We start from the raw sequence: 114535 nt of genomic DNA, 5'->3' as shown, positions 1-114535 counted from the left end.
TCACGGAGTTTGATTGGCCTTTCACCCCTACCCACAGCTCATCCCCTCAGTTTTCAACCTAAGTGGGTTCGGGCCTCCACGACGTCTTACCGTCGCTTCACCCTGGCCATGGGTAGATCACTCCGCTTCGGGTCTAGAACATGCCACTGATACGCCCTGTTCGGACTCGCTTTCGCTACGACTACCCCACACGGGTTAACCTCGCGACATGCCACTAACTCGCAGGCTCATTCTTCAAAAGGCACGCCGTCACCCCCAGCAGACCAAACTGCTCGAAGGCTCCGACGGATTGTAAGCGCACGGTTTCAGGTACTATTTCACTCCCCTCCCGGGGTACTTTTCACCTTTCCCTCACGGTACTAGTCCGCTATCGGTCACCAGGGAGTATTCAGGCTTATCGGGTGGTCCCGACAGATTCACAGCAGATTTCACGGGCCCGCTGCTACTCGGGTATCCGAATCGACAGTCACCGTGTTTTCGTCTACGGGATTCTCACCCTCTACGACGGGCCGTTCCAGACCACTTCGACTAACACAGGCGATTTCTCACTGTCGGCCGGTGCGGCAGCACCGACACATCGAACCCCACAACCCCGAACACACAACCCCTGCCGGGTATCGCATGTGCCCGGTTTAGCCTCTTCCGCTTTCGCTCGCCACTACTCACGGAATCACATGTTGTTTTCTCTTCCTGTGGGTACTGAGATGTTTCACTTCCCCACGTTCCCTCCACACGCCCTATATATTCAGGCGCGGGTAACACGACATCACTCGTGCTGGGTTTCCCCATTCGGAAATCCTCGGATCACAGCTCGGTTGACAGCTCCCCGAGGCATATCGCAGCCTCCCACGTCCTTCATCGGCTCCTGGTGCCAAGGCATCCACCGTACGCTCATAAACACTTACAACAAAGATGCTCGCGTCCACTGTGCAGTTCTCAAACAACACACAACAACCGATACTGGGGAAAGAAGAACCCTTCCCGTTCCCGGTCATCGTCGCTGACAAAACACTCGCGTGTTCTCTCAGGACCCAACAGTGCACCGATATAACTCTCTTCCCGCCGGCACTCGGACCGGCGGTGACGAAGAAAATACCTGTCAGCGTTCCACCCATGAGCTCCTGCCGTTCCACGTGTGGGAACGAAACAGTCTCTGCCCGAGAGGCATTCACCTGTGTGAACCCTCACCGGGAGAAGTGCTCCTTAGAAAGGAGGTGATCCAGCCGCACCTTCCGGTACGGCTACCTTGTTACGACTTCGTCCCAATCGCCGATCCCACCTTCGACGGCTCCCTCCCACGAGGGGTTAGGCCACCGGCTTCGGGTGTTACCGACTTTCATGACGTGACGGGCGGTGTGTACAAGGCCCGGGAACGTATTCACCGCAGCGTTGCTGATCTGCGATTACTAGCGACTCCGACTTCACGGGGTCGAGTTGCAGACCCCGATCCGAACTGAGACCGGCTTTAAGGGATTCGCTCCACCTCGCGGTATCGCAGCCCTCTGTACCGGCCATTGTAGCATGTGTGAAGCCCTGGACATAAGGGGCATGATGACTTGACGTCGTCCCCACCTTCCTCCGAGTTGACCCCGGCAGTCTCCTGCGAGTCCCCACCATTACGTGCTGGCAACACAGGACAAGGGTTGCGCTCGTTGCGGGACTTAACCCAACATCTCACGACACGAGCTGACGACAGCCATGCACCACCTGTACACCGACCACAAGGGAAACCCCATCTCTGGGGCGGTCCGGTGTATGTCAAACCCAGGTAAGGTTCTTCGCGTTGCATCGAATTAATCCACATGCTCCGCCGCTTGTGCGGGCCCCCGTCAATTCCTTTGAGTTTTAGCCTTGCGGCCGTACTCCCCAGGCGGGGCGCTTAATGCGTTAGCTACGGCACGGATCCCGTGGAAGGAAACCCACACCTAGCGCCCACCGTTTACGGCGTGGACTACCAGGGTATCTAATCCTGTTCGCTACCCACGCTTTCGCTCCTCAGCGTCAGTTACTGCCCAGAGACCCGCCTTCGCCACCGGTGTTCCTCCTGATATCTGCGCATTTCACCGCTACACCAGGAATTCCAGTCTCCCCTGCAGTACTCAAGTCTGCCCGTATCGCCTGCAAGCCCGCAGTTGAGCTGCGGGTTTTCACAGACGACGCGACAAACCGCCTACGAGCTCTTTACGCCCAGTAATTCCGGACAACGCTCGCACCCTACGTATTACCGCGGCTGCTGGCACGTAGTTGGCCGGTGCTTCTTCTGTACCTACCGTCACTTGCGCTTCGTCGGTACTGAAAGAGGTTTACAACCGAAGGCCGTCATCCCTCACGCGGCGTCGCTGCATCAGGCTTGCGCCCATTGTGCAATATTCCCCACTGCTGCCTCCCGTAGGAGTCTGGGCCGTGTCTCAGTCCCAGTGTGGCCGGTCGCCCTCTCAGGCCGGCTACCCGTCGTCGCCTTGGTGGGCCGTTACCCCACCAACAAGCTGATAGGCCGCGGGCCCATCCTGCACCGGAAAACCTTTCCACCCCGGAACATGCATCCCGAGGTCCTATCCGGTATTAGACCCAGTTTCCCAGGCTTATCCCGAAGTGCAGGGCAGATCACCCACGTGTTACTCACCCGTTCGCCACTAATCCACCCAGCAAGCTGGGCTTCATCGTTCGACTTGCATGTGTTAAGCACGCCGCCAGCGTTCGTCCTGAGCCAGGATCAAACTCTCCGTTGAAGACTCTCAATCAAACCCCGAAGGGCCGATCAGCCATAAGCGTAGAGCCGAATCACTAGCAAAAAACTCAAACTAGCAAAAACACTGGATCATCACAGACGGAAGAATGCGATGTCCAGCAACAACCACCCCACAAAAGTGAAGTGGCCGCACCAAAATAATTTGGCACTGACATTCATCGGCACACTGTTGAGTTCTCAAAGAACACGCACACACCATCACCCCGCGAACCAACGTCCGCGGCGCTCCGGGGCAACCGTTCCAGCCTACCCACACCACCCGCCGGGAACAAACCCGACGCACTCGGTGGGATCGGCAACGGCCCAGAACCCTACCAGAAGATTCCGAACCGAACAATCAGGCGCCTGCGTCCAACCTCGTTGTCCCGAGCCCCTGCGGGCCGGGTCGGTGTCCGTGTCGCTCTGACCTGGAATAAGTTACGGGACGAATAACTGGACGCCAAATCCGCTGGTCAGGCTCGTAGGCGGTGCCGTTTCCCCTGGTGGCAGACCGTCTCCGGCACCTTCGCCGCGTTGCCCGTTCCCAGTGATGCGCGGCACACTCGACTCCGGAGGCGGATCTCGCTCAACGTGATGTATGAAACACCTTGGCGCACAACTACTTTCGAGGCAACGAGATCAGGATTCGGAGTTCACCCGTTCGATGACGCCCCCGAGTTCCTCGATGATCTCCACGAACCTCGGGTAGCCGCGATCGATGTGGTACACGTCGTGCACCTCGGTCACGCCGTCGGCGCACAGCCCGGCCAGGACCAATCCGGCGCCGGCCCGGATGTCCGACGACCACACGGGCGCGCTCGACAGCTCCTCGACTCCGCGGACCACGGCGTGATGTCCGTCGGTGCGAGCGTCGGCCCCGAGGCGGATCATCTCCTCGACGAACCGGAACCGCGCCTCGAAGACATTCTCCGTGATCATCGACGTTCCGTCGGCGACTGCCGCGAGACCGATCGCCATGGGCTGGAGGTCGGTGGGGAATCCCGGATACGGCAGGGTCGCGAAGTTGATCGCTCGGGGACGGTCGTGCTGGACGACCCGGAAGCCGTCGACTTCGGGGGTCACCTCCGCACCGGCGGCACGGAGCTTGTCGAGCACGAGGCTCAGGTGCTTCGGGTTGACGCCACGCACGCGCACGTCGCCGCGCGTCATCGCCGCCGCGATCCCCCATGTCGCCGCGACGATGCGATCTCCGATGACACGGTGGGTGGTGGGTTCGAGACGCGGAACGCCCGTGATCGTCAGTGTCGAGGTGCCGGCCCCGGAGATGCGGGCCCCCATCTGAACGAGCATGTTGCACAGGTCCACGATCTCCGGCTCGCGGGCCGCGTTGTCGATCGTGGTCTCGCCGTTCGCCAGGACGGCGGCCATCAGGATGTTCTCGGTGGCCCCGACCGACGGAAAGGCCAGCCGGATCGCGTTGCCGTGCAGGGCGTCGGCCTCGGCCACCACGCAGCCGTGCTCGATGGTGCTGTGCGCCCCCAGCAGTCGGAGCCCCGTCTGGTGCATGTCGAGGGGGCGTGAACCGATGGCGTCACCGCCCGGCAGCGCGACGACGGCTTTCCGGCACCGGGCCACCAACGGCCCGAGGACACACACCGACGCCCGGAACTGCCGGACGGCGGCGAAATCGGCCTGATACTTCGGCTGCGCGGGAGTCGTGATGCGCGCCTCGTCGCCCTCGAGCTCGACGTCGCATCCGAGCCCGCGCAGGACCTCGGCCATCAGCGGGACGTCGAGAATGTCGGGGCAGTTGGTGATGACGCTCGTCCCCTCCGCCAACAGAGCGGCCGCCATCAGCTTGAGCACGCTGTTCTTGGCGCCCCCGACGACAACCTCACCGACAAGCCGGTTACCACCGGAGACAAGAAAGCGATCACTCACAACGCCACAGCCTATCGACCACACTGCGGGAATACGGGAGCGGTACCGTGACCTGCATGGCTGTCCATCTCACACGGATCTACACCCGCACCGGCGACGACGGTACGACGGGCCTCAGCGACTTCTCCCGGGTGTCGAAGAACGACCCGAGACTGGTCGCGTACGCGGACTGCGACGAGACGAACGCGGCACTCGGGGTGGCGCTCGCGTCGGCCGAGGTACCGGAGCGGATGGCGCCTGTCCTGCGCCAGATCCAGAACGACCTGTTCGACGCCGGAGCGGACCTGTCGACGCCGGTGGTACCGGAGCCGAAGTACCCGCCGCTGCGGATCACCCAGGCGTACATCGATCGGCTCGAACGCTGGTGCGACGAGTTCAACGAGGGTCTGGCGCCGCTCGATTCCTTCATTCTTCCCGGCGGTACCGTCCTGGCGGCCCAGCTGCACACGGCGCGGACGGTGGCACGGCGGGCGGAGCGCTCGGCGTGGGCGGCGGTGGCCGCTCACCCGGACGATACGAATGTGCTGCCGGCGAAGTACCTCAACCGGCTGTCGGATCTGCTCTTCATCCTCGGCCGGGTCGCGAACCCGGGCGGGGATGTGCTCTGGAAGCCGGGCGCGGGCGCGTGAAGAACGGTCGGCCGGGCGTCAGTTCGGCCGACCGCGCACGGACCGGTCCGACGGACGGGATTCGATCCAGGACAGGAAGGCGGTCAGCGCGCCGCTGTCGAGTGCAATCTCGAAACTGCTTGCGCCATCCTGGACTTCGAGGATCACGATGTCCTCGGTCATGATGTCGTACTCGCTGCCCTCGGGCGCTCGACGATTGCGTACCTCGACGCCCTGCCGGGCCAGCCGCGAGTCCGGACCCGGACGCAGGCTCGAGAGCTTGTAGAAGACGAGCGTGCGCTCGCCGTAACGGATGACGCCGTGCCGCCACCCGGCGCCGGCGCCGTTGGGCAGCCGGCGCAGTATCGCTGCGGTACCCCCGCCCCGCAGGGTGAGGAGGCGATACAGAAAAGCCGCGACGGCAACCGCGAGCAGTATCACCAGAACGATGAGAACAATCATTCCAACTGACACTGCTCGTCGGCTCCGTCGCGGCTTGTCGTATCCGTCAGGCCCGCTCGACGGCCCGGAGTCGGCCCCGGGCTGCCGCGATCTCGGCCTCGTCCTGGCTGTCGCTCAGCACGGCGCGCGCGGACTCGACGTCGATGTTCTCCGTCAGCTCCGCAGCCTCCGCGAGGATCGTCACCGTCGTGGCGGTCACCGAGAGGAAACCGCCGTGCACGGCCGCGACGACCCGATCGCCGTCGGCGGTGGTGATGGAGACGACACCGCCTTCCACGAGCTGGCCGAGGACCGGCTCGTGGCCCGGCATGACACCGATCTCGCCCTCGGTCGTCTGGGCGCTGACCAGCCGGGCGGTGCCCGACCAGAGGCGCTCCTCGACGGCAACGAGGTCCACGGTCATTTCAGCCATCGCGGACTACTTCCCGGCGATCTTCTTGGCAGCGGCCTCGACGTCGTCGAGTCCACCGCAGCTGTTGAACGCCTGCTCGGGCAGGTGGTCGAACTCACCCTTGGTGACGCGGTCGAACGCCTCGATGGTGTCACGCAGCGGCACCACGGAGCCGGGCTCGCCGGTGAACTTCTCGGCGACGATGAAGTTCTGGCCGAGGAACTTCTGGATACGACGGGCGCGGCCGACGAGGACCTTGTCCTCCTCGGAGAGCTCGTCCATGCCGAGGATGGCGATGATGTCCTGCAGCTCCTTGTACTTCTGCAGGATCCGCTTGACCTCGTTGGCGACCCGGAAGTGCTCGGCACCGACGATGCCGGGCTCGAGGATGCGCGAGGTCGACGTCAGCGGGTCCACAGCGGGGTAGATACCCATCTGCGAGATCGGACGCGAGAGCTCGGTGGTCGCATCGAGGTGCGCGAACGTCGTGGCCGGCGCCGGGTCGGTGTAGTCGTCGGCGGGCACGTAGATCGCCTGCAGCGAGGTGATCGAACGACCACGGGTCGAGGTGATGCGCTCCTGGAGCTCACCCATCTCGTCCGCGAGGGTCGGCTGGTAACCCACGGCCGACGGCATGCGGCCGAGCAGCGTCGAGACCTCGGAGCCGGCCTGGGTGAAGCGGAAGATGTTGTCGATGAACAGCAGCACGTCCTGGCCCTGGACATCGCGGAAGTACTCCGCCATGGTCAGCGCGGACAGGGCGACGCGCATACGCGTTCCCGGCGGCTCGTCCATCTGGCCGAAGACGAGGGCGGTGTCCTGGAGGACGCCCATCTCCTCCATCTCGAGGTGGAGGTCGGTGCCCTCACGGGTGCGCTCGCCGACGCCGGCGAACACCGACGTGCCGGAGAACTCACGCGCGATACGGGTGATCATCTCCTGGATCAGAACGGTCTTGCCGACGCCGGCACCACCGAACAGACCGATCTTGCCGCCCTTGACGTACGGGGTCAGCAGGTCGATGACCTTGATGCCGGTCTCGAGGATCTCGGTCTTGCCCTCGAGCTGGTCGAAGGCCGGCGGCTTGCGGTGGATGCCCCACTGCTCGCCGTCGCGTCCGGTGCCCGGGGCGTCCAGGCAGTCACCGAGGGCGTTGAACACGTGGCCCTTGACGACGTCGCCGACCGGCACCGAGATCGGGCGGCCCGTGTCGACGACCGTGGTGCCGCGCACCAGGCCGTCGGTGGGCTGCATGGAGATCGTGCGCACCAGGTTGTCACCCAGGTGCTGCGCGACCTCGAAGGTCAGGGTCTTCGCCACGGACGGCAGAGTGACCTCTGCGTGCAGGGCGTTGAACAGATCGGGAACGGCACCACGCGGGAACTCGACGTCCACGACGGGCCCGATGACCCGAACGACGCGGCCGGCAGTGGCCGAGGCCACCCCCGCCCCGTAGTTATCGGTTGCTGCTGCGGTCATGTGCTTAGTCACTTCCTGCACTCGAGGCGAGCGCGTTGGCACCGCCGACGATCTCGCTGATTTCCTGGGTGATCTGGGCCTGGCGGGCCTGGTTGGCCTGACGGCTGAGGGTGTTCACCAGTTCCGTGGCGTTGTCGGTGGCCGCCTTCATGGCGGTACGCCGTGCGGCCGACTCCGACGCCGCGGCATCGAGCAGCGACGCGAAGATGCGGGTGCTGATGTACTTCGGCAGCAGGGCCGCGAGCAGCGTCGAGGCCTCCGGCTCGAAGTTGTAGCCGGGCCGCGGACCGCCGTTGCTGCCGACGTGCCGGCCGTCGGTGAGCATGTCCTCACCGAGGTCGATCTCGTCCTCGGTGACGGTCACCTCGAGCGGCGCCATGCGGCGCACCTCGGGGCTCTGGGTCAGCATCGAGACGAAGCGGGTGTAGACGATGTGCAGTTCGTCGACGCCCTCGATCGTGCCCTCACCGTTCGGCGCGGGAACCTCGTTGCCGGAGCCCGCCATGAACAGCTCCACCAGGTGACGGCTCGCCTTGGCCGCATCGGTGTAGCGCGGCTCCTGGGAGAACCCGGTCCACGCCCCCGCGACCGGCCGGCCGCGGAAGGTGTAGTAGCTCAGGCCCTTGGCACCGAGCACGTAGAGCACCGGCTCCTTGCCCTCGCTGACCAGCAGCTGACGCAGCTCCTCGGCCTCCTTGAGGACGTTGGCGTTGTAGCCACCGGCCATACCGCGGTCGCTGGTGACGACCAGGACCGCAGCACGCCTCGGGTTGGGCCGCTCGTTGAGCAGGGGGTGATCCAGCGACGCGGACGCACTTGCCAGCTCGGAGAGCACCTTGGTGATCTCCTCGGCGTACGGCTTGGACGCTGCCACTCGGGCCTGAGCCTTCGTGATCCGCGACGTCGCGATCAGCTCCTGCGCCTTGGTGATCTTCTTGGTCGAGTTGACCGACTTGATCCGCGAGCGGAGCTCGCGCAGGCTTGCCATTCGTCGATCACACTCCCTTCACAGGACGCTGGGTCATGGTCTCCACGCTCACTTGCGAACAGTGGTGCGCTTGACGGAAACCTGCTCCTGCTCGACCTCGTCGGCGCCCAGGGCCTCGGCCTCGGCCTCGTTCACGACGCGGGTTCCGTCGGAGGCGATGAAGCCCTCCTTGAACTTGTTGGTCGCGGCGAGCAGCGCGGAGGCGGACTCGTCGGTCAGCGCCTTGCCGCCGGCGATCTGCTCGTAGACACCCGACGCGCTGTGGTGCAGGTCCTCGAGCAGCTCGGTCTCGAAGCGGCGCACGTCACCGACGGGCACCGAGTCGTAGACACCCTGACCGGCGAGGTAGATCGACACGATCTGGTCCTCGACGGCGACCGGGGCGTACTGGTCCTGCTTGAGGAGCTCGACCAGACGCTGGCCGCGCTCGAGCTGCGCCTTCGACGCCGCGTCGAGGTCGGAGGCGAAGGCGGCGAACGCTTCGAGCTCGCGGAACTGCGCAAGCTCGAGACGCAGCGAGCCGGAGACCTTCTTCATGCCCTTGGTCTGCGCGGCGCCACCGACTCGGGAAACCGAGATACCGACGTTGATGGCGGGACGGATGCCCTTGTTGAACAGGTCGGACTCGAGGAAGACCTGGCCGTCGGTGATGGAGATGACGTTGGTCGGAATGTAGGCCGAGACGTCGTTGGCCTTGGTCTCGATGATCGGCAGGGCGGTCAGAGAACCGCCGCCGAGCTCGTCGGACAGCTTGGCCGAGCGCTCCAGCAGACGCGAGTGCAGGTAGAACACGTCGCCCGGGTAGGCCTCACGTCCCGGCGGGCGGCGCAGCAGCAGGGAGATGGCGCGGTACGCCTCGGCCTGCTTGGTGAGGTCGTCGAACACGATGAGCACGTGCTTGCCCTGGTACATCCAGTGCTGGCCGATGGCCGAACCGGTGTAGGGGGCGAGCCACTTGAAGCCGGCGGAGTCGGACGCGGGGGCCGCGACGATGGTGGTGTACTCCATCGCGCCGTGCTCCTCGAGGGCAGCCTTGACGCCCGCGATGGTGGAGCCCTTCTGGCCGATCGCGACGTAGATGCAGCGGACCTGCTGCTTCGGGTCGCCGGTGGCCCAGTTGGCCTTCTGGTTCAGGATCGCGTCGACGCAGACGGCGGTCTTGCCCGTCTTGCGGTCACCGATGACCAGCTGGCGCTGGCCGCGGCCGATCGGGGTCATCGCGTCGATGGCCTTGATGCCGGTCTGCAGCGGCTCCTCGACCGGCTGGCGCTGCAGCACGGTCGCGGCCTGCAGCTCCAGGGCCCGGTTCTCGGTCGCCTCGATGTCGCCGAGGCCGTCGATCGGCTGACCCAGGGGGTTCACGACGCGGCCGAGGTAGCCGTCGCCGACCGGCACCGACAGAACGTCGCCGGTCCGCTTGACTTCCTGGCCCTCTTCGAGGTCCTGGTAGTCGCCGAGGATGACAGCACCGATCTCGGTGGCGTCGAGGTTCAGGGCCACGCCCAGCACACCGCCGGGGAACTCCAGCAGCTCGTTGGCCATCGCCGACGGCAGACCGCTGATGTGCGCGATGCCGTCACTGGTGTCGGCGACCACGCCGACCTCCTCGCGGGAGGCCTCCGGGGAGTAGCTCGCGGTGTAGTTGTCGATCGCGCTACGGATCTCGTCGGAGGAGATCGTCAGCTCCGCCATGTTCTTCCTGCTCTCGGTATCTGGTCTTCGAAAAGATCGCAATGTGTGTGTGTTCGGTAGTGGACTACGTGAGGCTCTTGCGCACTGCGGCGAGTCGACCCGCGGCGGTGCCGTCGATGACCTCGTCGCCCACCCGGACGACCAATCCACTGAGAAGCTCGGGAACCACCTCGACGTGCACCGTGACCGGCTTGCCGTACGTTCTGGTCAGGATACCGGTGAGCCGTTCGGTCTGCGCCGCGCTGAGGGGTGCCGCACTGCGCACATGGGCGACGGCGCGGTCCCGCTGGGTGGCGGCGAGGTTCGACAGTTCGTCGAACGCATCGGCCGGGGCCTTGCTCTTCAGCCGTCCGACGGCCTGCACGGCCAGGGCCTCGGTGATCGCGGTGGACTTGCCGTAGAGCAACCGCGAGAGGAACTCGCGCTTGGCCGCCAGCGGCTTGGTGCGATCGGAGAGGGCCTGCTCGAGCTCGGCGTTGCCGGCCACGATGCGACCGAGCCGGAACAGCTCGTCCTCGACGGTGTCGAGCTGGTTCTGGTCGGCCGCTGCCGTCAGGAGGGCTTCGCGACCCAGCTGAACGAGGGAGTTGGTCAGGTCGGACTGGGTCGACCAGTCCTGCCCTGCCGCCGCCTTCAGGGTCGCGAGGGTGACGGGCGAGACCTTGCTCCCGAAGACCCGCTCGGCCAGCGCCTGCCGGCCGGCTGCCGGGGCCGAGGCGTCGGCCAGCGCACTCCGCAGGGTGCGCTGATCGTCGAGCACCTCGACCACCGAGAACAGCTCGGAGCCGGCCTGCGCCGCAGCTGCAGTTGCGGCACCCGCGGCAGCGGATGCGGTGCTCGACGCCAACGCGCCCTGCAGCGCGGAACGCGTCTGAGCGAGTGCCTCACGGCTTGCTGCGTACATGGTGCTCACTTTCGGGATGCAGAGTCAGCGCTGAGGGAGTCGAGCTCGCTGAGGAAGCGGTCGATCGAGCCGGCACGCTTGACGTCGTCGGAGAGGGACTCCCCGATGACCTTCTCGGCCAGATCCACGGCGGTGCGGCCGAGATCACCGCGCAGCTCGGTCACGATCTGCTGGCGCTGGGCCTGCAGCTGGTTGTGACCGGCGGCGACGATGCGGTCGCTCTCCTCCTGGGCCTGAGCCTTCATGTCCGCGATGATCTGCTGGCCCTGGGCGCGGGCCTCCTCACGGATCTGCGCCGCCTCGGTGCGGGCCTCGGCGAGCTGCGCGCGGTACTGCTCGAGCGCGGCCTTTGCCTCGGCCTGAGCTTCCTCGGCCTTCTTGATGCCGCCTTCGATCAGCTCCGAACGCTCGTCGAGCACCTTCTGGAACAGCGGAAGCACGTACTTCCAGAAGACGAGCCCGACGATGATCAGGGCGACCAGCGACCAGACGATGTCGTACGTCGCGGGAAGCAGAGGGTTCTGGTCCTCTGCCTCCGCCGCGAGCAACAGGATGCTGTCAGCCATGGTCGTCAGATCAGAAGATGAAGCCGGCGACGATACCGATCAGCGCCAGGGCCTCGGTGAACGCGATACCGAGGAACATGGTGGTGCGCAGCTGGCCGGCCATCTCGGGCTGGCGGGCCATGCCCTCGATCGCCTTGCCGACGACGATGCCGATGCCGATGCCGGGGCCGATGGCCGCGAGGCCGTAGCCGACCGCACCGAGACCGCTGATGGTGCTCTCCGTCTGGGCGAGGATGTCAACTGCCTGAAGCGCAACGCTCATTGGTGTTCCATTCCCTTTCTTGTGGCTCGGCCCCGGGGATCGGCAACCGAGTCAGTCTGTGTGTTGTGTGGGTAGTGCCGGTCGGCGTGCTAGTGCTCTTCGGCGTGCAGCGCGAGGTCGATGTACACCGCAGTCAACAGCGCGAAGATGTACGCCTGCAGGACGATCACCAGCAGCTCGAAGAAGGTGAACGCGATGCCACCGATCAGCGAGCCGATACCGAAGATCTTCATCGCGCCGTCGGCGCTGAAGAAGAAGAACTGGGTTGCGCTGAAGAACAGCACCAGCATGATGTGGCCGGCCAGCATGTTCGCCATGAGACGGATGGTGAGCGTGAACGGGCGCAGCAGGAACGTCGAGATGAACTCGATCGGGATGACCAGCACGTGCAGCGCGGGCGGCAGGTTCGGCACGACGATGCTGCTCTTGACGTAGCGGAAGAACCCGTACTTCTTGATGCCCACGTAGTTGAAGACGACGTAGGCGAGCGCGGCCAGGACGATCGGCATGCCGATACGCGCGTTCGACGAGATGTTCAGGAACGGGATGACCGACGTCAGGTTGAGACCGACCACAAGGAAGAAGATGGTCACGAGAACCGGAAGGAATCGGCGGCCCTGCTGCTTGCCGAGGATGTCCTCGGCGATGTTGATCCGCACGAAGTCGATCATGATCTCGGCGACGTTCTGCACACCGCGGGGCACGATCTTCGGGCTGCGCATCGCGAGCGCGAAGAACAGCGCCACGAGCACGGCCACGACGACGCGGATGAGCATCAGGCGGTCCATTTCGAAGGGGGTGCCTTCGAACAGAACTGCTGGGGGGAAGAAATCGGCTAGTGACGGCGCGTGGAATTCTCCGGCAGCCAAGGTGGTGACGCTCAGCGCTCTCTCCCGTAGTCGGCCGCAGGCATTGCCGTCTGCGGTTCGATCGGACATTGACGATCCAACAAGTCGACCAGGTCGGCTCGCGTATTCGCCAGCTGCTGTCGGCTCCCGATCGGGGCCAGCGTCTGTCGGTGTCGGCGACTCTCGTCGACTCGGCGGCCATTCGAACACGACCGCCTGCGAGGACACAACCGCACTCGACTCCTCGGGAATCGCAGGCAGTCGCACTCGCTTGGGACGACCTTATCAACACTTCTACGACGTTGTGTAGGCGGGTGCCCGTACCGCGAGGTCATTGACAACGAGGGTACTACCGCTCGTCGTTGTTCCCCTGCTCAGCGCTACCGGCAGGCTCCACGTAGAGCGCGCGCTGCGACAGCACGCCGTAGGTCTCGGCGCCCAGGACGACGAGGAGCGCGAAGACGATCGTGAGTACGAGCACGCCCTTGTCGTAGAAGTCGAGCGGCCTGAGCAGCATCATCACCACGATCGCGAGGATCAGCTTGAGCAGCCAGGTGCCCAGCAGCACCGCACCCGCCGTCGTCGCCGGAAGACGGGCGGTGAGCAGCACGCCGAGCGCGGTGAAGAGGATGAAGCCGCCGCCCACGGCAGCGCCGATCAGCGCACCCCACACGCCCGGCAGACCGGCGACGAGGCCACCGATCACGGTGGCGACGACCGTCAGCACGATGAGCCCGAGCACGCCGTACCGGACGGCGGCGCGCATCGGCGCGGAGGAATCGGGCAGGGCGGGCAAGGGCTGATCCGGGGAGGTCACGGGAGTCAAGCCTAACGGACCGGTCCCCGGCGCCGGCGTCGCCGGGGACGGCCGGCGTCGTCGTGACGCAGCGACGGCACCGCCGTGACGACCAGCGCGAACACCAGTCCACCCGCCATGAGCAGTACGACGGCCCGCCGGTCGAGCAGCGAGGAACCGACGGCCCCGAACGCAAGCACCCCGACCCACAGGTAGATCAACAGCACCACCCGGCGGTGCGAGTGCCCGATCTGCAGCAGTCGATGGTGCAGGTGCATCTTGTCCGGGCTGAACGGGCTGACCCCGGCCCGGGTGCGCCGGACGACCGCCAGCAGCAGGTCGAGGATGGGGATGAACATGACCGCCCCCACGAGGATCAGCGGGGAGAGCAGGCCGAGCAGGTCGCGGGTGCCGTAGGCCGCCAAGGGGATGCGTCCCGACGCGCTCGTCGAGATCGCCGCCAGCATCAGGCCGATCAGCATCGATCCGGAGTCGCCCATGAAGATCCGGGCCGGCTGGAAGTTGTGCGGCAGGAAGCCGAGGCAGGCTCCCGCGAGGGCCGCGGCGATCAGGGCGGGCGGATACGCCCCCACATCCCCGCCCTGATCGTGCAGCAGCCCGACGGAGAACACACAGATCGCGACGGCCGCGATCAGCCCGAGACCGGCCGCGAGACCGTCGAGACCGTCGACGAAGTTCATCGCGTTGATCATCACCACCGCGACCAGGACGGTGAACAGTCCCGCCTGCAGCTGGTCGAGGATGAGGGTGCTGCCACCGAAGGGCTCGTAGATGACGATCCAGCTCACGCCCATGACGACGAGCACGCCCGCCGCCGTGACCTGCCCGACGAACTTGGTCAGCGCGTCGAGTCCCCAACGGTCGTCGATGATCCCGACGATCACGATGATGGTGCCCGAGACCAGCGCGGCTCCCATGTCGGGGGTGTACTCGAACCCTCGGGTCAGGGCGGGCAGTTGCTGGGCGAACAGCAGGCCCGCCACCAAGCCGAAGTACATTCCGACGCCGCCCAGCCGCGGTGTCGGCTGCACATGCACGTCCCGGTCCCGGGGCACCGCGACGGCGCCGAACCGGATCGCGGCGATCCGCACGGCCCCCGTCGAGAGGAAGGTGACGACCGCGGCGGTGAGGAGCACGAGCAGCAGCTCGCGGATGGGCACGCCGGCGCCGCGGCCCGATTGGGCCAGCACCAGGGATGCCGTGTCGGCGACAGTCACTTCGTCCGGTCCCCGCCGTCACTCCCCGCCGGTACGCAGCTGCGCCGGATCCTCGCCCAGCACCTCCGCGATGTCCTCGACCGCCACGGCCCCCTCGCGCAGCACGCGCGGACGATCGGCGGTCAGGTCGACGATGGTGGAGGCGACGGCGTGTTCGGCCGGGCCGCCGTCGAGGTACACGCTGGCCGATCCGCCGAGCTGGGCGCGCGCCTCGTCCACCGTGGTGGCCGGCGGCCGGCCGGAGACGTTCGCGCTCGACACCGCCAGGGGGCCCACCTCGCGCAGCAGCTCGAGCACCACGGGGTGCAGTGGCATGCGCAGCATCACGGTGCCGCGCGTATCCCCCAGGTCCCACGCGAGCGAGGGAGCTTGGTGCACAACAAGACTCAGACCGCCGGGCCAGAACGCGCGGATCAGTTCCCGCGCCTGCGGGCGGACGGTGTTCACCAGGCCGTCGATCGTGTTCCACGACCCGACGAGCACCGGCACCGGCATGTCCCGGCCCCGGCCCTTGGCACGCAGCAGGCCGGTCACCGCATCGCTGTCGAAGGCATCCGCCGCGAGCCCGTACACCGTGTCGGTGGGGACGACGACGAGCCTGCCGGCCTTCAGCGCGCCCTTGGCGGCCGTCAGGCCGGCGGCCCGGGAATCGGGGCTGTTGCAGTCGTAGACGGTGCTCACGGGTTCATCCTTCCACTGCGGCGAACGAGTCCGGCATCACACACCGGACTCCCCCTGCGCTCGGGCACGTCGCGCCTCCACGTCGGTCGGGACCCGGCGGGCGACGACGAACCGCGGCCGCCCCGCCAGATCCGGGTGCTCGGTCACCTCACCGAACACGCGGCGCTGCGCGAACAGCTCCGCGACCAGGGGCCCGTTGGTGTCGTCGTGCTCGATGCCGACCGCACCGCCGATGCGCAGCCACCGGGCGATGTTCGCGACCATCGGTTTGATCACCGACAGCCCGTCCGGGCCGCCGAACAGCGCCGAGTGCGGATCGTGCTCGATCACCTCGGGCGGGAGGTCGGTGCCCTCGGGGATGTAGGGCGGGTTCGACACCACGACGTCGACCCGGCCCTCGAGGGCGGTGAGCAGGTTGCGGTCCGTCACGTCTCCCTGATGCAGGAGGATCGGCGTGTCTCCTGCCGCCGCGCAGCGTTCCGCGTTCCGCCGCGCCCAGGCGAGGGCATGGGGCTCGAGTTCGACCGCGTGCACGATCGCGTCGGGCCGGGCGTGCGCGATCGCCAGCGCGAGGGCGCCCGAGCCGGTGCACAGGTCGAGCACGACCGGCGGATTTTCCTGCAGGCCCTCGAGGTGCGCCAGGGCCCAGGCCAGCAGTAGTTCGGTTTCGGGTCGCGGGACGAAGACGCCGGGACCCACCTCGATGTCGATCTCCCCCATTCCCGTGCTGCCGGTGATGTACTGCAACGGGATCCGCTTGGCGCGCTGCGCGATCATCGCCCGGTACGCGTCGACCATGGCCGGGTCGACGAGCGGCACGAGCCCGAGACGGGTGCGCTCGATGCCGAGCAGGTGCGCGGCGAGCAGTTCGGCGTCCACACGCGGACTGGGGACACCGGCTTCCTCGAGCACCGACACCGCTTCGAGGATCGCCAGGCGCAGGGGTTGACGAGTCACGGCGTACAGACTGCCATGCCGGTCACGCGACGGAAACGGACAGGTCACTCATCGGGTCGGTGTACGGCATGATCGGAATCGTCCGATTCGGACCAGGACTACGGAACTACGGAGAGGATCTTCCTGTGACGAAGTCGAAATTCACGGTTCGGGCAGCGTCCGTCGTCGCATTCGGTGCCGCCGGCGCCCTCGCGGCACCCGGACTCGCGTCCGCGTCGCCGATCGACGTCCAACCCACCCCGCTGCTCTGCAGCTACGTCGCGCCGGTCCACAGCGTGACCGAGACGGACAGCGAGGCCCTCGAGGAGGGTCAGCTGTTCTTCGCGGTCGGCGAGCAGAAGGCGCAGAACGGGCAGCTCAACTGGGTCAACACGGCCACCTGGCAGACCGGGGGCGCCTCGTTGACCGCGTCGCCGCAGAGCAGCGAGGTTCCGGTCGCGCTCCTGAACACGGGACCCGGCACGGTCGTGTCCGCCGTGTGGGGACCGCACCAGAACGCGAAGGGTGAGAACTGCTTCCTGCTTCCCGGCATCGACATCTCGCAGGTGCCCGGGGACGACGACCCGGGTGACGAGCCCGGCGAGCCCGCTCCGTAACGGACCGGTACCCGGCTCACGCGTCATTCCGCCGTGAGCCGGGCCTCCCGGTCGGCCGTGCCCAGTGCATCGAGCAGGGCGTCCATGTCGCCGTCGAGCACCGCGTCGAGGTTGTGGGCCTTGAAGCCGATGCGGTGATCGGTGATCCGGTTCTCGGGGAAGTTGTAGGTGCGGATGCGTTCGGAGCGGTCCACCGTGCGCACCTGGCTGGCCCGTCCCGCAGACGCCTCCGCCTCGGCGGCCTCCTCCGCCGCCGCCTGCAGCCGCGCGGCGAGGACCTGCATCGCCCGCGCCTTGTTCTGCAGCTGGGACCGCTCGTTCTGGCAGGTGACGACGATGCCCGTGGGCAGGTGCGTGATGCGCACCGCCGAGTCGGTGGTGTTGACGCCCTGACCGCCCTTGCCGGAGGAGCGGTACACGTCGATGCGCAGATCCGACTCGTCGATCTGGACTTGCTCCACCTCGTCCGGCTCGGGATAGATGAACACGCCGGCCGCGGAGGTGTGCACGCGGCCCTGGGACTCGGTGACGGGGACGCGCTGGACACGATGCACCCCGCCCTCGAACTTCAGGCGGGACCAGACACCGTCACGCACATCGCTCTTCGACTTGATCGACAGCGTCGCGTCCTTGTAGCCGCCGAGATCGGAGATGGTCGCGCCGAGGACCTCCACGCGCCAGCCGGCGCGTTCCGCGTACCGGATGTACATGCGGGCGAGGTCGGCGGCGAACAGCGCGGATTCCTCCCCGCCCTCCCCCGACTTGACCTCGAGCACGACGTCGTCCCCGTCGTGCGGGTCGCGGGGGGCGAGCAGGTCGGTGAGGGCCTTGTCGAGCTCGCCGACGCGTTCTTCGAGAGCCGGCACCTCGGCGGCGAACGCGGCGTCGTCCGCGGCCAGTTCCCGCGCGGCCTCGAGATCGTCGCGCGCGGCCCGCAGCTTGGTGTAGGTGGCCATGACGGGGGCGAGCTCGGCGAACCGCTTGCCGACCCGGCGCGCCGCCGCCGGGTCGTTGTGCAGCGCCGGGTCGGACAGCTGCTGCTCGAGTCCGGCGTGTTCGGCCAGGATGTCGTCGATGGCCGACGGCTTGGTCTGCCCCGCCATGTGATTCGCTCCACTCGTCCGTCGTGGCGGCCCGTGCCGCGCACGGATCCGGAGAAAAAAAGCCGACGCCCGGCCTGTGACTGAGACAGAACCGGGCGTCGGCGAGACAGCTACTGGTCGGCAGCGGCCTTCTTGGAGGCGCGCTTGCCGTAGCGAGCCTCGAAGCGGGCGACGCGTCCGCCGGTGTCGAGGATCTTCTGCTTGCCCGTGTAGAACGGGTGGCACTGCGAGCAGACCTCGACGGTGATCCGTCCCGACTCCGCGGTGCTGCGCGTCTCGAACGTGTTCCCGCAACCGCAGACGACGGTGGTCGTCCCGTAGTTGGGGTGGATTCCTGCCTTCATGGTGTCCCTTTCGTGGCCGCCGGGTCGCCTCCGCGGATCGAAGACGTGAACCGGGACCGGACTGAGCTGTTCGATTATGCCAAACGCAGGCCCGGGACGAGAAATTCCGTCCCGGGCATGCGCCGCCGCGGCCGCGGCGATCAGTCGTCGAGTGCTCCCGGCGCCGTCTTCGACACCTGCAGGAGGAACTCGATGTTGCTCTTGCTCTTCTTGAGCCGGTCGATGAGCAGATCGATGGCCTGGTGCGAGTCCAGGCCGGAGAGCACGCGGCGCAGCTTGTGCACCACCGCGAACTCGTCGGGGCTCATCAGCAGCTCGTCCTTGCGCGTGCCGGAGGGGTTGACGTCCACCGCCGGGAACACGCGTCGCTCGGCGATCTTGCGATCGAGCTTGAGCTCGGCGTTGCCGGTGCCCTTGAACTCCTCGAAGATCACCGTGTCGCCCGTCGAACCCGTCTCCACCATGGCCGTGGCGATGATGGTGAGCGAGCCGCCGTTCTCGATGTTGCGAGCCGCGCCCAGGAACCGCTTCGGCGGGTACAGGGCGGTCGAGTCGACACCACCGGAGAGGATGCGGCCCGACGCCGGCGACGAGTTGTTGTACGCGCGGCCGAGGCGGGTGATCGAGTCGAGCAGGACGACGACGTCGCGGCCCTGCTCGACGAGCCGCTTGGCACGCTCGATGGCCAGCTCGGCGACCGACGTGTGGTCCGACGGCGGCCGGTCGAAGGTCGAGGCGATGACCTCGCCCTTGACCGAACGCTGCATGTCGGTGACCTCTTCGGGCCGCTCGTCCACCAGCACGACCATCAGGTAGCACTCGGGGTTGTTGGTCGTGATCGCGTTCGCGATGTCCTGCATCACCGTCGTCTTGCCGGCCTTCGGCGGCGAGACGATCAGGGCACGCTGGCCCTTGCCGATCGGCATGATCAGGTCGATCACGCGGGTGGTGAGGATGTTCGGGGTGGTCTCGAGCCGCAGCCGCTGGTTCGGGTACAGCGGGGTGAGCTTGTTGAACTCCGGGCGGCGCTTGGCGGCCTCGACGTCGCCGCCGTTGACCGTGTCGAGCCGGACCAGCGGGTTGAACTTCTGCCGCTGGTTGCCCTGCTCCCCCTCACGCGGCACGCGGACCGCGCCGGTGATGGCGTCGCCGCGGCGCAGGCCGTTCTTGCGCACCATGTTCATCGAGACGTACACGTCGTTGGGACCGGCCAGGTACCCGGAGGTCCGGACGAACGCGTAGTTGTCCAGGACGTCGAGGATTCCGGCGACCGGCTGCAGGACGTCGTCCTCGCGGATCTCGGGCTCGCGGGTGTCCCCCCCGGCCTCGCCGCGGTCGCGTCCGCGACGACGCTCCCGGAAGCGCCGGCCGCGGCGTCCGCGGCCGTCCTCGTCGTCGTCGCCACCCCGGCCGTCGCGGCCGTCCTGACGGGGACCCTGACCACGGTCCTCGCGGCGGCGTTCGCCCTGGTCACGCTGGCCGTCGCGCTGGTCACGCTGGCCGTCGCGCTGACCGCGCTCGCGGCGACCGCCGTCGGACGGTTCGGCCTTCTCCTCGGTCTTCTCCTCGGCGCGCGGCTTCTCGTCGGCTCGTGCCTCGGCGGCGTCCTTGGGGGCCTCGGTGGTGGCCGTCTCGGCGGCCTGGTCGCCACCTCGGCGACCGCGACGCTGACGACCCCGGCGGCCACCCTCGGCCTCGCCCTCGGCGGGCTGTTCCGCCGCGGCAGGCCGTTCGGGCGACGTCGTCGCAGCGGGCTGCGCCTGCGCCGACTCGGCGGCGGGGGCGGCAGTGTCCGCAGAGGCGGCGGTGTCGGCGCCGGCCGCGTCCTGGGCGGCACCACGGGCGCGACGAGTCCGGGCGGTCCGGGCGGGCTGTTCCGGCGCAGGAGCCGGCTCGGCGGCTCCGCCGCTCTGCCGCTCCTTGATCGCGGCGATGAGATCGCCCTTACGCATCCCGGAGGTTCCCTTGATGCCGAGTTCGGCCGCGAGGGTCCGCAGCTCGGCCAGCACCATGCCGGAGAGACCGGCACCACGCCGGCCGGCACGTGGTGCAGTCTGTGCAGGATCGGTGGCCTGCGCTCCCGCGGACGAATCCGTGGTATCGAGAACAGGCGTAGCGATCAGGTCCGTATCTGTCACGGAGATCCTTTCCTTCCCTCACTCGCGCCACGCAGAGTCGAGGGTTCGTTCCGCAGATCTGGCATCGATCTGGGATTGCCGTACGTGTTCACGGATCGAACGGTCGGCACGTCCGCCATCACGCCATCCTCCGGCAGATGCGGTCGGTCCGTCTCCCCGAAACGATGTCAGGAGAGGATCGATCCAGGATCGATCGCCCCGATGAATCTGGAGTGAATGCCCTGGAAAGCCAGCGACGGAAACGCACGACGTGCGGACTAAGCACAGAATAGCGACGAACTGTACGTTGAGCAAGGAGAACCCCCGGCCGTGTCGCCGGGGGTCGGCTCCCGACTCGACAGGCCCTGGGGCTCGGTCATACGACCTGCACGCCGTCCGCGACGTCGAGTTCGAGCACGGTCATGTCGTCCGCCTCCGCGGCCGCCCGCAGGTCCGCGGGGAGCGGCTCGGTCGTCAGGGCGAGCACCGTGGGACCGGCACCGGAGACCGCGGCGGGAATGCCCGCGGCACGCAGGGTGGCGATCCACTTGGTGGTCAGCGGCAGCGCCGGCGCGCGCTGCGCCTGGTGCAGCAGGTCCTCGGTCGCCGGCATCAGCAGGTCCGGCCGCTCGGTGAGGGCGACGACGGCGAGTGCCGCGCGACTGACGTTGAACGCCGCGTCGCGGTGCGGCACGAGATCCGGGAGCAGGCCGCGGGTGTGGGCGGTGGACGAGCGCGAGGACGGCACCAGCACGACGACCCGTATCGCCGGGTGGACCGCGAGCGGCACCGCGCGGTAGGTGCGTTGTTCGTCGCCGACGACCGACTCGCTCCACGACACGACCGCGCCCCCGAGAATGCTGGCGGAGGCATTGTCCGGGTGGCCCTCGAATTCGGAGGCGAGCTGGACGAGCTGCGACTCGTCGAGCACGCGCTCGGGCGCCACCTTGCGCACGAGCCCGTTGGCGGCCGCCAGACCCCCGACGGCGGCCGACGCCGACGAGCCCAGCCCCCGCGAATGCGGAATTACGTTGCGGCACAACACATCCAGGCCGTCCGCCCACACGCCGGCGGCTTCGAGGCCACGTTCGACCGCCCGCACCACCAGGTGCGACGGCCCCCACGGCACCTCTTCGGCGCCCTCGCCCTCGACGCGCACCTCGAGGCCCGATGCGGTTGTGGTGACGGTGATCTCGTCGTACAACCCGACGGCCAGCCCGAGCGAATCGAAACCCGGTCCCAGATTCGCACTCGAGGCCGGGACCCGGGCGGTCACGGAGATCCCGACGGGCAACGTCTGCGTCATGTCGTCTTTCCCAACGGAGGAGGGCGAGGCGGTCACTAGGCCAGCTCGAGCGCTGCGGCCACCGCGACCGGATCGACCGGGATCGGCTCCACCTGCGGCATCCCGAGCAGTGCCGTGTCGGGGTCCTTCAGACCGTTGCCGGTGACGGTGCACACCACCTTCAGCCCGGAATCGAGCCAGCCCTCCTTGCGGGCGGCGAGCAGTCCGGCGATCGAGGCGGCGGACGCCGGTTCGACGAACACGCCCTCGGTGGCGGCGACGAGCCGGTACGCCTCGAGGATCTCCTCGTCGGTGGCCGCCCGGAACGCACCCCCCGACTCCTCCTTGGCGGTCACGGCGCCGTTCCACGACGCCGGGGCGCCGATCCGGATGGCGGTGGCGATCGTCTCCGGGTCCTTGACGGGGGCACCGTGCACCAGCGGCGCCGCGCCCGCGGCCTGGACACCGAGCATGCGGGGCTTGCGGGTCGTGAGACCGTCCGCGAAGTACTCGGTGTAGCCACGCCAGTAGGCGGTGATGTTGCCGGCGTTGCCGACCGGCAGCACGTGCACGTCGGGTGCGTCGCCGAGCGCGTCGGCGATCTCGAACGCCGCGGTCTTCTGCCCCTCGATGCGCACGGGGTTGACGGAGTTCACCAGGCCGATCGTGGGGAACTCGGCGGTGGTCTTGCGGGCGAGCTCGAGGCAGTCGTCGAAGTTGCCCTGGACCTGGATGATCTTTGCGCCGTACATGACCGCCTGGGCCAGCTTGCCCATCGCGATCTTGCCGTCCGGGACCAGCACCGCGCAGCCCATGCCGGCCTTGACAGCGTACGCGGCCGCGGACGCGGAGGTGTTGCCGGTGGAGGCACACAGCACGGCCTGCTGGCCGCGGGCGAGGGCGTCGGTGACGGCCATCGTCATGCCGCGGTCCTTGAACGAACCGGTCGGGTTCAGGCCCTCGACCTTCAGATGGACCTCGCACCCGGTCAGTTCCGAGAGGTGAGCGGCCGGCAGCAGCGGGGTGCCGCCCTCGCGGAGGGTGACGGTCTTCCAGTTGTCACCGATCGGGAGCCGGTCGCGGTACGCCTCGATCAGACCCGGCCACGGGGTGTGCACGGGGGTGGCGGTGTTCTTCTCGGGCGCGCTCATTCGGCGGATCCCTCCAGTCTCAGGACGCTGGTCACAGCGATCACGGATTCGAGTTGGTCGAGCGCTGCGACGGTGTCCGACAGCGCCTTGTCGGTGGCGCAGTGCGTCAGCACCACGAGGCGGGCCCCCTCGCCGGCGCCCTCCTGGCGCACGGCGGCGATACTCACGTCCCGCTTGGCGAACTCGGCGGCCACCGCCGAGAGCACACCCGCCCGGTCCGCGACCTGCAGGTTGACGTAGTAGCGGGTGACGATGTCGCTCATCGGGGCGATCTCGAGGTCCGCGTACCGTGATTCCCGCGGTCCCCGGCCCCCGTGCACCCGGTTGCGGGCAGCCATCACCAGGTCGCCCATCACGGCGGACGCGGTGGGCGAGCCGCCGGCGCCCTGGCCGTAGAACATCAGGCGGCCCGACGCCTCGGCCTCGACGACGACCGCGTTGAAGGCACCGTTGACGGCGGCGAGGGGATGCTCACGCGGCACCAGCGCCGGGTAGACGCGCGCCGAGACCCGGTCCCGGCCGTCGGTGGTGATCCGCTCACAGATGGCCAGCAGCTTGACGGTGCAGTTCAGTGCCCGCGCGGTGGTCAGGTCGGCGGCGGTGATCTTCGAGATGCCCTCGCGGTAGACGTCGCCGGCGGTGACGCGGGTGTGGAACGCGATCGAGGCCAGGATCGCGGCCTTGGACGCGGCGTCGAAGCCCTCCACGTCCGCGGTCGGGTCGGCCTCGGCGTACCCGAGCCGGACCGCCTCGGCGAGCGTCTCGGCGTAGTCGGCGCCGGTCTCGTCCATGGCCGAGAGGATGTAGTTGGTGGTGCCGTTGACGATGCCGAGGACCCGGTTCACCCTGTCACCGGCGAGGGACTGGGTCAGGGGCCGGATGACCGGGATGGCGCCGGCGACGGCCGCCTCGAAGTACAGGTCCACGCGCTTGGCCTCGGCGGCCTCGGCGAGTTCGCCGGTGTACTCCGCGAGCAGCGCCTTGTTGGCGGTGACCACGGACTTGCCCGAGTCGAGAGCCGCGCGCACGAGCTTGCGCGGCAGCTCGATGCCGCCGATGACCTCCACCACGATGTCTACGTCGTCGCGGGTGATCAGACCCTCGGCGTCCGTGGTGAGCAGGTCCTGCGGGATGCCGCGGTCGTCGCGGACGGTGCGCACGGCCACCCCCCGCAGCTCGAGCGGCGCACCGATGCGCGCCTCGAGATCGGTGGCATCGTCGCGGATGATGCGCACGACCTCGGCTCCGACGGTGCCGTGCCCGAGCACAGCCACACCGATCGGGCGCTGCCCCGGTTCGCTGGTCACCGCTTCGGTCGTCACTCCGTAACCTCCAAGCTGAGCAGATCTTCCACGGTTTCCCGACGCAGGACGACGCGAGCGGCGCCGTCCTTGACCGCCACGACGGCGGGACGGGGCAGCAGGTTGTACCTGCTGGACATCGAGTAGCAGTATGCACCGGTCGCGGCGACGGCCAACAGGTCGCCGGCTTCGAGGTCGGCGGGCATCCAGGCATCGCGGATGACGATGTCGCCGCTCTCACAGTGCTTGCCGACGACGCGGGACACGACCGGCTCCCCGTCGCCGGCCCGCGACACCAGGCGGGCCTCGTACTCGGCCTGGTACAGCGAGGTGCGGATGTTGTCGCTCATGCCGCCGTCGACGCTGATGTAGCGGCGCACCTGGTGCGCGCCCACCGCGACGTCCTTGATGGTGCCCACCTCGTAGAGGGTCACGGTGCCGGGGCCGGCGATGGCGCGTCCGGGCTCGACGGCGAGGGTCGGCTCGGGCAGGCCGGCGAGCGTGGACTCGGTCTGCACGATGTGCCGCAGCTTGGCGGCGAGTTCCTCCACGGGGGGCGGGTCGTCGCTGGGCACGTAGGAGATGCCGAGGCCGCCGCCGAGGTCCACGATGTTCATCTGCGCGGTCTTGTCGACGCCGAATTCGTCGACGACGTCGCGCAGCAGGCCGATGACCCGGTGCGCCGCGAGTTCGAATCCGTCGACGTCGAAGATCTGCGAGCCGATGTGGCTGTGCAGGCCGACCAGGCGCAGGTGATCGCTCGCGAACACCTTGCGGACGGCGGCCATGGCCACTCCGCCGGCCAGGGACAGGCCGAACTTCTGGTCCTCGTGCGCGGTGGAGATGAACTCGTGGGTGTGCGCCTCGACGCCGACGGTGACGCGGATCAGCACGTCCTGCACCACGTCGAGTTCGCCGGCGACCGCGTCGAGCAGGTCGATCTCCGACATGGAGTCCAGCACGATGTGCCCGACGCCCGCGGCGACCGCGGTCCGCAGCTCGGCCACGGACTTGTTGTTGCCGTGCATGGCGATCTTCCCGGCCGGGAAGCCGGAGCGCAGCGCGACGGCGAGCTCACCGCCGGTCGAGACGTCGAGCGAGAGGCCCTCCTGGTCGACCCAGCGCGCGATCTCGGTGCACAGGAACGCCTTCGACGCGTAGTGGACCTTCGCGCCCGGCCCGAACGCGGCCGCGATCTCCCGGCACCGGGAGCGGAAGTCGTCCTCGTCGACGACGAAGAGCGGGGTGCCGTACCGCGCGGCGAGCTCGGTCACGGGCACACCGGCGATCGTCATGACACCGTCGTCGCCGCGCCGGGCGTTGCGGGGCCACACGTTCGGGTGCAGCAGGTTCAGTTCGGCGGCGTTCGCCGGCCGCTCGGTCAGGCCCGGTGCGTGCGGGATCTCGGCGTGCCGGGGACCGGCGGGGTGCGCGTTCACATCCGCTCCGGGGCGCTGACGCCGAGCAGTCCGAGTCCGTTGGCGAGCACCTGGCGGGTCGCCGCGCACAGCGCGAGCCGCGCCGTGTGCAGCGGTCCCGGCTCCTCGTCGCCCTGCGGCAGGATGCGGCACGAGTCGTAGAAGCGGTGGTAGGCGCCGGCGAGTTCTTCGAGGTACCGCGCGACGCGGTGCGGTTCCCGCAGTTCGGCGGCCTTGGCGAGGATGCGCGGGTACTCGCCGATCGTGCGGATCAGCTCACCCTCGCGCTCGTGGTCGAGCAGCGACAGGTCGGCGCCCTCGGCGCCGAGACCGAGCTCCGCGGCGCCGCGCCCGATGGACGAGAGCCGGGCGTGCGCGTATTGGACGTAGTAGACCGGGTTCTCGTTGGTGGTGCTGGCCCACAGCTCGAGGTCGATGTCGATGCTCTGATCCACCGACGAGCGCACCAGCGCGTAGCGGGCCGCGTCGACGCCGATCGCCTCGACCAGGTCGTCGAGGGTGATGACCGTGCCGGCGCGTTTGCTCATCTTCACGGCGACGCCGCCGCGCACGAGGTTGACCATCTGCCCGATCATCACCTCGACGGTGTCCGGGTCGTCGCCGAATGCGGCGGCGGCGGCCTTGAGGCGGCCGATGTAGCCGTGGTGGTCCGCGCCGAGCATGTAGATGCACAGGTCGAAGCCGCGCGCCCGCTTGTCCTGGAAGTAGGCGATGTCCCCGGCGATGTAGGCGGCGTTGCCGTCGCTCTTGATGACGACGCGGTCCTTGTCGTCGCCGAAGTCGGTGCTCTTGAGCCACCAGGCGCCGTCCTGGTGGTAGAGGCTCCCGGAGGTCTTGAGCGTCTCGACGGCCTTCTCCACGGCACCCGACTCGAACAGGGAGTTCTCGTGGAAGTACACGTCGAAGTCGACACCGAACTCGTGCAGGGTGCGCTTGATGTGGGCGAACATCAGGTCCACGCCGATCGAGCGGAACACCTCGTGCCGTTCGGTCTCGGGCAGCGCGAGCGCGTCCGGGCGCTGCTGCAGCACGGCCTGCGCGATGTCGACGATGTACGCACCGGCGTACCCGTCCTCCGGCGCGGGCTGCCCCTGCGCCGCGGCGATGAGCGAGCGGGTGAACCGGTCGATCTGGGCGCCGTGGTCGTTGAAGTAGTACTCGCGGGTGACGTCGCCGCCCTGGGTGGTGAGGATCCGGCCGAGCGCGTCCCCGACCGCGGCCCAGCGGGTGCCGCCGAGGTGGATCGGGCCCGTCGGGTTCGCGGAGACGAACTCGAGGTTGATGCGGGTTCCGGCCAGCGTGTCCGCGTTGCCGTACGCGGCCGCGTGGGTGAGCACCTGGGCGACGATCGCGCCCTGGGCGTCGGCGGCGAGACGGATGTTCAGGAAGCCCGGTCCGGCCACCTCGGCCGACTCGATGCCGTCGGCGGCGGTGAGGGCCTCGGCCAGCCAGCCCGCGAGTTCCCGCGGATTCACGCCGGCCTTCTTCGCGACCTGCATCGCGACGTTGGTCGCGTAGTCGCCGTGCTCCGGGTTGCGGGGCCGCTCGACCGTCAGGGTCGCGGGCAGGACGGACACGTCGAGGTCACGCTCGGCGAGCACCCTCGCAGCGGTTCCGTGGAGCAGTTCGGCAAGGTCGGCAGGAGTCACGGGTCTCTATCCTATTGGCTCCGCCTCCCCCGCCGTGACGCCGGTCCGGCCTGTTGTCGCGGTCACCGCCCGGCCGCCGCGGGGACGTCCGCCCACCGTCCGCCCGTAGAGTTGACAGAGCACGCGCGGACCGAGCGTCGTGCGCCCCTCGTTGTCCATCCGTCGAAAGAGCACCCAACGATGCCCAGCGGTTCGGTAAGTGGCGGTCCCGGCAAGAAGTCCGGTGCCAAGTCTGCGAAGGCGATCAAGGCCGCCCAGAAGAAGAGCGGCGGTCGCGGCCTGCCCAAGCAGCGGCAGATCCCGTGGCTGCTGATCGGTGGGGTGGTCGCGGTGATCGCGCTGGTCGCGGTGATCGCCGCCAGCATCATCCCGAAGTACCAGGACTCCCAGACGCTGGCGGCGTGGACGCCGTCCGAGTCGAATCAGGATCCGTCGACCGCGATCGAGGGGGTCGTGACGGTCGACTACCCCGCGGGCCAGCACATCGGGTCCACGCAGCGCGTGGCGTACGACCAGACCCCGCCGTTCGGTGGGCCGCACGACGCGATCTGGGCCACGTGCACCGGCACCGTGTACCCGGAGGCGATCCGCACCGAGAACGCCGTGCACTCCCTCGAGCACGGCGCGGTGTGGATCACCTACAACCCCGACCTGGTCGATCAGGCCGGCGTCGATGCGCTCGCGGCGAAGGTGGACGGCAAGTCCTACCTGATGATGTCGCCGTACCCTGGGCTCGACTCCCCCATCGCCCTGCAGTCGTGGGGGCATCAGCTGAAGGTGGACGCCGCCGACGACGAGCGGATCGATCACTTCATCGCGTCGCTGCGGCTCAACCGCTACACCTACCCGGAGGTCGGCGCGAGCTGCTCCACCCTGCCCGGCTCGTTCGACCCGAGCAGCCCCCCGCCGTTCGATCCTTCGACGCCGGGCCCGGACGCGGTGCCGATGGACGGCGGCACGGTGGACGGCACCGAGCAGCTGCCCGCCGACATGCAGGCCCCGGCGGGGAGCTGACGTGACGAGCGACACCGCCACCGCCGGCACGGGCCGGCGCACGACCGGCTTGATCCTGGGCCTGGTCGCCGCCGTCGCGATCGGGTTCCTGCTCGGATTCCTGGCCCGCATCCCGCTCGAGGACTCGCAGCCGGCGACGCCGGGCGCCGGCTCCGTCGACGTCGGGTTCGCACAGGACATGACCGTCCACCACAACCAGGCCGTCGAGATGTCCGCCGTGGCGCTGACGACGTCGGACGACCAGCGGGTCCGCAACCTGGCGTACGACATTCTCACCACCCAGCAGAACCAGGTCGGCCAGATGCAGGGCTGGCTGTCGCTGTGGGGGCAGCCGCTGCTGCCGGCCGGGGACTACATGACGTGGATGACCGAGGACTCCGGCCACAGCCACGGCGACGTGGGCCACGCGGACGGCGCCGCGCACACGGACGGGGCGGGGACCGCCCGGATGCCCGGTATGGCGACGTCCGAGGACCTGGCGAGCCTGCGTGGCGCCACGGGTCCGGAACTCGACGTGCTGTTCCTGCAGTTGATGCTGCGCCACCACGAGGGCGGGCTGCCGATGATGGAGTACGGCGCGCAGTACGCGGGCCAGCCGGCGGTGCGCACCCTGGCGCAGACGATGGTCGACACCCAGACCAGCGAGTCGGAGCTCATGACGGCGATGCTCGCGGAGCGCGGTGCGCAGCCGCTGCCCGTGAACTGACCGATCGGACCCGCACGAGGGGGACGGCCCGTCCGGGCCGTCCCCCTCCGCGTCTACCGGCCGGACCGGCCCCACTCCCAGTCGCGGATGTCGGGCATGTCCTCACCGTGGGTGCGGATGTACTGGTGATGCTCGACGAGCCGGTTCTTCAGGTACTCGCGCGCATACGCGGAGATCGGGTGCAGGCGCGGCACCCGGTCGACGACGTCCATGGCGAGGTCGAACCGGTCGATCTGGTTGAGCACGCACATGTCGAACGGGGTGGTGGTGGTGCCCTCCTCCTTGTACCCGCGCACGTGGATGTTGTCGTGGTTGGTACGCCGGTAGGTCAGGCGGTGGATCAGCCACGGATAGCCGTGGTAGGCGAAGATCACCGGCTTGTCGGTGGTGAACAGCGAGTCGAATTCGCGGTCGGACAGCCCGTGCGGGTGTTCGGTGTGGTCCTGCAACCGCATCAGGTCGACGACGTTCACGACGCGGATCCTCAGATCGGGGAACCATTCGAGCAGGATCTCGACGGCGGCGAGGGTTTCCATGGTGGGCACGTCGCCCGCGCAGCCGAGCACCACGTCGGGCTCGACCCCCTGGTCGGTGCCGGCCCAGTCCCAGATCCCGATTCCCTTGGTGCAATGGATGATTGCCGCATCCATGTCGAGGTACTGCAGCTGTGGTTGCTTGCCGGCGACGATCACGTTGACGTACTGCCGGGTGCGCAGGCAGTGGTCGGCCACCGACAGCAGGGTGTTCGCGTCCGGCGGCAGGTACACGCGGATCACGTCGGCCTTCTTGTTGACGACGTGGTCGATGAAGCCCGGGTCCTGGTGCGAGAAGCCGTTGTGGTCCTGCCGCCACACGTGCGAGGTGAGCAGGTAGTTCAGCGACGGTATCGGCCGGCGCCAGTCGATGCCGTTGGTGGTGCGCAGCCACTTGGCGTGCTGGTTGAACATCGAGTCGACGATGTGGACGAAGGCCTCGTAGCAGGAGAAGAAGCCGTGCCGGCCGGTGAGCAGATAGCCCTCGAGCCAGCCCTGGCAGGTGTGCTCGGACAGGATCTCCATGACCCGCCCGTCGGGGGCGAGACGGTCGTCGTCGGGCAGGATGCGGGCGTTCCAGGTGCGTGCGGTGGCCTCGAGGACCGGACCGAGCCGGTTGGAGTTGTTCTCGTCCGGGGAGAACACCCGGAAGGTGCTCGTGTTCTCGCGCATGACGTCGCGCAGGAAGGTGCCGAGCACGCGGGTCGATTCGACGCTGCCGGTGCCGGGCGCCGGGACCGGCACGGCGTAGTCGCGGAAGTCCGGTAACGCCAGGTCCCGCACGAGCGGCCCGCCGTTGGCATGGGGGGACGCGCTCATCCGCCGCTCGCCCGCCGGGTGCAGATCGCGGATTGCGGGCACGGGGGCACCGCTGTCGTCGAACAGTTCCTCGGGCCGGTAACTACGCAGCCACTCCTCGAGGATCTTGCGGTGGCCGTCGTCGTCGCGGGCATTGGCGAAGGGCACCTGGTGCGAGCGCCAGTACCCTTCGACCGGCAGACCGTCGACCTCCTTCGGTCCGGTCCAGCCCTTGGGAGAACGCAGCACGATCATCGGCCAGCGCGGTCGCTCGGAGACACCGTCGCGGCGTGCGCGGCGCCGGATCTCGAGGATCGCATCGAGGCAGCGGTCCAGGGCCGCCGCGAACGCCTGGTGCATGTGCTCGGGGTCGGAGCCCTCGACGAACACCGGATCGTGGCCGTAGCCGCGGAGCAGGTGCTCGAGCTCGTCGTGGTCGATGCGGGCGAGGACGGTCGGGTTGGCGATCTTGTACCCGTTCAGGTGCAGGATCGGCAGCACGGCGCCGTCCCGGCGCGGGTCGACGAACTTCGTGGAGTGCCAGCTGGTGGCGAGGGGCCCGGTCTCGGCCTCGCCGTCGCCCACCACGGCAGCGACGATGAGGTCCGGGTTGTCGAAAGCGGCCCCGTAGGCGTGCGACAGGGCGTACCCGAGCTCCCCGCCCTCGTGGATGGATCCGGGTGTCTCGGGGGCGACGTGGCTGGGAATCCCCCCGGGGAACGAGAACTGGGTGAACAGCCGCGCCATGCCGTCCGCATCCCGGGAGATGTCCGGATAGACCTCGCTGTAGGTGCCCTCGAGCCAGGCCGCGGCGACCGGTCCGGGCCCGCCGTGCCCGGGACCCATCACATACATCATCTCGAGGTCGCGGGCGGTGATCGCGCGGTTGAGGTGGGCGTAGACGAAGTTCAGTCCCGGGGTGGTGCCCCAGTGTCCGAGCAGCCGGGGCTTGATGTGCTCGGGACGCAACGGCTCGCGCAAGAGGGGGTTGCCCATCAGGTAGATCTGTCCCACCGACAGGTAGTTCGCGGCTCGCCACCAGGTGTCGAGCGCGGCGAGCTCCTCGCGGCTCAGCGGTCCGGTGCGGGTTGCCGTGTCGGGTCCTGCGTCCACGTACGGTCCTCTCCTGCAGGTGTGTGTCCGGTCTCGTGTCGAGCCTGCCCCGCGCGGATGGCCCGCGCCGGCCGTTCCGGGAAACACTCGCCGAAGAGTTCGTCTCCGGACGGCGCATCCGCGCCTGCCGGATGCCCGGCGAGGCCCCGGAGAAACCCGCTCCGACCAGGCGATGTGGCGTATCGCCGACAATGCGCTACGCTAACTCCCGCCCCACCGCGCAACCGGTGGAGTCCGGAACGCCCTCGTAGCTCAGGGGATAGAGCGCTTGCCTCCGGAGCAAGAAGTCGCAGGTTCGAATCCTGCCGAGGGCACCACGGAAACGGCCCCACGTCGCAGTGCGACGCGGGGCCGTTCCGTTTCCTGCGGTCCGGACTGCCGCAGAGCGGCGTGAGACCATGCGTCACGAAACACAGGTTCCTCACAACGCAGGGTGTGTGCGCGCCGGCCACGAGCGGAGCTCTCGTGTTCACAGTCCGGTGTCACCGACGGCTGCCCCTCGCGAGGACCCGCACAGCACCAGCGCCGCCGCGCTGAGCAGTGACACCGCGGCGGTGACCACGAGCACCGGCCCCAGCCCCAGGCCGGGTATCACGGCACCGGCGAGGGCCGGTGCTGCGACCGAGCTGAGCGCTCCCACGACGAGGCAGGCCGTGAACGCCGCGCCCGCGCGCTCGGGTACCAACTCGGCGGTCCAGACCGCGAGCACCGCGGATCCCGTCATGTACCCCATGCCGAAGATGCACGCCGAGGCCGCGGTCGCGGCCACGGAGCCGTCGGCCAGCCCGAGCAGCGCCAGCGCCGCACCGACCGTCGCGAGGCACAGCGCGGCGACCCGGACGCTGCCCAGTCGCTGCGCGAGGGCCCCGGTCGCCACCCCCACCATGCCGGTGAGGCCGACGGCCGCGTAGAGAGCCGGGACGGCGGCCGTCGGGAGGGTGCCGCGGTCCAGGACGTCGGCGGCATAGGTGAAGTAGACGACCACGACCGCGAAGTAGACCACGGAGTAGGCTGCCGGGACCCGCAGCGCTGCCACCAGCGAAGAGGCACCGGGTCCTTCCTCCGGGCGCGGGGCCGGCCCGGTCCGGGGCACCAGGCGCAGGTTCGCCAGGGCCGCGGCCACGGCGGCGAGGGCGATGCCGGCCCACACCAGGCGCCACGAGCCCACCACGGCCAGGACGGCCAGCCCACCGAGCAGTACCAGTCCGCCGCTGGTGCCGGTGGTGATGATCGCCAACGCTCGGGGTTGCTGCCGCGCGGGCACCGATCGGGTCACGATGTCGGAGTAGGGCGCCCAGACCCAGCCGCCGGCGCTGCCGGCCAGGACGACACCGGCGGCGAGCAGCCCCGGGGACTGCGCGAGGGTCACGATCACCGCCCCCGCGGCGCCGCACACCCCGCCCACGGTCGTCGGAGCGCGCGATCCGTGACGGGCCGCGAGCCGTCCGGCGAGCACCAGGCCGGCCAGGTAGCCCGCGAACGTTGCGCTGGCGATGAGGCCGAGGGCCAGCTCGGAGAGCCGCAGGTCTTCCCGGATGTCGGGCAGCGTCAGGCCGTAGGCGTAGCGGGCCATGCCGAAGGCGACCCCGACCACCGCCGCTCCGGCCAGGCCGATCCGCCCGCCTGGGGAGAGCGTCATGAATTCCCCCGCATGCCGTGGGCCCGGGCTACGTCACGGACCTTCGGCTGACTCCCGGGAGCGTCGACGATCACTGCGTGCATGCACCGACTCTCCCACGGCCGGATCAACCTCAGTCACCTGCGGCCGACGACCGCGAGACCGGGTATCAGCCCGCCGGATCCTGCTGCGCCGCCGCGGTGATCGGCGCCAGGTCGAAGTAGTCGCGCCAGCCGGCGATCTTGCCGTCGACGACCTCGAAGGCCCCCATCACCGGCAGTTCCACGGTCCGCCCCCCGAGCGTGAACACGTCGACCCGCTCGTTGAGCACCACACCGCCGTGGACGGCCTGGTGCCGGATGCGGAAATCGATGCCGCCGAACGAGGCGACGAACCCGGCGATGAACTCCTCGATCGCCGCGCGCCCACGCACCGGTTCCATCGGAATGTTGTGGTACACGGCGTCGTCGGTGAAGTAGGACGCGAGCACGGCCGGGTCGGGATCGGCCCAGCGGCGGCAGAATTCGGTGACGAGCTCGTCGGGGGTCATACGGTTCCTTCCGTCAGGCCCGGGCGAAACGCGCCGGGTCGGTGCCCGGGACCCGGCGCGCGCGGCCTCGCTCGATGAGGTGCCGCACGTGCGCCGACGCCTCGGACAGCGCCATCTGCTTGCCCGTGGGCGGAGTCTGGTCCCAGGGGCGGTACCACGTCATCCGCTCGGCAGCCTGCCACAGCGTCAGCTCCTCGTCGCCGAAGGCGGCGTACAGGTCGTCGAGGCGTCGTTCGTGGTGCTCGACAAGAGCGCCGGTGCGGGCCGCGAGGTCGTCGATCGGTTGCCGGTGCGCGGGCAGGGTGCGCCGCGCCGGGAGCGTGCCGACGGCGCGCAGCGAGTCGATGAACTCGCCGAGGGCGTCGCGTTCGGCAAGCGGGAAGTCGAAGTCGCCCACGTGCGGGGTCGTGGTGGCGAGGACGTGGTCGCCGCTGAAGAGGATGTCGTGCTCCTCGAGGTAGAAGCAGGCGTGGCCGGGCGTGTGCCCGGGGGTGAACACCGTGCGCAGGGTGCGGCCGGCGAGCGCGATCCGCTCGTCGGTGGCGAGCTTGCGGTCGGGGTGGACGTCGGGCTTGCCGGTCGCGCGTTCCCCGCTCGCCCGCTCGAGATAGGTGACGATCTGCTCGTCCGGGGCGCCGGCGCGGCGCCACTGCTCGGCCTCCCACTCGGCGTTGCCGTCGTCGGAGGTCATGAGGGCGAGCTGGCCGAAGTCGTCCTCGTGCATGCCGACCCAGCAGCCCGACGCCTCCCGGATCCGGCCGGTCAGGCCGACGTGGTCGGGGTGGAAGTGCGTGACGACCACTCCCTCGACGTCCGCGACGGAGGCACCGACGGAAGCGAGACCGTCCTGCAGCGCGGTCCAGGATGTGTCGTCGTTCCAGCCGACGTCGACGAGGACCAGTCCGCGCGGCGACTCCATCGCGTACACCTGGGTGTCGCCGACCGGCAGGTCGCCGACCGGCACGGGGATGCGGAAGATGCCGTCGCCGATGTCGCGGGCGTGGTCCATGGGTCCTCCAGGCACTAGATCGTTAGCTCGTCTATGAACACAAACAGTAAGCTATTTGTGTTCGTGCGGCTCGATGATCGCCACGATCGAGCGGATCTCCCCCGCGGGGATGGCGAAGTGCTCGGTGACCGCCACCGTGAGGGCGGTGTCCCCGGCGTCGAGGTCGAGCAGGAACCGCGCGACGACGTTGTCGTCCCATTCGCGGAACGTCAGCTCCCGCACCCGCCGGATCGGGCGGTACTCGGGGCCGTGCTCGAGACGGTCCCGGATCTCGACGCCGGTGTCGCCGGTGCGCACGCCGTTCTCGACCCGCCACGCGTCGGCCGCAAGCCGGACATGCGACGCGTCGTGACTGACGAGGGAACGGATGTAGGAGCGGGCCATCGCGACCCGGGCACTGTCGGTGGGGGCGCCGGCATGCTCGGCGATCGCCGCCATCAGGGCCGGCGCCCAGTCCGGTCGGCAGATCACCAGATCCGGCATGTAGGGGTGGGGGCGGTTGTACTCGAGTTCGCTGCCGTCGATGCGGGCGCAGTACAGCCCCGCCGCCTGCGCGACCCCCACCGGCGCCGCGGAGTCCCACTCCCACTGCCCGCCGGCGTGCACATACGCGTCGACGTCGCCGCGCACCACGGCCATGGCCTTGGCCCCGGCGGAACCCATCCGCACCACGTCGGCGCCGAGGGCGCGGGCGACGTCCGCGACGAACACCGGCGGCCGGCTCCCGCTGACGACGATGCGGGGCCGTCGGCCGCCCAGCGGCCGCAGTTCGGCACGCCCGACGTCCGCGGTGCCGTAGACGGCGCCCACCGCCGGCTGCGCGACCGCGGCGGCGGTGATGCCGCGGCCGGCCTCCCACAGGGCGATGTGCACGGCCCAGTCCTCGTGGTCCGGCATGCCGTACTCCTTGGATCCGTCGAGGGGGTCGACGATCCACACCCGCTTCGCATGCACCCGAGCCGGGTCGTCGGCGGATTCCTCCGACAGCACCGCGTCGGCGGGGCGTTCGGCGGCGAGCCGGCCGAGGATGAAGGCGTCGGCGGCGCGGTCGCCGTGGCGGCCGAGTTCGCGACCGGTGAGCGCGTCGGCCTCGGCCGCGCGGACGGTCAGCAACAGTTCTCCTGCAGCGGTGGCGATCTCGGTGGCGAGGACGGCGTCATCGGTCATGGGGCCAACAATTCCATGATCAGTCCGGCCTGCGCGACCGGATCGCCGTCCTGGGGCCGCAGCACCAGCTCGGGACCGGTGGGCGGCTCGTAGGGGTCGTCGACGCCGGTGAATCCGGTGATCTCCCCGGCCCGGGCCCGCGCGTACATGCCCTTCGGGTCCCGGGCTTCGCAGTCGGCGAGGGGGGTGTCGACGAACACCTCGAGGAACGGCAGCCCGGCCTGCCGGTGCTGCTCGCGGATCCGGTCGCGGTCGGACCGGTACGGGCTGATGAGCGCGCAGATCGTCACCAGCCCCGCGTCGGCCATCAGCTGTGCCACCGCACCCACCCGACGGACGTTCTCCGCGCGGTCCTGCGGACCGAAACCCAGATCGGAGTTGAGGCCGTGCCGCAGGTTGTCCCCGTCGAGCCGGTAGGCCGGCACTCCGGCCGCGAGCAGACGCCGCTCGAGCGCCGCGGCGACGCTGGACTTGCCCGACGCCGACAGGCCGGTCAGCCACACCGTCGCCCCCCGCGAGAGACGTTCGGCGCGGGTCGCCTCCGCCGCGTGCCACACGACGGGGGCCGCGGCGAGGGTGGGGCCGGTGATCATCCCGGCCGCGACGGTGCTGCCGGTCGCGTCGTCGACGAGCACGAAGCTTCCGGTGGTCCGGTTGCGCCGGTAGGGGTCGAACAGGACGGGGCGGCGAGTCCGCAACTGGACCCGTCCGATCTCGTTGAGCGTCAACGACCGTGCCGTCCCGTCGCGGTGCAGGGTGGTCACGTCGAGCCGGTAGTCGAGCCGGACCACCTGCGCGGCGGTGGCGTTGGTGGTGTGCAGCAGGGTGTAGGTGGCGTCGGGCACGAGGCCGGGGCCCTCGGCGAGCCAGCACACCATCGCGTCGAGCTCGTGCCCGACGAGCGGCCGGTTCCCGGGGCGGCACAGCATGTCGCCGCGTCCCACGTCGAGGTCGTCCTCGAGCTCGAGGCACACGGCGCTGCCCGCGAAGGCGCTCGGCACCGGGTCGCCGCCCGGGCCGTGGACGGCGCGCACCCGCGTGCCGTAGCCCGAGGGCAGCACCAGCACCTCGTCGCCGGGGGCGAACACCCCGCTCGCGACGGTGCCCGCGTAACCACGGAAGTCGCGGTGCTCGCCGTGACCGGGACGGATCACGTACTGGACGGGGAAGCGCGCGTCGATGAGGTTGCGATCGGAGTCGACGTGCACCTGCTCGAGACGGTGCAGCAGCGAGGCGCCCTCGTACCAGGTCATGACGGTGGTGCGGTGGACGACGTTGTCGCCGAGCAGCGCCGAGACCGGCACGAAGGTCAGGTCGTGGATGTCGAGTTTGGCTGCGAACGTGGAGAATTCGGCACAGATCTCGTCGAAGCGCTGTTGCGACCAGTCGACCAGGTCCATCTTGTTGACGCACAGCACCAGATGGGGGACGCCGAGCAGGCTGGCGAGGAAGGCGTGCCTGCGGGTCTGCTCGACGACCCCCTTGCGGGCGTCGACGAGGATGAGGGCGAGGTCGGCGGCCGAGGCGCCGGTGACCATGTTCCGGGTGTACTGCTCGTGGCCGGGAGTGTCGGCGACGACGAAGGCGCGGTGCGGGGTGCAGAAGTAGCGGTGGGCGACGTCGATGGTGATGCCCTGTTCCCGCTCCGCCCGCAGCCCGTCGGTGAGCAGCGCCAGGTCGGGGGTGTCCATGCCGCGCTCGCGGCTGGTGCGGGCGACGGCGTCGAGCTGATCCTCGGGCACGGCCTTGCAGTCGTGGAGCAGCCGGCCGATCAGCGTGGACTTGCCGTCGTCGACGCTGCCGGCGGTGGCGATGCGCAGCAACCGGGTCATCAGAAGTAGCCCTCCTTCTTGCGGTCTTCCATCCCGGCCTCGGAGATGCGGTCGTCGGCGCGGGTGGCGCCGCGCTCGGTGACGCGGCTGACCGCGACCTCGGCGACGACCTCGTCGGGGGTGGCGGCGGTGGATTCGACGCAGCCCGTGCAGGTGGCGTCGCCGACCGTGCGGAACCGCACCAGCGCCTCACGCGGCTCGTCGCCCGACAGGAGGGTGAGGAACTCGTTGAGCGCCAGCAGCATTCCGTCGCGCTCGACGACGGGTCGCCGATGGGCGTAGTAGAGCGGCGGCAGCTCGACGCGTTCGTCGCGGATGTAGTTCCAGACATCGAGCTCGGTCCAGTTGGACAGCGGGAACACGCGGATGTGCTCGCCGCGACGGTGCCGGCCGTTGTACAGCTGCCACAGCTCGGGGCGCTGCGCCTTCGGGTCCCACTGCCCGAACTCGTCGCGGAAGGAGAACACGCGCTCCTTGGCGCGGGCCTTCTCCTCGTCGCGGCGGGCGCCGCCGAACACCGCGTCGAATCCGCCTTCGCGGAGGGCACGCAGCAACGTCCGGGTCTGCAGCCGGTTACGGCTCGCATGCGGACCGACGTCCTCGACGACCCGGCCGGCGTCGATGTCGTCCTGCACCGACGCGACCAGCAGCCGCACCCGGCGCCGGGCCGCCTCGGCGTCGCGGTAGGCGAGGACCTCGGGGAAGTTGTGGCCGGTGTCGATGTGCAGCACGGGGAACGGGATCGGCGCCGGCCAGAACGCCTTGGCCGCCACGTGCAGCATCACCGCCGAGTCCTTGCCGCCGGAGAAGAGCACCACGGGACGCTCGAAGGTGGCCGCGACCTCCCGGAAGATGTGCACGGACTCGGCCTCGAGGGCGCGCAGCAGGGGCAGTTCGTACGACGGCGTGAGGGTCATCGGGGCTCCAGCTCACGAGCGCCGGTCCAAATATGTACCGGCTCGGTCGAAAGGTTCGCCCCGAACGATAGAACGAGTTTCAGTTCCGGGTCAACGCCCCCGCTGGGCGGCTGCGCCGCCGGTGTGTCGTTTGGGCGGCGGGGACAGCCCAAAGGACGCACCGGCGGCGGCCTCGGCCGTCATCGGGGCGGGCGACGCCCGCCGAGTTCGCGCGTGACGGCTTCGGCGGTGGCCACGAGCGCCACCCCGCGCCGGGCGATCTCCCGATTGGTCAGCGTCGCACCCACGTGGAGGGTGAGCACCACCGACTGCCGCCCGTCCGCGTCGTGGACGGGGGCGGCGAGCAGGTTCACCGGGTGCTCGGCATCGTCCGGTTCCGCCCCGGCCAGCAGCACGCGCTCCCCCAGGCTGGACACCATCTCCCCCAGCAGTTCGCGCAGCTCCGCCGGCAGGTCGTGCGCCGCCACCCCCGCCATCAGCGCATGCAACCGCCGGCCACCGGCCGTGAGCGACTCGACCAGGTACCCGGCGGCGCGGCACTCGTCGACCACGTCACGCAGGCGGTCCCGGTCCAGCCGCACCGGAAGCGTCGGTTCCCGTGCGAGCCACTGCTCGAGCCGCTCGTCGGAGTCCCACAGCACGTACATCAACCCGACCGGCGGCGCGAACGGATACACCTCCCCCACCCTCGCCCCGGCGCCGGCCGGATCGGGCCCGGCGACGTCGAGGACGGCGATGCGGTCGCCCACGACGGCCGACGCGGCGCAGGTGGCGCCGAACTCGGCGCCGAGCGCGGCCAGGTGCCGGTGGGTGACGGGACCGACGGCGAAGCCGCGCTGCGCAGCCCGGCCCGCGACGATCAGCGCGGGACCGAGCCCGTACGACCGGTCTGCGGGATGACGCATCAGGTAGCCGGCGTCCGTCAGGGCGGTCAGGATGCCCAGGCACGTCGGCTTGCTCATCCCCAGCCGGCGCGCCAGCTCGGAGAGCCCGAACCGGGCCTCCGGATGCGCCACCAGGTGGTCCAGGACCTGCACGACCCGCTCGGTCGGTGGCGAACGCCGCGCGGTCGACGGCGCGGGGGCCTCGGTCATTGACGCCTCCTTGGAACACGTTCTATCGTCGCTGCACCAGGAGCCTACCGCACCGGTACATATTTGAACCGCAAGGAGATCGTGTGCTCACCGATCCGCTCACGTCCGCCATCACCGAGGCCGAAAAGCTCGTCGCGACGGCGCCGCACATCCGCACCGAGCAGGACCTGATCGAGGGGTACCGCTACCTCGCCGGCGGGATCGCCGCATGCGTGCACTCGGCGTGGGCCGTCGAGGCGTCCCATCCCACGTTCGTCACCGGCACGGGCCCCTACACGAAGATGGGGCTCGACAACCCCGACACCCTCTACTGGGGTGCGCGCATCCGCGACGACGCCGAGTACGTCGTCACCGGCCGTCGCGGCACGACCTGCGACCTGAGCTTCCAGGTGCTCGCCGGCAACTACACCGACGCCCAGGTGCCCGGCAACGTCACCGCATTCGACGACCGCGAACTGCACGTCGCCGACGACGGCACCTTCGAGGCGCGGTTCGGCCCCGGGCCCGCCGACCCCGCGAACAACTACTTCACCCTCACCCCCGGTTCGTCGCAGCTCGTCGTGCGAGAGGTCTACAGCGACTGGTCCCAGCGGCGCGGCACCCTGCGCATCGACCGGGTCGATGCGCTCGGCACCCCGCCGCCCGAACCGACGCACGACGATGCCGCCGCCCGCTACCGGCGCGCCGGGAAAGCGCTGGTGTCGCGGGTGCAGACGTGGCTGCAGTTCCCGCAGTGGTTCTACCTCGACCTGCCGGTCAACACGGTCACCGCTCCGCGGCCGACGCCTGGTGGCCTGGCCACGCAGTACTCGTCCGTCGGGCACTTCGATCTGGGCGACGACGAGGCGATGATCCTCACCGTCCCCGCCTCCGACGCGCCCTACCAGGGCTTCCAGCTGGGCAGCCTCTGGTACATCTCCCTGGACTACGTCCACCACCAGACGTCGCTGAACAACGCGCAGGCCCAAGTGGATCCGGACGGGATGATCCGCATGGTCGTCTCCGCCCGCAACCCCGGCGTCGCCAACTGGGTCGAGACCCTGGGCCGCAGCCGCGGGTTCCTGCAGTTCCGCTGGCAACGGCTCGCCCGCGAACTCACGGCCGCGGACAGCCCCACCGCCGAGGTGGTCCCGTTCGACGACGTGCCGGCCGCACTGCCGTTCCTCGACCACAACCGCGTCACGCCGGAGCAGTGGTCCGGGCGGATTGCCGCCCGCCAGACCGCGATCGCCGACCGGATGCTCGGGTGAGCGCCGTGACCACCCCGAACCCCCTGCTCGCCGGACAGGTCGTCGTGGTCAGCGGTGTCGGGCCGGGACTCGGCCGCACTCTCGCGGTGCGGTGCGCCGAGCACGGGGCCGACGTCGTCCTCGCCGCCCGAACGACCGCCCGCCTCGAGGACGTCGCGGCCGAGGTCACGGCCCGGGGCCGACGGGCCCTGGCGGTCCCGACCGACATCGCCGACACCGACTCCGCGTCCCGGCTCGTCGAGACGACCCTCCGCGAGTTCGGCCGGGTGGACACGCTGGTCAACAACGCGTTCTCGGTGCCCTCGATGAAGCCGCTGGCCCGCACCGACTTCCAGCAGATCCGCGACAGCATCGAACTCACCGTCCTCGGGGCGCTGCGCCTGACGCAGTTGTTCACCGAGGCCCTGGCCGGGACGAAGGGCTCGGTGGTGAACATCAATTCGATGGTGCTGCGGCATTCACAGGAGCGCTACGGCAGTTACAAGCTCGCCAAGTCCGCCCTGCTGGCGATGTCGCAGTCCCTCGCCACCGAACTGGGCCCCCAGGGCATCCGCGTCAATTCCGTTGCCCCCGGCTATATCTGGGGTGAGACGCTGAAGGGCTACTTCGAGCACCAGGCGGGCAAGTACGGCACCACCGTCGAGCAGATCTATCAGCACACCGCGGCCGGCACCGATCTCGGGCGTCTGCCCACCACCGAGGAGGTGGCCGACACTGTGATCTTCCTCGCCTCCCCCCTGGCCCGGGCCGTCACCGGCCAGTGCCTGGACGTGAACTGCGGCGAATACCACCACTGAAGCCGTGCGCGGTTTCGGTAGCCACTGCTACCGAAACCGCGCACGGGGATCGGAGATCCATGACCGAGCGCACCAGCGTCGGCACCGTCGAGGACCTGCACGCCTCCGCGACCCGGCTGACCGGCCTGACCGACTTCGGCGACGACGACTACACCGACGCCCTCGGCGTCCTGCTCGACTCGTATGCGCGCGACGAGCAGCTCACCCCGCTGGGCAGCAAGATGTCGCGGGTGTTCCTGCGCGGCGCCCTCGTCGCCCGCCTGCTGAGCGAGGCGGCCTGGCGTGCCCACCCCGAACACGCCGACGTGACGATCGAGCGCCCGATCTTCGTCACCGGGCTGCCCCGCACCGGCACCACTGCCCTGCACCGCCTGCTCACCGCCGACCCCGCCCACCAGGGACTCGAGATGTGGCTGACGGAGATGCCGCAGCCCCGGCCCCCGCGCGAGACGTGGCCCCAGAACCCGGCGTTCGCCGCGCTCGAAGCGGGATTCGCGCAGCATCACGTCGAGCACCCCGAGTTCATGGGCGTGCACTACATGTCCGCGGGCGAGGTCGAGGAGTGCTGGCAGCTGCTGCGACAGTCCTTCCGGTCGGTGTCGTACGAATGCCTCGCGCATCTGCCCACCTACTCGCGGTGGCTCGCGCAGCAGGACTGGACCGGCGCGTACGCCCGGCACCGCAGGAACCTGCAGCTGATCGGGCTGCCGGACGCCGACAAGCGCTGGGTCCTGAAGAACCCGAGCCACCTGTTCGCCCTCGACGAACTGCTCACCGTCTACCCCGACGCGCTGATCGTCGTCACCCACCGCGACCCGCGCACCGTGATCCCGTCGGTGTGCAGCCTGGCCGCGCACGCCACCGACGGCTGGTCGCACACCTTCCGCGGCGAGCGCATCGGGCGCAGCCAGCTCGAGCTGTGGGCGCGCGGGTTCGACACCTTCGAGGCGGCCCGGCGCCGGCACGACCCGGACCGGTTCGTCGACGTGGACTACCGCGACTTCGTCGCCGATCCCCTCGGCACGGTGGGCGCGGTCTACGACCGGCTCGGCATCCGGCTCACCGCCGGCGCCGAGCAGGCGATGGCCGCGCTGCACGCCGAGAGCCGCAGCGGGGATCGCCGGCCGGCGCACCGCTACCGGCTCGAGGACTTCGGGTTGAGCGCGGCCGAGGTGGACGAACGATTCGGGGACTACGCCTGCCGCTGACCGACGGCGACCGCCGCGCCGGCGAGGACGTCGAGCAGCGGGAACAGCGCCGCGGCGATCAGGTCCCCGGTCTCGACGAACACCGGCGCGGACAGGCCGATCGGGTCGGGAATGTTCGGGGTCCGGGCCGCGCCGCTCGGATCCCGGCAGGCATCGAGCCGCGCGACCGTCGCCGCGCCGGTGACGGTCGCGATGCGGTGCGCCTCGGTGAGGGTGAACGACTTCGCCGCGGCGCCGGCGACCAGGCCGGACACGCGGTCGCGCTGCTCCTCGCTCATGGTCAGGACCAGGTCGGCGCCGTCGACCATCGCGGCGGTCACCCGGCGGGCGCGGAAATCGCTCGCATCCGCACCGAGTCCGGCGATGACCGCGGCCGCCCGCGGCTCGACGGGATACCCGACGAGGGCCCGGGTGCCGGCGCTCTCGGCGGTCAGGTCGGCCCACCCGGACTCGCACGCGTACGCCCGCGTCAGCCGCTCCGCGATCACGGACCGGCAGACGTTGCCGCTGCAGACGAACAGGATGTGCACGCGCGCACTCTAGCCGTCGCGAATCGAGCGGCGGGCGGCCACATTTGGATGTCCTCGCGGGTTCATGCGACGTTGTTCCGGCCGTTGCGTGTCGTTCACCCTCGGCGGCCGGCCGCGCGGGGCGCGGAAGCTGTGTCCGCGTCACCTCCACGCGGCACCACGTGGGATGATCGACGTATGCCCGCACCGCTACCGCTCGATCCGATCGCCGAGGCCCACCGCCAGTGGACGGCCCACGGCTGGGGCGAGGTCGCGGACGGCATGGCCGCGGTGACCTCGGTGATGCGCGCGCAGCAGATCATGATGGCGCGGGTCGAGGAGGTCCTCAAACCGTTCGGGCTCACCTTCGCCCGGTACGAGCTGCTGACGCTGCTGCATTTCACCCGGACCGGGGCGCTGCCGATGGCGAAGGCCAGCGCCCGCCTGCAGGTCCACCCGACCAGCGTCACGAACGCCGTGGACCGGCTCGAGACCGCCGGTCTGGTGCGCCGCACCCCGCACCCGAGCGACCGTCGCGCGACGTTGGTGGAACTGACCGACGAGGGACGCGCGCTGGCCGTCGCGACCACCGAGAAGCTCAACGCCGAGGTGTTCGCGCGCCCCGGCGTGCCCGACGATCAGCTCGAGACGCTGCTGCGCATCCTGGCGGGCCTGCGCCACGACGCCGGCGACTTCGACACCGGCGGCGAGCCCAGCCGCTGGTGAAACACACCGGGGCCGTTCCGCACGAGTGCGGAACGGCCCCGGTGTGTTTCGGACGATCAGGCGTGCTCGAACTTCGGTGCACGCTTCTCGACGAACGCGGCCATGCCTTCCTTCTGGTCGGCGGTGGCGAACGTCGAGTGGAACACCCGGCGTTCGAACTTCACGCCCTCGGCGAGGGTGGTCTCGAAGGACCGGTTCACCGCTTCCTTGGCCATCATCGCGACGGGCAGCGACATCGACGCGATCGTGGTCGCGGCCTCGAGCGCCACGTCGAACAGTTCCGCGGCCGGCACGACGCGCGAGACCAGGCCCGCCCGCTCGGCCTCCTCGGCGTCCATGTTCCGGCCGGTCAGGCACATGTCCATCGCCTTGGCCTTGCCCACGGCGCGGGTGAGCCGCTGCGAGCCGCCGATGCCGGGGATGACGCCGAGCTTGATCTCGGGCTGGCCGAACTTGGCGGTGTCCGAGGCGATGATGAAGTCGCACAGCATCGCCAGTTCGCAGCCGCCGCCGAGGGCGTACCCGGAGACGGCGGCGACGATCGGCTTCCGGATCGACGAGAGCCGATCCCACTGGGAGAACAGATCTTCCGCGTACACCTCGGAGAACGTCTTCGGCGCCATCTCCTTGATGTCCGCGCCCGCGGCGAACGCCTTCTCGGATCCGGTGAGCAGGATCGCACCGATGCCGGCGTCGGCGTCGAGTTCCTCGACGGCCGCCACCACCTCGCGCATCAGCTGGCTGTTGAGGGCGTTGAGCGCCTTGGGCCGGTTGAGCGTGATGATGCCGACGCGGTCCTTGCGGTCGAGCAGGATCGTCTCGAAGTCCGTCACTGGGTTTCCTGTTCTGTCGAGCGGTTGCGGATCTCGGTGATGATGGCCGAGAAGTCCAGCCCGCCGCCACCCGAGGTGTTGAACCGGTGGTAGATCTCCGCGGCCCGCAGACCCAGTTCGGCGTCGACGTTGTTGGTGCGCAACGCATTCGCGGCCAGGCCGAGGTCCTTGTCCATGAGCGCGGCGGCGAACCCGGGCTGGTAGTCGTTGTTGGCGGGGGTGGTGGGCACCGGGCCGGGCACCGGGCAGTTGCTGGTCAGCGCCCAGCACTGGCCGGAGGCGTTGGACGCGACGTCGAAGAGGGCCTGGTTGGTCAGGCCGAGCTTCTCACCGAGGACGAAGGCCTCGCTGATCGCGATCATCGACACGCCGAGGATCATGTTGTTGCAGATCTTGGCGGCCTGGCCGACGCCGGACCCGCCGCAGTGCACGACCTTGCGGCCCATGACCTCGAGCAGCGGCTTCGCGGCCTCGAAGTCCTCCTCCGACCCGCCGACCATGAAGGCCAGGGTGCCGGCGGCGGCGCCCGCGACACCGCCGGAGACGGGCGCGTCGATCGCGCGGTGCCCGGCCTGCACCGCCTCCTCGTGGGCGGCGCGGGCGTCGGCGACGTCGATGGTGGAGCTGTCGACGAACAGGGTGTTCGGCCGAGCGGCCGGCAGGACCTCGTCGTACAGCTTCAGCACGAGGGCACCGTTGGGCAGCATGGTGATCACGACGTCGGCGTCGCGGACCGCGTCGGTCGCGGACTCGACGATCGTGAGGCCGTCGGCGCGGCCCTGTTCCTGGGCCGCGGGCACCGGGTCGTAGCCGGTGACCGGGTAGCCGGCCTTGACGAGGTTCGCGGCCATCGGCCCGCCCATGTGGCCGAGACCGAGGAAGGCGACGTTCGGCAGAGTGCTCATGTCAGGCGGTTTCCTTCTCGGGTGCGGCGAGGCCGAGTTCGAGCTCGCCGAGGGGCTGGAAGTACGCGTCGACGTCGGCGTCGGTGACGTCGGCGAGGGTCGCCGGCGACCACGCCGGGTTGCGGTCCTTGTCGACCACCTGCGCGCGGATGCCCTCGACGAGATCGTGCGAGCGCAGTGACGCCAGCGAGACCCGGTACTCCTCGTTCAGCACCTCTTCGAGGCTGCCGAGTTCGCGGGCGTGCCGCACCGAGCGCAGGGTCGCCTTCAGCGCGACGGGCGACTTGCCGAGGATCTGCTCGGCGGCCGCGCGGGCCTCGGGCTCCTCGGCGGCCTGCAGGCGGGCGACGATCTCCTCGACGGTCGGCGCGGAGTAGGCGGCGTCGATCCAGGAGCGCTGCGCGAGCAGCGGCGACTCCGGGGCCGGTCGGGCGAATTCGGCGAGCGCCTCGTCGACCGTGCCGGATTCGAGGGCGGCGACGAATTTGTCGAGCGCCTCGGACGGCACGAAATGGTCGGCGAAACCGAGGGCTATGGCGTCGCCGGCCTTCATGCGACCGGTGGTCAGCGCGAGGTGGGTGCCGAGCTCGCCCGGGGCGCGCGAGAGCAGCCAGGTGCCGCCCACGTCGGGGACGAAGCCGATGCCCACCTCGGGCATCGCGATCGTGGAGCGTTCGGTGACGATCCGGACGTTGCCGTGGGCGGCGATCCCGACGCCGCCGCCCATGACGATGCCGTCCATGATCGCGACGTACGGCTTCGGGTAGCGGCCGATGGCGGCGTTGAGGATGTACTCGTCGCGCCAGAAGTCCTGCGAGCCGGTGCCGCCGTCGCGGGCGTCGTGGTAGATCGAGACGATGTCGCCGCCGGCGCACAGGCCGCGCTCCCCCGCCCCGTCCACGACGACCGCGCGGACCGAGTCGTCCCCGGCCCACTCGTCGAGCGCGGCGGCCATCGCCTTCACCATGTCGTAGTTCAGGGCGTTGATGGCCTTGGGCCGGTTGAGGGTGATCCGGCCGATGCCGCCGGAGACCCGGACGAGGACGTCTTCCGTCTCGGTCATTTCGCTCCGTTCTGCGCCGCGGCCACCACGCTGCGCGCGACGACCACCCGCATGATCTCGTTGGTTCCTTCGAGGATCTGGTGTACGCGCAGATCCCGCACGATCTTCTCGAGTCCGTACTCGGCAAGATAGCCGTAACCACCGTGCAGTTGCAGCGCGTCGTTGGCGACGTCGAAGCAGGCGTCGGTGGCGAACCGCTTCGCCATCGCGCACAGCTCGACGACGTCGTCGGCACCCCGGTCGAGGGCGTCGGCGGCGCGCCAGAGCAGCGTGCGGGAGGCTTCGATGCCGGTGCGCATGTCGGCGAGCCGGAACTGCAGGGCCTGCGAGTCGAGCAGCCGCTCGCCGAACGCCTTGCGCTCGGCGAGATACCCGACGGTCTTGTCGAGCGCGGCCTGGGCGCCACCGACCGAGCACGCGGCGATGTTGAGCCGGCCGCCGTTGAGCCCGTGCATGGCGATGCGGAAGCCGCTGCCCTCCTCGCCGAGGAGGTTCTCGGCGGGCACGCGGGCGCCGTCGAAGATCACCTGACGGGTGGGCTGGGCGTTCCAGCCCATCTTCTTCTCGTTGGCACCGAAGGACAGCCCGGGGGTGTCCTTCGGGACGATGATCGCGGAGATGCCGCGCGGGCCGGGCTCACCGGTGCGGGCCATCACCACGTACACGTCCGACGTGCCGGCGCCGGAGATGAACTGCTTGCCGCCGGTCAGGACGTACTCGTCGCCGTCGCGGACGGCCCTGGTGCTCAGGGCCGCCGCGTCGGAGCCGGCGCCGGGCTCGGTCAGGCAGTAGCTGGCGAGCTGGTCCATCGTGCACAGTCCGGGGACCCAGCGGCGGCGCTGCTCGTCGTTGCCGAACCGGTCGATCATCCACGTGACCATGTTGTGGATGGAGATGTACGCGGCGATCGACGGGCAGCCCTTGGCGAGTTCCTCGAAGATCCGGACGGAGTCGAGACGGCGCAGGCCCGACCCGCCGACGTCCTCGCGGACGTAGATGCCGCCCATGCCGAGCGCCGCGGCCTTGCGCAGGACGTCGACCGGGAAGTGCTTGTTCTGGTCCCATTCGACCGCGTTCGGGGCGAGGAACTCGGCGGCGAAGTCGCGGGCGGTGTCGCGGATCGCCCGGTCGTCGTCGGTGAGGGTGAACATCTGCTACCTCTGCCTAGTCCATCGTCGGGATGACGAAGTGATCCGCGTGCTCCTTGACGCCGGAGAACCAGCGCTGGGTGACCGTCTTGGTCTTGGTGTAGAAGCGGATCGAGTCCGGTCCGTGCTGGTTGAGGTCGCCGAAGCCGGACCGCTTCCAGCCGCCGAAGGTGTGGTACGCGATCGGCACCGGGATGGGCACGTTCACGCCGACCATGCCGACGTTGACACGGTTGGTGAAGTCGCGGGCGGTGTCGCCGTCGCGGGTGAAGATCGCCACGCCGTTGCCGTACTCGTGCTCCGAGGGCAGCCGCAGGGCCTCCTCGTAGTCGTGCGCGCGGACGACGATCACGACGGGGCCGAAGATCTCCTCGCGGTAGATCTTCATCTCGGGGGTGACGTTGTCGAACAGGGTGGCGCCGGAGAAGAAGCCGTTCTCGTGGCCCTCGAGCACGAAGTCGCGCCCGTCGACGACGAGCTGCGCGCCCTCGTCGATGCCGGACTGGATGTAGTCGTGCACCCGCTGGCGCGCCTCGGCGGTGACCAGCGGGCCGAAGTCGGCGTTCGGGTCGTCACTGCGGCCGACCTTCAGCTTTCCGACGCGTTCGGTGAGCTTGGCGACGAGCGCATCGGCGGCCTCCTCGCCGACCGGCACGGCGACGGAGATCGCCATGCAGCGCTCACCGGCGGAGCCGTAGCCGGCGCCGACGAGGGCGTCCGCCACCTGGTCCATGTCGGCGTCGGGCATGACGATCGCGTGGTTCTTGGCGCCGCCGAAGCACTGGGCGCGCTTGCCGTGGGCGGCGGCGGTCTCGTAGATGTACTGGGCGATCGGGGTGGAGCCGACGAAGCCGACGGCCTTGATGCGCTCGTCTGTGAGCAGCACGTCGACGACGGTCTTGTCGCCGTTGACGACGTTGAACACGCCGGCGGGCAGCCCGGCCTCGATGAACAGCTCGGCCAGGCGCAGCGGCACGGACGGGTCGCGCTCGGAAGGTTTGAGCACGAACGCGTTTCCGCACGCGATGGCCGGGCCGGCCTTCCACAGCGGGATCATCGCGGGGAAGTTGAACGGGGTGATGCCGGCGACGACGCCGAGCGGCTGGCGCATCGAGTAGACGTCGATGCCGGTGCCGGCGGAGTCGGTGAACTCGCCCTTGAGCAGGTGCGGGATGCCGGTGGCGAACTCGATCACCTCGAGGCCGCGCTGGATGTCGCCCTTGGCGTCGGCGACGGTCTTGCCGTGCTCGGAGGACAGCAACCGGGCCAGGTTCTCCATGTCGTCCTGCACGAGCTGCAGGAACTTCATCAGCACCCGGGCGCGCTTCTGCGGGTTGAACGCCGCCCATTCCTTCTGCGCCTCGACGGCGTTCGCGATGACGGCCTCGGTCTCGGCGACGTCGGCGAGGGGAACGCGGGCCTGCACCTCACCGGTGTTGGGGTCGAAGACGTCGGCGAACCGGTCGGAGGCGCCGGGGATGTGCTTGCCCCCGACGAAGTGGGTGAGTTCTCGAACGCTCATGTCCGGATCCGTCCTAACTGGTCGAATTCTGGTGTTTCGGTGGGATGATCGGGGGCAGCGGGCGGCACCCCCAGCAATGTGTGCTCATCCTATAGTTGGAAGTCCATGTATGTCCACAGGCGGCTTCGCCGCCGGTGTCTCCTTTGGGCTGCCCCAGCCGCCCAAAGGACGCACGGGCCGCGGAGCGGCCTATCGCAGCCGCCGGTACATCTCCTCGAGGTCCGACGTGCCGCGGAGGACGACCGACTCGTCCGTGCCGCCCGCCCGCAGCGCCCGGCGCAGCAGCGTCGGATCGAGATCCTCGGGCGCGGGCCGGTACGGCTCGGCCGGCAGATCCGGCAACCGGATCTCGTTCCCGTAGAAATCCTCGTCGCCGGCCTCGGCCTCGTCCACCCCACCGATCACCGTGCTCAGGTCGACCCCGCGCAGGGTGAGCACCGCCAGCGGCTGCTCGTCGACGTGCTCGGCCAGCAGGTAGGCCACCGCCGCCGCGTGCTTGCACGGCCACCCGTCGTCCGGGCAGGTGCAATCGAAGTCCAGCTCACCGGCACGCCGCGGGAGCAGCAGCGGACCCAGCTCCTCCGGCAGCGCACCCCCCGCGAGCCGGACCAGCATGCCCGGCGCGGACCGCACCCGGTCGATCAGGTCCGCGACCGCGTCCTCGTCGAGGGTGCGGATGGTCACCGTCGAGGTGAACGGGCGCAGCTGGCTGCCCTGCACCTCCCCCACCGCCGCGCCGGGCTCGAGCCGCATCGAGACCACCTGACCCGACCGGGCATAGGTCCGGCCCCGCGCGAGCCGGCCCTTGTCGGCGACCTGCTCCATCGCCGCAACCAGCTCCTTCGACCACCAGGTGCGTCCGATCGAGCCGCGTTTGGTCCGCGCCTCGATGCCGCCGACGACCCGCCGGCGCTTGCCGTAGCGATCGAACCCGCCCGCCGGGCTCATTCGCCCACCGCCTCGTCGCCCAGGGACAGCAGCGAGTGCAGTTGCTCGGTGGACAGCTCGGTGATCCAGTTCTCGCCGGCTCCCACGGCGAGCTCCGCCAATTCCTGCTTCCCCGAGATCATCTCGTCGATCCGCTCCTCCAGGGTGCCGACGCACACGAGCTTGCGGACCTGCACGTCGCGGCGCTGGCCGATGCGGAACGCCCGGTCGGTGGCCTGGTTCTCCACCGCCGGGTTCCACCAACGATCCAGGTGCACCACGTGATTCGCGGCCGTCAGGTTCAAACCGGTACCGCCGGCCTTGAGCGAGAGCAGCATCATCGGCGGACCGTCGTCGCCCTGGAACGCGGCGACCATCGCATCGCGCCGGCCCTTGGACACGCCGCCGTGCAGGAACGGCACCGTGGTGCCGAAGCGCTCGGCCAGATACGGCGCGATCAGGTCGCCGAACTCCCGGAACTGCGTGAACAGCAGGGCCTTCTCGCCGTCGGCGAGGATCGACTCGACGATGTCCTCCACCAGCCCGAGCTTGCCCGACCGGTGCCGGCCGCGGCGCAGCACCCCGGAGCCGTCGCCCAGGTAGTGCGCCGGATGGTTGCACACCTGTTTGAGCCGGGTCAGCGCGGCGAGCACCGCGCCCTTGCGGGCCATCCCCTCCTTGTCCCGGATCTGCCGCATCATCTCGTCGACCACCGCCCGGTACAGCGCCGCCTGCTCGGCGGTGAGATTGGCCCGCACCGTCTGCTCGAACTTCTCCGGCAGATCCGAGATCACCGACGGGTCGGTCTTGACGCGGCGCAGCACGAACGGCGACGTGAGCGCCCGCAACCGCGCGGCGGCCGCCGCGTCGCGTTCCCGCTCGATCGGAACGGCGAACCGGGCGCGGAACGTCGCCGGCGAACCGAGCAGGCGGGGATTGGCGAAGTCGAGGATCGAGCGCAGCTCCTCGAGCCGGTTCTCGACGGGGGTGCCGGTGAGCGCGATGCGGTGCCGCGCGGGGACCGCCCGCGTCGCGCGGGACTGCGCGGTCGCGGCATTCTTCACGTGCTGGGCCTCGTCGAGCACCACCCGGCCCCACCGCAGCGACCGCAACTGCGTCACGTCCCGCGCGACGAGCGCGTACGTCGTGATCACCAGGTCGCTGTCGGCGACCGCCGCGGCCAGGGCGGCGTCGCGCAGCCGCGCCGGGCCGTGGTGGACGTGCACGCGCAGGCCCGGCACGAACCGCTGGGCCTCGCGCTGCCAGTTGCCCACCACCGACATCGGGCACACCAGCAGCGTCGGATCGGTGGCGACGTCGCCGGCCCGTTCGTGGGCGAGCAGCGCGAGCACCTGCACGGTCTTGCCGAGACCCATGTCGTCGGCCAGCACGGCGCCGAGCCCGAGGCCGCTCATGAACGCCAGCCACTCGAGGCCGCGCTGCTGGTACGGGCGCAGGGTCGCATGCAGGCCGGGCGGGGACGGCACCGCCTCGGGCCGGACCTGCCCGTCGAGCAGGGTCGCGACCCAGCCGGTCGCGGCGACGTCGGTGACCTCCACCGGTGGTGGCTCGTCGCCGGTGAACCGGCCGAACAACGTCGCCAGCGTCGCGTCCGTCGCGCCCTGGCCGGCGACGTAGCGGGCGGCCCGGGCGAGCGCGAGCGGATCCGCCTGCACCCACTTGCCGCGCAGCTTGACCAGGTCGCTGTTGGCCGCGATCAGCCGTTCCATCTCGGCGGGGGTGAGCAGCATGTCGCCCACGGCGAGCTGCCACTCGAACGAGACGAGCGCGTTCATGCCGACGGTGTCGTCCTCGGCGGCGACGGGCGCCACCGGCGAGGACACCTGCAGCCGCAGCGACGGCTCGAGCCGCGCCCAGGCGCGGGGCAGCAGCAGCGCCACGCCGGCGTCCGCCAGTGCGCGGCCGCCGTGCTCCACCAGATCTGTCACCACCCCGGTCGGCAGCAACAGGTCGAGGCTGTCCGGGTCGCGCGGCACGTCCTGCAACCGCGGATACGCCTTCAGGGCGGCGCCGAGCTTGCGGATCCCGATCTGCAGCAGCTGCGCGTCGGAGCCGTCCACCGGCACCGGCGCCGGTGCCTGTCCCTCCGAGCGCAGACACACCTCGAGCCGCCACAGGGTGTCGGCGCCGATGGCCTCGTCCTCGTCGTCTTCCGGCTCGACGAGTCGCAGCACCAGGTCGGGCTCGTTTCCGGCGAGCGAGGACCGCCATTCGTCCAGTGCGTCGGCCATGCGCTGGGTGCCACTGTGGTGCGGTTGCCCCTCGGCCAGGGCCGCGATCAACGGGTGCAGGGAAGTACCGACGTTGCCGATCAGGGACCGGGTGATCGGATCGGTGAGTTCGGTGACGAGGTCGTCGAGCAGCACCGCGGGCCGCCCGGCCTGCCGCTGCACCGGCGGCATCGCGGCGGACAGCTCGGCCGTCCAGGCTCGGATCCGGTCGCCGCCGAGCAGGCGCCACCGCGCCCACCACTGCCCGTCGGCGCGGTGCAGTTCCGGGGCCACCCGCCCGGCCTGTGCCCACCGCTCGATGCCGCGGGCGACGTGGGCGAGGTACCGCAGGTCCCCGGCCACCGTCTCGGCGTGCCGGGGCAACGCCAGCAGCAGCTCCGCGGCGTCGGCAGGCGCGATCGCCACCGCGGGGAGCGGCCGCGGTGCGTCGTCGCCGGGCAGTCGCAGTTCGACGCGGTGCCGGAACGGGCGGTCGATCCATCGGCGCAGGACAGCCGGTGTGTCGTCGGCCGGGTGCTCGTCGTCGCGCCACAGCATCAGGCCCGCCCCCGGTGACCACAACCCGTGCAGCATGCCCACCATGGTGCCAGTCGTGCCCGACACCGCCGGCGCAGGCCGGGGCGCGGGACGAGCGGGCGTGCGCCGGGGACGATCGACCCTGGATCGGGCCGGGCCCCCGGAGGACACTGGGCTGCAGGTGCACCCACCAGGAGACTGCGATGTCGATCATGATCCAGGTCCTCGAGCAGACCTACAGCGCCCACACCCCGTGGGAGCAGGTCAAGTACGCGTTCGTCGACTCCGAGCACGTCACCGCGATGCGACTCGACGGACAGTGCGGCGTGTGGCTCGACGGAACGAAACACGGTGAGTCCCATCGGCTCGCCGCCACCACGACCGCGGAGCAGGCGGTGTTCTTCCTGCTGACCGTGTTCGACCGGGTCGCCGAGTGCAAGCAGCACGGCGGGTCGTGGATCGTCGGGCACGACGGCCGCACCATCGAATCCATCCACGCGGTCCGGTTTCCGTTGACGACCGACGGCTGAGCCGGCGCCGGCGCCGGCGCTGTCGGGGCGATCGGTGAGAATGTCCGCGTGCGAGGGGGCGCAGTTTTCTGGGGGCTGGTGGTGGCGGTCGCGATCGCCGTGTCGTGGGGGTGGGACCGGATCGAGTCGAACGCGCCACCGGCACCGGGCAGCCCCGCACGCGGCGCGCTCGAACAACTCTTGGCGCGGGCGGCGGTGGTGCCGCACCGGCCGCAGGTGCCGGGGTACGAGCGCGGGTGCGGGCCGGGCGAGGGATGTGTGTTCGGGGAGGCGTGGTCGGACGATCATCCGGGCCCGGGTGGGCGCGACGGGTGCGACACCCGCAACAACGTGCTCGCCCGGGATCTGCGCGACGTGGCGTTCCGGCCCGGCAGCGGCGACTGCATCGTGCTGTCGGGCACGCTGTCCGACCCCTACACCGGTGCCCGGCTCGAGTTCCGTCGCGCCGAGGGCCGAGCCGTGCAGATCGACCACATCTATCCCCTGGCGGCGGCGTGGGACCTCGGTGCGGCGGAGTGGCCGGTCGAGCGGCGCCGGCAGTTCGCCAACGACGTCGCCTTCAACCTGATCGCGGTGGACGGGCCGGCGAATCAGGACAAGCGCGATCACACCCCGGCCGAGTGGCTGCCGCCCGCGGTGGCGTACCGCTGCTGGTTCGCGGGCAAGTACCTGTCGGTGGCGGTGCGGTACGGGCTGCCGATCACGGCGGCCGACCGGGAGGCGCTGGCGGCGACGATCGCCGCGTGCTGAGGGCGCCGTGCCCCGCGTCCTCGCGACGGGAACTAGCGTGGCACGCATGCTCTCGCGCATCACCAAGGACACCCGTCTGTGCATCTCCCTGTCGGGACGGCCGAGCAACATCGGCACCCGCTTCCACAACTACCTCTACGACGAGCTCGGTCTCGACTACGTGTACAAGGCGTTCACCACCACCGATCTGCCGTCGGCCGTGGCAGGGATCCGCGGCCTCGGCATCCGGGGGTGCGGGGTGTCGATGCCGTTCAAGGAGGCCGTGATTCCGTTGATCGACGAGCTGCACGACTCGGCGCGCGCCATCGAGTCGGTCAACACGATCGTCAACGAGGACGGCGTGCTGCACGCCTACAACACCGACTACCAGGCGGTGGCGGACCTGCTCCGCGAGCACGAGGTCGACCCGGGGATGCCGGCGGCCGTCGCGGGCAGCGGCGGGATGGCCAAGGCCGTCGTGGCGGCCCTGCGCGACAGCGGGTTCACCGACGTGTCGGTGATCGCCCGCAACGAGGAGACGGGAGCCGCCCTGGCTCGGCAGTACGGGTTCGACTGGCGCACCGAGCTCGACGGACGCACGCCGGGATTGCTCGTCAACGCCACCCCCGTCGGGATGACCGGTGGTCGCGAATCGGAGCAGCTGCCGTTCCCCGCGGCCGCGGTGGCCGCCGCGTCGACGGTGTTCGACGTCGTGGCGATGCCCCCGGAGACACCGCTGATCCGTGCGGCCCGCGCGCACGGGCTGCCGGTGATCACCGGCGCCGAGGTCATCGCCCTGCAGGCGGCGCAGCAGTTCGCGCTGTACACCGGGGTGACCCCGACGCCCGAGCAGGTGCGCCGCGCGTCGGAGTTCTCCCGCTCGCAGGGGTGATCGCGGGTCCTCACGCCCCGGTGGCGACCTCCCGGGCCGGGTCCTGGCACCACTGCGACCACGACCCCGGGAACAGCGCGGCCTCGATACCCGCCACGGCCAGTGCCGCGATGTCGTGGGTCGCGGTGATCCCGGACCCGCAGTACACGGCGACGGGACGGTCCCCGCACAGTGCGGTGAATCGTGCGGCGAGTTCCTCGGCGGATCGGAACGTGCCGTCCGCCCGGAGGTTGTCCGTGGCGGGGGCGCTGACCGCGCCGGGGATGTGCCCGGCGCGCGGGTCGACCGGCTCCTCGTCGCCGCGGTAGCGCGCGGCGGCTCGCGCGTCGAGCAGGGTTCCCCGCGCGGGGTATCGCCCGGCCTCGTCGATGTCGACCGTGGGCAGGTAGCCGCCGCGCAGGGTCACCGAGCCGGACTCGACGAATTCGCCGGGGCCCGCCGCCAGAGCACGGCCCGTCGCCGTCCACAGCGGCAGCCCGCCGTCGAGCAGGCGCACGTCCTTCAGACCCGCCCAGCGCAGCAGCCACCAGGCGCGGGCGGCGGCAAGGCCCCCGGTGTCGTCGTAGACGACGACGGTGTCGCCGTTGTCGATCCCCCACCGGCGGGCATGGTCCTGCAGCCGGGCGACGTCGGGCAGCGGGTGCCGGCCGCGGCCGGGAGATCCGGGGTCGGCGAGTTCGGTGGCGAGGTCGACGTACACCGCTCCGGGGATGTGGCCTTCGCGGTAGCGGTCCTCGCCGTCCGGGTCGTCGAGCGACCATCGCACGTCGAGCAGCACCGGAGGCGTGCCCGCCTCGACGAGGTCGGCCAGCTCGTCCACGGTCATCAGCACGGGATCGGCAACCATGCCCCCGATCCTGACACGTCGGCGCGGGCGGTGCCGGGCGGCGCGGGCGGTGCCGGTCCGCTGCGGCAGAATTGCCGCCCGTGTCCGATGCCCCCGCGCCCAGTCGTCCCGACTCGCTCATCCGGCCGCTCGGGGCGGGCGTCGTCACCGCTCTCGTCGGGTTCACCAGTTCGTTCGCGGTGGTGCTGACGGGGTTGCAGGCGGTGGGGGCGTCGCCGTCGCAGGCGGCCTCGGGGTTGTCGGCGCTCTGCCTGACCCAGGGTCTCGGCATCCTGTGGCTGGCACGGCGGTTCCGCACGCCGATCACGCTCGCGTGGTCCACGCCGGGCGCCGCGCTGCTCGCGGGCACCGGTGTGGTGGCGGGCGGCTGGCCGGCGGCGGTGGGCGCGTTCGTCGTCGTGGGCGCCGCGATCGTCCTGACGGGGCTGTGGCCGCGCCTCGGCGCGCTGATCGCGGCGATCCCCGCATCGTTGGCGCAGGCCATGCTCGCCGGGATTCTCGTGCCGCTCTGCCTCGCCCCGGTCGAGGGCGTGATGGACGCGCCCGCCGCGATCCTGCCGGTGGTGGCGACGTGGCTGGTGCTGCAGCGGCTGCGGCCACGCTGGGCGGTGCCGGGGGCGTTCGGGGCCGCGGCCGTGGTCGTCGCGATCCATCTGGTGCGCTCGGGAACCGCGCCGGCGGCGCGGGAGCTGGTGCCGGCGCTCGAGCTCACGGCCCCGGCGTGGACGTGGCAGGCGTTGCTCGGCATCGCCCTCCCCCTCTACATCGTGACGATGGCGTCGCAGAACATCCCGGGCACGGCCGTGCTCGACTCGTTCGGTTACGCCACGCCGTGGCGGGCGGCGATGACGGTCACGGGGCTCGGCACCGTCGCGGGAGCGACGGCCGGTGGGCACGCGATCAATCTCGCCGCGATCAGCGCCGCGCTGGCGGCGGCGCCCGAGGCCGAGCCCGACCCGGCGCGCCGATGGGTGGTCGCGTGGTGCGCGGGCTGGTCCTACCTGGCGCTGGCGGTGTGCTCGACCGGGCTCGCGACGGTCGTGGCGACGGCGCCCGACGGTGTGGTGGAGGCGGTGGCCGGGTTGGCCCTGCTCGCGACGCTCGGCGGGGCGCTGGCCTCGGCTCTGCGCGACGCGCCGGAACGCGAAGCAGCGGTCGTGACGTTCCTGGTCGCGGCGTCCGGTTGGAGCATGTTCGGTATCGGATCGGCATTCTGGGCGTTGATGGTCGGACTTGCCGTCCGCGTGGGACTATCGTCAGGACGGTGACGAACCGCCAGCCGACGACGCCCGCCGCCGACCCACCCGTTCCCGCCCGGTTTCCGGTCCTGTGGCCGATGCAGACCCGGTGGGCGGACAACGACCACTACGGCCACGTCAACAACGTCACCTATTACTCGTACTTCGACTCGGCCGTCAACGGGTGGCTGATGGCCACGACCGGGGTCGACATCCGGGAGCTGGACGCGATCGGCGTGGTCGCGGAGACGTCGTGCCGGTATCTGGCGGAGCTGTCGTTCCCGGACCGGCTGCGCGTGGGCCTGGCGGTGGAGCGGCTGGGAACCAGCAGCGTGACCTATTCGCTGGCGATCTTCCGGGAGGACGGCGAGGGGGGTCTGCAGGCGGCTGCGACCGGGCGGTTCGTGCACGTGTACGTCGACGCCCGCACGCGACGTCCCGTGGCGATCCCCAAGGAGATCAAGAAGGCGGTCGCGCAACTGGTGACGCCCCCGGCGGAGTAGTTCCCACCCACCAAGCATCCGCTTGGCATCATATTCATCTACCGGATTACACTCCGGGGCATCCGCACGTCCCCGACAGAGAGTGATCCGAAGATGCGCGATGCAGTCATCGTCGAAGCCGTCCGCACCCCCATCGGCAAGCGGGGCGGCGGCCTGTCCGGCGTTCACGCCGTCGAGCTGTCCGCCCACGTCCTGCGCACCCTCGCCGAGCGCACCGGCATCGACCCGAGCCTCGTCGACGACGTGCACTGGGGCACCGTGCAGTCCGTGGGCATGCAGTCCGGGAACATCGGCCGCATGGCGGTGCTCGGTGCGGGCTGGCCGGAGTCGGTGCCCGGCTTCACCATCGACCGGCAGTGCGGATCGTCCCAGCAGGCCGTCTCGACGGCGGCCGCGGCGGTGATCTCCGGCCAGGCCGACCTCGTCGTCGCCGGCGGCGTGGAGATCATGTCCGCGATCCCGCTCGGCTCCTCCGCGCCCGAAGGCACCGGGCAGATGGGCGGCCCGGCGCGCGAACGGTACGCCGACGAGCTCACCGCGCCCGGCTTCAACGGCCGCTTCAACCAGGGCGTCGGGGCCGAGATCATCGCCGAGCAGTGGGGCATCTCGCGCACCGAACTCGACGAGTACTCCGTCCGCTCGCACGAGCGTGCCGCCCGGGCCCAGGACGAGGGCCGGTTCGCGGACGAGATCGCGCCCTACACGCTGGCGGACGGCACCGTGATCGACTCCGACGAGGGTATCCGGCGCGGCTCCACCGTCGACAAGCTCGCCGGCCTGAAGGCCCCCTTCCGGGAGAACGGCGTGGTCACCGCCGGCAACGCGTCGCAGATCTCCGACGGCGCCTCCGGGCTGCTGATCACCACGTCGGAGCAGGCGAAGGCTCTGGGGCTGACGCCGCTCGCGCGCGTGCACACCGCCGTCGTCACCGGCGACGACCCGGTCAAGATGCTCACCGGTCCGATCCCGGCCACCGCCCTGGCGCTGAAGCGGTCGGGACTCTCGCTCGGCGACATCGACGCGTTCGAGGTCAACGAGGCCTTCGCCTCCGTGCCGCTCGCATGGCAGCGCGAGACCGGCGCACCGAGCGAGAAGCTGAACCCCCTGGGCGGCGCGATCGCCCTCGGCCACCCCCTCGGCGCCTCGGGCGGTCGTCTCGCCGCGACCCTGATCCACCACCTGCGCCACACCGGCGGCCGCTACGGTCTGCAGACCATGTGTGAGGGCGGGGGCACCGCCAACGCCACGATCTACGAAATCCTCTAGCCCGCACGCCGAGGCGCCTTCCGGGTTCGGTCCCGGAAGGCGCCTCAGCGCTGCGCGGAAGGCGCCTCAGCGCTGCGCGGAAGGCGCCTCAGCGCTGCGCGAGCCGCTCGAGCAGCGGCGCCGTGCGCGGACCCACCAGTTCGCGCATCACCAGCGCCATGTTGGTGCGCTCGACACCGGGGATCTCGAGGATCTGCCCGGCCAGCCGGTAGAGATCGTCGGCGTCCCGCGCGACCACCTTCACCGACAGGTCCGTCTGCCCCGTCATGCCGTACACCTCGGTGACCTCCGGGATCTGCCCGAGGGCCGCGACGACGGCGTCGAGCCGGTGCTGATCGACCCGGGTCGCGACGAACGCGGCCAGCGGGTAGCCGAGCGCCCGCGGATCCACCCGGCGCTCGAACGAGCCGAGAACCCCCTCCGCATCCCACCGCGCGAGCCGTGCCTGCACCGTGTTCCGGGACAGCCCGAGACGCTGGGACAACTCCACCCCGGTCGCCCGCGGGGTGCGCGCGAGCTCGAGCAGCATCCGGGCGTCGGTGGCATCGAGACTGGTCATGTTTCGCAGTATGACAGCGCCGGACCCCCCGAAACCGTGCTTGCTGCACAATCACGCGACGATCGATTGCGCACCTGCACCCCGCGTGGATCATGTGATGTACAACACAGGTTTGTCCGGGCGCCTCACGAGGGCGACCGGTCCCGCCATAGCGAGGTGGTGCACGGTGGTCGACAAGATTGCCTACCCGATCCAGCTGATCCAGCCCGACGGTCGACGGGTCCACAATCCCGAGTACTCCGCGCTCGTCGCCGACGTCGGACCCGACGAACTCCGGGCCCTGTACCGCGACATGGTCGTCGTCCGCCGCCTCGACGCCGAGGCCACCGCGCTGCAACGGCAGGGCGAACTCGGACTGTGGGCACCACTGCTCGGCCAGGAGGCCGCTCAGGTCGGCTCCGCGCACGCCCTGCACCGCGACGACTACGTCTTCACCAGCTACCGCGAGCACGGCGTGGCCTGGTGCCGCGGCGTCGACCCCGCCGACATGACCCGGTTGTGGCGGGGCTGCGCCCACTCCGGCTGGGACCCGGCCGCCGTGAACATGACCAACCCCGCGATCGTCGTCGGCTCCCAGGGGCTGCACGCCACCGGCTACGCGATGGGCGCCCACTTCGACGGCGCCGAGATCGCCACCGTCGTCTACTTCGGCGACGGCGCGACGAGTCAGGGCGACATCGCCGAGGCGCTCGGCTTCGCCGTCGCATGGGGGGTGGGCGTGGTCTTCTTCTGCCAGAACAACCACTGGGCGATCAGCAACCCGGTCCACTCGCACAGTCCCGTCCCGATCGCGCAGCGCGCCGCCGGGTACGGAATGCCGGCCGTGCAGGTCGACGGCAACGACGCGCTCGCGGTGCTCGCCGTCACCCGCCAGGCCACCCGGCACGCACGGGAGGGCAGCGGCCCGTCGTTCGTCGAGGCCGTCACCTACCGGATGGGCCCGCACACCACCTCCGACGACCCCACCCGCTACCGCACCCCGGCCGAGGCCGAACTGTGGCGGATGCGGGATCCGATCGACCGGCTCCACCGGCTGCTCGAGCGCGAGAGCCACGCCGATGCCGGGTTCTTCGACGAGGTCGGCGCCACCGCGGACGAGGCCGCGGCCCGGTTGCGCGCCGGCACCCTCGGCGCCCGGGATCCGGAGCCGCTGAGCATGTTCGACCACGTCTACGCCACCGACCACCCGGCGATCGCCGAGGAACGCACCCGCTACCGCGACTACCTCGCCGGTTTCGAGAACGCGACCCACGAGGAGGCGCTGTCATGACCACCACCACCCTGGCCCTCGGCGCCGCCCTCGGCGCCGGACTGCGCCGGGCCCTCGAACACGACCGCAAGGTGGTGATCATGGGAGAGGACGTCGGCCGGCTCGGCGGAGTCTTCCGCGTCACCGACACGTTGCAGAAGGACTTCGGCGACAACCGCGTCATCGACACCCCCCTCGCCGAATCCGGGATCGTGGGAACGGCTTTCGGCATGGCGCTGCGCGGCTACCGACCGGTGTGCGAGATCCAGTTCGACGGCTTCGTCTACCCCGCGTTCGACCAGATCGTCTCGCAGGTCGCCAAGATCCACTACCGCACCGCCGGGCGGGTCACCGCACCGCTGACCATCCGCATCCCCTACGGCGGCGGGATCGGGGCGGTCGAACACCATTCCGAGTCACCCGAGGCGTACTTCGCGCACACCGCCGGACTGCGGGTGGTCAGCCCGAGCAACCCGGCCGACGCCTACGCGATGATCCAGCAGGCCGTCGCCCTCGACGATCCGGTGATCTTCCTCGAGCCCAAGCGCCGGTACTGGGACCGCGCCGAGGTCGATCTCGACGCGGAGCCGGAGCTGCCGCTGGACCGGGCCCGCGTCACCCGCGCGGGCACGGACGTCACCGTCGTGACGTTCGGCTCGATGGTCGCGACCGCCCTGCAGGCCGCGCAGATCGCCGAGACCGAGGGGCATTCCGTGGAGGTGATCGATCTGCGGTCCGTCTCGCCCGTCGACTTCGACACCGTCGAGGCGTCGGTGCGGCGCACCGGACGCCTGGTCGTGGTGCAGGAGGCACCGCTGTTCTGCGGCATCGGCGCCGAGATCGCCGCCCGCCTCTCGGAACGCTGCTTCTACCAGCTCGAGGCGCCGGTGCTGCGGGTCGGCGGATTCGACATCCCCTATCCCCCGGCGAAACTCGAGGCGCACCACCTGCCCGACCCGGACCGCATCCTCGACGCCGTCGACCGCAGCCTCGCGGCGTGAGGACCGGGACATGGAGCAGAGCGTGAGCGAGCGCGGCGACGTGGCGGGCGGGCACAGCGAGGTGTTCCGGCTGCCGGACCTCGGTGAGGGCCTGACCGAGGCGGAACTGGTGTCGTGGACCGTGGCCGTCGGGGACCGGGTCGAGCTCAACCAGGTGATCGCGGAGGTCGAGACCGCCAAGGCGACCGTGGAACTGCCGTCCCCGTACGCCGGGACGGTCGCCGAACTGCTCGCCGAACCCGGCGACAGCGTGCCCGTGGGGAATCCGCTGATCCGGTTCACTCTCCCCGGCGCGGGCGACGGCGGCGGACCCGTGCAGGTGCTCGTCGGCTACGGTCCGGGCGCGGCCCCGGCGAGCAGGCGCGCGGCACGCGCCGCGGCGGCGCCGTCCCCGCAGGCGCCGGCCGGGGCGCGGCACCGGCCGGACGCCAAGCCGTCCGCCCGCCGCGAGGCCCGGGAGCTCGGCGTGGATCTCACCGGGGTGACCGGCACCGGTGCGGGCGGGGTGATCACCGTGCCCGACGTGCGCCGGGCCGCGGAGGCCCGCGACACGCAGCCGCCGGAAGCCGGACCGCCGCGCGAAACCCGCACCCCGATCCACGGGATCCGCAGACGCACCGCCGCCGCAGTGGCGCGCAGTGCCTTCACCGCCCCGCACGTCACCGTGTTCCTCACCTGCGACGTCACGGCGACGGTCGAGCTCGTCTCCCGGCTCCGCGGCGCGGCGGCCTTCGAGGGGCGGCATCCCACGCCGCTCACCGTGGTGGCCAAGGCGCTGCTGCGGGTGCTCGCGCACCAACCGGTCCTCAACGCGGCGTGGGACGAGGAGCACCAGGAGATCGTCACCCGTCACTACGTCAACCTGGGCATCGCGACCGCCACCGACGCGGGACTGATGGTGCCGGTGATCCACGACGCCGACCGCCTGTCGCTGCCGGACCTCGCCGACGCCGTCGCCCGGGCGGCGGAGACGGCCCGCTCGGGCCGGGCCACCCCGGCGGAGCTGACCGGCGGCACGGTGTCGATCACCAACGTGGGCGTGTTCGGGGTCGACACCGGCACCCCCATCCTCAATCCCGGGGAGACCGCCATCCTCGCGCTCGGTGCGATCGGCCCGCGCCCGTGGGTGGTGGACGGCGAGCTCGCCGTCCGGCAGGTCACGACGCTGTCGCTGTCGTTCGACCATCGGCTCGTCGACGGTGAGCAGGCCGCGCGGGCGCTGGCCGAGATCGGCGCGATCCTCACCGACCCGGTGCCGGAACTGCTCGCCGGCATCTGAGGGCCGGTAGCGTCGGGACATGTGAGCGCTCACGATCTTCGCCGTGCCCGCGCGGCCGTGTTCGCGACCTTCGGCGTCAACGGGTTCCTGCTCGCGATGTGGGTGGTGCACATCCCCGCGATCGAGCAGCGCGTCGGCATCGACCACGCCACGCTCGGTTCCCTGCTGCTGGTCCTCGCGGCGGGCGCGATCGCGGGGATGCAGGCCACCGGTCCGCTCGCCGACCGGTTCGGCAGCGACCGCACCACCGTCACCGCGGCAGTGCTGCTGGCGGCGGCGACCGTGGGCCCCGGTCTGGCCGGCGCGGCCTGGCAGCTGGGTGCCGCGCTCGCGGTGTTCGGGTTCGCCAACGGCGCGCTGGACGTGTCGATGAACTCGCAGGCCGTCGCGGTCGAGCAACGCTACCGGCGGCCGATCATGGCCGCGTTCCACGGGCTGTTCTCGGTGGGCGGGGTGGCCGGGTCGCTGGTGGGGGCGGGCACCCTGGCGGCCGGGCTCGCCCCGGCGGTGGCCCTGGGCGGGGCCGGCCTCGTCGGCATGCTCGTCGTCGTGGTCGCGGCGCCGCACCTCGTGCGGGTGCCGCGGGTCGAGCACCGGCACGGGTCCGGCCCGCGCGGCGGATACTCGCGGCGGGTGCTGCTGCTCGGCGGGCTCGCGTTCATGCTGATGCTCAGCGAGGGCGTCGCCAACGACTGGAGTGCCCTGCAGGTCAAGGAACAGCTGGGCAGCCCGGACGCGGTCGCGGCGTTGGCCTTCGGGGCGTTCTCCGCGACGATGACGCTCGGGCGCTTCGTCGCGGACCGGGTCAGCGCCCGCGTCGGTGCCGTCGCCGTCGTCCGGTACGGCACGCTGCTGGCGGGGGCCGGGATGGGCACCGTCATCGCCTCCCCGTGGCTGCCGGTGACGCTCGCCGGGTGGGCGTTGTTCGGGCTGGGCCTGTCCGGGGCCGTCCCGCAGATCTTCAGCGCCGCCGGGAACATCGATGCCGGCGCCCCGGGCCGCAACATGTCCCGCGTCGTCGGCATGGGATACATCGGGTTCCTGGCGGGCCCCGCCACCATCGGCTGGCTGTCGGAGGCGACGTCGCTCACCGTGGCGATGACGGTGCCGCTGGCGTGCGTGCTTGCCGCCGCCGCCCTCGCCGGCTCCGTCGGTGAGCGGAGCCGGCGCGCGCTCGAGCGGGTGGACGAATCGGTCGGCTAACGCGGCAGCACGGTCAGCACCCGCACGACGTGGTCGCGGAACTCGCGCATGTAGTTGCGGAGGAAGTCCTCGGTGCCGGCGTTGTGCACGCTGCCGTCGTCGCCGAAGACCTCGGGCGTGTAGTGGATGTACGCCTCCGGCGACGTCATCTGCCGGGCGTTGCAGAAGCTCAGCACGGCGCGCAGGCTCTGCTGCCCGACGGCGGTGCCGATCGCGCCGATGGACGCGCCGATCACGGCCGCCGGGATGTGATCGAACGAGTTCTGCCCCCACGGCCGCGACGCCCAGTCGATGGCGTTCTTCAAGGCGCCGGGAATCGACCGGTTGTACTCGGGTGAGACGAACAGCACCGCATCGACGGCGCCGATCGCGTCCTTGAGCGCCGCCCCCTCGGGCGGGTAGTTCGCGTCGTAGTCGGGGCTGTAGAGCGGCAGGTCCCGGATGGGGATCTCGACGAAGTCGAGATCGGACGGCGCGAGCCGGATCAGTGTCTTCGCCAGGATCCGGTTGATCGAGGTGGACGACAGGCTGCCGACGAAATAGCCGACCTTGTAGGTCCTGTCGGTGCCGGTCCGGGGCTGCTCGGTCCCCGAAGGCTCGGTCGCGGGGTGCTCGGTCACGGGACGCGTCCTTTCCGTCGGTGCGACGGGCCGGGCGCGGCCCGCCTGCCGCCTTCGACGGTCGCACACGAACGGGGCGTCCGCACGGTGTTCCGTGCGGACGCCCCGGGCGCGCCGAACTGCTTACAGCGCCTTGAGTTCCTCGGTGACCTCGGAGACCATCTTCTTCGCGTCGCCGAACAGCATGGAGGTCTGGTCGGCGGTGAACAGCGGGTTGTCGATGCCGGCGTAGCCGGAGGACATCGAGCGCTTGAGCACGATGACCGACTTGGACTGGTCGACGTTGAGGATGGGCATGCCGTAGATCGGGCTGGACGAATCCTGCCGGGCGGCGGGGTTGGTGACGTCGTTGGCACCGATGACGATGGTGACGTCGGTGCGGGAGAACTCGCCGTTGATGTCGTCCATCTCCTTGAGCGCCTCGTAGGGCACCTCGGCCTCGGCGAGCAGGACGTTCATGTGCCCGGGCATCCGGCCGGCGACCGGGTGGATGGCGTACTTGACCTCCACCCCCTTGTCCTCGAGCATTGCCGCCATCTCCTTGACCGCGTGCTGCGCCTGCGCCACGGCCAGGCCGTAGCCGGGCACCACGATGACCTGGTTGGCGTAGGCCATCTGGATCGCCGCGTCCGAGGCGGAGGTGGCCTTGACGGTGCCGCCCGCCCCGGCCGGGCCGGCGCCGGCGCCGCCGTCGCCGCCGAAGGAGCCGAACACGATCGCCGGGATCGACCGGTTCATCGCCTTGGCCATCAGGTTGGTCAGGATCGAACCCGACGCGCCGACGATCATGCCGGCGACGATCATCGCCTGGTTGTTCAGCGCCAGACCCGCGGCCGCCGCGGACAGACCGGTCAGGGCGTTGAGCAGCGAGATCACCACCGGCATGTCGGCGCCGCCGATCGGCAGCACCACGAACAGGCCCATCAGCCCGGCCACGACCAGCAGCGCCACGATCCACAGCGCCGAGGTGGGATCGTTGGCCGGATCGGCCGCGAGACCGATGTACACGGCGATCGCGATCGAGGCCAGCGCGAGCACGATGTTGGCCAGCTGGAAGGCCTTGGCCGCGCCGACGAGGCGGCGTTCGAGGTTCTTGTTCAGCAGCTCCTGCAGCTTGGCGAACGCCACCAGCGAGCCCCAGAACGAGACCGAGCCGACGATCGCGGCGAACAGCGAGCCGACCACCACGTGCACCGTGGGCTCCTCGGCGAGGGTGGTGAACCCGTCCGAGTCGAGGAACTCCGCCCACGCGATCAGCGCGACGGTGCCGCCACCGACACCGTTGAACAGCGCCACCAGCTGCGGCATCGCGGTCATCTTGGTGCGCAGCGCCGGCGGCACACCCAGGACCACACCCACGGCCAGGCCGGCGACGATCCACAGCCAGTTGTCGGTCTCGCGGATGTCGATCAGCACGGCGACGACCGCGACGAACATGCCGGCCGCGGCGATGTAGTTGCCGCGCACCGCGGTCTTCGGGCCGGTCAGGCCCATCAGACCGTAGATGAACATCGCGAACGCGACGATGTACAGGACGGAGACGAGGTAGCTCATTTCGCGTCGGCTCCCTTCTCCGCCACCGCAGGCGCGGTCTGCGGTGTCACTGGCTTCTTGGGTTTGAACATGCCCAGCATGCGGTCGGTGACGACGAAGCCGCCGACGACGTTGAGCGTGCCGAACACCAGCGCCACGAACAGGATGACCTTGATGCTCCACGGCGCGCCGGCGGGCAGGTGGCCGAAGACCACCAGCGCACCGAGCACCACGATGCCGTGGATGGCGTTGGTGCCCGACATCAGCGGGGTGTGCAGCGTGTTGGGCACCTTCGAAATCACGGCGAAGCCCACGAACCCGGCCAGCACCAGGATCGCGATGTTCGCCAACAGTTCCGTATACATCTAGACGTTCTCCTTCGAGCGGGTCACGCACGCGCCGGCGAGGATCTCGTCGGAGAAGTCCGGGGCGAGCCCGCCGTTCTCGTCGAGCATCAGCTCGAGCAGGGCCACGACGTTCTTCGAATACAGCTGCGAGGCGTGCTCGGGCATGGTCGCGGGCAGGTTCAGCGGCGAGCAGATCGTCACCGCGTGCTTGACCACGGTCTGCCCCGGTTCGGTCAGCTCGCAGTTGCCGCCGGTCTCCCCGGCCAGATCCACCACCACCGAACCGGGCTTCATGCCCTCCACGGCGGCGGCGGTCACCAGCCGCGGCGCGGGCCGGCCCGGCACCAGCGCGGTGGTGATCACCACGTCGAAGCCCTTGATGGCCTCCTCGAGCGCCGCCTGCTGCTGCGCGCGTTCGTCCTCGGTGAGCTCGCGGGCGTACCCGCCCTCCCCGGCCGCGTCGATCCCGAGATCGAGCCACTGCGCCCCGACCGAGCGGACCTGGTCGGCCACCTCCGGACGCACGTCGTACCCGGTGGTGCGCCCACCGAGGCGCTTGGCCGTGGCCAGCGCCTGCAGCCCGGCCACCCCGACACCGAGCACCAGCACCGTCGCCGGCTTGACCGTGCCCGCCGCGGTGGTGAGCATCGGGAAGAACCGGGTGGACTCCGACGCGGCGACCAGCACCGCCTTGTACCCGGCGACGTTCGCCTGCGACGACAGCGCATCCATCACCTGCGCGCGGGAGATCCGCGGGATCGACTCGACGGCGAACGCCTGCACCCCGGCCGCGGTGAGCGCCCCGATCTGGTTCTCGGCGTTACGGGGGGCGAGGAACCCGATCAGGGTCTGCCCCGACCGCAGCCGCGCGACCTCCGCGTCCGACGGCGGCGCCACCTTGAGCACCACGTCCGCCGACCACCCGTCCCCGATCCGCGCCCCGGCCTCGGCGTAGGCCTCGTCCGGGATCAGCGCACCGAGCCCGGCCCCGGACTCGACGACCACGTCGAGCCCCTTCTTGATCAACGACGGCACGATCATCGGCACCAGCGCGACCCGCCGCTCGCCGTCGTTGGTTTCCCGAACGACGCCGACGGTGGGTCGCGCTGTCACCGCACGTCCCGTACCCATATCCTCGGTTTCCAAAGTTTTCGACTCCTGCGTTGAATCGGCACCTCACCGCGATGAGCGGCGGGTCATGTGCGACGAGCGGCCGACTCGGGCCGTGCACTATGGGCGATGAGCCCAGTCAGACGTACCGCGCCCAGGTCGGGGGCGCAACCGTTCGGTTTCGTCTGAATCGAGTCCGAACAGTGAGTCGGTGCCAGAATGTGAGGTAGTTCACTTCACAATTCTGCCGTATCGGCCGTGAGGGAGGAGGCACGAGTCCATGGCACGTCGCAGTGTCGTCGTCGAGCGCGTCTACGACCATCCGGGCGACGAGGAGGCGTTCCGGGTGTTCGTCGACCGGCTGTGGCCGCGCGGCCTGCGCAAGGACGCGTTCCACCACGACGACTGGGCCAAGGACCTGGCGCCGTCGACCGGACTGCGCAAGTGGTACTCGCACGACGCGTCGCAGTTCGCCGAGTTCCGCGACCGGTACCTGACCGAATTGGACGGCCCGGACGCGCGGGCCGCGCTGGCGCGCGTCGACGCCCTGGCCGACGGCCGATCGATCGTCCTGCTCACCGCGACCCGGGACGTCGAGCACAGCGGCGCCGCCGTCCTCGCGGAACGGATGCGGGGTGCGCGATGAACGATGTGCCGGACGCCGGCGGCGACCCCGTCTGCTGGATGCATCGCGTCTGTCCCGACTGCGGTTTCTTCCTCGAGGAACCGGAGGCCCCGTGCCCGCGCTGCGGCGCCGTCCTCCTCCACGACGAGAAGGGGACCGACGAGTCCGGTCCCGGCCCCCTACCCTGAACCGATGACCATTCCCCCTCCGCGGATCCTCCGTCTGGCCCGGCGTGCACGACGGATCGCCGTGCTCACGGGCGCCGGGATGTCCGCCGAGAGCGGCGTGCCCACGTTCCGCGACGCACAGACCGGTCTGTGGGAACACTTCGACCCGGCCGACCTGGCGACCCCCGAGGCATGGGAGCGCGACCGCGCGTCCGTGTGGGCCTGGTACCAGTGGCGCGTGGCCCTGGTCCGGCGAGTGCAGCCGAACGACGGCCATCGGGCGCTGGCCGACTGGGGACAGGCCGTGGAACTGTCGATCGTCACCCAGAACGTCGACGACCTGCACGAGCGCGCCGGCAGTCCCGTGCTCTCGCACCTGCACGGCAGCCTGTTCTCGCCGCGGTGTGCCGACTGCGGCACGCCCGCCGATCCCCCGGAGGCCCCCACCGAGCCGGTCGCCCGCCTCGACCCACCGGACTGCGGCGCGTGCGGCGGCGACGTGCGGCCCGGCGTCGTGTGGTTCGGCGAGCCGCTGCCGACCGGCCCCTGGGAGGCCGCCACCGCGTCCGTCCTCGCCGCCGACCTGGTGTTCGTGGTGGGCACGTCGGGGATCGTGTACCCCGCGGCCGGCCTGCCCTCGCTGGCTCGCCGGCACGGCATCCCCGTCGTGGAGGTCAACCCCGAGGAGACCGGCCTGTCCGATCAGATGGACGAGGTCTGGCGCACCACCGCGGCAGTGGGCCTGCCGCAACTCGTCGCCGCAGTCGCCGCCGATCGGACGCCCCGCCTACAGTGAGCGGGTGAACTCCTGCGTGTTCTGCGCCATAGTCCGCGGCGACGGCCCGGCAGTGCGCGTGTACGAGGACGACGACGTGCTGGCCTTCCTCGACATCCGGCCCATCGCCCGGGGCCACACCCTGGTGGTGCCGCGGGTTCACGCACCCCGGCTCGACGATCTCGATCCCGGGCACGGCGCCGCATTGTTCCGCGCCGGGCAGCGCATCGCCCGCGGCATGCAACGCTCGGACCTCGCCGCGGACGGTGCCAACCTGGTGTTCAACGACGGTCGGTCCGCCTTCCAGACCGTCTTCCACGCGCATCTGCACGTGCTGCCGCGACGGCGCGGCGACAAGCTGCGCCTTGCGGCAGGACTGCTGCGGCGCCGACCCCACGACCCGGAGGCCACCGGCGCGGCGATCCGCGCCGGTCTGGCCCGTCTCGAAGCGGAGGACGCACTGTGACACACGGAAACACCCCGGCTCCCGGAAGCACTGCGCCGGATACGAAGGAGACGCCGGAGTTCCCGGTCGAACCGATCCGCACGCTGCTCCTCGAGCAGTTCGACGCCATCGACGGGCTGCTCGCCGACGTCCATGGGGACACCTGGTACACGCCCACCTCCCTGCCCGGCTGGACCGTCAAGGACATCACGGCGCACCTGATCGGAACCGAGTCGATGCTCGCCGGCGTCGAGACGCCGCACGTCGCGATCGACGTGCACGCCCTCGGCCACGTCCGCAACGAGATCGGCGCCTTCAACGAACGCTGGATCGAGTCCCTGCGCGGCACGCCGGGCGACGAGGTCCTGGCCCGCTACCGGGAGATCGTCGCCCGTCGCCGGGAGCAGCTCGCGGCCATGACCCAGGCGGACTTCGAGGCACCGGCGACGACCCCGGTCGGCCAGGCGACCTACGGCCGGTTCATGCGGATCCGCATCTTCGACTGCTGGATGCACGAACTCGACCTCCGAGACGCGCTCGGCGTCCCCGGCGACGAGGGCGGCGCGCGCGCCGAACTCGCGTCCGCGGAGATCTTCGGGGCCCTCGCATTCGCTGTCGGCAAGCTCGGCAAGGCTCCCGCCGGGTCACGGATCACGTTCGAGCTGAGCGGCCCGCTCGCCCGCACCGTTCACGTCGAGGTGGACGGCCGGGCCGCGGTCGTGCCGGCCCTGTCCGGTCCGGCGACGAGCACCGTCGCGATGGATTCGCGCCTGTTCGTGCGGCTCGCCGGCGGCCGTGTGCACGCGTTCGAACACCTCGACGAGATCGCCCTCGGCGGCGACACGACGGTCGGCCGGCGGATCGTGGACAACCTCGCCTTCGTGATCTGAGCGGCAGCTCCGTGCGGCTGTTCCTGTCGTCCTACCGGTTCGGCGCGGACCCCGGGTTGCTGCTCGGGGTCACCCGAGGCCCATGCCCGATCGCGGTGATCGCCAACGCGGCCGACGCGTGGCCTCCCCGGGCCCGCGACTCGGCGGTGGCGAGCGAGCTGGCGCCGTTGCGCGCACTGGGATACGAACCCGCCGAGGTGGACCTGCGGGACCACGTCGGCTCGCCCGAGTCGCTGCGAGCCGCGCTGTCGCGGTTCGGGGCGCTGTGGGTGCGCGGCGGCAACACGTTCGTGCTGCGCACGCGGCTCGCCCTGTGCGGCGGGGACGAGATCCTCACGGACCTGGTCCGTTCCGGCCGGACGGCCTACGCGGGGTACAGCGCGGGGGCCTGCCTGGTGACGCCGTCCCTGCGCGGTCTCGAATTCTCCGACGACCCCGGCGAGGCGGACGTCGTCTGCGGGGTTCCGGCCCGCTGGGACGGTCTGGGGTGGGTGGACTACGCGATCGTCCCGCACGCCGGGGACTCGGCCCTGGCCGACGCGGGCGTCGCACGGACGCTGGAATATCTCGCGCAGCAGCGGCTGCCGTTCCGGGCACTCGACGACGACGAGGTGATCGTCGTGGACGAGGCGTGAGTGGGCGTACCGGCGCGGTCGCTCACGGGCCGCTGCTCGCGTGGACGAACGGCGCGAACCGGTCGAGGGAGACCCAGGCCGTGCGGCACCGGCGGGCGGTGACCTCGTCGGCGCGGGCGAGCAGGATGTCGAGCAGTTCCCGGGGATTGTCCCGCCAGCGCAGCACGAGTTGCCGTTCCTCCTCGTCCGACAGCGCCGCGACCCGGCTCGCCGCCGCGGCCCAGTCCGCCACGTTCCCGTGGTGAAGGCTCTCCAGAGCCTGGTAATCGACCCGCCGCGAGAGGAATTCGTCGGACAGGGCGCGGACGAGTCGTGCGTCCGACAGCACGGATGCGGTCATACGGCACCTCCTTCGAACGACCGTTGACGTTAGTGACCTGCCACAACCACCCGATCGCACCGGCGGCACGATTCGGTAACAGAGTGACTGGTGCGACTGATGTGACTTCCGCTGTTAGCATTCCTACGGTGGAGACACTGACCGACCTGCTCACGAGCGGTGCGGCGCCCTGGTGGGCCGTACCGGTGGGACTCGCGGCCGGCGTCCTGCTCGGCGTCTTCGCCACCCGGATCGGCGCGCGACCGTCGCGGCCGGCCGCCACCGTCGCCGCGCCCCTGCGGGCGGCCGATCGCGCCTTGCAGGTCCGCTTCCTGCACGCCGCCGACAGTGTCTACAACCATCTGTTCGAGGCGGATCACTCGGCCCTCGCCGAGGCCGACCTCGCCGAAGCCCTGCAGTCCGACGACCTGCACCTGCGTTCCGTCGCCCGCGGCATCGTCGACCTCGACGCGATCGTCAACGAGATGCGGCTGTCCGCCCCCGAGCCGGTGCTCACCGCCGCGGTCGCCCTCTTCGGCTACCTCACCGCCGTCTCGAGCGACGGGACCGACGATCTCGACGAGTTCCGCGACCGCTACCTGGCGCGCAAGTCCGCGTTCGTCGACGCCGTCCGCGCGGCCCACCCCCCCGCCGGCCAGGTCCCCGCCTGACCCCGTCGCCGCCGTCGCCTGCATCGCGTCACCACCACGTCACCACTCGTACCGGCCCGCCCGCGACACAGGTCCACAACCAGAACATCGCATCCCACCCCGGGCCCATTACCGGCTCGGGCAGATCCCACTGCCCGCGTGCAGGCCGGTAGGGTCGATGGTGTGACCAACGACGAGCACCGCATCGAACATCACCCCGGCCAGTCCAGGTTCGCGTTGTACACCGGGGACACCCTCGCCGCGTTCGCCGACTACACCGACTCGGACGGGGTGCGCGACTTCGACCACACCGTCACCCAGCCCCAGTTCCGCGGCCACGGACTCGCCGCCGAGGTGGTCCGCCACGCTCTCGACACGACCCGCTCGGAGGGTCTGAAGATCGCGGCCTCGTGCTGGTACGTCGCGAAGTTCCTCGACGCGAACCCCGAATACCGCAACTGACCCGCAGCGGATCCCGGGACGCGGGTTCCCGGCGGCGTCGGGCTCGGGCTCGGGCACGGGCACGGTCGGCGACGAACGGACGTCCTCGTCGGTGACACGCCATATCCGCCCCCGCGGAGCCGGTGCTGCGTAACATCGAGACGGTCTCGGTTCGAACCCTTCGGAGGCCGACATGGGTGGACTCGGAATCGATCTCGGCACTGCCAACACAGTCGTCGCCACCCCCGAAGACGGCGTCGTCTTCAACGAGCCGTCGTTCCTGCTGGTTCGCACGAAGGACCCGCATCGCGCACTCGCGATCGGTCAGGATGCGCGTGATCTGGTCGGTCGCACCCCCGTCGGCATCACCCCGGTTCGCCCGATGCGCGACGGCGTGATCGTGGATCTGGAGTCGGCCCGCACCTTCGTCACGGCCGTCGTCAAACGGGTTGCCCCGCACCGGTCCTACGGTCTGCGACCGAAGGGTGTGATCTCGGTTCCCGCAGGGGCCACGCCCCTCGAGCGTCGCGCGGTGCTCGAGGTCGGACACGAGGCCGGCCTTCGGAAGGTCGGTCTGGTGCCGGAGCCGGTCGCCGGCGCCCTCGGCTGCGGCATCAACCCGCTCGAGGCACGTGCCCACCTCGTCGTGGACATCGGCGGCGGCACTTCGGAAGTCACCGCGATCTGTTTCGGCGGCATCCTCTCCCATCGCAGTTGCCGACTCGCCGGAGACGAACTGACCAACGCGCTGTACCAGTACCTGCGCGCGGAGCACAAGATCGTCGTCGGCGAGCTCACCGCCGAGCGGGCGAAGGTGGCCACCCCCGGAACGCCCGACGGGCAGGCCCTCGTCGTGGAGGGACGCGATGCCGTCACCGGCCGCGCCCGGCTGGTCACGCTCGAGACCGAGGAGATCGTGGATGCGTTGCGACCCACGACGGCGGGAATCGTGCAGACCTTGACCGACTGCCTCGAGGACCTGCCCGCCCAGGCGATCGGCGACGTGATGTCGGAGGGGCTGCTCACCATCGGTGGCGGGGCGATGCTGCGCGGTCTGTCGCAGCTGCTCGAGGAGGCCTTCGGGTTCCCGGTGAAGACCGCGGAGCGTCCCCTCACCTGCGTCGCGGAAGGCGCCAAGGCCTGCTTGGAGCACCCCGAGGTGGTGGCGGCGTACAGCAGCTGATCACCGATTCGACTCCACGACCGGCGGTGACGGGAAGTACCACCGCAGGAGTCTCTCGACCACCGGCCCGGCGGTCGCCGACCCGAACCCGCCGCCGCGCACCAGCACCGACACCACGATCTCGGGCGCGTCCAGGGGCGCGACCGCGGAGAACCAGGCGTTCAGACCCTCCCCGGGTGCCGACGGATCCTCCGCCGTGCCGGTCTTGGCGCCCGCCTGCACCGGCAGATCGGCCAGCTGCCCCGCCGTACCGGCCGACGCCGACGCCCGCATCCCCGCCCGAACGGGGTCGAGCCGGTCGGCGAAGGGCAGCCGGCGCGGCTGCGCCGTGGGAATCGGGATGTTGTCCTCGGACCCGTACGCCGCCGCGAGCCGAGGGGTGACCATCGCACCGGTGGCGATGCCCGACGTCCACCGCGCCACCTGCAGCGGGGTCGCGCTGACGGTGCCCTGGCCGATGCCCATCAGCAGGGTGGAGCCCGGATACCAGGTGGCCCCGATCCGTGCCACCGACTCCGGCGTGCCGAGGAAACCTTCGGCCTCGCCCGGCAGGTCGATTCCCGATCGCTGCCCCACGCCGAGTTGCCCGGCGACCGCGGCGATCCGCTCGGGACCGAGGAGCTCGGCCAGGCGGTAGAAGTAGACGTTGTCGGACCACTGGATCGCCTGCAGCAGGTCGTGCGGACCCATCGGCTGCCAGTTCCGGAAGGTGTGCCCGCCGTAGGTGTAGGCCGCGCCCGTGGCGATCACGGTCTCCGGTGCCAGAACCGGGTTCTCGGCGTTCGCGGCGGCGGTGACGATCTTGAACGTCGACCCGGGCGGTGCGGCGGTCTGGGCGACGTGGTTGACCATCGCCCCCGGTCCGGACGACTGAGCCTGCGCCGCGAGGGCGACGAGGTCGGCCGGCGGGCCGTAGGCGTTGTTGTCGAATCCGGGCACGCTGGCCATCGCCCGTACCGCTCCGGTGCGGGCGTCCATCACGATCGCGGCGCCCAGGTCGCCTCCGCTGGTGCGGACGGCCTCGGTCAACGCAGTGGTCGCCAGGTCCTGCAGACCGATGTCGAGGTGCAACCGCAGGTCGTGTCCCCGTATCGGGTCCACCCGCGTGCCGGGGGCGACCGGACGTCCCGTCGGATCGACGTACATGCACTGCTTGCCGTCGCTGCCGCGCAGCAACGCGTCGTACTGCTTCTCGAGTCCGGCCTTGCCGACCCGCGATCCGAGCGCGAGATGCGGCCAGCGTTGCATGTCCTGCTGGTCGGCGACCCCGACATGGCCGAGTACCGACGCGAGCGTCGCGCCGTGCGGGTACGTCCTGCGGCCGGACGGGGCGACGAGGATCCCGGGAAGTCGCGCATTCACGACCTGCCGAGCCTGTTCGGGCGCGACCCTGCCGACGAGGACCTGCGGTTCCCCTTCGGCACGTCCACCCATCACCTCGGCCAGTTCGTCCGGGGAGAGGCCGATCAGCGCAGCGAGTCGCGGGCGCGAGTCCGCATCGTGCTCGTCGAACACCTCGGGCAGGACGGCGACGGCGTACTCCGCGGCGTTCAGCGCGAGCGGCACACCGTTGCGGTCGACGATGAGACCGCGCTCGGCGGGCAGCCGGATACAGCGCATCATCTGCGCCTCGCCCGCGGTGCGCAGCTCCGCACCGCGGACGTGTTGCAGCTGCCAGGTGACCATCGACATCGCGACGAGCGACGCTGTCAGGCCGACGGCCCCTGCCGAGACCCCTCGCAGTCGACGGTGCCGTCGCGGGTCCGGACGCCACAGCGGCCGCGCGACGCCGTCCCTGCGCACCGCGAGTACCAGTCCGACTGCCACGAATGCGACGACCGCGGCAGTCCCCCCGTAGCTGAACAGGGGGATCGGCATGCCGGTGTGCGGGATCAGCGACAGACTCGCACCGATCGATACCAGGGCGTGGATCCCGAACGACGCGCCGATCCCCGCCGCGACCAGCGCCGCCTCACGGGTCCGGGCGGTGCGGGCGGCGAGGACGGCCCGCCATACGATCACCGTGGTGGCCACCACGACTGCCAGGCCGGCGAACAGTCCCCATCCGTACACGACGCTCGCGAAGGCGAGATCGTGTTCCGATTCCGGGAGATAGTCGGCTCTCACCTCGTACAGGGGGTCTCGCGCCAGACCCCACCAGCCGCCGCTGCCGATGGCGATGTCCGCCTGGAGCGCGGCCCACCCCGCCCCGCTCGGGTCGACGTTGCTCGACAGGAACACGTGCACGCGTTCGAGTTGGTAGGGGCGGAGGACGAGAACGGCGAGCGGCAGCGACGCGACTCCCACCGCGAACAACGGCAGCAGGGGCAGCAGCGGCACCCGGGCCAGGATGAGCATGACCATGACCGTCGCGACGAGCACCAGGGCAGTCGACAGGTCCGGTTGCAGCGCGACGAGCGCGATCGGTACCCCGGTGGCCGTCAGGGCCGCCACGAACCGGCCGACGGTGAAGCCACCGGCCAGGATGCCGGCCGGGACCAGCACGACAGCGAGTTTGGCGAGTTCGGCGGGCTGGACGGTGAACACGCCGAAATCCAGCCAGCGCTGGGCGCCTTTCGTCGCGACCCCGGCGAGCGGTACCGCGGCCAACAGCACGGTCGCCACGGCGAGCACCGTCCACCCGAATGCTCGCAGGTCACTCGTCCGCAGGCGAGAGACGACGCGCATCAGGACGAGACCGGCCGCGGCGAACAGTGCGTGCCGAACGGCGTGCGACGTCATCCCGATCGCGGTCAGATTCAACAGGCCGAGCACGACCAGGACCACGGCCGCGGTTACGAGCCACGGATCGGATTCCCGCCGGCGTTCGGCCATGTCCCCTCCTCCGCCGCCTCAGCAGGTCGCGTTCTCGGCGGGCACCGACAGCGGCTCCGAGGCGGCTGTTGCCGGGGCGCTGGTCACCGCGGCGACAGCCAGCGCCCCACCGGGTGGCAGATCCGCCCAGCTGATTCCGTACACCTCCTCATCGCCCGGCTGGGCGGCCAGCGAGACCTCGGCGCTCGCGCCGACCGCGCCGGAACATCTGTCGTAGACGTTCAGCGCCCAGGTCACGGTGCCGACACGTGCCGCGGAGTCGAGGTGTACGTCGACGCGGACGGCGCACATGCGTCCGGGCGCGCACTCGCCGTTGGCGAAGGTGGCGGTGACCAGCCTGATCGGTCCCGCGCTTGCCGGCGCACCGACCTGGACCGGTCCGGGGGCCGTCGTGCCTGCGCTTGCTGCCGGCTCGTCTCGACCGCCCACGGGTTCGGGCGGCGGAGGCGAGACCGGCTCGATCCGGTTCGGCTCCGCCGTATCCACCGGGTTGAGGACGGCATCCCAGCCGCGGCGCAGCTCCGCCCACACCCGCGGTGCCGCCCACAGCGTCCCGACGAGAATCAGGAGTGCGACGAGACCGAGAACCCCCTGCCGTCGCGATGGCCGTCTCCGCCGGCGATGCCACCCACTGCCGGCCGGTGGATACCAGCCGGCCGGTGCGAGGGACGTTCCGGCCCCGCTGCCCGGGCCCCGCGGTGCAGCCGCCCGCGCCACCACCGGATCGTCCGGAACGCGGCGCCCCGCCACCACCGCGACGAGCGCGGCGAGCTGGCTCCGCACCCGGGACTCCTCGGCCGGGTCGCGGTCGGCTGCGACCACGCGACGAACCCGGTGCATCAGGTCCTCGAGATCTGTTGCTTCGCCGATCGATTCGCTCACCCGGTCGGCCCATTCCGGACAGCGGCAGCTCGTCACGATGCTGCCGAGCAGCCTCGCCACCGACTCGTCGGCTGCGTGCCCGTCCGTCGCGCTCCCGTTCCATGCGATCGTGAGCCGTCCGGTCTCGGACACCGTCACGGCGTCGTCCCGCAGCCGGCTCGGACCGCCGCGCTGACGGCGTTCGACCCGGCAGATCAGATCGTCGACGAGCAGTGCGGTCTGCGCTCGGGTCAGCGCGGCCACCGCGAGAAGACGCCGGAGCGTCACACCGTCGCCACGAGTCTCGTCGCCGAGGACGGACGGGTCCCATCGGGGTTCGACAGGCTCACGCCTTCTCCCCGGGAGCTCTGTCACCGCTTCGCTCATCGTGCACCCCGAACCGCTGCGCCGCCCGTACAGGTCGCAACCGGGACGGGCGACGGTGAACCATGACTTGGGATTGGTCGTTGTCGAGTTCCACTACCCCTGGGGTCTCCATTCAACTCCGACTCGCGCTGGCGGACATGCTGTTTACTCATCCGAGACCCGGTCGGTCCCGTCCACCGACTGCATGCGGGCTGTATGTCCGACCGGCCGTCCGCCGGGCGGGCACACGCGTTCGCTCCCGATCCGCGCAGCCCGCCCGAAACGGGCACCGCGTCGCGTCCCGGACCGGTGGCGGCATCCCATTCCCCGTTCCACTGCGCACGTCTGCGACCGGCCCGCGGCGGCTAGCCTCGAACCATGATGCTGGCGAACGCCTGCGAGCTGTATCGGGGCACAGGTCTCGTCGGCCAGCCCGCGGCCACCGTCAGCAGCCTGGCCTTCGTGGTCGCCGGCCTCGCGGTCCTCGCACGCCGGGGCACGGCGAGCGTCACCTACGGCCTGCTCGTCGTCGCGGTCGGCGCCGGATCCCTCGTCGCGCACGGACCGAACCCACCGTGGCAGGCGTACGCACACGACCTCCCGCTTGCGACACTGCTCGCCTACGTCGCCGTCGACGCCGCCTCCGACCGGTTCGGCTCCCGGCTGTCGCCGTGGTGGTGGCGCGTCGTTCCGCTGCTGATGGTTCCCGTCGTGGCCGCCGGGCCGTCGGTCTCCACCGGCGTGCAGGCGCTGCTGGCCGTCGTCGCAGTCGGACTCGCGCTCGACCGCGCCCGCATCCGTCCGGACCTGCGGCGGTCGACGATCGTCGCGGCACTGCTCCTCGCGTCCGGTGCCGTGCTGGGCACCCTCGGCGACCGGACGTCGCTCTGCCGGCCGAGCAGTATCCTTCAGGGCCACGCGCTGTGGCATCTTCTCGCCGCGGCCGGACTGTTTCGGCTCGCCCCCGCCATCGGCTCCACCGGGACCGTCACGGCACAGCGCATGCCCTCGCGGCCGGAAAGCGCCTGAGGGTGCGGCCACTGCCGGGACGAACCGAAGCCGGGTCGACCGACCCGGGAAAGGGTGGCCTGCCCGGACTGTCGGCGCCTGCACGACATGGAGCGTCGCGTCGTTCCCGAGCCGAGTCACCGGCACACGGCCTCGACAGGCACCCGACGCGAGACCGCCGAGCAGCAGTGACCCCGGCTCGCTGCAGCCGCGAGGCGGGGCCGGAATCGGACATCCGACCGGCAGCGTCGGGGCGATCGTCAGGCCGTCCCTCGCTGCCGAGCACGTTGCATGTCTACCCGCTTCCCCGAGACGGGGGTGCCCTCCTCGAGGAGCAGTGCCCACGCACGACCGCCGTGACACGAGGCCGTTGTTCCGTCGGCGTAGACGACTCGCCACCAGGGAATGTTGTCGTCGAGCATGCCCATCGCTCGGCCCACTTGTCGTGGACCTGCCCCGATTCTCCTGCCGATGTCTCCGTAGGAGGCCACCGAGCCCGGAGGGATGGCGAGGACTGCCTCACGGACAGCGTCGATCATGCTCATCGATATTCGGGTGCGCTACAGCTTGGTGAGTGCATCGCCCTTGTGCATCGCGATGTGATCGGTCTTGTCGCTCTTGATCTCGTACTGAGGGTGACTTTCACTGCACCGCCGAGTACGTCCCTTGAACTCCACGTCCTCGGTGTGCTTTGCGATGATGACGCCCTCGACGTATCCGGCTTCGGAGTTCCACCGGACATGGTCACCGACGGAGAAATCGCTCGCCACAGCCCCTCCCTGGTCTGGATGCTGGTTCTGGGGATGCTACCCGGTGCACGGTTTCGGCGACGGCATCACAAGGTCACCGCCTCTCGCCGGCAACCTCCCCGCGAGCGCGGTTCGCGCACCGGATCACCGGGTCGCGTGCAGGTTCCGGGCGGTCGGCGAGGTCTCGACCGTGGCCGGGTCCGGCTCGGTGCCGAGAATCCGGTCGGCGGTGCCGGCGGTGGTGACGGTGAACCAGTAGTGCTCGTTCTTGAAATGGTGGTGCCGGTGATGGCGCCACACCGCGCGGTAGGGCCGCGAGCCGGGGCGGTAGTCCGTGTGGATGAGGTAGTGCATCCACTCGTAGGTCAGGCCCAGGACACCGAGCGTCACCAGGAATGTCAGTCCCAGTCCGGGCCGGGGGAAGACCAGCCACGCGACGAGGACGAGCACCGGCAGCAGCCACGCCAGGGTCTGCCAGGGGATGAAGACCAGCGGCACGTCGCGCGGATCGCTGTGGTGTTCGCGATGCTTGCGCGCCAGCAGCGAGTCGAGCGTCAGCCCACCGATCCGGCGCGGCCGCCAGTGCAGGATGCCGACGTGGATGACCCACTCCACCAGCGGGAACACCAGCAGGGCGACCAGCGGGACCAGCGCGTCGGTGACCTGCCAGTCGCCGACGAGTATCCGTGCGACGACCGCAGCAGCGAGCAACCCGCCGATCATCCACGGCGACGGGTGCCGCACGAACTCGACGGCGGCGTCCCGCAGGCCGATCGAGGCGCGACGGCCCCGTCCCTCGGTCCGATTCGTGCTCATGTCCGGTTCCTCGCCTCTCCGTGTTCGGCCTGGTCGATGGCGGTGGTCAGGGCCGACGTGCCCAGGTCGAGCAGTTCGCCGGCGGCGTGCTCGGCGCCGTCCTCGTCGCGCGCGACGATCGCGTCGGCGAGCCGTTCGTAGAGGTCGGCGCGCCCGACCTCGACGATCAGCACCCCGGCCATCGCGGTCATGGCCGGCTCGTACGCGTTGCGCAGGCTGTTGAAGATCAGCCGGAACGCGAGGGAGTCGGCGGCGTCGACGACGTGTTCCCAGAATTCGAGGGCGGCGACCTGCAGCGTGACGGGGTCGTCCCCCGCGGCGAGGCGTGCCACGGACTCGCGCAATCGGGGTTGCGTCTCGTCCGTCGCGCGGGTGGCCGCGAGGCGGGCGACCTGACGGCCGATGAGTTGCCTGGCTTCGAGGACGCTGCGGACGACACCCCAGTCGGGCCGACCGTCGCGCACGAGCAGCCGCGGCAGCAGTTCCGGCCCGGCCTGGGTGCGGAAATCGCGCACCGAGGTCGCCTCCCCCTGGCGCACCTCCACCAGCCCGGCGTGCGCGAGCCGAGAGAGGGCTTCTCGCACAGCGGGTCTCGACACTCCGAACGCCTCGGCGAGGTGGCGTTCGCTCGGCAGCGACACCCCGGCGGCGAGGTCGCCGCCGAGCACCCGGGCGGCGATCTGGTCGTACACCTCGCCGGAGGCGGACTTGCGGGCGATCGGCTCGAACATCACGACCCGACCGTAAGCCCCCATCCGGACAGAGGTCAAGTGGTAAGACCAGTTCCCACCACCGTCGGGAGTGGCCGAATGTCACATCGCGTCGGTCAGACCGACGGAATGTCACATTCGGCCGCCCCCCGAGCGGTCAGCTGAAGCCCATCACCTGGTCGCCCCACACCTCGCGCAGTATCTTGTCGGGGTCCGGGACGAGGGTGTCGGTGTTGTCGATCAGGAGGGTCATGCGCTTGTCGGTGTCGTACGGCGCCCAGTGCCGGGATCCGTCCAGGGCGGCCGGCACGCCGTGGTGCGCGAAGGCCAGCCAGCGACGCTGGATCCGGCCCGAGATCGTCGTCGCAGCCTTGCGCCCGCCGAGCCAGAACGTGGGATCGCGATCGAGCGTCCCGAAATTGCCGAAGACGTAGGGCAGTTCGGTGGCATGGCCGGCACCGATCCGTGCCGCCTTGAGCATCGGGGTCGCATGGTCGAACCGGTACACCCACGTCGGCGAGTGGGCGCTGTGCGCGTCGGCGATCCACACCACCGGCATCCGGAACCCCGCGTCCCGCGAAAGAGCCATCGCCCCGGACGTTTTCGTGACATCCGGGTACGCGGAGATGATCTCCGCGATGCGGTCGGGCGGCAACTCCGGGTGGTCCTCGGCGAGGGCGTCGAGCATCGCCTGCACGGAGGCGTCGCTCACCGGCATCAACGGCGACTTCATGAAGCGGAAGATCGACGGCTCGTCCTTGTTGGAGCCGATGATCAGGGGGATCCGGTGCGCGAGCCCCTTCTGGAACGCCGCCACCGGATACTTCGGCACCAGGTCGCGATCGACCACGGGCGCCATCGCGAGCGTGCCGGGGAACTTCGTGGGGATCTCGCCGACGAGCACGTCCCCCGCATCGGTCAGCGCCTCGTGCGGCATGTCCCGCAGCGCCCACACCCGCGCCGGGGTGAGGTCGAGGATCTCGAGGTACCGCTCGGCGACCCGCGCAGCCCGCTCGGACCCGTACGCCGACGTCGCCGGCGGGCTCTGCGCGATGGCCCGGTGGAACAAACCCTCGGCGCGGGGCACGGTCATCAGTGTGGTCAGCGACCCGCCACCCGACGACTCGCCGAACACGGTGACCCGGTCGGGGTCGCCTCCGAACGCGGAGATGCAGTCGCGGACCCACTCGAGCGCGGCGATCTGATCGCGCAGCCCCACATTGGATTCGAAGGTGGTCCCGGCGGTCGAGAACGACGAGAAGTCGAGGAACCCGAGCGCGCCGAGCCGGTAGTTGACCGTCACCACGACGACGTCGCCGCGCTCGGCGAGCAACCGTCCGTCGTAGATCCGCTGACCCGAGTAACCGAGGACGTAGGCGCCGCCGTGGATCCACACCATCACCGGCCGGGGCTCCCCGTCCGGCTCCGGCGCCCAGATGTTCAACGAGAGGCAGTCCTCACCGATCGTCAGCCCCGGATCGATGGGGATCGGGTTGTTGCGTCCCTGCGGCGCGATGGGCCCGAAGCGCCGCGCGTCGAGCACGTCGGTCCACGGCTCCGGCGGTTCGGGGGCGCGGAACCGGAGGTCGCCGGACGCCGGCGCGGCGTACGGGACTCCCTTCCACGTGTAGACGGAGCCGTCGCGGTAGCCGCGTACGTCGCCGTACTTGCAGCCGACGATGAGCGTCTCGGCGTCCACGGTCCCTCCCGAACGAACGGTCTCGGGCCAAGGTACCAACAACAGACAGGTTGCATGCGGACCCCGCCGACCCGGGCGACGGAGGCGGTCTGCGCCGAGTGCTATCGTCGGCTCCGTAGACACGGGGTGCTCCGCACATGCGCGGGGCTGAGATCACACCCGTCGAACCTGATCAGGTAATGCTGACGAAGGGATGTCCTGGCATGACCATGCCTGCCCGCGCGTCGGTCCCGGCAGGGACCGACCGCTTCACCGATCTGCTGTGGGACCGGACCAAGGTCCTGCGCGAGTCCATCGACGACCTCGAGTTCCTGCGCCGCCTCGGCGACGGGACGCTGCCGCTCGACGCGTTCCGCTTCTACATCGAGCAGGACGCCCTGTACCTCGCCGGGTACGCCAAGGCACTCGCCCTGCTCGCGGCGAAGGCCCCGGACCCGGGCACCGCCGCGTTCTGGGCGAACAGCGCGGCCACGGCCGCCACCGAGGAATCCGCCCTGCACCGGGGTCTGCTCACCGGCGGGGTCCTGCCGCCCGCCGAGGGCACCCCCGCGCACTCGCCGGCCTGCCTCGGCTACGTCTCCTATCTCACCGCCACCGTCGCCACCGACCCGTATCCGGTCGGCGCCGCCGCGGTACTCCCCTGTTTCTGGATCTACGCCGAAGTCGGCCGCGACCTCGCCGTCCGCGCCGCCGACGTGCTCGCCGCGGATCCCGCCCACCCCTACGCCCAGTGGGTCACCACCTACGACGCGCCCGAGTTCCATGCCGCGGTCGCCGGCGCCCGTGACCTCGTCGACGCCGCGGCGGCAGCCGCCACCGACGCCGAGCGCGACGCCATGGCCGAGGCGTTCACCATCGCCACCCGCTACGAGCTGCTGTTCTGGGACACCGCGCTCAACACCCAGGAGTGGCCGGCCTCATGACCACGCTCCCCCGGCTGCGCCGCCGGTTCACCGTCCTGGCCGCCGTCACCGCCGCGCTGCTGCTCACCGCGTCCTGCGCCGGGAACGGCGACGAGTCCGGCGACACCATCCGATTCGCCCTGGACTGGACGCCGAACACCAACCACACCGGCCTGTACGTCGCCCAGCAGGAGGGCCTGTTCGCCGACGCCGGTCTCGACGTCGAGTTCCTGCCCTACAACAACACCACCCCGGACACCCTCGTCGACGCCGGCAACGCCGAGTTCGGCATCTCCACGCAGGCGCAGGCGACGTTCTCCCGGGCGGCCGGCTCGCGCACCGTCTCGGTGCTCGCGCCGCTGCAGCACTGGGCGACCGGCATCGCCGTCAAGGCGGACCGCGCCGACCTGACCCGGCCCGCGGACCTCGACTCCCGCACTTATGCGGGCTTCGGCGACCCGGGCGACGAGGAGACGCTCGCCCAGGTGATCCGCAACGACGGCGGGCGCGGCGACTTCACCTCGGTCACCCTCGGCACCTCCGCGTACGAGGCCGTGTACTCCGGCACCGCCGACTTCACCGTCTCCTACCTGGCATGGGAGGGCATCGAGGCCGAGCACCGCGGGCTGCCGATGCGCTACTTCCGCTACACCGACTACGGGTTCCCCGACGCCTACGCGATCGTGATCGACGGCAACGAGGACTGGCTGGCCGAATACCCGGACCAGGCCCGGGCCTTCGTGCAGGCCGTCCAGCGGGGCTACGAGATCGCCGCGCAGGACCCCGACCGCGGCGCTCGCGCGCTGATCGAGGCGAACCCGGGGGCCTTCTCCGACGAGGACCTCGTCTACGAGAGCCAGCGGATGCTGTCGGCCGACTACCTGCGCGACGAGAACGGCCGCGTCGGCACCCTCACCCTCGAGCGATGGACCGGGTACTCCCGGTTCCTGTTCGAGAAGGGCCTGCTCTCCGGTCCCGACGGCGCACCGTTGACCACCGAGCCGGACTGGTCGACCTACTTCACCGATGACTACCTCACCCCCTGACCCCACCCGCAATTCCTGGGCGCGGCGCGTGGCCCCGGCCGCGCTGACCGTCGCCGCGCTGGCCCTCGGCTGGCAGCTGTACGTGGCGGTCAGCGGCATCCGCCCGCAGGTGCTGCCCTCCCCCGCCCGGGTCCTCGAGCAGGGGTGGGCGCACCGCACCGACATCGCCGGTCACGCCTGGTCGACGCTGCAGGTCACGCTCGTCGGCTTCGCGGTGTCCCTGGCGGTCGCCTGGGCGCTGGCGATCGTCGTGGACTTCTCGCCGTGGCTGCGCCGGGCTTTGGTGCCGCTGTTCGTGGTGTCGCAGACCCTGCCGATCATCGCGATCGCGCCACTGATGATCATCTGGTTCGGATTCGGGCTGCTGCCGAAGATCCTGGTGATCGCGCTCGCCACGTTCTTCCCCATGGCGATCGGCCTGATCGAGGGCTTCGCGGCCGCGGACCGGGAGGCGGGGGCGCTGCTGCGCAGCATGGGCGCCTCGCGTCGGCAGGAGTTCCGGTACGTGCGGCTCCCGTCGGCGCTGCCCCGATTCTTCACGGCGCTGCGCATCGGGGTCACCTACGCCGTGGTCGGCGCGGTCTTCGCCGAGTACGTCGGCGCCACGTCGGGACTCGGGATCTACATGAGCACCCAGAAGAACTCGTTCCGGACCGATCTGGTACTCGCGGCGGTGCTCGTCACCGCGGTGCTCTCCCTCGCGTTGTACCTGCTCACCTATGCCGCCGAGCGGGTGGTGGCCCCGTGGGCGCTGGCGACGAGGAGCCTGCGGTGAACGCCGTCGCCGTCACCGGCGTGCACAAGGCGTTCGATGGGCGCACCGTCCTCGACGGCGCCGAGTTCGCGGTGGCCGACGGCGAGTTCGTCTCGCTCATCGGCCCGAGCGGCTGCGGCAAGTCCACCCTGTTCGGGCTGGTCGCCGGCCTCGACGTGCCCGACACCGGCGCCGTCACGGTCGCCGGTCGGCCGGCCGCACCGGGACGCGCCGCGCTGATGCCGCAGAAGGATCTGCTGTTCCCGTGGCGCAGCGTGCTCGACAACTGCGCGCTCGGCCTCGAGGTCCAGGGCACGCCCCGCGGTGAGGCGCGGGACCGGGCACGAAAGTTGTTCCCCGCCTTCGGTCTCGCCGGGTTCGAGGAGGCCGCGCCGCGGCAGCTCTCGGGTGGGATGCGGCAGCGTGCGGCACTCGCGCGGACCGTCCTGCAGGGCCGCGACGTGCTGCTGCTGGACGAACCGTTCGGCGCCCTGGATTCGCTGACCCGCACCGAGATGCAGTTGTGGCTGCAGCAGGTGTGGCAGCGCGACCGCTGGACGGTGCTGATGATCACCCACGACGTGCGGGAGGCGCTGCTGCTGTCGGATCGGGTGCTGGTGCTCACGCCCCGCCCGGCGCGGGTGTGCCACGAGGTGTCGGTGCCGCTGCCGCGCCCCCGGGGCCTGGACGCGCTGACGTCTCCGGAGTTCGTGGCGCTCGAAGGCGAACTCGTCGACGTCCTACACAGCACGGGCGCGCGGGGTTCGACACCCCAGGACCCGCGCAGCTCGTCGCTGCGGGACTGACACCGCTCACGAAATATCTAGTGCGAGTTCGAGTTCCGTGAGGGCGTCCTCGAGATGTCCCAGCAGTCGCTGCAGTGCGGGGACGGTGCGGCGGCACCCGACCACGCCGAAGTCGACGGTGTCCGCGGTGTTGGTCAGCGTGATGTTGAGCGCCTGACCGCTGAGCACGACCGACACGGGATAGATGCCGTCGAGCCGGGATCCACCCCGGTACACCGGTTCCCGCGGTCCCGGCACGTTGGAGATGATGAGGTTGAACGGCGGCGGCGCCAGGGCGACCGCGCCCGAGATCGGCGCCAGCGCGAGTCCGGCGATGTTGAGCGCCGACCACACCGTCGCCTGCAGCGGCGTCATCCCGCCGAACAGGGTCTTGCCCTCCGCCATCGAATCGCTGACCGTCGACAGCCGGGTGAGCGGATCCTCGAGATGGGTGCCGAGGTTGCACAGCGTGACCCCGACGCTGTTGCCACCCGAGTCCGACTCGGGGGTGTCCTTCGCGCGCAGCGACACCGGGACCATCGCGATCAACGGGGTCTCCGGCAGCGCCTGCCGCTCGAGGAGATAGGCGCGGATGGCGCCGGCGCACATCGCGACGACGACGTCGTTGCTCGACACGCCGGCCGCGCACCGCACCCGTGTGATGCGTGCGCGGCTCCAGGACTGCGCCGCGAAGCGCCGCGTCCCGTCGATCGGGACGTTGAACATCGATCGCGGGGCCTCGTACGGCAGTGCGACGCGGCGGCCGCCGAGCACGGTCCGCGCGATCCGCAGCGCCACGGGCGCCGCGCCGAGCACGTCGCCGGCCACGGAGCGCACCGTACCGACGGTCGACGTCCGCGCGTGCGTCCCGGATCCGTTCCCGGATCGGGGGCGGGGCGGCAGGTGCCACGGCGCCGGGAAGTCGCGCGCGCTCGGGTCGGTGGTGTAGGTGCGCCGCAACAGCCGCAGCCCCGAGACCCCGTCGAGCAGCGCGTGGTGCATCTTCGTGTAGACGGCGAACCGGCCGTCGGCGAGTCCTTCGATCAGGTACGCCTCCCACAGGGGCCGGTGCCGGTCGAGCAGCCCGCTGTGCAGGCGGGAGACGAGGGTGAACAGCTCGCGGATCCGGCCCGGTGCCGGCAGCGCCGAGTGCCGGACGTGGTACTCGAGGTCGATCTCGTCGTCGACGGTCCACCAGGTGTAGCCGAGGCTCGACACCGGATCGGCCGGTCGCTTGCGGAACAGCTCGTCGACGTGCGCGTCGGCGACGAGCCGGTTGTAGAGGTCGGTGACGTACCCCGGGCCGGCGTCGGGCGGCGGGGTGAACAGTTCCAGCGAACCGAAGTGCATCGGGCGCTCCCGCGACTCGGCGAGCAGGAACATCGAGTCCGTCACCGGCATGTACCCCACGGGGACTGCCCCCTTTCGTCCGCCGTCGCACGCTGGGATGGATCGTACGTCGGTCCCGCGCATGCCGTACCGAATAGATAACAGAAGGGCCCGCGACCTGCGGAAATCACGATGCCCGGTCTCCATCGAGTCACGGTGCTTCGCCCCGGCGGATCGTCGTCGTACTGTCGATCAACCGACCCGGACGAACGTTGCGAAAGCCACGGCGGACGGGCCGCGGAGGACAAGCCGGAGCCGACGAGCGCAGCTCCGCCCGAGCGGACGAGGACGAGGAGGTTCCGGTGACGAGCACCGCGTCGAACCATCCGTCGTTGTCGTATCCGCCCGTACCGCGGCCGGTGCTGCGACGTGAGATCGCCGGGGTGAGCATTCCGTCCCAGGCGCTGACCTTCTCGGTGCGCAGCACCGTCAAGCCGGTCATCGACGCGTGGGCACGCGCCCCGCACCTGCCCTGGCCGACCGGTGTGGTGGACCGCCTCGCGTTTCCCCTCAAGCCGGTCCCCGGCACGCACCGGCATGCGGTGCGGCTGCCGTCCTGCCGCGCCGAGTTCCTCGCCGCGCCGGGCGCCGACGGCTCCACCGCGATCCTGTACCTGCACGGCGGGGCGTTCCTGGTGTGCGGGCTGACCACCCACCGGCAGATGGTCTCCCGCATCTCGTCGGCAGCCGGGGCCCCCGTGCTCAGCGTCGCCTACCGCATGCTGCCGGGGCACCCGATCGAGAGCGCGGTCGAGGACGGCATCGAGGGGCTGCGGTGGCTGATCGCGCACGGCTACCCGGCCGAGCGGATCGTGGTGGCCGGCGACTCGGCGGGTGGATTCCTCACCTTCCAGGTCACGCTCGAGGCGCTGCGGCTGGGCCTCGGCCGTCCGGCCGGCAACGTGGCGCTCTCGCCGCTGACCGACCTCGACACCCGCGGCAAGCTCGCGCATCCCAATTCGTATCGGTGCGCCCTGTTCCCGCGCCGCGCCGTTCCGGCCCTGGCCGACGTGATCGCCCGCATCGACGCCGCCGCCGGCGGGCCTGGTCCGCGCGCGGTGTCCCCGGTCGACGCCGACCTGACCGCCATGCCGCCCACCCTCATCCAGACCGGTTCGGAGGAGATGACGTACGTCGACGCCGAGCTGATGGCCGCGCGTCTCGCGGGCGCGGGTGTGCACTGCGAACTGCAGGTGTGGGAGCGGCAGGTGCACGTGTTCCAGGCCGCGGCGGGCATCGTGCCCGAGGCGGGACGGGCCGTCGCGTCGATCGGGGTGTTCGTCCGCAGCCTGCGCTGACGGGTCGGCTGCCCGCAGCCTGCGCCGACGGCGACCCGGGCGGCCGGATGTTCCGGGCCCGCCACCGAGTGATGCTGCCCGCCCGGCGACTGTCGGTCCCCCCGGCTAGTGTCGTCATACGGTCCCGCGACAGCGGAAAAGGGGGTGGATCGTGACCGACACCGAGAGCCGATTCGACCGCGACGTCGACCGGTCCTGGAACGAGTTCCGGGCACGTCTCGCCGACCACGTGGCGGCGATGAGCGACGGCGACGGGCTGGTCCTCGAGCCACTCGTCGAGGAGGACACCGGCCCGGCCGGACCGTGCGTGCAGTTCTACGCGTGGGGTGAGGGCCAGGTTCGGTGCGAGGTGCCGTCCAATGCCCACCTCGACCCCGATCGTCGTCTCGGCCCGGGCGACGAGGCGTTGCTCGCCGAGCTCGGCTGGCGCGCACCGTCCCGGGGACCCGACGACCCGGAGGACGGCGGGTCGCCCGCCTACTGGATGGACCGGCCCGCGGCGTGGGCGGACCAGCTCGCGGCCGTCGCGGTGACGGCGCTGCGGCGGGTGTGGGGGGTGCCGCATCCGCTGTTCCTGCGCACCGACACGTTCGGCACCGGCCGGGCCGACTTCGAGCTGCCCCCGCCGGCCGAGGAGATCCCGCCGCAGGCTGCGCTCCCCCTCGCCGTCCAGACGGCGGGCGAGGAGCACGTACGCGAGCTGATCGAGTCGACACTGCGCGAGCGGATCGGCGACGTCCCGCTGTGGGACGAGGACGGCGACCTGGCGTTGCGGGTCGCGGGGATGGTCGTGTTCGTCGGTGTCGGACCGCACGAGCGCACCGTCGACGTGTTCGCCCCGATCGTCCACCAGATCACCGGACGTACCCGCGCCGCCGAGGTCGTCGCGGACCTCAATCGGCGGTGGCCGCACCTGAAGTTCGTGCTGGTCGAGGACCGGGTGGCGGTGGCGGCACACCTGCCCGCGTCGCCGTTCGTGCCGGCCCACCTGCTGGCCACGCTCGACCTGGTCGCGCAGTTCCTCGAGGGACTGGACGAGGGGTTCGGCACCCGTCTCGGCGGCGAGCTGCTGCACGAGATCGACCACGACGGTGTGCCGCCGCCCGCGGACGAGCTGCCGCCGTGGACGGCGGAGTCCGAGGCGGATCTTCCGTTGACGCTGCTGGCACTGCGCGACTTCCATCTCGACGGACAGGTGGCGGTCGAGCCCCGCACGGTGGCCCGCATGGCCGACGACGAACCGGACCAGCTGCTGCGCTTCCTGCGGATGAGCGTGGACGCGCAGGTGTGCTGGCAGGCCGAGGCGATGGGACGCGCCGCGGCCGGGGACGGCGCCGGTACCGCACGGGCCGAGGCGAAGGCGCAGGAGTGGGAATCGACCTGCCGGTCGCTCACGGCGGCGATGCGGCTGCTCGTGCCCCCGGCCGGCACCACCGGGAAACGCCGGCGCCGGCGCCGCTCGTCCCCGCCCGAGCAGATCGAGCTGTTCGAGAACCCGGACGAGCCGACCCTGTTCGACGAACTCTCCGACTGAGCACCTCACGCCGGCCTTCCGTTTCCGAGGGTCGGGCCGTGCCCGGGACGGCTCAGGGCGTGGTCGCCTCGAGGTGCTTCAGCACGGCGAGGACGCGCCGGTGGTCCTCGGGTTCGGGGTGCAGACCCAGCTTGAGGAAGATCGCCCGGACGTGCGCCTCGACGGTGCGTTCCCCGAGGAACAGGGCCGCCCCGATCGCCCGGTTCGAGCGGCCCTCGGCCATGAGAGCGAGGACCTCGCGTTCGCGGGTGGACAGCGTGTCGATGGGGCGGCTGTCGCGGTGCGGCCGGGCCACCAGCCGGCTCACCACACTGGGGTCGATGGCGGAACCACCCTCGGCGACCCGGTGCAGGGTGTCGACGAACTCGTCGATGTCGGCGACCCGATCCTTGAGCAGGTAACCCAAACCGGCGGCCCCGTCGGCGAGCAGGTTCATGACGTGGTCGGTTTCCACGTACTGCGACAGCAGCACCACCGCGGTGTCGGGGTGGTCGGCTCGGATGGTCGCGGCGGCGGCGATGCCCTCGGTGGTGTGGGTCGGAGGCATCCGGATGTCGACGACGGCGACGTCGGGACGTTCGTCGGCGACGAGAGCAAGCAGGGTGGCAGCGTCGCCGGCCTCGCCCACGACGGCGATGCCCTCGTCGCTCAGCAGCCGGGAGATGCCCTCGCGCAGGAGCACGGAGTCGTCGGCGAGCACCACCCGCAGCGGTGCCGCGCTGTCGCCGCGCCGTGCGGCGCGCCGCGGTGCGGCGACCCGGGTCGGTTCCGCGGCGGCGTCCACCGCCACCGTGCGAGCCACCGTGGCGTCGGCCGCCGGAGCGGCAACCGGGACGGTGGTCGTGGTCTCTCCAGTGAGGGCAGCGCGGGCGGCGGCGGTGAGTTCCCGGCAGGTTCCGTAGCGGTCGTTGCGGTCCTTGGCGAGGGCACGCGCGACGACGGCGTCGAACGCTTTCGGCAGGTCGGGCCGGGTCTCGCTCGGCCGGGGTATCGGGCTGCGGACGTGTCCGTGCCACAGCTTGGGCAGGGTGTCGCCGGAGTACGGGGGCCGGCCGGTGAGCAGGTGGTAGAGGGTGCAGCCGAGCGAGTAGATGTCGGTGCGGTGGTCGAGCGCGACGGTGGTGTCGAACTGCTCGGGTGCGGCGTTCTGCAGACTGCCGACGAACGTCCCCGTGCGGGTGAGCCCGCTCGCCTCGTCGAGGGCCTTGGCGATGCCGAAGTCGGTGAGCAGGACCCGTTCCGGCTCGCCCGGACCGGCGGGCTCGGCGAGCAGGATGTTCGTCGGCTTCACATCCCGGTGCAGCACCCCGGCCTGGTGCGCGTAGTCGAGAGCCTTGCCGATCTCGCAGACGATGTGCACCGCCCGCTCGGGCGGGACGGGGCCCTGCCGGAGCAGCGCGGCGGCATTGGTCCCGGGGACGTACTGCATCGCGATCCAGAGCCGGCCGTCCTCGCAGCCGCGGTCGTAGACCTGGACGATGTTGGCGTGCTCGAGCCGCGCGGCGTGGTCGGCCTCGAGTTCGAAGCGGGCCCGGACACTGTCGTCAGCGGTCAGGACCGGATGGAGCAGTTTGAGGGCCACCTTGCGCGGCAGGTGCGGGTGCTGCGCCAGGTAGATCGACCCCATGCCGCCCGCGCCGAGCAGCCGCTCGATGGTGTACCCGGCAAACACCGAACCCGGCCCGGGAGCCACGTTTCCGCTCACCGCCACCACCTCCCGAAGCGGCCCGTCTCCTCTATTCAACCCCTCGGGGATCGTCGGCGGAACCAAGGCGGAATCACGGATGGTCGAACAGTGCCAGCACGGTGGTCGGCCGGGGCCCGGAGCGGGATGCTGGGAGCGAGGATCGGAGGCCTCGTCGTGAGTCGTCGAACATTGCCGGCGGTCGTCGCCGTGACCACCCTGCTGGTTGTCGGGGTGGCGGTGGTGTCGGTCGATTGGCCGGGCGGTCCGCCCGCGGGACCGGCGGAGCTGATCGCGTTCCTCGCGGTGGGCGTCGCCTTCGTCGCGGCGGGCGTCGTCGCGTGGCAGAGCCGGCCGGACGACAACACGGGACGGCTGATGGTGCTGGCCGGATTGTTGTGGCTGGTGAAGGGGGGCGCCGCGGCCCGCAACCCGGTGGTCTTCACCGTCGGGGCAGCGCTGACGGTGATGTACCTGCCGGTGTTGATCCATGTACTGCTCGGCTTTCCGACGGGACGACTGACCCGCAGGTGGGAACGGTGGTTCGTGGGTGGCTGCTACGTGTACTTCCTGGCCTCGGTGCTGCTCGACCTGATGTTCTACAACCCCTCCGTGATGATCGGCACCGACCGCTTCACCGCACCCAACCTCCTGCTGGTCCGGGACGATCCGACGATCTTCGCGGCGCTGCAGCTCGTGTTCGGAGCGGTGGCCATCGGCATCAGTGTGGTCGTGATCGGCGTGCTGCTGGCCCGGTGGCGGTCGGGCTCTCCGGCCTATCGGGCCGCGTTCGCACCCCTGTGGATCGCGGGGATCCTGGGGTTCGCCACGGTCATCGGCACCGGGCTGGTCACGGCGCGCTCGTCCGGCGTGGGGAACGTGTGGACGGCCTACGTGGGCTACCTGGCGACCGCGCTGTTTCCGATCGCGGTGCTGGTGGGGTTGTGGCGTTACCGGGTGGCCCGCGGGGCGGTCAGCGACGTGATGGTCGAGGTCGGTGCGGCCCCGCTCGGGGAGGAGTTCGTCCACGCGCTGCGCAAGGCGCTGCGCGACCCCGGTCTGGTCCTGTGGTCGTGGTCGCCGCGGTCGAACAGCTACCTCGACGCGCACGGGGACCCGCAGCGCCTGCCCGGCGGCGGCGACCCCCGTGCGGCGACCGTCCTGGAACGCGACGGCGTCCCGGTCGGGGCGCTCGTGTACGACCGGTCGCTGCGGCATCAGCCGCAACTGCTCGCGGCGGTGCGCAGCGCGGCGACCCTCGCGCTGGACAACCAGCGGCTCCAGTTCGAGTTGCAGGCTCAGCTCGCCGAGGTCCGCCGGTCCCGGGAGCGGATCGTCGCCGCCGGGGACGCGCAGCGGCGGCGACTCGAACGCAACCTGCACGACGGTGCGCAGCAACGCCTGGTCGCTGCGACGATCCTGTTGCGGCGCGCGCAGCGGACGTCCCAGCCGGAGCGCAAGCAGGAGTTGCTCACCGAGGGCACGGCCGAACTGGACTCGGCGCTGGTGGAGCTGCGGGAACTGGCCCGGGGCGTCTATCCGCCGGTGCTGCAGGAACACGGTCTCGCCGCCGCGCTGACCGCCCTGGCCGAGCGTGCTCCGCTGCCGGTGGAGATCGTCGACACCCTGACCGGGCGAGCTCCCGCGTCGATCGAACTCGCCGCCTACTTCATCGCCGCCGAGGCGGTCGCCAATGCCACCAAGCACTCCGGCGCCACGCACATCGAGATCGACCTTCGCCGGGACGGCGGGATGCTGCGGATGGTCGTCACCGACGACGGGTGCGGCGGTGCGACGCTGACTGCCGGCGGCGGTTTGAGCGGACTGAGCGACCGCGCCGCGGCCCTCGGTGGGGTGCTCGGCGTGCACAGTCCCCCGGGGGGCGGGACGACCCTGACGCTGTCGCTTCCCCTCACCGCCGGGACATCCGGGGAGCCGTCATGAACCTGCGGGTGGTGCTCGCCGACGACTCCGCGGTGCTCCGCGAGGGCATCGCCGGCCTGCTGCGCGACGAGGGAATCGAGGTGGTCGGCCAGGCCGCGGACGGGCAGGGTCTGCTGCACCTGGTGGAAGAGCACCATCCGGACCTGGCCGTGGTCGACATCCGGATGCCGCCCACCCACACCACCGAGGGCATCGACGCCGCCCTCACCGTTCGCCGGTGCTTCCCGGGCACCGCCGTGCTGCTGCTGTCCCAGTACGTCGAAACCGAGAACGTCATGAACGTCTTCGCCGGCGGGACCGCCGGCCTGGGATATCTGCTCAAGGACCGCCTCTCCGACATCGACGGGTTCCTCGGGTCGCTGCACCGCGTCGCGGCGGGCGGAACGGCACTCGATCCCGACGTGGCCGGCCGGTTGATCTCCCGGCCGCACCGCGACCGGGGGGCCCTCGACGAGCTGTCCCCCCGGGAGCGGGAGGTCCTCACCCTCATGGTCGAAGGCTGTTCGAACCGGATGATCGGAGCCGCCCTGGCCCTCGGGGAACGCTCCGTGGACGTGCTCGTGCGTGCCGTCTTCGACAAGCTCGGTCTGCCACCCGAGCCCGACGACCACCACCGTGTCCGGGCGGTGCTCGGCTACCTCGGCCCCACGGTCCGCAGCTGATCTCGCCAGGTCTGCCGACCCGTCCGCGACCTGGCATGATCGGGTGTCGTGACATCGACGGTGAAGCTGCGTGAACTGGCCGAACGATTCGGGATCGCCACCACGTACGTGGGGTGGGATCAGCAGGACCACTACGCGAGCGACGACACGCTGCGCCGGGTCCTGGCCTCCCTGGGGGTGCCCGCCGGCAGCGAGGCGGAGATCGACGCCGCCCTCGCGGATGTGCCGAATCAGCCGTGGCGGCGGATGCTGCCGCCCGCGCTGGTCGTCGTGCAGGGCGAGGAGCACACCTTCCCCGTGCACGTGGCCCACGGTGATCCCGTGCGGGTGCAGGTGCGCACCGAGGACGGCGACGTCGTCGACGTCGCGCAGCGGGACGTGTGGGTCGATCCCCGGGAGGTCGACGGCCGGCTCGTCGGCCGCGCGACGTTCGCCGTGCCGGATCTGCCGCTCGGGTGGCACACCCTGCACGCCCGCAGCAACGACACCGAGGCCGAGGCCACCCTGGTGGTGACGCCCGCCCGCCTCGCCACCGCCGACCGGCTCCTCGAGCGACGTCGCCGCGGCCTGGCCACGCAGTTGTACTCGGTGCGGTCGACGCGGTCGTGGGGCGTCGGCGACTTCGCGGACCTCGCGGACCTGGCGGCGATCACCGCCTCCGTGCACGGGGGTGACTTCGTGCTCGTCAATCCCGTCCACGCGGGCGAGCCGGAGCCGCCGCTCGAGCCGTCCCCGTACCTGCCGAGTTCACGGCGGTTCGTGCACCCGATCTACCTGCGGGTGGAGAACATCCGGGAGGCGGCGCTGCTGCCGCGCAAGCACCGCAAGACGCTCGAGGCGTACACCGAGAAGTTCGCCAAGTCGAACCGCAAGGACAAGCGCATCGACCGCGACACCGCGTACCGGGCCAAGCTGGAGGTGCTCGGGCACGTGTTCCGGGTGCCGCGCAGCCCGGCGCGGCAGGCACAGTTCGATGCGTTCCGCGCGGCGGGTGGCGACGCGCTGACCGACTTCGCGTTGTGGTGCGCCCTCGGCGAGAAGTTCGGTGAGCGCAGCACTCGCTGGCAGACCCTGGCGGCGACCCCGGACGAGCCGTACGTCACGCGCCAGCGGACCAAGCTGGCCGAGCGCATCGAGTTCCACTGCTGGCTGCAGTGGCTGTGCGACGAGCAGCTCGCCGAGGCGCAGGCGACGGCGCGCGCGGCCGGCATGGACATCGGGATCGTGCACGACCTGGCGGTGGGTGTCCGGCCCGACGGCGCGGATGCCTGGACGCTCGGCGATGCGCTCATCCGCGACATGACCGTCGGGGCGCCGCCGGACGACTTCAACCGGCAGGGTCAGGACTGGACCCAGCCGCCCTGGCATCCGGTCCGGCTCGCCGAGCTCGGCTACCGGCCGTACCGCGACGTGGTGCGCACCGCGCTGCGCCACGCCGGGGGCCTGCGCGTGGACCACATCCTGGGCCTGTTCCGCACCTGGTGGATTCCCGAGGGCTGCACGCCCGACCAGGGCACGTACGTCAAGTACGACCACGACGCCTTCATCGGGATCCTGGCGCTCGAGGCGCACCGGGCGGGCGCCGTGCTGATCGGCGAGGACCTCGGTGTGTTCGAGGGCTGGGTGCAGGAGTACCTGTCGCGCCGCGGCATCGCCGGGACGTCGATCCTGTGGTTCGAGCGGGACGGCGACGATCCGCGGCCACCGGAGAGCTACCGCAGGCTGTGCCTGACGTCGGTCACCACGCACGACCTGCCGCCGACGGCGGGTTTCCTTGCCGGAGAACACATCACGCTGCGTTCCGAGCTGGGCCTGCTGGAGCGGGACCTGGAGACCGAGGCCGCCGACGCGGCCGCCGAACGCGACGCCGTGCTGGCGGCGCTGCGGGAGCGCGGACTGCTCGACGCGGACGCCGACGAGCAGCGCACCGTCGAGGCGCTGCACCGGTTCGTCGCCGCGAGCCCGTCGGCGCTGATCGGGGTGTCGCTGGCCGACGCCGTCGGGGAGCGACGCAGCCAGAATCAGCCGGGCACGTCCGACGAGTACCCCAACTGGCGGATCCCGCTGGCCGACGAGAACGGCCGGACCGTGCTGCTCGAGGACCTGCCCGGCAACGCGCGGTTCGCGGCCCTGCTCGCCGCGGCGGCCCCGGAGTCGTCCGCCGACAAGGCCTGAACGCCTCGGGCCGGCTGCCGGGGATCCGGCAGCCGGCCGAGCGTCACTTCGCGTACATGCTCTCGATGTCGGCGGCGAACCGCTCGGTCACGACGTTGCGCTTGATCTTCAGCGTCGGCGTCAACTCACCGGTCTCCTCGGTGAGGTCCCGGTCGAGGACGACGAACTTCTTGATGGCCTCGGCGTGCGAGACCATGGAGTTGGCGTCGTCGACGATGGACTGCAGCGCGTCGTGCAGGGCCGGGTCGCGGCGCAGGTCGGCGATGGTGGCCGTGGGGGGCTTTCCGTTCTCGGCCTTCCAGTTGTCGAGCACCTCGGGGTCGACGGTGAGCAGCGCGGTGATGTAGCTGCGCCCGTCGCCGATGACGACGGCCTGCGAGACGAGCGTGTGCGAGCGCATCCGGTCCTCGAGCGGACCCGGGGAGACGTTCTTGCCGCCGGCGGTGATGATGAGGTCCTTCTTGCGGCCGGTGATGCTCACGTAGCCGTCCTCGTCGATCTCGCCGAGGTCGCCGGTGCGGAACCAGCCGTCGTGGAAGGCCTCGGCGGTGGCCTTCTCGTTGCGCCAGTAGCCCTGGAACACGACCCCGCCGCGCAGCTCGATCTCGCCGTCGTCGGCGATGCGGGTGCTGTTGCCGCCCATCGGTTGTCCGACGGTGCCGATCTTCTGGGCGCCGGGGACGTTCACGCTGTGCGCGGCGGTGCTCTCGGTCAGGCCGTAGCCCTCGTAGATCGGGACGCCGACGCCGCGGAAGAAGTGGCCGAGGCGGGGGCTCAGGGCGCCGCCACCGGAGATCGCGAACCAGCACTCGCCGCCCATCGCCTGCCGCAGCTTGGCGTAGACGAGCTTGTCGGCCATGTTGCGCTTGGCCTTGAGCGCGAACGACGGACCGCCGCGGTCGAGCGACTCGCTGTAGGCGATGGCGGTCTCCTCGGCGAACGCGAAGATCGCCGCGTTGAACCGGCCGCCGGCCGCGGCCTTGCGGGCCGCCGCGTCGCGCACCTTCTCGAAGACGCGCGGCACGCCGAGGATGGTGTTCGGGGCGTACCGCTCGAACTGGGCGGAGATGGTGCCGAAGTCCGACCAGTGCGCCTGCGCCGCACCACCTTCGAAGACGGCCAGCGACACGGCCCGGGCCAGCACGTGCGCGAGCGGCAGGAAGGTCAGGACCCGGCTGCCCGGCTTGGCGACCTCGCCGATCGACGCGGTGAGGATGCCGCGGACCTCGCTGTAGAAGTTGCGGTGGGTGAGCATGCAGCCCTTGGGCCGGCCGGTGGTGCCCGAGGTGTACACGAGCGAGGCGAGGTCGTCGGCGCGGATGCCGTCGAGGCGGGCCTGCAGGGTCGCGTCGTCGACGCCGGCGCCCTCGGCGATCAGCGTCTCCACCGCACCGCCGTCGATCCGCAGGGTGCGGCGCAAGGTGTCCGGCATGTCGACGAACAGCGCTTCGTGGCGTGCGGTCTCGACGACGGCGATGCCGGCCTCGGAATCCTGCAGGATCCAGCGGATCTGCTCGGTGGACGAGGAGTCGTAGATCGGCACGGTCGCGGCACCGGCGGCCCAGATGGCGTAGTCGAACAGCGCCCACTCGTAGCGGGTGGCCGAGAGCAGGGCGACCCGGTCGCCGGGCTGCACGCCCGCCGCGATGAGGCCCTTGGCGACCCCCGAGACCTGCTCGGCGAACTGCCGGGCGGTGACGGCGACCCAGTCCTCGCCCTCGGGGCGGGAGTACATCACGCGGTGCGGCGTCTTCTCCGCGTGCGTGAAGACCGTGCGGACGACCGATTCGTCGTCGCCGACGGTGAACTGGGCGGGGGTGGTGTACTCACGCACGAGCGTCTCCCTCGTTGTGGTCGGGGTGGGCAGTGGACCGGTGTTCCACTCCCTGGCGGAATCGGCGCAGCATGTCGACGAACCGGTCGATGTCGTCCCGGTCCCAGCCGGTCAGCGCCGCGCGGATCTCGTCGTGGCGTCCGGCGACGGTGCGGGCGAGGATCTCGCGGCCCCGGTCGGTGAGCCGGAGGGGATGGCCGAGCCGGGTGGGTCCGGCCTCGGCGTGGACCCAGCCGGCGTCGATGCAGCTGCGCAGTTGACGGGAGACGGTGGACCGATTCACGCTGAACGCATCCGAGATGTCGGTGGCTCGGCAGCCCGGGTTGCGGTCGATGAAGCCGAGCATCGAATGCTGCGCCAGGGACAGCACGTCGTCGTGGGCGCGCTCCCCCGCTGTGAGATGGCGAACCAGGTACACGAACTCGTCGTAGACCTCGGATACACCGGTCGCTGCGGACTGCGCCGCAACCTCCCGTTTGTGTTGCACGACGCAACTGTAAGCCCTGTGCCGCTCGACACCCCAATCGCCTCTAATCGCGGCGCCGCACACACGACTCGACGCCCGGATCGAGCACCCCGTCGCCGGTGCCGTCGACGAGCCGCACCGTCGCCGGCACCAGGCCCCGGCCGCGCTCGTCGAGACGCACGTCGTCGATCGCATCAGTGCCGGTCAGGGCGTCGCCGGGACGTCTCGGACGCCGGAAGCGCACCTCGGTCAGCATCCGTACGCGGCCGCCACGCTCGGGCGCCGGGCGACGGCCCGGGTGTGGATCCCGCTGACGATGAGCCCGCCGACATGCCGCCCTCCGCGGCCGCGCGAGCGGTGCGGAACCACCGGGGGTCCCAGCCGGCCCCGGCCGCACCACCGGCCGCGGATTCGCCCGAACCGCCGGTGCGGCCGGCCCGGGTCGGGTACAGATGATGCGACAGGACTCTCCCTCGCGTGAGGAGTTCCCATGGCCGTACGCGCTCCGTCGACGGCCGGGCGTGGCCGTCGCCTGACCACCGTGCTCGTCGGCGTGCTCGCGGCAGCGCACGCCCTGGCGATGCCGACGGTCACCGCGGCGCAGCAACCCGTCGGGTCCTGCGCGTGGCAGTTCCGGTCCGATGCGACCGTGCTGGACATCGCGTTCCCCGACGCCGCCGCCACCTACTGGGTGCTGCCGTACGCGCTGACCCCCGGCGACAGCATCGAACTGCACGGCACGTATCCGGCGGCGCGGTACTTCTCGCTCAACACCTACGGAACGAACTTCGACACCGTCGACACCCTGCGCGACGCGCAGATCGCACCCGACCCGGGCAGCGGCAATCCGTTCGCGGACGCGGCCGCCGAGGCGCTGCCCCCGTCGGCGCGGCGCTGGAGCGCGACCGTCGTCACCGGTCCGGCCGACCACGCCCGCAACGAGATCGCCGCGCTCCCCGCCGGGTCGCCCACCGCACCGGTCGGATTCCTCATCATCCGGGTGTACGTGCCCGACGACCCGGCCTCCGCGTCCGGCGGGGTTCCCCTGCCGGACGTGACCCTGCACCAGGGCGGGCGCGCCGTGCCGGTACCCACGTGCACCGCCGAGTTCGACCCCGCCGACTACGGCAGCGGACCGGTCGAGCGCGCCGCCGAGGCGGCCGTCGACCGCATCGTCGAGAGCGCCGCCTCGGGCGCCTTCCCCGGTGACGTTCCCGAGACCACGTTCGTCAGCCCCGCCACCACGTCCGGTTTGTTTCCCAACGGCGACAACAAGTACATCGGCACCGTCCTGACCTACCAGCCGGGCCGCATCGCCGTCGTGCGGGGCAAGGCCCCCACGTTCCCCGACACCCGCGCCGGCGAACCGGTCACCACACCGGGCCGTCAGGTGCGGTACTGGTCGATGTGCCAGAACGACCAGGTCACCCCGTACCCGGTCGTCGCGTGCGCAGCCGACTTCGAGACGGCCGTCGACGCGGAGGGCTGGTTCACCTACGTCGTCGCCGCGCCCGAGGACGTGCCCGCCCGCGCCACGGCCGATCCGACGGTGACGGTCCTGCCGTGGGGCTCGACCGAGGTCCCGAAGAAGACCCTGCTCTACCGGAACATGCTCCCGTCCGACGAGTTCCTGCCGCAGTCGGTGCAGTCCGCGCAGGGCGGCGATCCGGCCGCCACGATGGGGCCCTACTACCCCCGAGGGGCCTACTGCGAGACCTCCACCTTCGAGGCCGGCGGAGTCGCGGCCTGCCTGCCCGGACAGTGAGGCCGCTGGGGTCCGCGGCGATACGCCCGATTCCGAGACGCCGCGCCGCCCCGGCAATAACCTGTGTGACACCCGCCACAGGGCGGGCAGCTGTTCTTCCAGGAGGCCCCCGCATGTCCGTCCCCGCTCCGTCCGTCATCCTCGACCGCGTCGCGCACTGGGCGCAGACCAAGCCGGACGAGGTCGCGGTGCAGTACCTCGACCGCACCCACACCTGGGCGCAATGGCACGAGCGGCTGCTCCACCTCACCGGTGCTCTCGCCGCGGAGGGGATCGGGCCGGCCGACACCGTCGCGTTCGTCGACAAGAACAACCTCGCCTGCCTCGAGGTCACCTACGCCGCGTCCGCGCTCGGCGCGGCCAACGCGATCCCGAACTTCCGGCTCGCCGGGGACGAACTCGACTACGTGATCAACGACTCGCGGGCGCGGATCCTGTTCGTGGGAGCGGAGTTCGCGCAGGAGATCGCGTCGCTGCGGTCGCGGTTGTCCTCCGTGGAGAAGATCGTCGTCGTCGGCGGGGAGAACGACGAGTTCGAACCGTGGCTCGCGGCCGCCGCTCCGGCGACCCTGCCCGACGTCGCGGCAGAGACCACCGCGCTGCTGCTCTACAGCTCCGGCACCACCGGCCGGCCCAAGGGCGTCCAGCTGACGCACCGCAACCTGTTCGCCCATGCCGAGGACGTGCTCGCCGTGCTGCCGTTCACCGACGGCGACTGCCTGCTCGTGGCGATGCCGCTGTTCCATGTGGGCGGCACCTGCTACGCCGTCATGGGTATCCACGACGGCCGCCGCTGCGTGTTCACCCGCGAGGCGGATGCGCCCTCCCTGTTCGGGGGTCTGGCGGCGGGAGCGAACATCGCGTTCCTGGTGCCCCCCGTGATCGCGGCCGTCCTCGCCGCCGGCGAACGGGCGATCGGGGCGTTCGCGCGGCTCAAGCGCATCACCTACGGCGCCGCGCCGATGCCGCTGCCGCTGCTGCGGGGCGCGCTCGCCGCGTGGCCGGACACCGAGTTCGTCCAGGTGTACGGCATGACCGAACTCGCCGGGGTGATCACCGCGCTGCTGCCGGACGTGCACCGCGACCCGGCACAGGAACGGCGGATGGCGTCGGCGGGCACCCCGATCCCCGGGGTGGAGATGCGCGTCGTCGATCCGGCCACGCTCGAGGACGTGGCGCCGGGCGGGATCGGCGAATTGTGGTGGCGCTCGGCGCAGACCACACCCGGCTACTGGAACCGGCCCGACGCGACGGCCGAGACGATCACCCCCGACGGGTGGTTGCGCAGCGGCGACATGGGCCGGGTCGACGACGGCGGGTTCGTGTTCATCGAGGACCGCCTCAAGGACATGATCATCACCGGCGGCGAGAACGTGTACTGCCCGGAGGTCGAGCGGGTCCTCGTCGAGCATCCGGCCGTGGCCGAGGTCGCCGTCATCGGCGTCCCGGACGAGAAGTGGGGTGAGACGGTCAAGGCGGTGGTGGTCCTCGCCCCGGATCAGAAGGCCGACGAGCAGGAACTCGTCGACTACACCCGCCGGCACCTCGCGCACTTCAAGTGCCCGTCGAGCATCGACATCGTCGACATGCTCCCGCGCAACCCCACCGGCAAGATCCTCAAGCGCTCCCTGCGCGCCCCGTACTGGGCCGGGCACGAACGCACCATCTGAGCGGTGCGTCCTTTGGGCGGCTGCAGCAGCCCAAAGGACGCACCGGCCGCGGAGCGGCCCGGCTCAGCGGATGCGGCGGATCAGGGCGGCCAGGGCCTGGCCGCCGCCGATGCACATGGTGACGATGCCGAGCTCGAGGTCGCGGCGCACCAGGTCCTTGGCCACCCGCAGGGTCAGGATGCCGCCGGTCGCACCCACCGGGTGGCCGAGGGCGATCGCCCCGCCGTACGGGTTGGTGCGGGCCGGGTCGAGCTTGGCGTCCCGGATCACCGCGACGGCCTGCGACGCGAACGCCTCGTTCAGCTCGATCGTGTCGATGTCCGCCGGGGTGGTGCCGGTCTGCTCGAACAGCTTCTGCAGGGCCAGCACCGGCGCGTAGCCCATCAGCTCCGGCTCGAGGGCGGCGGTGGCGACGGACTCGAGCACCGCGAGCCCGCCCAGGCCCCGCTCGACCGCGACGGACTCGCGGGCGAGCACGACGACGCCGGCGCCGTCGTTGATGCCCGAGGCGTTGCCGGCGGTGACGGTGCCGTCCTCGACGAAGGCCGGGCGCAGCGTCGCCAGGGTCTCGACGGTGGTGTCGGGCTTGGGATGCTCGTCGGTGGTGACGACGGTGGGCTTGCGGCCGCCGATCTCGACGGGGGTGATCTCCTCGGCGAACGCGGCGCGGGCGGCGTCGGTGGCGGCGCGGCGCTGCGACTCGGCGGCGAACTCGTCCTGCGCGACGCGGTCGATGCCGTACTCGCGGGCGACGTTCTCGGCGGTGACGCCCATGTGGATGCCGTGGAACGGGTCGGTGAGCATGCCGACGGTGCCGTCGACGAGGGTGCGATCGCCGAGCTTGTAGCCGGAGCGGGCGCCGAAGTCGTAGAACGGCATGCGGGACATGTTCTCGTCGCCGCCGGCCAGGGCCAGGTCGACCCCGCCCCAGCGCATCTGCATCGCCGCCGACCAGATCGCCTGCAGGCCCGAGCCGCACAGCCGGTTGACGGTGTACGCGGGGGTCGAGACGGGCAGTCCGGCCGCGAGGGCGACGCGGCGGGCGTTGTAGGCGTCGGGTCCGACCTGCCCGATGCAGCCCATGACGACCTCGTCGATGTCCTCGGCCGCCACGCCGGCACGCTCGAGGGCCGCCTTCGCGGCGGTCGCGCCGAGTTCGTGGGCCGGCACGCCGGCGAACGCGCCGCCGAAGCTGCCGACCGGGGTGCGCGCGCCGTCGACGACGACGATCCGTTCCGCTGTGCTCATCTCACGTCCCATCTCTCGCAGGAGCGGCACCGAGTGCCATATCTTGCGGTCGACGATACCGGAGCAGTGAGCCGCAACACAGTCGGGTGGCACTGCGACGCAAGGCGGGCACTGTCAGGTGGGATCGCCGAGGTCGTGCCGATGCACGCGCTCGGTCGCCGCGGCCGACCCGAGTTCCGTGCGGGCCTGCGGATTGCTCGCATAGAACTCGAGCACCCGGAACAGCAGCACCGGGTCGCAGTCGAACTTGCGGGAGTCGATCTCGATCACCGGTTCGGGAGGCAACCGGTCCAGGCGGAACAGCCGGCTGGTCCGTCGTCGCGCCCAGGCCGCGGCCGGCGTGCCCAGCACCCAGATCTCGGGGAAGCCGTGGTGGACGGCATGCACCCCGGCCACCGACACCCACGGCAGATACGACTCGATGGTCCAGTCGCGCTGCCGGATCCCGTCCGGTGTCAGCAGTAGCGCCCCCCGGCGGATCCCGCCGCGCAGCACCTCCACGACGAACGCCGCGCACGGCAGCCCGAATGCCGCGAGGAGCACACTCACCCACGGAACGCCGGGGGCGAACAGCACGATCTCGACGGCAGCGCCGAGGGAGAGCAACGCCGCACTCGTCGTCATGGCGCCCATCAGATGGAAGACCGGGCCGGATGCGCGGATCTCGGTGGCCCCGCGGCCCCACGCCTCGACGAGACGGATCTCCGGGTCGCCGCGCCGTGGCCGCCAGAACACGTATCCGAAGAGCGCGGTGAGGGCCATCAGGCCGGACAGGATGAGGAAGAACCGCATCACCGCCCAGGCCCCCGCGTGACCGGCATCCCAAGCCCGCCAGAGGGAGACGAGGATCACGACACCCGCCAGGACTATCGCGGCGGCGACCCGGGTATTGACCTTGGGAGGCGGCCACTCCTCCGGGCGGATCATTCGCGCGGAGGCGGACTCGTCTTCATCGGTGCCGTGCACGAAACACCCGTCCCACTGCGTTCCCCTTCCGGAAGCGCCGGGGACCCCGCCGCCCCGACCGGTTGCCGGTAGGTGGGGAACGCTACCGCAGGGCTCACCGATCGTGGCGCACGACACGCACCGCGACCGCGGTCGCCCGCCGAAGGGACCTTCGACCCTACGCCCGGGGGCCGGATCCGGGCCCGCACGCCGCGGTGTGACCATTGCCACATACGCCCCAGGACGGACATAAAGCCCAGTTCAAGAGGTGTTCATCTCGTGGCCGTCGATCCCGGGCGGCGGGACACGAAAATCTTGTCTACGGATGAGTAACACTGGCGCCGACGGGAACGACACAATCATCGACGATCCAGACGAGACCGGAGGAATCTGCATGACTGTCCAGCTTGATTCGCCTGGCTTCGAGTCCGCCCGCGAGGTGGTTTCGACCCAGGAAGACCTCGGTCGACTGTTCGACGAGATCGGGGAGCTCGACGCGCGGATTCTCGAGGCGATCGAGCGCCGCAGCGAGCTGTCGCGCCGGGCGGGCATCGCTGCGAAGGAGTCCGGGACTGCTCGGCAGGCCCAGAACCTCGAGATGCGAGTCCTCGACCGTTTCGCCGAACTCGGCGCCGACGGCAAGACCCTGGCGATGACGCTGCTCCGCCTCGGACGCACCCGCCTGTCCTAGACCTGACGACTTCCGCGGCCCCCGCACCGATCGGTGCGGGGGCCGCATCGTCGGCACTGCCGGAACACGAACGTTCAGTGCCTCGCGTGCAGCAGACCCTCCCGCACCGAAGCGGGCCGAGATGCCTCGAGCTCGAACTCGGCGAGCGCGCGGCCCGCGACGGCGGCGATGCCCGCCGGCGGCAGCTCCTCGAACTCGCCGAGCACGAGGGCGATCTGCTCGATCGGCGGCAACGTCGAGAACAGCACGGCGTCGTCACCGCAGCCCTCCGCACGCCGGGGCGCCCGGCCCTCCGCGTGCAACAGGTACACGAACCACGACACGGCGTACGCGCACAGTTCGGGACCGATCGGGCCGCGCCAGGTCGCGACCGCCCGTGCCAGCGCCCGGTCCAGGATCGGAGCCGCCCGCTCGGAGCCGACGGACAGCAGCCGAGCGCACGCGGCGAGGTCCGGGAGCCGGCCTTCGAGCACCTCGCGCAGACCACGACCACTCGGGTCGCCCGTGGACCCGCCACTGGGCTCCGGCGGCATGATGTACATCGTCCGCTCCCTCCGTGCATTCCGGCCCGGGGAAACCGATGCCGTCTCCCCGTCTATCGTTCGGCGAGGCCCGAACGTGACGGACCTCTCACCGCAGCAGTGCCTTGACCTCCAGGAATTCTTCGAGGCCGAAGACGCCTGCCTCGCGGCCGACACCGGAGTGCTTGTAGCCGCCGAACGGTGCGTCCGTGTTGAAGGCGCCGCCGTTGAGGTAGACCTGCCCGGTGCGCAGCTGCCGAGCGACTCGCTCGGCCCGGGCGCGGTCGGCGGACCAGACGCCGCCGGAGAGCCCGTAGTCGCTGTCGTTGGCGATGCGCACGGCGTCGTCCTCGTCGCGGTATCCGATGATCGACAGCACCGGCCCGAAGATCTCCTCGCGCGCGATCGTCATGTCCTCGGTCACGTTCGCGAACACGGTCGGTCCGACGAAGTAGCCGGTGCCGAGGCCGGTTTCGCGGCCGTCGAGGACCAGCTCGGCGCCCTCCTCGATGCCCTTGTCGATGTAGGACCGCACCCGCTTGAACTGGTTGGCGTTGACCAGCGGCCCGAGGCGGGTGGTCGCCGCGGCGGGATCGCCGACGGTGTAGGCGCGCGCGACCTGTTCGGCGAGGGCCGCCACCTCGTTCATCCGCTCGGCGGGGACGAGCATGCGGGTCAGGGCCGAGCAGGTCTGCCCGGAGTTCAGGAAGCACTGGGCGACGCCGTCGGTGACGGCGCGGGTCAGGTCGGCGTCGTCGAGGATGACGTTGGCAGACTTGCCGCCGAGTTCGAGCGCGACCTTCTTCACCGTCTCCGCGGCGACGACGGCGACGCGCTTGCCCGCGCGGGTGGAGCCGGTGAACGACACCATGTCCACGTCGGGATGCGCGGCGATGGCCTCCCCCACGACGGGACCGTATCCGCTGACGAGGTTGAACACGCCGGGCGGCAGCCCGGCCTCGTCGCAGAGGTCGACGAGCGCGTAGGTGATCAGGGGCGCCACCTCGGTCGGCTTGAGCACGACGGTGCAGCCGCCCGCGAGGGCCGCGAAGACCTTCAGGACCACCTGGTGCAGTGGGTAGTTCCACGGGGTGATGGCACCGACGACGCCGATGGGTTCCCGGACGATGAGGGCGTTGCCCACCTCCCCGGCGTCGAAGTCGTAGGTCGCGGCGAGTTCGGCGTAGCGGGTGATGTTCTTCAGCGGCATGCCGATCTGGACCGGCTTGGCCAGCGCCACCGGCATGCCCATGTCGCGCGAGACCAGTTCGGCGAGCTCGTCGATGCGCTCGGCCATGAGGGCCGCGACCTTGCCGAGGTGGGCGCCCCGTTCGGCGCCGCTGAGCGCCGACCACGCCGGGAACGCCGCACGCGCGGCGCGGACGGCCCGGTCGACGTCCTGCGCGGTGCCTTCGGCGACGACGGCGATAACGTCCTCGGTGGCCGGGGCGATCACGTCGATCCGGCCGGTGCCGTCGGAGTCCACCCATTCGCCGCCGATGTAGATCTTCGTGCGATCGAGCACGTTGTTCATGTGTCGGTCCTTCTCCCCTGAGTGATGTGCTTCACAGGCAGCGTACGACGCGGGCCCGACGCGCAGCGGGAAGCCGGTCCGGCCCGCCGCGGCGGGTCAGGGCCGGGTCTCGAGGGCGCGCTGGAGCGTCGGCCACGCCTTGGGCAGCTGGTCGCGCCAGTAGCCCCACGCGTGCACCCCGACGGGTTCGTAGGTGACGGTGACGGGGATCTTCAGGGCTCCGAGGCGCTCCTCGAGCCGCTGGGTGCACATCCGCGAGCCGGCCTCGAGGATGCCGCCGAGGACGAGCGTGCGCGCGAGGTCCGGGGTGTCGGGTGTCTCGTGGGGTCCCGGCACGCCGGTCGCGGCGGACAGGTACAGCTCCTTGCCGGCGAGGTTCTCGGCGTGCGCGACGGTGTCGTGCTCGGCCCACTCCCGGCTGCCGGGCGGCCCCCACATGTTCACGGCGTCGCCGCCCTGCGACGAGGTGCTGGTCTGCACGACGGCGCTGCCGAGCAGGTCGACGGTCGAGTAGCAGCCGCTGAACGCGGCGACGCCCCGGTACAGCTCGGGGTGGCGGTGGGCGAGCATCATCGCCGCCTGCCCACCCATCGAGTTCCCGGCGATCGCGTTGACCCCGTTGCTGTTCAGCCGCGCGGCGAGCAGCGGCGGCAGTTCCTGGGTGAGGAAGGTCTCCCACTTGTTGAGCCCGAGCTTGGGGTCGGACTGCAGCCAGTCGCTGTAGAGGCTGCCGCGCCCACCGTTGGGCATGACGACGTTGACGTTCTTGTCGGCGAAGAAGGCGGGCGCGCCGCCGATGTTCATCCAGCCGCTCGTGTGGTTGCGGGCGCTGACCCCGTCGAGCAGGAACAGGGTGGGACGCGGGACGGAGTTGTCGGCGGGGAGCAGGACCTCGACGCCCACGTCGCGGCGCAGGGCGGGGCTCGCGACCGTCAGCCGCACCGCGCGTTCGGCGATCGGGGTCTCCCCCACGATGGCCGCGGTCTCGATGTCACGCAGCTCGGGCAGCGGGCCGGGGTCCTCCTGGAAGGCGGCCGGCACCGAGGAGCCGGAGTTCGACCCGGTGCCGGGTGCCGCGACGGCGGCTCCCGCACCCAGCACGGTCACGGCGGCGAGGGCCGTACCGGTCGTGAGCAGGCGGACGAGTGCCGGACGCCGGGCAACCACCACGAGGACCTCCCTAAACCTCAAGTTCAGGTTGAGAGTAGCCGACGCGCGGGCTTCGTGGTGCCTTTCCGGATCGTCGGCGTGCCCGAAAGACGCCACGGCGACGGAGGCGCCTCCTACACTTTTGGCACAGGCCACGGGAGGAGTCGCCGATGCCCGACCGCTCTGCCGCACGCACCGAACGGGCGCCCGCCGTCGAGCGCCCCGCACAGCTCCGCAACGTCGTCCTCGTCGGCTGCAGCGGGGTCGGCAAGACCACCCTCGCCGAATCCCTCGCGCTGGCCGCCGGCGCCGTGGGCCGGGCCGGCCGGACCGCCGACGGCACCACCGTCTCCGACTACGAGGCGATCGAACAGCAGCACCGTCGCTCGGTGCAGCTGGCCGTGCTACCGCTCGCGTGGAACGGGGTGAAGATCAACATCATCGACACCCCCGGGCACCCGGACTTCGACGCCGAGGTCCGCGCGGGTCTGCACGCCGCCGACGCGGCCGTATTCGTGGTCTCCGCAACCGATCCCATCTCCGCCGCCACCCGCACCCTGTGGCGCGAGTGCGCCGAGACCGCGATCCCCCGCGCCATCGTCGTCTCCAAGCTCGACGTCGCCCGCACCGGCTTCGACGACATGCTCACCGCGTGCCACGACGCGTTCGACCTCGGCCCGGACACCCTGCGCCCGGTCTACGTGCCGGTCTTCGACGGCGGCCGCCCCTGCGGCTCGATCGATCTGCTCAGCGGCCGCGGCTACGGCAATCCCGCCGCCGTGCCGGACACCGGCGCCGCACGCGAGAGCCTCGTCGAGGCGATCTCCGGCCAGGACGACACCCTCATGGAGCGCTACCTCGCGGGCGAAGCCCTCGACACCGAATCCCTCGACGAGGGGCTGCGGCACGAGATCGTCGACTGCGCACTGCATCCCGCGCTCGCCACCACCGACTACGGGGTGGGCGCCGCCGAGCTGCTCGACCTCGTCGCGATGGCCTTCCCCGACCCCACCCACCGTCGCCCGCCCGCCCCCGCCGCCGACCCCGAGGCACCGCTGGCGGCGCAGGTGATCCGCGTGGCCGGGGACGCCTACGTCGGACGCATCAGCCTCGTGCGGGTGTATTCCGGAACCTTGCGGCCCGACACGACGATCCGGCTGGCCGGAGCCGCCGGCGACGACACCACCGAACGCGTCGCGACCCTCACCAGCCCGTTCGGCCGGCAACAGCGCCCGGTGCCCGAGGCCGTCGCCGGCGACCTGGTCTGCATCGCCAAGCTCCTCACCGCCCAGCCCGGCGACACCCTTTCCGACGCGGGGGAGTCGACCCTCCTGGACCGCTGGCCGCTACCCGAGCCGCTGCTGCCGGTGGCCGTCGAGGCCCATACCCGCAGCGACGACGACAAGCTCTCGCAAGCGCTCGCCCGGCTGACCGCCGAGGACCCGGCCCTGCGCCTCGAACAGAACCCCGACACCCACCAGCTGGTGCTGTGGTGCACGGGCGAGGCCCACGCCGAGGTCGTCCTCGACCGGCTGCGCACCCGCCACGGCGTGCACGTCGACGGCGTCCCGTACCGGGTGGCGCTGCGCGAGACGTTCGCCACCCCGGCCAAGGGCCACGGCCGGCTCGTCAAACAGTCCGGCGGCCACGGCCAGTACGCGGTGTGCGACGTCGAGGTCGAACCGTTGCCGCTCGGCGGCGGCATCGAATTCGCCGAACGCGTCGTCGGCGGCGCCGTGCCCAGGCAGTTCTACCCGTCCGTGGAGAAGGGCGTGCGGGCGCAGGCCGCCAAGGGGGTGGCCACCGGGAACCCGCTCATCGACGTCCGCGTCACCCTCGTCGACGGCAAGGCGCACTCGGTGGACTCCTCCGACGCCGCGTTCCAGACCGCGGCCGGGCTCGCCCTGCGTGACGCCGCCACACACACCGAGGTCACGCTGCTCGAACCCGTCGCCGCGGTGCGGGTGATCCTGCCCGAGGAGTACCTCGGCGCCGTCCTCGGCGACCTGTCCGCCCGGCGCGGCCGGGTCCTGGGCACCGAGAGCGCCGAGCCGGGCCGCACTCTGCTGCGCGCGGAGGTCCCCGAACTCGAACTCGCCCGCTACCCGGTGGATCTGCGGTCGCTCACGCAGGGCACCGCGGAGTTCTCCCGGATGCACCTGCGCTACGAGCCCATGCCGGCCGCGGCGGCGGCACAGTTCACCGGCGGGCAGCGCGAGTCCACGTCGAACGGCAAGTCCCGCAACGGAAACCGGTAGCGTCCCGGGCAGATCATTCCCGCAGCAGCAGCGACGCCAGTTCGGCCGGGCGGGCGAGGGCCGGCAGGTGGCCGGTGTCGATCACCTCCGGCTCCACCCCCAGGCGTTCGTGCGCGAGCCGCTCGATCAGCGGCAGCGGGAACAGCCGGTCGTGCCGGCCCGCGATCACCCGCACCGGTACGTCCGGCCACCGCCGCGCCCGCCACGCCGGCTCGAACGCCGACTCCGCCATGTCCGGCTGCTCGTGCGCGAATGCCTCGTCGACGACGTCGTCCGGCACGTCGTGGAAGAACAACGCGCGCGGATCCAGCGGCGCGTCCGGGTCACGTCCGTCGGCGACGTCCTGCGCGCGCTTCGCCTCGGCCTGCCCCACCGCCGACCACCACTGTCCCGGCGACTCGCCCGGCGCCGGGATCATCGGCGCCACCAGGACCAGCGCGTGGACCGGCATCCGCTCGGCGACGATCGCCGCGGTGAACGCGGACATCGACTGCGCGACCAGGGTCGGTGGGCGCGCGAAGTCACGGCAGGCCGCCACCACGACGTCCGCGTACGCGTACTGGTCGGCGCCGGGGTCGGTGTACGGGAGGTCGACCGGCACGACCTCGTGCCCGCGCAGCAACGGCGCCACCCGGTGCCAGTACCACGAGTCCGACCCCGCCCCCGGCAACAGGACGAAGCTGCGGGTCGTGGCACCGGGCATCGTCGGCGGCCGATCCGTCACGAGAGGGGACGGTCAGTCCGGCGCCTCGTCGCCGGTCTCGATCGGACGCTGCTCCTCGCGGTCCGAAACGCTGCCCTCGACGCCCTCCTCCTCGCGTTCGCTCTCGACCCGTTTCTCCATGTCGTCCACCAGGTTCTCCAGGTCCTCCCCGGTGACCGGGGCGGGACGGTCGGTGGCCTCCACGGGCTCTTCTCGGTCATCGCGCTGTTCCGGACTTCCCACGGTGTGACGTCCTTTCGATGTCGGCCGACCTCGGTCGGTGCAGCCCTCCCGCATTACCCGGTCGCCCGCGCCCCGAAACCGCGCACCGGGCGCACATCACACCGTCGGGAAGGTCTCCGAGGGGCGCTCCCCCTCGTCGTAGACCGTCTCGGGCGAGCCGATGATCTGGGCATCCGGGGTGCCGACCACGCGCGGATTCTTGCCGGTGTAGTCGAAGCGATGCAGCACCCACTTCATCGCCTCGATCCGCGAACGCTTCTTGTCGTTCGCCTTGACGATGGTCCACGGGGCGTGCGGGGTGTCGGTGTAGAACAGCATCGCCTCCTTCGCCTCCGTGTACGCGTCCCACTTGTCGAGGCTCGCGAGGTCCGTCGGCGAGAGCTTCCACTGCTTGACGGGGTCGGTGCTGCGCGCGACGAACCGCGCGTGCTGCTCCTCGCGGCCCACCGAGAACCAGAACTTGACCAGGTGGATCCCGGACTGCACCAGCATCCGCTCGAATTCCGGTGCGGAGCGCGTGAATTCGCGGTACTCGTTGGGGGTGCAGTAGCCCATCACCCGTTCGACACCGGCCCGGTTGTACCAGGACCGGTCCATCAGCACGATCTCCCCGCCCGCCGGCAGGTGCTCGACGTAGCGCTGGAAATACCACTGCGTGCGTTCCCGCTCGGTCGGCTTCTCGAGCGCCATCACCCGCGCACCGCGGGGATTGAGATGTTCGGTGAACCGCTTGATCGCCCCGCCCTTGCCGGCCGCGTCGCGCCCTTCGAAGATGACGACGATCTTCTCGTTGTGCTCCTTGACCCAGGCCTGCAGCTTGAGCAGTTCGATCTGCAGCTTGCGTTTGCGGGCCTCGTACTGCCGCCGCGTCATCTTCGTGTCGTACGGATAGCCGTTCCGCCACGGTTCGTCGACGTCGGCGATCCGATTCTTGCGGCCGGACTTCCGCAGCAGCTCGCCGATCTCGTCGATCTCCGGGGTGACGTCGATCTGACCGTCCGACGCGAGTTCGAACGGTTCGCCCTTCTCGTTCAACTCGTCCACTCCGTGAGATTACCGCCGCCACCGGCCCGTCGCGGTCCGAACGCCGGTGCGACCCGCGGCGCATTCGCCCGTTTCCACCCCACCCTGTAGGCTTCGAGTCATCGATGGGCATTTCGCATCGGGCTTCCCGCCCGGTGGGCCCCGATTGGAACATCTTCCGGCTGATTCGCGGCCGACCAAGGAGCGTCCCGTGACGCACACACCGCGGCCCGGACAGCGCGGCACCGACCGGGGTGTGCCGGCGCAGCCGGGAACGCAACCGTTCCCCGAACCCACCCGCACCCCGCGGTTGCTGCTGCGACCTGCCGGGGCGCCCACGTCGTCCGTCGACGGCGCCTGGTTCCCCTGGACCCAGAACATCACCTCGGAGCTGCACGACCTGGTCTCGGCACTCGCCCCGAGGCTCGGGCCCGTCGTGCGGATCGCGTTCGAATGGAATGCGGTCAGCTCCGCCCAGCGGCGCATCGACGACGTCGACGGCATCGAGATCACCGGTCCGATCCCCGGCCAGCCGTCGACTCTGATGTATCTGTTCGGCGAACACGGCACCCGGCTCGCGCTGACGATCGTCGCGCCCCACACCGACCCCGACCGCGCCTACGAGATCATGCGGACCGTCGCCGGTGTGCCCGATGAACACTGACCCGCTTCCCCCGACGATTACCACCACAGAACAGGACACCATGCAGCACCACGAGTACCCGATCTTCCTTCAGC

General features: G+C 70.7%; 107 protein-coding genes, 1 tRNA gene, 2 rRNA genes and 1 riboswitch (2 of these 111 cut by a window edge). Of the genes, 43 read left to right on the top strand and 67 right to left on the bottom strand.

Annotation, left to right across the window (positions count from 1 at the left end; translation table 11 throughout):
- The 3 genes from F1734_RS10735 to murA form a co-directional block, all read right to left on the bottom strand.
- Positions 1-907 (bottom strand): 23S ribosomal RNA (locus F1734_RS10735); it reaches 2224 nt to the left of the window's first position.
- A 300-nt stretch (positions 908-1207) separates the two neighbouring features.
- A 16S ribosomal RNA gene (locus tag F1734_RS10730) occupies positions 1208-2729 on the bottom strand.
- The 16S and 23S rRNA genes sit together here, the layout of an rRNA operon.
- Before the next feature lie 638 nt (positions 2730-3367).
- Entirely contained in the window at positions 3368-4630 is a 1263-nt protein-coding gene (murA, locus tag F1734_RS10725; RefSeq protein WP_010595889.1) for a UDP-N-acetylglucosamine 1-carboxyvinyltransferase, read from the bottom strand.
- A 56-nt stretch (positions 4631-4686) separates the two neighbouring features.
- On the opposite strand from murA, the gene F1734_RS10720 reads away from it, so the two are divergent.
- On the top strand, positions 4687-5259 hold the full coding sequence (locus F1734_RS10720; RefSeq protein ID WP_010595888.1) for a cob(I)yrinic acid a,c-diamide adenosyltransferase: 573 nt from the start codon (positions 4687-4689) through the stop codon (positions 5257-5259).
- Positions 5260-5277: 18 nt separating this feature from the next.
- On the opposite strand, the gene F1734_RS10715 is transcribed toward F1734_RS10720, so the two are convergent.
- The 13 genes from F1734_RS10715 to prmC all read right to left on the bottom strand — a co-directional run bounded on the left by F1734_RS10715 (position 5278) and on the right by prmC (position 16502).
- The gene (locus tag F1734_RS10715; RefSeq protein WP_010595887.1) at positions 5278-5700 is read right to left on the bottom strand and encodes a DUF2550 domain-containing protein; all 423 of its coding nucleotides are present in this window, start codon (positions 5698-5700) and stop codon (positions 5278-5280) included.
- Positions 5701-5746: 46 nt separating this feature from the next.
- Positions 5747-6112: a F0F1 ATP synthase subunit epsilon gene (locus F1734_RS10710; RefSeq protein WP_026138061.1), complete on the bottom strand. Its 366-nt coding sequence runs from the start codon at positions 6110-6112 to the stop codon at positions 5747-5749.
- A gap of 6 nt (positions 6113-6118) precedes the next feature.
- The gene (atpD, locus tag F1734_RS10705) at positions 6119-7570 is read right to left on the bottom strand and encodes a F0F1 ATP synthase subunit beta (protein WP_203011623.1); all 1452 of its coding nucleotides are present in this window, start codon (positions 7568-7570) and stop codon (positions 6119-6121) included.
- 4 nt (positions 7571-7574) lie between these two features.
- Positions 7575-8558, bottom strand: coding sequence for a F0F1 ATP synthase subunit gamma (locus tag F1734_RS10700; protein WP_010595884.1), 984 nt, complete (start codon positions 8556-8558; stop codon positions 7575-7577).
- 48 nt (positions 8559-8606) lie between these two features.
- Positions 8607-10250, bottom strand: coding sequence for a F0F1 ATP synthase subunit alpha (gene atpA / locus F1734_RS10695; RefSeq protein ID WP_017682014.1), 1644 nt, complete (start codon positions 10248-10250; stop codon positions 8607-8609).
- 64 nt (positions 10251-10314) lie between these two features.
- A complete protein-coding gene (locus tag F1734_RS10690; protein ID WP_010595882.1) occupies positions 10315-11154 on the bottom strand; it encodes a F0F1 ATP synthase subunit delta in 840 nt (279 codons plus the stop codon).
- 5 nt (positions 11155-11159) lie between these two features.
- A complete protein-coding gene (locus tag F1734_RS10685; RefSeq protein ID WP_006944352.1) occupies positions 11160-11720 on the bottom strand; it encodes a F0F1 ATP synthase subunit B in 561 nt (186 codons plus the stop codon).
- Between the two features lie 10 nt (positions 11721-11730).
- Entirely contained in the window at positions 11731-11982 is a 252-nt protein-coding gene (locus F1734_RS10680) for an ATP synthase F0 subunit C (protein WP_203011622.1), read from the bottom strand.
- An 89-nt stretch (positions 11983-12071) separates the two neighbouring features.
- Positions 12072-12920: a F0F1 ATP synthase subunit A gene (gene atpB, locus F1734_RS10675; protein WP_172603547.1), complete on the bottom strand. Its 849-nt coding sequence runs from the start codon at positions 12918-12920 to the stop codon at positions 12072-12074.
- Positions 12921-13179: 259 nt separating this feature from the next.
- Complete coding sequence (locus F1734_RS10670; protein ID WP_010595881.1) at positions 13180-13596, bottom strand: Cg1360 family ATP-synthase-associated protein; 417 nt, start codon at positions 13594-13596, stop codon at positions 13180-13182.
- A 62-nt stretch (positions 13597-13658) separates the two neighbouring features.
- The gene (locus F1734_RS10665; RefSeq protein WP_040275913.1) at positions 13659-14864 is read right to left on the bottom strand and encodes an MraY family glycosyltransferase; all 1206 of its coding nucleotides are present in this window, start codon (positions 14862-14864) and stop codon (positions 13659-13661) included.
- Positions 14865-14882: 18 nt separating this feature from the next.
- On the bottom strand, positions 14883-15545 hold the full coding sequence (locus F1734_RS10660) for an L-threonylcarbamoyladenylate synthase (RefSeq protein WP_010595879.1): 663 nt from the start codon (positions 15543-15545) through the stop codon (positions 14883-14885).
- A gap of 36 nt (positions 15546-15581) precedes the next feature.
- A complete protein-coding gene (gene prmC, locus F1734_RS10655; RefSeq protein ID WP_026138059.1) occupies positions 15582-16502 on the bottom strand; it encodes a peptide chain release factor N(5)-glutamine methyltransferase in 921 nt (306 codons plus the stop codon).
- Between the two features lie 125 nt (positions 16503-16627).
- Between prmC and F1734_RS10650 the strand changes: the two genes are divergently transcribed.
- Positions 16628-17098: a hypothetical protein gene (locus F1734_RS10650; protein ID WP_203011621.1), complete on the top strand. Its 471-nt coding sequence runs from the start codon at positions 16628-16630 to the stop codon at positions 17096-17098.
- 23 nt (positions 17099-17121) lie between these two features.
- Here F1734_RS10650 and prfA read toward each other — a convergent pair whose 3' ends face one another.
- The 8 genes from prfA to argS form a co-directional block, all read right to left on the bottom strand.
- A complete protein-coding gene (gene prfA, locus F1734_RS10645) occupies positions 17122-18201 on the bottom strand; it encodes a peptide chain release factor 1 (RefSeq protein WP_010595876.1) in 1080 nt (359 codons plus the stop codon).
- 110 nt (positions 18202-18311) lie between these two features.
- On the bottom strand, positions 18312-18545 hold the full coding sequence (gene rpmE / locus F1734_RS10640; RefSeq protein WP_010595875.1) for a 50S ribosomal protein L31: 234 nt from the start codon (positions 18543-18545) through the stop codon (positions 18312-18314).
- Positions 18546-18685: 140 nt separating this feature from the next.
- Complete coding sequence (gene rho / locus F1734_RS10635) at positions 18686-20683, bottom strand: transcription termination factor Rho (protein WP_203011620.1); 1998 nt, start codon at positions 20681-20683, stop codon at positions 18686-18688.
- 355 nt (positions 20684-21038) lie between these two features.
- Complete coding sequence (thrB, locus tag F1734_RS10630) at positions 21039-21968, bottom strand: homoserine kinase (RefSeq protein WP_010595873.1); 930 nt, start codon at positions 21966-21968, stop codon at positions 21039-21041.
- 35 nt (positions 21969-22003) lie between these two features.
- Positions 22004-23098: a threonine synthase gene (thrC, locus tag F1734_RS10625; RefSeq protein WP_010595872.1), complete on the bottom strand. Its 1095-nt coding sequence runs from the start codon at positions 23096-23098 to the stop codon at positions 22004-22006.
- Positions 23095-24405: a homoserine dehydrogenase gene (locus F1734_RS10620; protein WP_026138058.1), complete on the bottom strand. Its 1311-nt coding sequence runs from the start codon at positions 24403-24405 to the stop codon at positions 23095-23097. The genes thrC and F1734_RS10620 overlap by 4 nt, the downstream gene beginning before the upstream one ends.
- A gap of 11 nt (positions 24406-24416) precedes the next feature.
- The gene (gene lysA, locus F1734_RS10615; protein WP_040275908.1) at positions 24417-25838 is read right to left on the bottom strand and encodes a diaminopimelate decarboxylase; all 1422 of its coding nucleotides are present in this window, start codon (positions 25836-25838) and stop codon (positions 24417-24419) included.
- A complete protein-coding gene (gene argS, locus F1734_RS10610; RefSeq protein WP_010595869.1) occupies positions 25835-27487 on the bottom strand; it encodes an arginine--tRNA ligase in 1653 nt (550 codons plus the stop codon). Before argS ends, lysA begins: the two co-directional genes overlap by 4 nt.
- 180 nt (positions 27488-27667) lie before the next feature.
- Here argS and F1734_RS10605 point away from each other — a divergent pair, with 180 nt between their 5' ends.
- Together F1734_RS10605 and F1734_RS10600 are read left to right on the top strand one after the other, a co-directional pair.
- The gene (locus F1734_RS10605) at positions 27668-28501 is read left to right on the top strand and encodes a DUF3105 domain-containing protein (protein WP_203011619.1); all 834 of its coding nucleotides are present in this window, start codon (positions 27668-27670) and stop codon (positions 28499-28501) included.
- A gap of 1 nt (position 28502) precedes the next feature.
- Positions 28503-29207, top strand: coding sequence for a DUF305 domain-containing protein (locus F1734_RS10600; RefSeq protein ID WP_010595867.1), 705 nt, complete (start codon positions 28503-28505; stop codon positions 29205-29207).
- A gap of 53 nt (positions 29208-29260) precedes the next feature.
- On the opposite strand, the gene F1734_RS10595 is transcribed toward F1734_RS10600, so the two are convergent.
- On the bottom strand, positions 29261-31651 hold the full coding sequence (locus tag F1734_RS10595; RefSeq protein ID WP_017682007.1) for a phosphoketolase family protein: 2391 nt from the start codon (positions 31649-31651) through the stop codon (positions 29261-29263).
- 241 nt (positions 31652-31892) lie between these two features.
- Between F1734_RS10595 and F1734_RS10590 the strand changes: the two genes are divergently transcribed.
- A tRNA-Arg gene (locus F1734_RS10590) sits at positions 31893-31968 on the top strand.
- 152 nt (positions 31969-32120) lie between these two features.
- Here the strand turns inward: F1734_RS10590 and F1734_RS10585 are convergent.
- The 7 genes from F1734_RS10585 to F1734_RS10555 form a co-directional block, all read right to left on the bottom strand.
- The gene (locus F1734_RS10585; RefSeq protein WP_203011618.1) at positions 32121-33290 is read right to left on the bottom strand and encodes an MFS transporter; all 1170 of its coding nucleotides are present in this window, start codon (positions 33288-33290) and stop codon (positions 32121-32123) included.
- Between the two features lie 148 nt (positions 33291-33438).
- Positions 33439-33819, bottom strand: coding sequence for a limonene-1,2-epoxide hydrolase family protein (locus F1734_RS10580; protein WP_010595864.1), 381 nt, complete (start codon positions 33817-33819; stop codon positions 33439-33441).
- 13 nt (positions 33820-33832) lie between these two features.
- Positions 33833-34828, bottom strand: a complete 996-nt coding sequence (locus F1734_RS10575) for an MBL fold metallo-hydrolase (RefSeq protein WP_010595863.1) — start codon at positions 34826-34828, stop codon at positions 33833-33835.
- A 51-nt stretch (positions 34829-34879) separates the two neighbouring features.
- The gene (locus F1734_RS10570) at positions 34880-35995 is read right to left on the bottom strand and encodes a 3'(2'),5'-bisphosphate nucleotidase CysQ (protein ID WP_010595862.1); all 1116 of its coding nucleotides are present in this window, start codon (positions 35993-35995) and stop codon (positions 34880-34882) included.
- Entirely contained in the window at positions 35992-37827 is a 1836-nt protein-coding gene (gene cysC, locus F1734_RS10565; RefSeq protein ID WP_203011617.1) for an adenylyl-sulfate kinase, read from the bottom strand. The genes F1734_RS10570 and cysC overlap by 4 nt, the downstream gene beginning before the upstream one ends.
- The gene (gene cysD / locus F1734_RS10560) at positions 37827-38744 is read right to left on the bottom strand and encodes a sulfate adenylyltransferase subunit CysD (RefSeq protein WP_064066608.1); all 918 of its coding nucleotides are present in this window, start codon (positions 38742-38744) and stop codon (positions 37827-37829) included. Before cysD ends, cysC begins: the two co-directional genes overlap by 1 nt.
- Before the next feature lie 179 nt (positions 38745-38923).
- Entirely contained in the window at positions 38924-39838 is a 915-nt protein-coding gene (locus F1734_RS10555) for an IclR family transcriptional regulator (RefSeq protein ID WP_010595859.1), read from the bottom strand.
- 83 nt (positions 39839-39921) lie between these two features.
- Between F1734_RS10555 and F1734_RS10550 the strand changes: the two genes are divergently transcribed.
- The 3 genes from F1734_RS10550 to F1734_RS10540 are packed head-to-tail and all read left to right on the top strand — an operon-like array spanning position 39922 to position 43093.
- Positions 39922-41088, top strand: a complete 1167-nt coding sequence (locus tag F1734_RS10550; protein WP_203011616.1) for a hypothetical protein — start codon at positions 39922-39924, stop codon at positions 41086-41088.
- Positions 41085-41885: an SDR family oxidoreductase gene (locus F1734_RS10545; RefSeq protein ID WP_040275889.1), complete on the top strand. Its 801-nt coding sequence runs from the start codon at positions 41085-41087 to the stop codon at positions 41883-41885. Before F1734_RS10550 ends, F1734_RS10545 begins: the two co-directional genes overlap by 4 nt.
- A gap of 59 nt (positions 41886-41944) precedes the next feature.
- Entirely contained in the window at positions 41945-43093 is a 1149-nt protein-coding gene (locus F1734_RS10540) for a sulfotransferase family protein (RefSeq protein WP_017681719.1), read from the top strand.
- On the opposite strand, the gene F1734_RS10535 is transcribed toward F1734_RS10540, so the two are convergent.
- Positions 43078-43623, bottom strand: a complete 546-nt coding sequence (locus F1734_RS10535) for an arsenate reductase/protein-tyrosine-phosphatase family protein (protein WP_010595855.1) — start codon at positions 43621-43623, stop codon at positions 43078-43080. The two genes, F1734_RS10540 and F1734_RS10535, sit on opposite strands and share 16 nt — an antisense overlap.
- Positions 43624-43800: 177 nt before the next feature.
- On the opposite strand from F1734_RS10535, the gene F1734_RS10530 reads away from it, so the two are divergent.
- Positions 43801-44328, top strand: coding sequence for a MarR family winged helix-turn-helix transcriptional regulator (locus F1734_RS10530; protein ID WP_010595854.1), 528 nt, complete (start codon positions 43801-43803; stop codon positions 44326-44328).
- A 56-nt stretch (positions 44329-44384) separates the two neighbouring features.
- Here F1734_RS10530 and F1734_RS10525 read toward each other — a convergent pair whose 3' ends face one another.
- The 7 genes from F1734_RS10525 to F1734_RS10495 all read right to left on the bottom strand — a co-directional run bounded on the left by F1734_RS10525 (position 44385) and on the right by F1734_RS10495 (position 53551).
- Positions 44385-45161, bottom strand: a complete 777-nt coding sequence (locus F1734_RS10525; RefSeq protein WP_010595853.1) for an enoyl-CoA hydratase — start codon at positions 45159-45161, stop codon at positions 44385-44387.
- A complete protein-coding gene (mmsB, locus tag F1734_RS10520; RefSeq protein ID WP_017681721.1) occupies positions 45158-46066 on the bottom strand; it encodes a 3-hydroxyisobutyrate dehydrogenase in 909 nt (302 codons plus the stop codon). Before mmsB ends, F1734_RS10525 begins: the two co-directional genes overlap by 4 nt.
- 1 nt (position 46067) lies before the next feature.
- Entirely contained in the window at positions 46068-47129 is a 1062-nt protein-coding gene (locus F1734_RS10515) for an enoyl-CoA hydratase/isomerase family protein (RefSeq protein ID WP_017681722.1), read from the bottom strand.
- Positions 47126-48280: an isobutyryl-CoA dehydrogenase gene (locus F1734_RS10510; protein ID WP_010595850.1), complete on the bottom strand. Its 1155-nt coding sequence runs from the start codon at positions 48278-48280 to the stop codon at positions 47126-47128. The genes F1734_RS10515 and F1734_RS10510 overlap by 4 nt, the downstream gene beginning before the upstream one ends.
- A gap of 13 nt (positions 48281-48293) precedes the next feature.
- Positions 48294-49799: a CoA-acylating methylmalonate-semialdehyde dehydrogenase gene (locus tag F1734_RS10505; RefSeq protein ID WP_010595849.1), complete on the bottom strand. Its 1506-nt coding sequence runs from the start codon at positions 49797-49799 to the stop codon at positions 48294-48296.
- 189 nt (positions 49800-49988) lie between these two features.
- Positions 49989-50747, bottom strand: a complete 759-nt coding sequence (locus tag F1734_RS10500) for an SWIM zinc finger family protein (RefSeq protein ID WP_010595848.1) — start codon at positions 50745-50747, stop codon at positions 49989-49991.
- Positions 50744-53551, bottom strand: coding sequence for a DEAD/DEAH box helicase (locus F1734_RS10495; RefSeq protein ID WP_202637520.1), 2808 nt, complete (start codon positions 53549-53551; stop codon positions 50744-50746). The genes F1734_RS10500 and F1734_RS10495 overlap by 4 nt, the downstream gene beginning before the upstream one ends.
- 146 nt (positions 53552-53697) lie before the next feature.
- On the opposite strand from F1734_RS10495, the gene F1734_RS10490 reads away from it, so the two are divergent.
- The 3 genes from F1734_RS10490 to F1734_RS10480 are packed head-to-tail and all read left to right on the top strand — an operon-like array spanning position 53698 to position 55645.
- Complete coding sequence (locus F1734_RS10490) at positions 53698-54024, top strand: hypothetical protein (protein WP_010595846.1); 327 nt, start codon at positions 53698-53700, stop codon at positions 54022-54024.
- 48 nt (positions 54025-54072) lie between these two features.
- Positions 54073-54774 (top strand): HNH endonuclease family protein, encoded by a 702-nt coding sequence (locus tag F1734_RS10485; protein WP_026137996.1) that lies wholly within the window; start codon positions 54073-54075, stop codon positions 54772-54774.
- Positions 54775-54820: 46 nt separating this feature from the next.
- Positions 54821-55645 carry a shikimate 5-dehydrogenase gene (locus tag F1734_RS10480; protein WP_017681726.1) on the top strand — a complete coding sequence of 275 codons (825 nt, stop codon included), beginning with the start codon at positions 54821-54823 and terminating at the stop codon, positions 55643-55645.
- A 10-nt stretch (positions 55646-55655) separates the two neighbouring features.
- Here F1734_RS10480 and F1734_RS10475 read toward each other — a convergent pair whose 3' ends face one another.
- Entirely contained in the window at positions 55656-56492 is an 837-nt protein-coding gene (locus F1734_RS10475; RefSeq protein WP_010595843.1) for a sulfurtransferase, read from the bottom strand.
- An 80-nt stretch (positions 56493-56572) separates the two neighbouring features.
- Between F1734_RS10475 and F1734_RS10470 the strand changes: the two genes are divergently transcribed.
- From F1734_RS10470 to F1734_RS10460, 3 genes are all read left to right on the top strand, one after another.
- Entirely contained in the window at positions 56573-57760 is a 1188-nt protein-coding gene (locus tag F1734_RS10470) for a benzoate/H(+) symporter BenE family transporter (RefSeq protein ID WP_017681727.1), read from the top strand.
- Positions 57757-58233, top strand: coding sequence for an acyl-CoA thioesterase (locus tag F1734_RS10465; protein WP_003935212.1), 477 nt, complete (start codon positions 57757-57759; stop codon positions 58231-58233). Before F1734_RS10470 ends, F1734_RS10465 begins: the two co-directional genes overlap by 4 nt.
- A 93-nt stretch (positions 58234-58326) precedes the next feature.
- Positions 58327-59499: a thiolase family protein gene (locus F1734_RS10460; RefSeq protein WP_017681728.1), complete on the top strand. Its 1173-nt coding sequence runs from the start codon at positions 58327-58329 to the stop codon at positions 59497-59499.
- 88 nt (positions 59500-59587) lie between these two features.
- Here F1734_RS10460 and F1734_RS10455 read toward each other — a convergent pair whose 3' ends face one another.
- A complete protein-coding gene (locus tag F1734_RS10455) occupies positions 59588-60058 on the bottom strand; it encodes an Lrp/AsnC family transcriptional regulator (protein WP_010595839.1) in 471 nt (156 codons plus the stop codon).
- A 166-nt stretch (positions 60059-60224) separates the two neighbouring features.
- Here F1734_RS10455 and pdhA point away from each other — a divergent pair, with 166 nt between their 5' ends.
- The 4 genes from pdhA to F1734_RS10435 all read left to right on the top strand — a co-directional run bounded on the left by pdhA (position 60225) and on the right by F1734_RS10435 (position 64790).
- On the top strand, positions 60225-61328 hold the full coding sequence (pdhA, locus tag F1734_RS10450; protein ID WP_017681729.1) for a pyruvate dehydrogenase (acetyl-transferring) E1 component subunit alpha: 1104 nt from the start codon (positions 60225-60227) through the stop codon (positions 61326-61328).
- The gene (locus F1734_RS10445) at positions 61325-62308 is read left to right on the top strand and encodes an alpha-ketoacid dehydrogenase subunit beta (RefSeq protein ID WP_010595837.1); all 984 of its coding nucleotides are present in this window, start codon (positions 61325-61327) and stop codon (positions 62306-62308) included. The genes pdhA and F1734_RS10445 overlap by 4 nt, the downstream gene beginning before the upstream one ends.
- Before the next feature lie 10 nt (positions 62309-62318).
- Entirely contained in the window at positions 62319-63587 is a 1269-nt protein-coding gene (locus F1734_RS10440; protein WP_010595836.1) for a dihydrolipoamide acetyltransferase family protein, read from the top strand.
- Between the two features lie 96 nt (positions 63588-63683).
- A complete protein-coding gene (locus tag F1734_RS10435; RefSeq protein WP_237211594.1) occupies positions 63684-64790 on the top strand; it encodes an MFS transporter in 1107 nt (368 codons plus the stop codon).
- On the opposite strand, the gene F1734_RS10430 is transcribed toward F1734_RS10435, so the two are convergent.
- The 4 genes from F1734_RS10430 to F1734_RS10415 form a co-directional block, all read right to left on the bottom strand.
- A complete protein-coding gene (locus F1734_RS10430) occupies positions 64787-65410 on the bottom strand; it encodes an NADPH-dependent FMN reductase (RefSeq protein ID WP_010595833.1) in 624 nt (207 codons plus the stop codon). The two genes, F1734_RS10435 and F1734_RS10430, sit on opposite strands and share 4 nt — an antisense overlap.
- Positions 65411-65533: 123 nt before the next feature.
- Positions 65534-66964, bottom strand: coding sequence for an NAD(P)(+) transhydrogenase (Re/Si-specific) subunit beta (locus F1734_RS10425; protein ID WP_010595832.1), 1431 nt, complete (start codon positions 66962-66964; stop codon positions 65534-65536).
- Positions 66961-67308, bottom strand: coding sequence for an NAD(P) transhydrogenase subunit alpha part 2 (locus tag F1734_RS10420; RefSeq protein WP_010595831.1), 348 nt, complete (start codon positions 67306-67308; stop codon positions 66961-66963). The genes F1734_RS10425 and F1734_RS10420 overlap by 4 nt, the downstream gene beginning before the upstream one ends.
- Positions 67309-68421 carry a Re/Si-specific NAD(P)(+) transhydrogenase subunit alpha gene (locus tag F1734_RS10415; protein WP_203011615.1) on the bottom strand — a complete coding sequence of 371 codons (1113 nt, stop codon included), beginning with the start codon at positions 68419-68421 and terminating at the stop codon, positions 67309-67311.
- 259 nt (positions 68422-68680) lie between these two features.
- Here F1734_RS10415 and F1734_RS10410 point away from each other — a divergent pair, with 259 nt between their 5' ends.
- The 5 genes from F1734_RS10410 (at position 68681) to F1734_RS10390 (ending at position 71937) form a co-directional block, all read left to right on the top strand.
- Positions 68681-69046 carry a DUF488 domain-containing protein gene (locus F1734_RS10410; RefSeq protein ID WP_017680382.1) on the top strand — a complete coding sequence of 122 codons (366 nt, stop codon included), beginning with the start codon at positions 68681-68683 and terminating at the stop codon, positions 69044-69046.
- Positions 69047-69217: 171 nt separating this feature from the next.
- The gene (locus tag F1734_RS10405) at positions 69218-69988 is read left to right on the top strand and encodes an SIR2 family NAD-dependent protein deacylase (RefSeq protein WP_017680383.1); all 771 of its coding nucleotides are present in this window, start codon (positions 69218-69220) and stop codon (positions 69986-69988) included.
- Between the two features lie 4 nt (positions 69989-69992).
- Positions 69993-70433 (top strand): HIT family protein, encoded by a 441-nt coding sequence (locus tag F1734_RS10400; RefSeq protein ID WP_017680384.1) that lies wholly within the window; start codon positions 69993-69995, stop codon positions 70431-70433.
- Positions 70430-71302, top strand: a complete 873-nt coding sequence (locus F1734_RS10395) for a maleylpyruvate isomerase family mycothiol-dependent enzyme (RefSeq protein ID WP_010595825.1) — start codon at positions 70430-70432, stop codon at positions 71300-71302. The genes F1734_RS10400 and F1734_RS10395 overlap by 4 nt, the downstream gene beginning before the upstream one ends.
- Positions 71303-71313: 11 nt before the next feature.
- Entirely contained in the window at positions 71314-71937 is a 624-nt protein-coding gene (locus tag F1734_RS10390) for a Type 1 glutamine amidotransferase-like domain-containing protein (protein WP_040275862.1), read from the top strand.
- Positions 71938-71959: 22 nt separating this feature from the next.
- On the opposite strand, the gene F1734_RS10385 is transcribed toward F1734_RS10390, so the two are convergent.
- Positions 71960-72277, bottom strand: a complete 318-nt coding sequence (locus F1734_RS10385) for a hypothetical protein (RefSeq protein ID WP_010595823.1) — start codon at positions 72275-72277, stop codon at positions 71960-71962.
- A gap of 128 nt (positions 72278-72405) precedes the next feature.
- Between F1734_RS10385 and F1734_RS10380 the strand changes: the two genes are divergently transcribed.
- The 3 genes from F1734_RS10380 to mreB all read left to right on the top strand — a co-directional run bounded on the left by F1734_RS10380 (position 72406) and on the right by mreB (position 74530).
- Entirely contained in the window at positions 72406-72927 is a 522-nt protein-coding gene (locus tag F1734_RS10380; protein ID WP_048772905.1) for a hypothetical protein, read from the top strand.
- A 162-nt stretch (positions 72928-73089) separates the two neighbouring features.
- Positions 73090-73368: a GNAT family N-acetyltransferase gene (locus F1734_RS10375; protein WP_010595821.1), complete on the top strand. Its 279-nt coding sequence runs from the start codon at positions 73090-73092 to the stop codon at positions 73366-73368.
- Between the two features lie 172 nt (positions 73369-73540).
- Complete coding sequence (gene mreB / locus F1734_RS10370; RefSeq protein ID WP_017680388.1) at positions 73541-74530, top strand: rod shape-determining protein; 990 nt, start codon at positions 73541-73543, stop codon at positions 74528-74530.
- Here the strand turns inward: mreB and F1734_RS10365 are convergent, their stop codons facing one another.
- Positions 74531-77365 (bottom strand): FtsW/RodA/SpoVE family cell cycle protein, encoded by a 2835-nt coding sequence (locus tag F1734_RS10365; RefSeq protein WP_099528181.1) that lies wholly within the window; start codon positions 77363-77365, stop codon positions 74531-74533.
- Between the two features lie 18 nt (positions 77366-77383).
- Positions 77384-78514, bottom strand: coding sequence for a hypothetical protein (locus F1734_RS10360; protein WP_010595817.1), 1131 nt, complete (start codon positions 78512-78514; stop codon positions 77384-77386).
- Between the two features lie 456 nt (positions 78515-78970).
- Between F1734_RS10360 and F1734_RS10355 the strand changes: the two genes are divergently transcribed.
- A complete protein-coding gene (locus tag F1734_RS10355) occupies positions 78971-79621 on the top strand; it encodes a hypothetical protein (RefSeq protein WP_010595816.1) in 651 nt (216 codons plus the stop codon).
- A 239-nt stretch (positions 79622-79860) separates the two neighbouring features.
- Here the strand turns inward: F1734_RS10355 and F1734_RS10350 are convergent, their stop codons facing one another.
- From F1734_RS10350 to F1734_RS10330, 5 genes are all read right to left on the bottom strand, one after another.
- A complete protein-coding gene (locus F1734_RS10350) occupies positions 79861-80139 on the bottom strand; it encodes an MGMT family protein (protein ID WP_230831839.1) in 279 nt (92 codons plus the stop codon).
- A gap of 21 nt (positions 80140-80160) precedes the next feature.
- Entirely contained in the window at positions 80161-80370 is a 210-nt protein-coding gene (locus F1734_RS10345) for a hypervirulence associated TUDOR domain-containing protein (RefSeq protein WP_040275852.1), read from the bottom strand.
- 123 nt (positions 80371-80493) lie between these two features.
- Positions 80494-81165, bottom strand: coding sequence for a sterol desaturase family protein (locus F1734_RS10340; RefSeq protein WP_010595813.1), 672 nt, complete (start codon positions 81163-81165; stop codon positions 80494-80496).
- The gene (locus tag F1734_RS10335) at positions 81162-81896 is read right to left on the bottom strand and encodes a FadR/GntR family transcriptional regulator (RefSeq protein WP_274382449.1); all 735 of its coding nucleotides are present in this window, start codon (positions 81894-81896) and stop codon (positions 81162-81164) included. Before F1734_RS10335 ends, F1734_RS10340 begins: the two co-directional genes overlap by 4 nt.
- A 136-nt stretch (positions 81897-82032) precedes the next feature.
- Positions 82033-83574, bottom strand: coding sequence for a carboxylesterase/lipase family protein (locus tag F1734_RS10330; RefSeq protein ID WP_010595811.1), 1542 nt, complete (start codon positions 83572-83574; stop codon positions 82033-82035).
- Between the two features lie 112 nt (positions 83575-83686).
- Positions 83687-83785, top strand: a riboswitch (TPP riboswitch).
- Here F1734_RS10330 and F1734_RS10325 point away from each other — a divergent pair.
- The 4 genes from F1734_RS10325 (at position 83778) to F1734_RS10310 (ending at position 87082) form a co-directional block, all read left to right on the top strand.
- Positions 83778-84497: a TenA family protein gene (locus F1734_RS10325; RefSeq protein WP_203011613.1), complete on the top strand. Its 720-nt coding sequence runs from the start codon at positions 83778-83780 to the stop codon at positions 84495-84497. It overlaps the preceding riboswitch by 8 nt.
- Complete coding sequence (locus tag F1734_RS10320; RefSeq protein WP_203011612.1) at positions 84494-85522, top strand: ABC transporter substrate-binding protein; 1029 nt, start codon at positions 84494-84496, stop codon at positions 85520-85522. Before F1734_RS10325 ends, F1734_RS10320 begins: the two co-directional genes overlap by 4 nt.
- Positions 85503-86297, top strand: coding sequence for an ABC transporter permease (locus tag F1734_RS10315; protein WP_026137675.1), 795 nt, complete (start codon positions 85503-85505; stop codon positions 86295-86297). Before F1734_RS10320 ends, F1734_RS10315 begins: the two co-directional genes overlap by 20 nt.
- Positions 86294-87082 (top strand): ABC transporter ATP-binding protein, encoded by a 789-nt coding sequence (locus tag F1734_RS10310; protein ID WP_010595807.1) that lies wholly within the window; start codon positions 86294-86296, stop codon positions 87080-87082. Before F1734_RS10315 ends, F1734_RS10310 begins: the two co-directional genes overlap by 4 nt.
- A 6-nt stretch (positions 87083-87088) precedes the next feature.
- On the opposite strand, the gene F1734_RS10305 is transcribed toward F1734_RS10310, so the two are convergent.
- The gene (locus tag F1734_RS10305) at positions 87089-88462 is read right to left on the bottom strand and encodes a WS/DGAT/MGAT family O-acyltransferase (protein WP_017680394.1); all 1374 of its coding nucleotides are present in this window, start codon (positions 88460-88462) and stop codon (positions 87089-87091) included.
- Between the two features lie 290 nt (positions 88463-88752).
- Between F1734_RS10305 and F1734_RS10300 the strand changes: the two genes are divergently transcribed.
- Together F1734_RS10300 and F1734_RS10295 are read left to right on the top strand one after the other, a co-directional pair.
- Entirely contained in the window at positions 88753-89748 is a 996-nt protein-coding gene (locus F1734_RS10300) for an alpha/beta hydrolase (RefSeq protein ID WP_010595805.1), read from the top strand.
- A gap of 151 nt (positions 89749-89899) precedes the next feature.
- On the top strand, positions 89900-91282 hold the full coding sequence (locus F1734_RS10295; RefSeq protein WP_017680395.1) for a T3SS (YopN, CesT) and YbjN peptide-binding chaperone 1: 1383 nt from the start codon (positions 89900-89902) through the stop codon (positions 91280-91282).
- 52 nt (positions 91283-91334) lie between these two features.
- Here the strand turns inward: F1734_RS10295 and F1734_RS10290 are convergent, their stop codons facing one another.
- A complete protein-coding gene (locus tag F1734_RS10290; protein WP_203011860.1) occupies positions 91335-92996 on the bottom strand; it encodes a protein kinase domain-containing protein in 1662 nt (553 codons plus the stop codon).
- A 147-nt stretch (positions 92997-93143) separates the two neighbouring features.
- Between F1734_RS10290 and F1734_RS10285 the strand changes: the two genes are divergently transcribed.
- Genes F1734_RS10285 through malQ form a run of 3 tightly spaced genes read left to right on the top strand, consistent with a single transcriptional unit; the run spans position 93144 to position 97747 of the window.
- A complete protein-coding gene (locus tag F1734_RS10285; RefSeq protein WP_228287166.1) occupies positions 93144-94910 on the top strand; it encodes a sensor histidine kinase in 1767 nt (588 codons plus the stop codon).
- Complete coding sequence (locus tag F1734_RS10280) at positions 94907-95572, top strand: response regulator (protein ID WP_203011611.1); 666 nt, start codon at positions 94907-94909, stop codon at positions 95570-95572. The genes F1734_RS10285 and F1734_RS10280 overlap by 4 nt, the downstream gene beginning before the upstream one ends.
- A 48-nt stretch (positions 95573-95620) precedes the next feature.
- Positions 95621-97747: a 4-alpha-glucanotransferase gene (gene malQ, locus F1734_RS10275; protein WP_203011610.1), complete on the top strand. Its 2127-nt coding sequence runs from the start codon at positions 95621-95623 to the stop codon at positions 97745-97747.
- 43 nt (positions 97748-97790) lie between these two features.
- On the opposite strand, the gene F1734_RS10270 is transcribed toward malQ, so the two are convergent.
- From F1734_RS10270 to F1734_RS10260, 3 genes are read right to left on the bottom strand one after another with little or no spacing between them, the layout of a single operon-like run.
- Positions 97791-99581 carry an AMP-dependent synthetase/ligase gene (locus tag F1734_RS10270; protein ID WP_010595799.1) on the bottom strand — a complete coding sequence of 597 codons (1791 nt, stop codon included), beginning with the start codon at positions 99579-99581 and terminating at the stop codon, positions 97791-97793.
- Positions 99574-100068 carry a MarR family winged helix-turn-helix transcriptional regulator gene (locus F1734_RS10265; protein WP_010595798.1) on the bottom strand — a complete coding sequence of 165 codons (495 nt, stop codon included), beginning with the start codon at positions 100066-100068 and terminating at the stop codon, positions 99574-99576. The genes F1734_RS10270 and F1734_RS10265 overlap by 8 nt, the downstream gene beginning before the upstream one ends.
- 43 nt (positions 100069-100111) lie before the next feature.
- On the bottom strand, positions 100112-100291 hold the full coding sequence (locus tag F1734_RS10260) for a hotdog family protein (RefSeq protein ID WP_237713773.1): 180 nt from the start codon (positions 100289-100291) through the stop codon (positions 100112-100114).
- A gap of 246 nt (positions 100292-100537) precedes the next feature.
- Here F1734_RS10260 and F1734_RS10255 point away from each other — a divergent pair, with 246 nt between their 5' ends.
- Complete coding sequence (locus tag F1734_RS10255) at positions 100538-101812, top strand: hypothetical protein (protein WP_203011609.1); 1275 nt, start codon at positions 100538-100540, stop codon at positions 101810-101812.
- A gap of 113 nt (positions 101813-101925) precedes the next feature.
- Complete coding sequence (locus F1734_RS10250) at positions 101926-103482, top strand: long-chain-fatty-acid--CoA ligase (RefSeq protein ID WP_064066415.1); 1557 nt, start codon at positions 101926-101928, stop codon at positions 103480-103482.
- Between the two features lie 63 nt (positions 103483-103545).
- Here the strand turns inward: F1734_RS10250 and F1734_RS10245 are convergent, their stop codons facing one another.
- Both F1734_RS10245 and F1734_RS10240 read right to left on the bottom strand, forming a co-directional pair.
- Positions 103546-104730: a thiolase family protein gene (locus tag F1734_RS10245; RefSeq protein ID WP_203011608.1), complete on the bottom strand. Its 1185-nt coding sequence runs from the start codon at positions 104728-104730 to the stop codon at positions 103546-103548.
- A 114-nt stretch (positions 104731-104844) separates the two neighbouring features.
- Positions 104845-105696, bottom strand: coding sequence for a hypothetical protein (locus F1734_RS10240; RefSeq protein ID WP_234574977.1), 852 nt, complete (start codon positions 105694-105696; stop codon positions 104845-104847).
- Between the two features lie 373 nt (positions 105697-106069).
- Here F1734_RS10240 and F1734_RS10235 point away from each other — a divergent pair, with 373 nt between their 5' ends.
- Positions 106070-106366: a chorismate mutase gene (locus tag F1734_RS10235; RefSeq protein ID WP_048773088.1), complete on the top strand. Its 297-nt coding sequence runs from the start codon at positions 106070-106072 to the stop codon at positions 106364-106366.
- Positions 106367-106440: 74 nt separating this feature from the next.
- Here the strand turns inward: F1734_RS10235 and F1734_RS10230 are convergent, their stop codons facing one another.
- The 3 genes from F1734_RS10230 to F1734_RS10220 form a co-directional block, all read right to left on the bottom strand.
- Positions 106441-106908: a hypothetical protein gene (locus F1734_RS10230; RefSeq protein ID WP_010595791.1), complete on the bottom strand. Its 468-nt coding sequence runs from the start codon at positions 106906-106908 to the stop codon at positions 106441-106443.
- An 88-nt stretch (positions 106909-106996) separates the two neighbouring features.
- A complete protein-coding gene (locus tag F1734_RS10225) occupies positions 106997-108421 on the bottom strand; it encodes an aldehyde dehydrogenase family protein (protein ID WP_010595790.1) in 1425 nt (474 codons plus the stop codon).
- Positions 108422-108517: 96 nt separating this feature from the next.
- On the bottom strand, positions 108518-109591 hold the full coding sequence (locus F1734_RS10220; RefSeq protein WP_010595789.1) for an alpha/beta hydrolase: 1074 nt from the start codon (positions 109589-109591) through the stop codon (positions 108518-108520).
- Between the two features lie 149 nt (positions 109592-109740).
- Here F1734_RS10220 and F1734_RS10215 point away from each other — a divergent pair, with 149 nt between their 5' ends.
- Positions 109741-111828, top strand: a complete 2088-nt coding sequence (locus F1734_RS10215; RefSeq protein WP_203011607.1) for an elongation factor G-like protein EF-G2 — start codon at positions 109741-109743, stop codon at positions 111826-111828.
- Positions 111829-111841: 13 nt separating this feature from the next.
- On the opposite strand, the gene F1734_RS10210 is transcribed toward F1734_RS10215, so the two are convergent.
- From F1734_RS10210 to ppk2, 3 genes are all read right to left on the bottom strand, one after another.
- Positions 111842-112531 (bottom strand): alpha/beta fold hydrolase, encoded by a 690-nt coding sequence (locus tag F1734_RS10210; protein ID WP_203011858.1) that lies wholly within the window; start codon positions 112529-112531, stop codon positions 111842-111844.
- A 33-nt stretch (positions 112532-112564) separates the two neighbouring features.
- Positions 112565-112735 carry a hypothetical protein gene (locus F1734_RS10205; RefSeq protein ID WP_017680406.1) on the bottom strand — a complete coding sequence of 57 codons (171 nt, stop codon included), beginning with the start codon at positions 112733-112735 and terminating at the stop codon, positions 112565-112567.
- Between the two features lie 135 nt (positions 112736-112870).
- Positions 112871-113818 carry a polyphosphate kinase 2 gene (gene ppk2 / locus F1734_RS10200; protein WP_010595786.1) on the bottom strand — a complete coding sequence of 316 codons (948 nt, stop codon included), beginning with the start codon at positions 113816-113818 and terminating at the stop codon, positions 112871-112873.
- Positions 113819-114008: 190 nt separating this feature from the next.
- Between ppk2 and F1734_RS10195 the strand changes: the two genes are divergently transcribed.
- Together F1734_RS10195 and F1734_RS10190 are read left to right on the top strand one after the other, a co-directional pair.
- Positions 114009-114461, top strand: coding sequence for a DUF5994 family protein (locus F1734_RS10195; RefSeq protein ID WP_010595785.1), 453 nt, complete (start codon positions 114009-114011; stop codon positions 114459-114461).
- Positions 114451-114535 carry the 5' end (the start) of a hypothetical protein gene (locus tag F1734_RS10190; RefSeq protein WP_203011606.1) on the top strand. The gene runs 101 nt beyond the window's last position, so only the first 85 of its 186 coding nucleotides appear in the window; its start codon is at positions 114451-114453; its stop codon lies off the right edge, out of view. The genes F1734_RS10195 and F1734_RS10190 overlap by 11 nt, the downstream gene beginning before the upstream one ends.

Origin of the sequence: Rhodococcus ruber, from assembly GCF_016804345.1 — a bacterium.
Taxonomy (GTDB): Bacteria; Actinomycetota; Actinomycetes; order Mycobacteriales; family Mycobacteriaceae; genus Rhodococcus; species Rhodococcus ruber.
Note: the sequence above shows the minus strand (reverse complement) of the source record. Positions and strands in the feature narration are given on the sequence as shown.

What these genes read in the sequence shown, in the direction of transcription:
- F1734_RS10720 (WP_010595888.1), top strand. Translation starts at nt 4,687, where the DNA reads ATGGCTGTCCATCTCACACGGATCTACACCCGCACCGGCGACGACGGT.
- F1734_RS10715 (WP_010595887.1), bottom strand. Translation starts at nt 5,700, where the DNA reads ATGATTGTTCTCATCGTTCTGGTGATACTGCTCGCGGTTGCCGTCGCG.
- F1734_RS10710 (WP_026138061.1), bottom strand. Translation starts at nt 6,112, where the DNA reads ATGGCTGAAATGACCGTGGACCTCGTTGCCGTCGAGGAGCGCCTCTGG.
- atpD (WP_203011623.1), bottom strand. Translation starts at nt 7,570, where the DNA reads ATGACCGCAGCAGCAACCGATAACTACGGGGCGGGGGTGGCCTCGGCC.
- F1734_RS10700 (WP_010595884.1), bottom strand. Translation starts at nt 8,558, where the DNA reads ATGGCAAGCCTGCGCGAGCTCCGCTCGCGGATCAAGTCGGTCAACTCG.
- atpA (WP_017682014.1), bottom strand. Translation starts at nt 10,250, where the DNA reads ATGGCGGAGCTGACGATCTCCTCCGACGAGATCCGTAGCGCGATCGAC.
- F1734_RS10690 (WP_010595882.1), bottom strand. Translation starts at nt 11,154, where the DNA reads ATGTACGCAGCAAGCCGTGAGGCACTCGCTCAGACGCGTTCCGCGCTG.
- F1734_RS10685 (WP_006944352.1), bottom strand. Translation starts at nt 11,720, where the DNA reads ATGGCTGACAGCATCCTGTTGCTCGCGGCGGAGGCAGAGGACCAGAAC.
- F1734_RS10680 (WP_203011622.1), bottom strand. Translation starts at nt 11,982, where the DNA reads ATGAGCGTTGCGCTTCAGGCAGTTGACATCCTCGCCCAGACGGAGAGC.
- atpB (WP_172603547.1), bottom strand. Translation starts at nt 12,920, where the DNA reads ATGTCCGATCGAACCGCAGACGGCAATGCCTGCGGCCGACTACGGGAG.
- F1734_RS10670 (WP_010595881.1), bottom strand. Translation starts at nt 13,596, where the DNA reads ATGCGCGCCGCCGTCCGGTACGGCGTGCTCGGGCTCATCGTGCTGACG.
- prfA (WP_010595876.1), bottom strand. Translation starts at nt 18,201, where the DNA reads ATGGCGGGGCAGACCAAGCCGTCGGCCATCGACGACATCCTGGCCGAA.
- rpmE (WP_010595875.1), bottom strand. Translation starts at nt 18,545, where the DNA reads ATGAAGGCAGGAATCCACCCCAACTACGGGACGACCACCGTCGTCTGC.
- thrB (WP_010595873.1), bottom strand. Translation starts at nt 21,968, where the DNA reads ATGACGCAGACGTTGCCCGTCGGGATCTCCGTGACCGCCCGGGTCCCG.
- thrC (WP_010595872.1), bottom strand. Translation starts at nt 23,098, where the DNA reads ATGAGCGCGCCCGAGAAGAACACCGCCACCCCCGTGCACACCCCGTGG.
- F1734_RS10605 (WP_203011619.1), top strand. Translation starts at nt 27,668, where the DNA reads ATGCCCAGCGGTTCGGTAAGTGGCGGTCCCGGCAAGAAGTCCGGTGCC.
- F1734_RS10585 (WP_203011618.1), bottom strand. Translation starts at nt 33,290, where the DNA reads ATGACGCTCTCCCCAGGCGGGCGGATCGGCCTGGCCGGAGCGGCGGTG.
- F1734_RS10580 (WP_010595864.1), bottom strand. Translation starts at nt 33,819, where the DNA reads ATGACCCCCGACGAGCTCGTCACCGAATTCTGCCGCCGCTGGGCCGAT.
- F1734_RS10575 (WP_010595863.1), bottom strand. Translation starts at nt 34,828, where the DNA reads ATGGACCACGCCCGCGACATCGGCGACGGCATCTTCCGCATCCCCGTG.
- F1734_RS10570 (WP_010595862.1), bottom strand. Translation starts at nt 35,995, where the DNA reads ATGACCGATGACGCCGTCCTCGCCACCGAGATCGCCACCGCTGCAGGA.
- cysC (WP_203011617.1), bottom strand. Translation starts at nt 37,827, where the DNA reads ATGACCCGGTTGCTGCGCATCGCCACCGCCGGCAGCGTCGACGACGGC.
- cysD (WP_064066608.1), bottom strand. Translation starts at nt 38,744, where the DNA reads ATGACCCTCACGCCGTCGTACGAACTGCCCCTGCTGCGCGCCCTCGAG.
- F1734_RS10555 (WP_010595859.1), bottom strand. Translation starts at nt 39,838, where the DNA reads ATGACCGAGGCCCCCGCGCCGTCGACCGCGCGGCGTTCGCCACCGACC.
- F1734_RS10540 (WP_017681719.1), top strand. Translation starts at nt 41,945, where the DNA reads ATGACCGAGCGCACCAGCGTCGGCACCGTCGAGGACCTGCACGCCTCC.
- F1734_RS10530 (WP_010595854.1), top strand. Translation starts at nt 43,801, where the DNA reads ATGCCCGCACCGCTACCGCTCGATCCGATCGCCGAGGCCCACCGCCAG.
- mmsB (WP_017681721.1), bottom strand. Translation starts at nt 46,066, where the DNA reads ATGAGCACTCTGCCGAACGTCGCCTTCCTCGGTCTCGGCCACATGGGC.
- F1734_RS10515 (WP_017681722.1), bottom strand. Translation starts at nt 47,129, where the DNA reads ATGACCGAGACGGAAGACGTCCTCGTCCGGGTCTCCGGCGGCATCGGC.
- F1734_RS10510 (WP_010595850.1), bottom strand. Translation starts at nt 48,280, where the DNA reads ATGTTCACCCTCACCGACGACGACCGGGCGATCCGCGACACCGCCCGC.
- F1734_RS10505 (WP_010595849.1), bottom strand. Translation starts at nt 49,799, where the DNA reads ATGAGCGTTCGAGAACTCACCCACTTCGTCGGGGGCAAGCACATCCCC.
- F1734_RS10500 (WP_010595848.1), bottom strand. Translation starts at nt 50,747, where the DNA reads ATGAGCCCGGCGGGCGGGTTCGATCGCTACGGCAAGCGCCGGCGGGTC.
- F1734_RS10495 (WP_202637520.1), bottom strand. Translation starts at nt 53,551, where the DNA reads ATGCTGCACGGGTTGTGGTCACCGGGGGCGGGCCTGATGCTGTGGCGC.
- F1734_RS10490 (WP_010595846.1), top strand. Translation starts at nt 53,698, where the DNA reads ATGTCGATCATGATCCAGGTCCTCGAGCAGACCTACAGCGCCCACACC.
- F1734_RS10480 (WP_017681726.1), top strand. Translation starts at nt 54,821, where the DNA reads ATGCTCTCGCGCATCACCAAGGACACCCGTCTGTGCATCTCCCTGTCG.
- F1734_RS10475 (WP_010595843.1), bottom strand. Translation starts at nt 56,492, where the DNA reads ATGGTTGCCGATCCCGTGCTGATGACCGTGGACGAGCTGGCCGACCTC.
- F1734_RS10460 (WP_017681728.1), top strand. Translation starts at nt 58,327, where the DNA reads ATGCGCGATGCAGTCATCGTCGAAGCCGTCCGCACCCCCATCGGCAAG.
- F1734_RS10455 (WP_010595839.1), bottom strand. Translation starts at nt 60,058, where the DNA reads ATGACCAGTCTCGATGCCACCGACGCCCGGATGCTGCTCGAGCTCGCG.
- F1734_RS10445 (WP_010595837.1), top strand. Translation starts at nt 61,325, where the DNA reads ATGACCACCACCACCCTGGCCCTCGGCGCCGCCCTCGGCGCCGGACTG.
- F1734_RS10440 (WP_010595836.1), top strand. Translation starts at nt 62,319, where the DNA reads ATGGAGCAGAGCGTGAGCGAGCGCGGCGACGTGGCGGGCGGGCACAGC.
- F1734_RS10435 (WP_237211594.1), top strand. Translation starts at nt 63,684, where the DNA reads ATGTGGGTGGTGCACATCCCCGCGATCGAGCAGCGCGTCGGCATCGAC.
- F1734_RS10425 (WP_010595832.1), bottom strand. Translation starts at nt 66,964, where the DNA reads ATGAGCTACCTCGTCTCCGTCCTGTACATCGTCGCGTTCGCGATGTTC.
- F1734_RS10420 (WP_010595831.1), bottom strand. Translation starts at nt 67,308, where the DNA reads ATGTATACGGAACTGTTGGCGAACATCGCGATCCTGGTGCTGGCCGGG.
- F1734_RS10415 (WP_203011615.1), bottom strand. Translation starts at nt 68,421, where the DNA reads ATGGGTACGGGACGTGCGGTGACAGCGCGACCCACCGTCGGCGTCGTT.
- F1734_RS10410 (WP_017680382.1), top strand. Translation starts at nt 68,681, where the DNA reads ATGGCACGTCGCAGTGTCGTCGTCGAGCGCGTCTACGACCATCCGGGC.
- F1734_RS10405 (WP_017680383.1), top strand. Translation starts at nt 69,218, where the DNA reads ATGACCATTCCCCCTCCGCGGATCCTCCGTCTGGCCCGGCGTGCACGA.
- F1734_RS10385 (WP_010595823.1), bottom strand. Translation starts at nt 72,277, where the DNA reads ATGACCGCATCCGTGCTGTCGGACGCACGACTCGTCCGCGCCCTGTCC.
- mreB (WP_017680388.1), top strand. Translation starts at nt 73,541, where the DNA reads ATGGGTGGACTCGGAATCGATCTCGGCACTGCCAACACAGTCGTCGCC.
- F1734_RS10365 (WP_099528181.1), bottom strand. Translation starts at nt 77,365, where the DNA reads ATGGCCGAACGCCGGCGGGAATCCGATCCGTGGCTCGTAACCGCGGCC.
- F1734_RS10355 (WP_010595816.1), top strand. Translation starts at nt 78,971, where the DNA reads ATGATGCTGGCGAACGCCTGCGAGCTGTATCGGGGCACAGGTCTCGTC.
- F1734_RS10350 (WP_230831839.1), bottom strand. Translation starts at nt 80,139, where the DNA reads ATGATCGACGCTGTCCGTGAGGCAGTCCTCGCCATCCCTCCGGGCTCG.
- F1734_RS10340 (WP_010595813.1), bottom strand. Translation starts at nt 81,165, where the DNA reads ATGAGCACGAATCGGACCGAGGGACGGGGCCGTCGCGCCTCGATCGGC.
- F1734_RS10335 (WP_274382449.1), bottom strand. Translation starts at nt 81,896, where the DNA reads ATGTTCGAGCCGATCGCCCGCAAGTCCGCCTCCGGCGAGGTGTACGAC.
- F1734_RS10325 (WP_203011613.1), top strand. Translation starts at nt 83,778, where the DNA reads ATGACCATGCCTGCCCGCGCGTCGGTCCCGGCAGGGACCGACCGCTTC.
- F1734_RS10320 (WP_203011612.1), top strand. Translation starts at nt 84,494, where the DNA reads ATGACCACGCTCCCCCGGCTGCGCCGCCGGTTCACCGTCCTGGCCGCC.
- F1734_RS10315 (WP_026137675.1), top strand. Translation starts at nt 85,503, where the DNA reads ATGACTACCTCACCCCCTGACCCCACCCGCAATTCCTGGGCGCGGCGC.
- F1734_RS10305 (WP_017680394.1), bottom strand. Translation starts at nt 88,462, where the DNA reads ATGCCGGTGACGGACTCGATGTTCCTGCTCGCCGAGTCGCGGGAGCGC.
- F1734_RS10280 (WP_203011611.1), top strand. Translation starts at nt 94,907, where the DNA reads ATGAACCTGCGGGTGGTGCTCGCCGACGACTCCGCGGTGCTCCGCGAG.
- F1734_RS10255 (WP_203011609.1), top strand. Translation starts at nt 100,538, where the DNA reads ATGGCCGTACGCGCTCCGTCGACGGCCGGGCGTGGCCGTCGCCTGACC.
- F1734_RS10250 (WP_064066415.1), top strand. Translation starts at nt 101,926, where the DNA reads ATGTCCGTCCCCGCTCCGTCCGTCATCCTCGACCGCGTCGCGCACTGG.
- F1734_RS10245 (WP_203011608.1), bottom strand. Translation starts at nt 104,730, where the DNA reads ATGAGCACAGCGGAACGGATCGTCGTCGTCGACGGCGCGCGCACCCCG.
- F1734_RS10235 (WP_048773088.1), top strand. Translation starts at nt 106,070, where the DNA reads ATGACTGTCCAGCTTGATTCGCCTGGCTTCGAGTCCGCCCGCGAGGTG.
- F1734_RS10230 (WP_010595791.1), bottom strand. Translation starts at nt 106,908, where the DNA reads ATGTACATCATGCCGCCGGAGCCCAGTGGCGGGTCCACGGGCGACCCG.
- F1734_RS10225 (WP_010595790.1), bottom strand. Translation starts at nt 108,421, where the DNA reads ATGAACAACGTGCTCGATCGCACGAAGATCTACATCGGCGGCGAATGG.
- F1734_RS10215 (WP_203011607.1), top strand. Translation starts at nt 109,741, where the DNA reads ATGCCCGACCGCTCTGCCGCACGCACCGAACGGGCGCCCGCCGTCGAG.
- F1734_RS10210 (WP_203011858.1), bottom strand. Translation starts at nt 112,531, where the DNA reads ATGCCCGGTGCCACGACCCGCAGCTTCGTCCTGTTGCCGGGGGCGGGG.